Origin of the sequence: Ekhidna sp. (genome assembly GCF_965227465.1) — a bacterium.
Lineage (GTDB): Bacteria > Bacteroidota > Bacteroidia > Cytophagales > Cyclobacteriaceae > Ekhidna.
The window spans coordinates 826,029-941,371 of record NZ_OZ245746.1 but is presented as its reverse complement, the minus strand read 5'-3'; the positions used below and the strand labels follow the sequence as shown (position 1 = coordinate 941,371).

Annotated in this window: 104 protein-coding genes (2 of these 104 cut by a window edge); 72 read left to right on the top strand and 32 right to left on the bottom strand. The window is 40.9% G+C overall.

Annotation, left to right across the window (positions count from 1 at the left end; translation table 11 throughout):
- The 3 genes in view from ACO05G_RS04335 to ACO05G_RS04325 are tightly spaced (at most 30 nt apart) and all read left to right on the top strand, a layout consistent with a single transcriptional unit that may run on beyond the window.
- Nucleotides 1–268, top strand: the 3' portion of a protein-coding gene (locus ACO05G_RS04335) for a helix-turn-helix domain-containing protein (RefSeq protein WP_421764852.1). It extends 137 nt beyond the left edge of the window; 268 of the gene's 405 nt are visible here — the last part of the coding sequence; its start codon lies beyond the left edge, outside the window; the stop codon is at nt 266–268.
- A 30-nt stretch (nt 269–298) separates the two neighbouring features.
- Nucleotides 299–694 carry a VOC family protein gene (locus ACO05G_RS04330; protein ID WP_348285051.1) on the top strand — a complete coding sequence of 132 codons (396 nt, stop codon included), beginning with the start codon at nt 299–301 and terminating at the stop codon, nt 692–694.
- Between the two features lie 21 nt (nt 695–715).
- Nucleotides 716–1,096, top strand: coding sequence for a DUF2200 domain-containing protein (locus tag ACO05G_RS04325; protein WP_421764851.1), 381 nt, complete (start codon nt 716–718; stop codon nt 1,094–1,096).
- 111 nt (nt 1,097–1,207) lie between these two features.
- Here ACO05G_RS04325 and ACO05G_RS04320 read toward each other — a convergent pair whose 3' ends face one another.
- Together ACO05G_RS04320 and ACO05G_RS04315 are read right to left on the bottom strand one after the other, a co-directional pair.
- On the bottom strand, nt 1,208–1,756 hold the full coding sequence (locus tag ACO05G_RS04320; protein ID WP_421764850.1) for a DinB family protein: 549 nt from the start codon (nt 1,754–1,756) through the stop codon (nt 1,208–1,210).
- Nucleotides 1,757–1,828: 72 nt separating this feature from the next.
- Complete coding sequence (locus ACO05G_RS04315) at nt 1,829–2,821, bottom strand: NADPH:quinone reductase (protein WP_421764849.1); 993 nt, start codon at nt 2,819–2,821, stop codon at nt 1,829–1,831.
- A 185-nt stretch (nt 2,822–3,006) separates the two neighbouring features.
- On the opposite strand from ACO05G_RS04315, the gene dinB reads away from it, so the two are divergent.
- The gene (gene dinB / locus ACO05G_RS04310) at nt 3,007–4,083 is read left to right on the top strand and encodes a DNA polymerase IV (RefSeq protein ID WP_421764848.1); all 1,077 of its coding nucleotides are present in this window, start codon (nt 3,007–3,009) and stop codon (nt 4,081–4,083) included.
- A gap of 121 nt (nt 4,084–4,204) precedes the next feature.
- Nucleotides 4,205–4,738: an ester cyclase gene (locus ACO05G_RS04305; protein ID WP_421764847.1), complete on the top strand. Its 534-nt coding sequence runs from the start codon at nt 4,205–4,207 to the stop codon at nt 4,736–4,738.
- 63 nt (nt 4,739–4,801) lie between these two features.
- Here the strand turns inward: ACO05G_RS04305 and ACO05G_RS04300 are convergent, their stop codons facing one another.
- From ACO05G_RS04300 to ACO05G_RS04265, 8 genes are all read right to left on the bottom strand, one after another.
- A complete protein-coding gene (locus ACO05G_RS04300; RefSeq protein ID WP_421764846.1) occupies nt 4,802–6,028 on the bottom strand; it encodes a caspase family protein in 1,227 nt (408 codons plus the stop codon).
- A gap of 85 nt (nt 6,029–6,113) precedes the next feature.
- A complete protein-coding gene (locus ACO05G_RS04295) occupies nt 6,114–7,160 on the bottom strand; it encodes a saccharopine dehydrogenase family protein (RefSeq protein WP_421764845.1) in 1,047 nt (348 codons plus the stop codon).
- Complete coding sequence (locus ACO05G_RS04290) at nt 7,161–8,405, bottom strand: DEAD/DEAH box helicase (protein ID WP_421764844.1); 1,245 nt, start codon at nt 8,403–8,405, stop codon at nt 7,161–7,163.
- Between the two features lie 72 nt (nt 8,406–8,477).
- Nucleotides 8,478–9,188, bottom strand: coding sequence for a cell division ATP-binding protein FtsE (locus ACO05G_RS04285; protein WP_421764843.1), 711 nt, complete (start codon nt 9,186–9,188; stop codon nt 8,478–8,480).
- 7 nt (nt 9,189–9,195) lie between these two features.
- Complete coding sequence (locus ACO05G_RS04280) at nt 9,196–9,399, bottom strand: fructose-6-phosphate aldolase (protein ID WP_348285104.1); 204 nt, start codon at nt 9,397–9,399, stop codon at nt 9,196–9,198.
- A 51-nt stretch (nt 9,400–9,450) separates the two neighbouring features.
- Nucleotides 9,451–10,107: a fructose-6-phosphate aldolase gene (fsa, locus tag ACO05G_RS04275; RefSeq protein WP_421764842.1), complete on the bottom strand. Its 657-nt coding sequence runs from the start codon at nt 10,105–10,107 to the stop codon at nt 9,451–9,453.
- Between the two features lie 178 nt (nt 10,108–10,285).
- On the bottom strand, nt 10,286–10,435 hold the full coding sequence (locus ACO05G_RS04270) for a hypothetical protein (protein ID WP_421764841.1): 150 nt from the start codon (nt 10,433–10,435) through the stop codon (nt 10,286–10,288).
- A 66-nt stretch (nt 10,436–10,501) separates the two neighbouring features.
- Nucleotides 10,502–11,143 (bottom strand): NUDIX hydrolase, encoded by a 642-nt coding sequence (locus ACO05G_RS04265; RefSeq protein WP_421764840.1) that lies wholly within the window; start codon nt 11,141–11,143, stop codon nt 10,502–10,504.
- 74 nt (nt 11,144–11,217) lie between these two features.
- Between ACO05G_RS04265 and ACO05G_RS04260 the strand changes: the two genes are divergently transcribed.
- Nucleotides 11,218–11,931: a hypothetical protein gene (locus tag ACO05G_RS04260; RefSeq protein ID WP_348285038.1), complete on the top strand. Its 714-nt coding sequence runs from the start codon at nt 11,218–11,220 to the stop codon at nt 11,929–11,931.
- Here ACO05G_RS04260 and ACO05G_RS04255 read toward each other — a convergent pair.
- From ACO05G_RS04255 to ACO05G_RS04245, 3 genes are all read right to left on the bottom strand, one after another.
- Nucleotides 11,916–12,935: a tetratricopeptide repeat protein gene (locus ACO05G_RS04255; RefSeq protein ID WP_421764839.1), complete on the bottom strand. Its 1,020-nt coding sequence runs from the start codon at nt 12,933–12,935 to the stop codon at nt 11,916–11,918. The genes ACO05G_RS04260 and ACO05G_RS04255 overlap by 16 nt on opposite strands.
- Nucleotides 12,936–12,998: 63 nt before the next feature.
- A complete protein-coding gene (locus tag ACO05G_RS04250; protein WP_421764838.1) occupies nt 12,999–13,745 on the bottom strand; it encodes a head GIN domain-containing protein in 747 nt (248 codons plus the stop codon).
- A gap of 86 nt (nt 13,746–13,831) precedes the next feature.
- Complete coding sequence (locus ACO05G_RS04245) at nt 13,832–14,368, bottom strand: thioredoxin family protein (RefSeq protein WP_421764837.1); 537 nt, start codon at nt 14,366–14,368, stop codon at nt 13,832–13,834.
- A gap of 52 nt (nt 14,369–14,420) precedes the next feature.
- Here ACO05G_RS04245 and ACO05G_RS04240 point away from each other — a divergent pair, with 52 nt between their 5' ends.
- The 15 genes from ACO05G_RS04240 to ACO05G_RS04170 all read left to right on the top strand — a co-directional run bounded on the left by ACO05G_RS04240 (nt 14,421) and on the right by ACO05G_RS04170 (nt 36,697).
- Nucleotides 14,421–14,921: a metallophosphoesterase family protein gene (locus ACO05G_RS04240; RefSeq protein WP_421764836.1), complete on the top strand. Its 501-nt coding sequence runs from the start codon at nt 14,421–14,423 to the stop codon at nt 14,919–14,921.
- 120 nt (nt 14,922–15,041) lie between these two features.
- Nucleotides 15,042–15,920, top strand: coding sequence for a polyphosphate kinase 2 (ppk2, locus tag ACO05G_RS04235; protein WP_421764835.1), 879 nt, complete (start codon nt 15,042–15,044; stop codon nt 15,918–15,920).
- Between the two features lie 20 nt (nt 15,921–15,940).
- On the top strand, nt 15,941–16,360 hold the full coding sequence (locus ACO05G_RS04230) for a CBS domain-containing protein (RefSeq protein WP_421764834.1): 420 nt from the start codon (nt 15,941–15,943) through the stop codon (nt 16,358–16,360).
- Between the two features lie 194 nt (nt 16,361–16,554).
- Entirely contained in the window at nt 16,555–16,893 is a 339-nt protein-coding gene (locus ACO05G_RS04225; protein WP_348285031.1) for a PadR family transcriptional regulator, read from the top strand.
- On the top strand, nt 16,890–19,502 hold the full coding sequence (locus tag ACO05G_RS04220; protein WP_421764833.1) for an ABC transporter permease: 2,613 nt from the start codon (nt 16,890–16,892) through the stop codon (nt 19,500–19,502). The genes ACO05G_RS04225 and ACO05G_RS04220 overlap by 4 nt, the downstream gene beginning before the upstream one ends.
- Nucleotides 19,503–19,543: 41 nt before the next feature.
- The gene (locus ACO05G_RS04215) at nt 19,544–20,299 is read left to right on the top strand and encodes a LytR/AlgR family response regulator transcription factor (protein WP_421764832.1); all 756 of its coding nucleotides are present in this window, start codon (nt 19,544–19,546) and stop codon (nt 20,297–20,299) included.
- Nucleotides 20,300–20,378: 79 nt separating this feature from the next.
- The gene (locus ACO05G_RS04210; RefSeq protein ID WP_421764831.1) at nt 20,379–20,984 is read left to right on the top strand and encodes an intradiol ring-cleavage dioxygenase; all 606 of its coding nucleotides are present in this window, start codon (nt 20,379–20,381) and stop codon (nt 20,982–20,984) included.
- A complete protein-coding gene (locus ACO05G_RS04205) occupies nt 20,974–21,594 on the top strand; it encodes a YceI family protein (RefSeq protein WP_421764830.1) in 621 nt (206 codons plus the stop codon). Before ACO05G_RS04210 ends, ACO05G_RS04205 begins: the two co-directional genes overlap by 11 nt.
- Before the next feature lie 95 nt (nt 21,595–21,689).
- A complete protein-coding gene (locus ACO05G_RS04200) occupies nt 21,690–24,326 on the top strand; it encodes a M14 family zinc carboxypeptidase (protein ID WP_421764829.1) in 2,637 nt (878 codons plus the stop codon).
- A gap of 17 nt (nt 24,327–24,343) precedes the next feature.
- Complete coding sequence (locus tag ACO05G_RS04195; RefSeq protein ID WP_421764828.1) at nt 24,344–27,478, top strand: VPS10 domain-containing protein; 3,135 nt, start codon at nt 24,344–24,346, stop codon at nt 27,476–27,478.
- 3 nt (nt 27,479–27,481) lie between these two features.
- On the top strand, nt 27,482–29,524 hold the full coding sequence (locus ACO05G_RS04190) for a penicillin acylase family protein (RefSeq protein ID WP_421764827.1): 2,043 nt from the start codon (nt 27,482–27,484) through the stop codon (nt 29,522–29,524).
- Nucleotides 29,525–29,664: 140 nt separating this feature from the next.
- Nucleotides 29,665–30,558: an ABC transporter ATP-binding protein gene (locus ACO05G_RS04185; protein ID WP_421764826.1), complete on the top strand. Its 894-nt coding sequence runs from the start codon at nt 29,665–29,667 to the stop codon at nt 30,556–30,558.
- 23 nt (nt 30,559–30,581) lie between these two features.
- Nucleotides 30,582–34,199: an ABC transporter permease/M1 family aminopeptidase gene (locus tag ACO05G_RS04180; RefSeq protein ID WP_421764825.1), complete on the top strand. Its 3,618-nt coding sequence runs from the start codon at nt 30,582–30,584 to the stop codon at nt 34,197–34,199.
- A gap of 100 nt (nt 34,200–34,299) precedes the next feature.
- Nucleotides 34,300–36,234, top strand: a complete 1,935-nt coding sequence (locus ACO05G_RS04175) for an alpha/beta fold hydrolase (RefSeq protein ID WP_421764824.1) — start codon at nt 34,300–34,302, stop codon at nt 36,232–36,234.
- A 52-nt stretch (nt 36,235–36,286) separates the two neighbouring features.
- Nucleotides 36,287–36,697 carry a hypothetical protein gene (locus tag ACO05G_RS04170; protein WP_421764823.1) on the top strand — a complete coding sequence of 137 codons (411 nt, stop codon included), beginning with the start codon at nt 36,287–36,289 and terminating at the stop codon, nt 36,695–36,697.
- On the opposite strand, the gene ACO05G_RS04165 is transcribed toward ACO05G_RS04170, so the two are convergent.
- Nucleotides 36,694–38,124 (bottom strand): SUMF1/EgtB/PvdO family nonheme iron enzyme, encoded by a 1,431-nt coding sequence (locus ACO05G_RS04165; protein WP_421764822.1) that lies wholly within the window; start codon nt 38,122–38,124, stop codon nt 36,694–36,696. The two genes, ACO05G_RS04170 and ACO05G_RS04165, sit on opposite strands and share 4 nt — an antisense overlap.
- A 126-nt stretch (nt 38,125–38,250) precedes the next feature.
- Here ACO05G_RS04165 and ACO05G_RS04160 point away from each other — a divergent pair, with 126 nt between their 5' ends.
- Together ACO05G_RS04160 and ACO05G_RS04155 are read left to right on the top strand one after the other, a co-directional pair.
- Nucleotides 38,251–40,470, top strand: a complete 2,220-nt coding sequence (locus ACO05G_RS04160; RefSeq protein WP_421764821.1) for a M1 family metallopeptidase — start codon at nt 38,251–38,253, stop codon at nt 40,468–40,470.
- Between the two features lie 26 nt (nt 40,471–40,496).
- The gene (locus ACO05G_RS04155; RefSeq protein ID WP_421764820.1) at nt 40,497–40,850 is read left to right on the top strand and encodes a SiaC family regulatory phosphoprotein; all 354 of its coding nucleotides are present in this window, start codon (nt 40,497–40,499) and stop codon (nt 40,848–40,850) included.
- Nucleotides 40,851–40,899: 49 nt separating this feature from the next.
- Here ACO05G_RS04155 and ACO05G_RS04150 read toward each other — a convergent pair whose 3' ends face one another.
- The gene (locus ACO05G_RS04150; protein ID WP_421764819.1) at nt 40,900–43,011 is read right to left on the bottom strand and encodes a M1 family metallopeptidase; all 2,112 of its coding nucleotides are present in this window, start codon (nt 43,009–43,011) and stop codon (nt 40,900–40,902) included.
- A gap of 227 nt (nt 43,012–43,238) precedes the next feature.
- On the opposite strand from ACO05G_RS04150, the gene ACO05G_RS04145 reads away from it, so the two are divergent.
- From ACO05G_RS04145 to ACO05G_RS04095, 11 genes are all read left to right on the top strand, one after another.
- Entirely contained in the window at nt 43,239–44,087 is an 849-nt protein-coding gene (locus ACO05G_RS04145; RefSeq protein WP_421764818.1) for a hypothetical protein, read from the top strand.
- Nucleotides 44,084–45,298, top strand: a complete 1,215-nt coding sequence (locus tag ACO05G_RS04140) for an AAA family ATPase (RefSeq protein WP_421764817.1) — start codon at nt 44,084–44,086, stop codon at nt 45,296–45,298. Before ACO05G_RS04145 ends, ACO05G_RS04140 begins: the two co-directional genes overlap by 4 nt.
- A 346-nt stretch (nt 45,299–45,644) precedes the next feature.
- Nucleotides 45,645–47,054 (top strand): PKD domain-containing protein, encoded by a 1,410-nt coding sequence (locus ACO05G_RS04135; RefSeq protein WP_421764816.1) that lies wholly within the window; start codon nt 45,645–45,647, stop codon nt 47,052–47,054.
- 233 nt (nt 47,055–47,287) lie between these two features.
- Nucleotides 47,288–47,689, top strand: coding sequence for a hypothetical protein (locus ACO05G_RS04130; RefSeq protein WP_421764815.1), 402 nt, complete (start codon nt 47,288–47,290; stop codon nt 47,687–47,689).
- Nucleotides 47,686–49,074 carry a M64 family metallopeptidase gene (locus tag ACO05G_RS04125; protein WP_421764814.1) on the top strand — a complete coding sequence of 463 codons (1,389 nt, stop codon included), beginning with the start codon at nt 47,686–47,688 and terminating at the stop codon, nt 49,072–49,074. The genes ACO05G_RS04130 and ACO05G_RS04125 overlap by 4 nt, the downstream gene beginning before the upstream one ends.
- Before the next feature lie 83 nt (nt 49,075–49,157).
- Nucleotides 49,158–49,562: a gamma-glutamylcyclotransferase family protein gene (locus ACO05G_RS04120; RefSeq protein WP_421764813.1), complete on the top strand. Its 405-nt coding sequence runs from the start codon at nt 49,158–49,160 to the stop codon at nt 49,560–49,562.
- Between the two features lie 74 nt (nt 49,563–49,636).
- Nucleotides 49,637–50,083: a YybH family protein gene (locus ACO05G_RS04115; RefSeq protein ID WP_421764812.1), complete on the top strand. Its 447-nt coding sequence runs from the start codon at nt 49,637–49,639 to the stop codon at nt 50,081–50,083.
- Between the two features lie 104 nt (nt 50,084–50,187).
- Entirely contained in the window at nt 50,188–50,964 is a 777-nt protein-coding gene (locus ACO05G_RS04110) for a carboxypeptidase-like regulatory domain-containing protein (RefSeq protein ID WP_421764811.1), read from the top strand.
- A gap of 61 nt (nt 50,965–51,025) precedes the next feature.
- Nucleotides 51,026–52,456: a pyridoxal phosphate-dependent decarboxylase family protein gene (locus ACO05G_RS04105; RefSeq protein WP_421764810.1), complete on the top strand. Its 1,431-nt coding sequence runs from the start codon at nt 51,026–51,028 to the stop codon at nt 52,454–52,456.
- A gap of 61 nt (nt 52,457–52,517) precedes the next feature.
- Nucleotides 52,518–54,263, top strand: a complete 1,746-nt coding sequence (locus tag ACO05G_RS04100; RefSeq protein ID WP_421764809.1) for a thiamine pyrophosphate-binding protein — start codon at nt 52,518–52,520, stop codon at nt 54,261–54,263.
- A gap of 31 nt (nt 54,264–54,294) precedes the next feature.
- The gene (locus ACO05G_RS04095; RefSeq protein ID WP_421764808.1) at nt 54,295–56,457 is read left to right on the top strand and encodes a B12-binding domain-containing radical SAM protein; all 2,163 of its coding nucleotides are present in this window, start codon (nt 54,295–54,297) and stop codon (nt 56,455–56,457) included.
- Here ACO05G_RS04095 and ACO05G_RS04090 read toward each other — a convergent pair.
- From ACO05G_RS04090 to ACO05G_RS04075, 4 genes are read right to left on the bottom strand one after another with little or no spacing between them, the layout of a single operon-like run.
- The gene (locus ACO05G_RS04090) at nt 56,454–57,533 is read right to left on the bottom strand and encodes a BamA/TamA family outer membrane protein (RefSeq protein WP_421764807.1); all 1,080 of its coding nucleotides are present in this window, start codon (nt 57,531–57,533) and stop codon (nt 56,454–56,456) included. The two genes, ACO05G_RS04095 and ACO05G_RS04090, sit on opposite strands and share 4 nt — an antisense overlap.
- 13 nt (nt 57,534–57,546) lie before the next feature.
- Nucleotides 57,547–58,167 (bottom strand): FISUMP domain-containing protein, encoded by a 621-nt coding sequence (locus ACO05G_RS04085; RefSeq protein WP_348285006.1) that lies wholly within the window; start codon nt 58,165–58,167, stop codon nt 57,547–57,549.
- Between the two features lie 43 nt (nt 58,168–58,210).
- Nucleotides 58,211–58,783 carry a RidA family protein gene (locus ACO05G_RS04080; protein WP_421764806.1) on the bottom strand — a complete coding sequence of 191 codons (573 nt, stop codon included), beginning with the start codon at nt 58,781–58,783 and terminating at the stop codon, nt 58,211–58,213.
- 14 nt (nt 58,784–58,797) lie between these two features.
- The gene (locus ACO05G_RS04075) at nt 58,798–60,429 is read right to left on the bottom strand and encodes a M28 family metallopeptidase (RefSeq protein WP_348285004.1); all 1,632 of its coding nucleotides are present in this window, start codon (nt 60,427–60,429) and stop codon (nt 58,798–58,800) included.
- Nucleotides 60,430–60,549: 120 nt separating this feature from the next.
- Between ACO05G_RS04075 and ACO05G_RS04070 the strand changes: the two genes are divergently transcribed.
- The 10 genes from ACO05G_RS04070 to ACO05G_RS04025 all read left to right on the top strand — a co-directional run bounded on the left by ACO05G_RS04070 (nt 60,550) and on the right by ACO05G_RS04025 (nt 69,787).
- On the top strand, nt 60,550–62,187 hold the full coding sequence (locus ACO05G_RS04070; RefSeq protein ID WP_421764805.1) for a dipeptidyl-peptidase 3 family protein: 1,638 nt from the start codon (nt 60,550–60,552) through the stop codon (nt 62,185–62,187).
- Nucleotides 62,188–62,868, top strand: a complete 681-nt coding sequence (locus ACO05G_RS04065) for a nitroreductase family protein (protein ID WP_421764804.1) — start codon at nt 62,188–62,190, stop codon at nt 62,866–62,868. It abuts the gene before it with no gap.
- A gap of 165 nt (nt 62,869–63,033) precedes the next feature.
- Nucleotides 63,034–65,907 (top strand): tetratricopeptide repeat protein, encoded by a 2,874-nt coding sequence (locus tag ACO05G_RS04060; protein ID WP_421764803.1) that lies wholly within the window; start codon nt 63,034–63,036, stop codon nt 65,905–65,907.
- A gap of 97 nt (nt 65,908–66,004) precedes the next feature.
- Nucleotides 66,005–66,208 (top strand): hypothetical protein, encoded by a 204-nt coding sequence (locus ACO05G_RS04055; protein ID WP_348285001.1) that lies wholly within the window; start codon nt 66,005–66,007, stop codon nt 66,206–66,208.
- 146 nt (nt 66,209–66,354) lie between these two features.
- Nucleotides 66,355–66,558 (top strand): hypothetical protein, encoded by a 204-nt coding sequence (locus ACO05G_RS04050; RefSeq protein WP_348285000.1) that lies wholly within the window; start codon nt 66,355–66,357, stop codon nt 66,556–66,558.
- Nucleotides 66,559–66,738: 180 nt separating this feature from the next.
- Nucleotides 66,739–67,356, top strand: coding sequence for a hypothetical protein (locus ACO05G_RS04045; RefSeq protein ID WP_421764802.1), 618 nt, complete (start codon nt 66,739–66,741; stop codon nt 67,354–67,356).
- Nucleotides 67,357–67,731: a DUF423 domain-containing protein gene (locus tag ACO05G_RS04040; protein WP_421764800.1), complete on the top strand. Its 375-nt coding sequence runs from the start codon at nt 67,357–67,359 to the stop codon at nt 67,729–67,731.
- Nucleotides 67,731–67,889: a zinc ribbon domain-containing protein gene (locus ACO05G_RS04035; protein WP_421764799.1), complete on the top strand. Its 159-nt coding sequence runs from the start codon at nt 67,731–67,733 to the stop codon at nt 67,887–67,889. Before ACO05G_RS04040 ends, ACO05G_RS04035 begins: the two co-directional genes overlap by 1 nt.
- 134 nt (nt 67,890–68,023) lie before the next feature.
- Nucleotides 68,024–68,491, top strand: a complete 468-nt coding sequence (locus ACO05G_RS04030; RefSeq protein WP_421764798.1) for a hypothetical protein — start codon at nt 68,024–68,026, stop codon at nt 68,489–68,491.
- 774 nt (nt 68,492–69,265) lie between these two features.
- Nucleotides 69,266–69,787 (top strand): hypothetical protein, encoded by a 522-nt coding sequence (locus ACO05G_RS04025; RefSeq protein ID WP_421764797.1) that lies wholly within the window; start codon nt 69,266–69,268, stop codon nt 69,785–69,787.
- Between the two features lie 4 nt (nt 69,788–69,791).
- Here ACO05G_RS04025 and pyk read toward each other — a convergent pair whose 3' ends face one another.
- Together pyk and ACO05G_RS04015 are read right to left on the bottom strand one after the other, a co-directional pair.
- Nucleotides 69,792–71,222, bottom strand: a complete 1,431-nt coding sequence (gene pyk / locus ACO05G_RS04020; RefSeq protein WP_421764796.1) for a pyruvate kinase — start codon at nt 71,220–71,222, stop codon at nt 69,792–69,794.
- Nucleotides 71,223–71,236: 14 nt separating this feature from the next.
- Nucleotides 71,237–71,665, bottom strand: coding sequence for an IPExxxVDY family protein (locus ACO05G_RS04015; protein ID WP_348284989.1), 429 nt, complete (start codon nt 71,663–71,665; stop codon nt 71,237–71,239).
- 115 nt (nt 71,666–71,780) lie between these two features.
- On the opposite strand from ACO05G_RS04015, the gene ACO05G_RS04010 reads away from it, so the two are divergent.
- The 9 genes from ACO05G_RS04010 (at nt 71,781) to ACO05G_RS03970 (ending at nt 81,240) form a co-directional block, all read left to right on the top strand.
- Entirely contained in the window at nt 71,781–72,017 is a 237-nt protein-coding gene (locus ACO05G_RS04010) for an acyl carrier protein (RefSeq protein ID WP_089358163.1), read from the top strand.
- Nucleotides 72,018–72,042: 25 nt separating this feature from the next.
- Nucleotides 72,043–73,296 (top strand): beta-ketoacyl-ACP synthase II, encoded by a 1,254-nt coding sequence (gene fabF / locus ACO05G_RS04005; RefSeq protein WP_421764795.1) that lies wholly within the window; start codon nt 72,043–72,045, stop codon nt 73,294–73,296.
- Nucleotides 73,297–73,377: 81 nt separating this feature from the next.
- Nucleotides 73,378–74,022 (top strand): ribonuclease III, encoded by a 645-nt coding sequence (gene rnc, locus ACO05G_RS04000; RefSeq protein ID WP_421764794.1) that lies wholly within the window; start codon nt 73,378–73,380, stop codon nt 74,020–74,022.
- 325 nt (nt 74,023–74,347) lie between these two features.
- Complete coding sequence (gene nadE / locus ACO05G_RS03995; protein WP_421764793.1) at nt 74,348–76,174, top strand: NAD(+) synthase; 1,827 nt, start codon at nt 74,348–74,350, stop codon at nt 76,172–76,174.
- Nucleotides 76,175–76,556: 382 nt separating this feature from the next.
- A complete protein-coding gene (locus tag ACO05G_RS03990) occupies nt 76,557–77,387 on the top strand; it encodes an adenylate/guanylate cyclase domain-containing protein (protein ID WP_421764792.1) in 831 nt (276 codons plus the stop codon).
- Nucleotides 77,388–77,390: 3 nt separating this feature from the next.
- A complete protein-coding gene (locus tag ACO05G_RS03985; protein WP_421764791.1) occupies nt 77,391–77,972 on the top strand; it encodes a hypothetical protein in 582 nt (193 codons plus the stop codon).
- A 260-nt stretch (nt 77,973–78,232) separates the two neighbouring features.
- A complete protein-coding gene (locus ACO05G_RS03980; RefSeq protein ID WP_421764790.1) occupies nt 78,233–78,679 on the top strand; it encodes a hypothetical protein in 447 nt (148 codons plus the stop codon).
- Between the two features lie 305 nt (nt 78,680–78,984).
- Nucleotides 78,985–80,316: a S41 family peptidase gene (locus tag ACO05G_RS03975; RefSeq protein ID WP_421764789.1), complete on the top strand. Its 1,332-nt coding sequence runs from the start codon at nt 78,985–78,987 to the stop codon at nt 80,314–80,316.
- A gap of 99 nt (nt 80,317–80,415) precedes the next feature.
- A complete protein-coding gene (locus ACO05G_RS03970; protein WP_421764788.1) occupies nt 80,416–81,240 on the top strand; it encodes a peptidylprolyl isomerase in 825 nt (274 codons plus the stop codon).
- Here ACO05G_RS03970 and yidD read toward each other — a convergent pair whose 3' ends face one another.
- Nucleotides 81,241–81,459: a membrane protein insertion efficiency factor YidD gene (gene yidD, locus ACO05G_RS03965; RefSeq protein WP_348284980.1), complete on the bottom strand. Its 219-nt coding sequence runs from the start codon at nt 81,457–81,459 to the stop codon at nt 81,241–81,243.
- A gap of 92 nt (nt 81,460–81,551) precedes the next feature.
- On the opposite strand from yidD, the gene ACO05G_RS03960 reads away from it, so the two are divergent.
- The 3 genes from ACO05G_RS03960 to ACO05G_RS03950 all read left to right on the top strand — a co-directional run bounded on the left by ACO05G_RS03960 (nt 81,552) and on the right by ACO05G_RS03950 (nt 85,793).
- Entirely contained in the window at nt 81,552–82,970 is a 1,419-nt protein-coding gene (locus ACO05G_RS03960; RefSeq protein WP_421764787.1) for a BamA/TamA family outer membrane protein, read from the top strand.
- 129 nt (nt 82,971–83,099) lie between these two features.
- Complete coding sequence (locus tag ACO05G_RS03955; protein WP_421764786.1) at nt 83,100–84,590, top strand: S10 family peptidase; 1,491 nt, start codon at nt 83,100–83,102, stop codon at nt 84,588–84,590.
- Between the two features lie 36 nt (nt 84,591–84,626).
- A complete protein-coding gene (locus ACO05G_RS03950) occupies nt 84,627–85,793 on the top strand; it encodes a hypothetical protein (protein WP_421764785.1) in 1,167 nt (388 codons plus the stop codon).
- Here the strand turns inward: ACO05G_RS03950 and ACO05G_RS03945 are convergent, their stop codons facing one another.
- The 5 genes from ACO05G_RS03945 to ACO05G_RS03925 all read right to left on the bottom strand — a co-directional run bounded on the left by ACO05G_RS03945 (nt 85,794) and on the right by ACO05G_RS03925 (nt 95,887).
- Entirely contained in the window at nt 85,794–86,744 is a 951-nt protein-coding gene (locus tag ACO05G_RS03945) for an L-threonylcarbamoyladenylate synthase (RefSeq protein ID WP_421764784.1), read from the bottom strand.
- A gap of 243 nt (nt 86,745–86,987) precedes the next feature.
- Nucleotides 86,988–89,762 (bottom strand): FlgD immunoglobulin-like domain containing protein, encoded by a 2,775-nt coding sequence (locus ACO05G_RS03940; RefSeq protein ID WP_421764783.1) that lies wholly within the window; start codon nt 89,760–89,762, stop codon nt 86,988–86,990.
- Nucleotide 89,763: 1 nt separating this feature from the next.
- Nucleotides 89,764–90,117, bottom strand: a complete 354-nt coding sequence (locus ACO05G_RS03935) for a carboxypeptidase-like regulatory domain-containing protein (protein ID WP_421764782.1) — start codon at nt 90,115–90,117, stop codon at nt 89,764–89,766.
- Between the two features lie 7 nt (nt 90,118–90,124).
- Nucleotides 90,125–90,721 (bottom strand): hypothetical protein, encoded by a 597-nt coding sequence (locus ACO05G_RS03930; RefSeq protein WP_421764781.1) that lies wholly within the window; start codon nt 90,719–90,721, stop codon nt 90,125–90,127.
- A complete protein-coding gene (locus tag ACO05G_RS03925) occupies nt 90,722–95,887 on the bottom strand; it encodes a PKD domain-containing protein (RefSeq protein WP_421764780.1) in 5,166 nt (1,721 codons plus the stop codon).
- A 137-nt stretch (nt 95,888–96,024) separates the two neighbouring features.
- On the opposite strand from ACO05G_RS03925, the gene ACO05G_RS03920 reads away from it, so the two are divergent.
- Together ACO05G_RS03920 and ACO05G_RS03915 are read left to right on the top strand one after the other, a co-directional pair.
- Complete coding sequence (locus tag ACO05G_RS03920; RefSeq protein WP_348284971.1) at nt 96,025–97,053, top strand: type IX secretion system membrane protein PorP/SprF; 1,029 nt, start codon at nt 96,025–96,027, stop codon at nt 97,051–97,053.
- 25 nt (nt 97,054–97,078) lie between these two features.
- On the top strand, nt 97,079–98,311 hold the full coding sequence (locus tag ACO05G_RS03915; RefSeq protein WP_421764779.1) for a M48 family metallopeptidase: 1,233 nt from the start codon (nt 97,079–97,081) through the stop codon (nt 98,309–98,311).
- Here the strand turns inward: ACO05G_RS03915 and ACO05G_RS03910 are convergent, their stop codons facing one another.
- A complete protein-coding gene (locus tag ACO05G_RS03910; RefSeq protein ID WP_421764778.1) occupies nt 98,312–98,932 on the bottom strand; it encodes a toxin-antitoxin system YwqK family antitoxin in 621 nt (206 codons plus the stop codon).
- Between the two features lie 54 nt (nt 98,933–98,986).
- Here ACO05G_RS03910 and ACO05G_RS03905 point away from each other — a divergent pair, with 54 nt between their 5' ends.
- From ACO05G_RS03905 to ACO05G_RS03895, 3 genes are read left to right on the top strand one after another with little or no spacing between them, the layout of a single operon-like run.
- Nucleotides 98,987–99,796, top strand: coding sequence for a hypothetical protein (locus tag ACO05G_RS03905; protein ID WP_421764777.1), 810 nt, complete (start codon nt 98,987–98,989; stop codon nt 99,794–99,796).
- Nucleotides 99,793–101,889 carry a ComEA family DNA-binding protein gene (locus ACO05G_RS03900; RefSeq protein ID WP_421764776.1) on the top strand — a complete coding sequence of 699 codons (2,097 nt, stop codon included), beginning with the start codon at nt 99,793–99,795 and terminating at the stop codon, nt 101,887–101,889. Before ACO05G_RS03905 ends, ACO05G_RS03900 begins: the two co-directional genes overlap by 4 nt.
- A 60-nt stretch (nt 101,890–101,949) precedes the next feature.
- Nucleotides 101,950–102,837 (top strand): mechanosensitive ion channel family protein, encoded by an 888-nt coding sequence (locus ACO05G_RS03895; protein WP_421764775.1) that lies wholly within the window; start codon nt 101,950–101,952, stop codon nt 102,835–102,837.
- On the opposite strand, the gene ACO05G_RS03890 is transcribed toward ACO05G_RS03895, so the two are convergent.
- The 3 genes from ACO05G_RS03890 to ACO05G_RS03880 form a co-directional block, all read right to left on the bottom strand.
- Nucleotides 102,834–103,799: a sterol desaturase family protein gene (locus tag ACO05G_RS03890; protein ID WP_421764774.1), complete on the bottom strand. Its 966-nt coding sequence runs from the start codon at nt 103,797–103,799 to the stop codon at nt 102,834–102,836. The genes ACO05G_RS03895 and ACO05G_RS03890 overlap by 4 nt on opposite strands.
- An 88-nt stretch (nt 103,800–103,887) precedes the next feature.
- Nucleotides 103,888–104,835: a DUF3078 domain-containing protein gene (locus ACO05G_RS03885; protein ID WP_421764773.1), complete on the bottom strand. Its 948-nt coding sequence runs from the start codon at nt 104,833–104,835 to the stop codon at nt 103,888–103,890.
- 3 nt (nt 104,836–104,838) lie between these two features.
- Nucleotides 104,839–106,527, bottom strand: coding sequence for an AMP-binding protein (locus tag ACO05G_RS03880; protein WP_421764772.1), 1,689 nt, complete (start codon nt 106,525–106,527; stop codon nt 104,839–104,841).
- A 407-nt stretch (nt 106,528–106,934) separates the two neighbouring features.
- On the opposite strand from ACO05G_RS03880, the gene ACO05G_RS03875 reads away from it, so the two are divergent.
- The 9 genes from ACO05G_RS03875 (at nt 106,935) to ACO05G_RS03835 (ending at nt 113,708) form a co-directional block, all read left to right on the top strand.
- Entirely contained in the window at nt 106,935–107,396 is a 462-nt protein-coding gene (locus ACO05G_RS03875; protein ID WP_348284962.1) for an Lrp/AsnC ligand binding domain-containing protein, read from the top strand.
- A 102-nt stretch (nt 107,397–107,498) separates the two neighbouring features.
- Nucleotides 107,499–108,944 carry a Fe-S cluster assembly protein SufB gene (gene sufB / locus ACO05G_RS03870; protein ID WP_421764771.1) on the top strand — a complete coding sequence of 482 codons (1,446 nt, stop codon included), beginning with the start codon at nt 107,499–107,501 and terminating at the stop codon, nt 108,942–108,944.
- A gap of 15 nt (nt 108,945–108,959) precedes the next feature.
- On the top strand, nt 108,960–109,715 hold the full coding sequence (gene sufC, locus ACO05G_RS03865; protein ID WP_348284960.1) for a Fe-S cluster assembly ATPase SufC: 756 nt from the start codon (nt 108,960–108,962) through the stop codon (nt 109,713–109,715).
- Complete coding sequence (sufD, locus tag ACO05G_RS03860; RefSeq protein ID WP_421764770.1) at nt 109,712–110,896, top strand: Fe-S cluster assembly protein SufD; 1,185 nt, start codon at nt 109,712–109,714, stop codon at nt 110,894–110,896. Before sufC ends, sufD begins: the two co-directional genes overlap by 4 nt.
- A 1-nt stretch (nt 110,897) precedes the next feature.
- A complete protein-coding gene (locus tag ACO05G_RS03855) occupies nt 110,898–112,133 on the top strand; it encodes an aminotransferase class V-fold PLP-dependent enzyme (RefSeq protein WP_421764769.1) in 1,236 nt (411 codons plus the stop codon).
- Nucleotides 112,133–112,567, top strand: a complete 435-nt coding sequence (locus ACO05G_RS03850; RefSeq protein WP_348284957.1) for a SufE family protein — start codon at nt 112,133–112,135, stop codon at nt 112,565–112,567. The genes ACO05G_RS03855 and ACO05G_RS03850 overlap by 1 nt, the downstream gene beginning before the upstream one ends.
- The gene (locus ACO05G_RS03845; RefSeq protein WP_348284956.1) at nt 112,564–112,896 is read left to right on the top strand and encodes an iron-sulfur cluster assembly protein; all 333 of its coding nucleotides are present in this window, start codon (nt 112,564–112,566) and stop codon (nt 112,894–112,896) included. The genes ACO05G_RS03850 and ACO05G_RS03845 overlap by 4 nt, the downstream gene beginning before the upstream one ends.
- Nucleotides 112,897–112,929: 33 nt before the next feature.
- Nucleotides 112,930–113,346 (top strand): BrxA/BrxB family bacilliredoxin, encoded by a 417-nt coding sequence (locus ACO05G_RS03840; protein ID WP_421764768.1) that lies wholly within the window; start codon nt 112,930–112,932, stop codon nt 113,344–113,346.
- Between the two features lie 125 nt (nt 113,347–113,471).
- Complete coding sequence (locus ACO05G_RS03835) at nt 113,472–113,708, top strand: DUF1059 domain-containing protein (RefSeq protein WP_421764767.1); 237 nt, start codon at nt 113,472–113,474, stop codon at nt 113,706–113,708.
- Here ACO05G_RS03835 and ACO05G_RS03830 read toward each other — a convergent pair.
- Nucleotides 113,694–113,981: a hypothetical protein gene (locus ACO05G_RS03830; protein WP_348284952.1), complete on the bottom strand. Its 288-nt coding sequence runs from the start codon at nt 113,979–113,981 to the stop codon at nt 113,694–113,696. The genes ACO05G_RS03835 and ACO05G_RS03830 overlap by 15 nt on opposite strands.
- A 282-nt stretch (nt 113,982–114,263) precedes the next feature.
- On the opposite strand from ACO05G_RS03830, the gene ACO05G_RS03825 reads away from it, so the two are divergent.
- Both ACO05G_RS03825 and ACO05G_RS03820 read left to right on the top strand, forming a co-directional pair.
- Complete coding sequence (locus ACO05G_RS03825) at nt 114,264–114,785, top strand: type II CAAX prenyl endopeptidase Rce1 family protein (RefSeq protein WP_421764766.1); 522 nt, start codon at nt 114,264–114,266, stop codon at nt 114,783–114,785.
- 108 nt (nt 114,786–114,893) lie between these two features.
- Nucleotides 114,894–115,343: the 5' portion of a DUF547 domain-containing protein gene (locus ACO05G_RS03820; protein ID WP_421764765.1), read on the top strand. 273 nt of this gene lie beyond the right edge of the window; the window shows 450 of its 723 coding nt (coding positions 1–450); its start codon is at nt 114,894–114,896; the stop codon falls past the right edge of the window.

Sequence of the window (115,343 nt, the reverse complement as noted above, 5' to 3'; positions counted from 1 at the left end):
TGAAATTCAGTATATTTCTAAGTACCATCTTATACGCCTGTTCAAAAAGTATTACGGCCTCACACCCAGGCAATATTTGATTGATAAACGCATTCAAAAATCAAAAGAACACCTGGTAAATGGAATGACTGTCACCGAAACCTGCTATGCTGTTGGGTTTGCAAGTTTGGGTTCTTTTAGTGTTCTATTTAAAACTAAAGTGGGGAAAACACCAATTCAATTTCAAAAAGAGCAACTTTCGAGAAGTAAATTAGTTTCTGATTCCTGATCTTTGATAGACCAATTTGAATCATTACCGATGAAAGTAACACTTATAAGTATCCCGGTCAGGGATCAGGAAAAGGCACTCAGATTCTACACTGAAAAGCTAGGGTTTATTAAAAAAATTGACACTCCATTAGAAGGTGGAAATAGGTGGCTGACGCTAGTTTCAGCAGAATGGCAGGATGGACCAGAATTACTTCTGGAGCCTGCACCTGTTCATTTTGAACCATCGAAAGTCTTTCAAGATGCCCTAATGGAAGCAGGCATACCATACACTCAGTTCGATGTTGAAGATGTACAACAAGAATATGATCGTTTGATTGAACTTGGGGTTGAATTCAGCATGAAACCAACTCAAATGGGTACAGTGAAATTTGCTGTTTTTAATGATACCTGTGGGAATAATATTCAACTTGTGGAAAATTTGTAAGTCCTAAAAGAGCGTAAATAGATGAAAGTAACAGCTGAAAAAAATGAAAAGGTTGCCAATATGATATTTGCATCCATTTATCCTCTTTACCTGAATAGATTGGAGAAAAATGGTAGAACAAAAGAAGAACTCGACCAAGTGATTAAATGGTTTACTGGTTTTGATCAAGGTGCTTTAAAAGCTCTTATCCATGATAAAGCAACTTTTAGCACATTTTTTCAAAAAGCTAAAATAAATTCAAATGCACATTTGATTAAAGGGGTCGTTTGTGGTTATCGAATTGAAGAAATCGAGGATGAATTTGAAGTGTATAAACAATGCAGACGCATGGAAAAGCTAATTGATGAACTAGCCAAGGGGCGAAAAATGGAGAAAATTTTGCGAGAAGAAAAGAAACAATAACCACTTTACAATTGACTTCTGTTAACGATTTTGCCAACTAATCAGCTACTATTAATACTTCCTATTATAGAATAAAAGCCCTTAAGTTTTACTTAAGGGCTTTTTAACTGGTTAATTATCACTAACCTCATCATCACTTTTCATGGGCATACTCCAAGGAGGTGTGATCCCATTCATTCGTGCATAGGCGATCATTTGTCCCATGTGTTCACTTGCGTGATTCATCACGATGTTCACCAGGCTCATTTTAGTAAAATCACCCGTAAACGGCATATCTACTTTCGAGCTCATGTCCTCCGCTTTAAGATTTCTAATGGCAGCAGTGACGAAATCATGTGATTCATTGAGTGCTTTGGTTAGTTCTGTTTTGGTTGTCAGGCTTTTTTCAATGTTCATTGGATCTATTCCATCAGGGATAGTCCCTCCCAGTTTCATTCCAAAGAAATAGTTAGCTGCTACCACATGTCCTATTACTGAAGAATAAGATCGAACACTCTCAGCAGGTGCCCAACCAAACTTATCATCGGGCATGGCATCAGCTAGTTGAACAATTCTTCCTTTGGTGAAGGTCATATTACCGATGACTTCATTTTTAAATTGATCTTGTGCAATCAATGCGCAACTGATCAGCAGTGTGAATACAAATAATACTTTTTTCATGATTTCAGTGTCGTTAGCGTTTCTAACAATTTAATCATAAATAATCTGAGAATGAATTTTCAGTGTTCCTCGCTATCCTATAACTTTTACAAGCGCTCTTCCTTTTTTCCTATCTTCAATATGCTGGTGTGCCTGAGCAATATTTTCCAAAGGATATATTTCCCCAATTGGCAAGCCAGTCCATCCTTCTGATAAAGCTTCAGCCAAATCATGAGCTGCAGCCTGTTTTTCGTCATTCTTAAAATCGTCACTTCCTAAAAAGAAAATAGAAATATTGGAAAACACTAACGGCCAAAATGGTATGCTGGCTGGATTTTGATTAGTTGCATAGGTGGCAATGGAACCACCTTGTTTGAGAATTGCAACATCACTCTCAATATTAGCAGCAAAAGCTACTTCAATGATGTGATCGACACCATTCGGATAATCATTTAGTACGTTTTCCTTTAATGAATCATTTACTAAATAAACTCCATCAGCACCAGCATTTTTTGCTATTTCAACATTCCCTGATTTCGTTACAGTTGCCAAAGTCACTGCTCCAGATTTTTTAGCCATTGCAATGGCACATTGCCCCACTGCTCCACTTCCTCCCTGGACTAATACCACTTGACCATCACGATTATTCCTAACCACGCCTGCACCCACATTTACCGCCCGATGGGCTGTAATACCTGGGATTCCCATTTGTGCAGCTTGTTTGAGATCAACATGTTCCGTTAACTCAACGACGTTGCTTACTGGCACACTACAGTATTCAGCAGCAGTTCCAAACTGTCGATATGATTGAGCTCCATAACATAAGACCTTCTTACCAATCCATGATTCCTCTACGCCTTCACCAACATTTTCTATGTAACCCGCTCCATCACTATGTGGAATTATTTTATCATATGGCATGCCCACTCCAAAAGTATCTGCACGTTTCTTTACTTCACCAGGGTTAACACCGGAGTAATGAATTTTAATTTGAACCTCACCTTGCGCTGGGAGAATGTCTTCAATTTCTTCAACTTGAAAGACATCTTCTGCCTTTCCTTGTTTTGTATAAAATGCTGCTTTCATCGATTTTTCGTGATTTGAAGTGAGATCTAATACTAGATAATTCACCTATTAGAATAAAAATAGGTAACATATATGATATCAGCATTGAAGGATCATTTTACCTTCATTTACCATTAATGACATAGGGCTGTCACTAATCCTATTTACTTTGTGTTCTTATCTGCACCACCTGCAGCTTTATTCAAATGGACCACCGGAAAATCATACATATAGACATGGATGCCTTTTATGCATCAGTAGAGCAATTGGATAATCCGGAACTCCGAGGGAAACCTGTCGCCGTGGGAGGTAATTCTCAGCGAGGAGTTGTAGCAGCAGCCAGCTATGAGGCTCGAAAGTTTGGAGTGAAGTCTGCAATGCCTTCTGCGAAAGCAGCTAAGCAATGTCCGCATCTGATCTTTGTCCCTCCTCGTTTTCCACGCTATAAGGAACTCTCCAATCAAATTCGAGAGGTGTTTTTTGAATACACCGATCTCGTGGAGCCACTATCTTTAGATGAAGCTTATTTGGACGTAACTGAAAATAAAATCGGGTTGAATTCTGCTACTTTGATTGCTAAGGAGATCAAACAGAAGATCAAAGAACGCACCGGACTTATTGCCTCAGCCGGCATCTCTTACAATAAATTTCTTGCAAAGACGGCCTCAGATATGGATAAGCCAGACGGACTCTATGTCATCTTACCAAATGATGCGGAAGATTTTGTCGCATCTCTTCCAGTGCATCGCTTTCATGGAATCGGTAAAGTAACAGCTGAGAAGATGGTGAAAGCGGGAATTTTCACCGGAAAGGACCTAAGAAAAAAAAACCTGGATGATCTGAAGCTTAGGTACGGCAAGTCGGGACAGTATTATTACAACATCTGTAGAGGCACAGACAACCGAGAAGTACAGCCAGTTCGTGAAACCAAGTCTGTCAGTGCGGAACGAACCTTTGACCGGAACCTTTACGAAATGGAGGAGATCATGGATGAGGTGGGTCGAATTGCAACGATTTCCTTTCAGCGTTATCAAAAAAGTAAAGTAAGTAACGGTCACACCATCACTATAAAAATAAAATATGGGGATTTCCGTCAAATTACCCGCAGCAGGACCTACGAGGAAGGAATCAATACAGAAGATCAATTTGTTAAAATGGGATTGTCCTTGTTTTCGGAGGATCTGATAAGTGAAGAAGGTATTCGGTTAATTGGGGTAGGCATCTCCAATTTTGCCAAAGATGAGCCTACTAATGTTTCATCTCAGCTAACCATAGATTTCTAGCCTGCTAGACTATTCCACAACCTCTTTCAGTCTGTCCACACCCTTAATTCTACCATTCGCACCAATTGGAATTCATGAACGCTTTGACAATGGTACTTTTAACTCATAATTTAATCTAACCATGAAAAAACTGTTTGCGACTTCCATCTTATTATCACTAATCTTTTCAGCATGTTCTCCTTCCTCAGAAACCAACACCAAGTCCAAAGAAGAAATAAACAAGGAAATTGTTTTGACCTTCTTTAATTCAATGTGGAACATGCAAAACCTGGACACCCTCGATCACCTTATTGTACCTGATTACATGGATTATGCTCCTTCAACCAACTTTCAGGGAAGGAATTACACTCCTGAAACCATGCGAATCGGACGTCAACGATTTGCACAAATGATGCCTGATCTCAGGTATGAAATAGATGCAGTTGTAGCTGAAGAAAATGATGTCGTTCTGTTCACCACAGGAAAATTCACACATAGTAATCCAACATTTACCCGCCTGGGATTGGCACAGCCAACAAATAAAGAAGTGACTTACAAAACCGTGTTTAGGTATACAGTTGAAAACGGTAAAATCGTTCGAGGTTTTGACTTACACGACATGTACAATCGATGTATTCAAATGGGTGTAATTGATACTGCAGGAGGCAATCTTTAGGTTAAACATTTTTATATGCCTTCTCATAATAAATCCCTTTTCGGAGGGATTTTTTTATTTGCTTTATTTACCTCTTTTGAGAAAGATAAAATCCCCTCCTTCATCGCCTGCCTGAGAAATAGGTCCATATTGAGGCACCTGGCCATTTGGGCTATTGTTGATCACGGCAGTTTTGAAATACCTGAAAAGCTGATCTGCAGAAAGCAATGGAGACTGGTTGTTAACCAGATTTTTCAGCAGGTATTCAATAAATACACTTTCATCCGGTACCGTTTTTAGCGTGCCGCTAGTCATCGCCTTTCTACTTGGTAGCTTGTACACTTCCAGAACAGCACGGCTATTTCCAAAGACGGCTCTTTCCTTCAGAATACCTCCACTAAAGCACGCATCCGAGATAAGTAAGGTATGCTTGGAATTGATTCCACCGACATAATCGCGAAGGGTACTATTCGACAACCAATAAGACTTGGAGTCCAGACTAGCATCACTTGGTAGCCAATACCCCTGATTTAGCTGTTCATTCCAAATGCCATGACCGGCATAGAAAATAAGCAGGTTGTCTTTTTCTGTGACCGTAGTTGTTAACCTATCAAGCGATTTTATGATATCCTCTCTTGTTGGATTTTCCAGAACCGTTACATTCTCCTGATCAAAGGAATAGTGATAGGTTAGAACTCCCGCTAACTGCTCAGCATCATTGATGGGGTTGTCCAGATCTTGTATTTCATCATCCTGATATTCATTGATTCCAATAATCAAAGCATAGTATTTTCGCTTTCCGAGCTCACTCATCAGTGCTTTCCCTACTGCATCTTTATCTTCAATTTGCTCCGTCGGAGATGTCGTCGACTGTACGATAACAGCTGTCTCATTCTTTGGCTGTTCCCTAAACAAGGTTACTGTCCCCGAGGCAAGTGGCGAACAGGTGTTGAGTTTCATGTCTCCCTTCCATTTTCCGGTCAGGGTTTCCTTGCCATTATTCAACACATAGGTTAATTGATTTTTAGCCATGCAGGCCAGACCAGTCTTGTAAATAATCTCTTTGCCTTCTAAAAGAATTTTTCCGTCTTTGATTTTTCCCGTTACAGATGCTTTGATGGAGTCTTTTTTTAGATTGTTGGCGTAGACATATCCGGAAATCATATTCCCTTTCTGAACCAGCTCATACTTTAGTTGATTATGTTCCTTGAGAAAGGTAGAGGTGCCAAGCCATGTGCCAGTAACATCAACCGACTGTGCAGGAGAGAGAAATGAGTATACAATGAATAAGGTGATTAGGATGAATCTCATGGTATGAAATTACGTGATTCGGTGGTAAATGATTGCATCCTTCGATCAACCTTCTTTTGATTAAAGATCAACCACTCTTTAGATTCTACGAAAGTTCACATCCATCGACTTCCAGGATGATGCCTTTTCCATAAGCAGAAGAGGGTGTTTGAAAACCTGGTTTGAAATCACCATTTATAATCTTATTTGCAATCAACATCGCTGTTAATGCAGTTAACGTATATCCATTTGGTGTTTTCAAGCGAGCCTCCACCTTGGTATCTCCATCACTGGCTTCACCCCACAAATACATGTTGGATTCTAATCTTCTTTTCTCTTTGGGTCCATCCGGTCGTTTATCCATCTGGCGCAGTAAAAAATTCTTAATAGTCCGTGATCTCAACATGAATGAAAGTCTCAATGCCTTCTTAACCTTGGCCAATTGCTGTTCAGTAGTCCCTGAAAAGACCTCAATATTCGGAATACCTGTACTGTGATAAGCTGTTGACACATCTCCCCAAGAAATGCCCATTGAGATTTGCTTGAAGTCTCCATAATCAACCACCATTGAAGACTTACCCATCGGAACTCCTTCATAGTCTCCATCTCTTCTTCTGGTCTGGGGCTCACCCAAATTTTCAATCATGGTTTTAGCAGTTCCTCTTGAAAGCTTTCCTCCTTTGCTTACAAATGCCAGTTTCAAGTCGGTTGCTGATGGTAGTTTAGTCTGTAAGTGTTTGGCTAAACAGTCAGAAGGAACCACGTCAAATCCGGCCCCAGGAAGAAGCATGATTGATTTCTCTTTCGCTTTTTCACCATACTCTTTGATTAAGTCAAACACCTGAAACTCACCGGTAATATCAAGGTAATGCGTATTGGTAGCTAAGCAACCTTGTACCATGGATTTAGCCGTATGAATAAAAGGACCTGCACAATGGATAACTACCTCTCCTCTTTTCAGCCATTTTTCGAGTTTTTCCCGTTCCGAAACTTCAAACACATCGTACTCCAGCCCATGTTTATTCGCAAATGTCATTGCTTTTTCAGCGCTTCTACCGGCAATTATTGGTTTAATACCTTGTTTTAGGCATTCTTCAACGATCAAACGACCGGTATATCCATACGCACCATAAATCAGGAGATTCTTATTCATCTAGTTTCGGTTTTGCCTGGGATTTCTCCCTCTGAATTTTTTATTTTTCTGTTTAGGCTGGGAGCTTTTAAAGTTCTTCTTTTTTGTTGATGGTGGCAAATCGCTTAGTTTTTCTGTCAACTCAAATCCCTCCACTGTTTCAGCTGGAATCTGAGTGTCAATCAATTTCTCAATATCGCGTAAGTACTCCATTTCTTCTAAACTCACCAATGATAATGCAACACCGCTTGCTCCTGCCCTTCCTGTTCGCCCAATACGATGCACATAGTCTTCCGGCACATTTGGTAACTCGAAATTAATTACGTGCGGAAGCAAGGGTATATCCAAACCCCGTGCCGCAATGTCTGTTGCAACCAAAACTCGCACTTTTCCCTCTTTAAACCCGGCCAGTGCCTTTGTTCGTGCACCCTGACTTTTGTTGCCATGAATTGCAGCAGCACTGATATCGGCTTTATTCATTTTTTCCGTTAGCCTATTGGCCCCATGCTTAGTTCTGGTGAATACTAACACTTGTTGCCATTTTCCTCCTGCGATCAAATCCAGGATCAAATCTGTTTTACGCTTTTTATCTACACGGTAAACTTGCTGATTTATTTTTTCAACGGTGGTGTTTTCCGGAGTAGCTTCCACGTATTGGGGGTGGCTCATGAATCCGTTAGCCAACCTTTTAATTTCCTTTGAAAATGTGGCTGAGAAAAGAAGGTTTTGCCTCCTTGGTGGAAGCAATTGTAGAATTTTATTGATATCTCTTTGAAAACCCATATCCAACATCCGATCGGCTTCATCCAGAACAAGAACTTCTACTTTATGAAGTGAAAGTGCATGCTGGTTGTGAAGGTCTAATAAGCGTCCAGGAGTAGCTATCAAAATATCTACTCCTTTCTTTAGCGAAGCTATTTGCGGATTGGCTTTTACACCACCAAATATCACGGCCGACCGAAGATCTGTATAAGCTGAATATGCTCTTACATTATCATAAATCTGCGCAGCTAATTCTCGTGTTGGAGTTAGTATGAGTGAGCGTACAGGTCGCTTTCGGTACTCCTGACCGTCTGATAACAGTTGAAGAATAGGAAGAGTAAATCCAGCAGTCTTTCCTGTTCCGGTCTGAGCTGAAGCCAGCACATCTTTTTTATCTAAAATAACTGGAATTACCTTGGATTGTATTGGCGAAGGTTCTGAATATCCTTTTTTGCTAATTGCTCTTAGCAAGGGCTCGGATAAGCCCAGCGAATTAAATGTCATAAAGATTATTTAAAGAAACGGCTATGGCCTTCTCTTATGAATGGCAAAGGTACGACTAAATAAATGGGGAGATCAATACCAGCCGCTAAGCTCAAACTTCTCTTTGGAAGAATCAAGAATGCGAGCTTTCTCACATTTCAGGACCCGATGAGGGAATTTCTCAATGAACTTATGATTATGAGTCGCCATCAGTACCGAAGTACCGCTATTATTGATTTCTTCGAAGAGTCTAAGGATACCGTCGCTAACGTCTGGGTCCAAATTTCCAGTGGGCTCATCTGCGAATAAGATCTGTGGCTCATTGATCATTGCTCTGGCGATCACCACACGCTGTTGTTCTCCGCCTGATAATTGGTGTGGCATCTTTGCTGAAATAGCTCCTAATCCTACCCTCATTAAAACTTCAGCAATTCTGTTTTTCATTTTGGCCGGATCTTTCCACCCTGTGGCCTTCATAACAAAAGTCAGGTTTTCAGCGACTGATCGATCATAGAAAAGCTCAAAATCCTGAAATATGATCCCTATTTTTCTTCGTAAGAATGGTACATCTTTTGATTTGATGCTGCTAATCGGATAGCCTACCACCTCAGCATGCCCGAGTCTTAGTGGCAGATCGGCATAAAGCGTTTTTAAAAGTGACGATTTCCCACTTCCTGTTCGTCCGATGAGGTAAACAAATTCACCTTTATCAATGGTAAAATCAATTTCACTTAAGACCGTATGATCTTCTTGAAAAATGGATGCATTTGAAACTCGAACAACGGGTTCTTCAGAAAAAGTCATCTATTACTTATAACTCTAGTTTTTGCAATTTCCCATAAGGAAGTCCTTGGATAAGATGCTTTAATTCCTCATCCTTACCCTCAAGGCCAAATTTATCCATTCTCTTTAATGGACGATCTGTTCTGAAATACGCAACCAGAACAAAATCCTGATCCCTGATTTGTATGTAATCAGGAATCTTAGCTTTTCCTTTTACCTTGATGATGTACATTTCTTCTAAATTAAGTAATTCTAATTCTTCCATCATCAACTCGCAGTTAGCTTATTTGTTTGTTTTTTGGTAGTCGGCCAAAAATTTCTCTAAGCCAGAGTCTGTCAACGGATGCTTTAGCAATCCGGTTATTACACTAAGCGGACAAGTCGCTACATCTGCACCAATCTCAGCACATTGAATCAAGTGCATATTATGTCGAATAGAAGCTGCAAGCACTTCAGTTTCAAAACCGTAATTATCGAAAATTCCGACGATCTGCTCTATAAGAGCTAACCCATCCGTGCATACATCATCGAGTCGTCCGATAAATGGAGAAACATAACTTGCACCAGCCTTGGCTGCTAACATTGCCTGACCTGCACTGAAGATCAATGTACAGTTCGTTCTGATTCCTTCTGCCGACAAAGCTGAGATCGCTTTCACCCCACCTTTAATCATTGGAATTTTTACCACAATCTTATCATCGATCTTTGCAAGCTCTCTGCCCTCAGCGACCATTTTTTCGTACTCCGTGGCGATTACTTCAGCACTAACATTATCATCTACAATGTCGCAAATGTCTTTGTAATGCTTCAGAATATTGGCTTCTCCGGTAATGCCTTCTTTAGCCATGAGTGAAGGATTGGTGGTTACACCGTCGAGTACGCCCAAGTCCTGAGCCTCTTTTATTTCGTCAAGGTTTGCTGTATCAATGAAAAATTTCATTTGTTAGGAAGTTATATTGAGGAATTAGAATAGAAAAATGGCAAACGAAGCATCGCACCGCTACGACCGCCTACCCTTGCTACCGTCAGGTCCTGGGGGATTCAGCAGGAGCTGGTCGTACCCGTTTGCCGCTGCAAAATTAGTAAATAGATTAGAAGGATGTAAGTATTATTCAGGATTAGTACTCATCTATAGGCCGATAAAATCCGTCTTCTTCTTTTAAGCGTTCAGAATCATCATTTTTTGGAAAATAAACTTCTATTTCCACCTCGATTCGATCATCGAAATCCGTAGAAAATGCTTCATTTTCAAATTCTTCATATTCCATAAAGCAAAATTATCCAAGCAGAAATGATCGATTGAAATTGAATATTAAGAAAGCATGATAAATCTGTTATCGCACCGGATATTCTTTCAAGATTTCTACCAATTCGCTTAACATCATGGCAGTTGCTCCCCAAACGGTTCTTCCTGCTAGGTCATAGTAAGGGCAGTGCATCTTAAATCCGTTTCTGACATTCATTTCCTTTTCTTTCAACCTGTCAGGATCAATCAGATGTGAGACAGGCGGAGTAACTATATCCGCTACCTCTCTTGGCTCTGGAACAAATTTCGGTTTGTGATCAAGCTTGCCGATAACAGGCAACACCATGTAATTGCTGGCAGCTACAAAAAACTCTGACAGACTACCAACAATTTGAATGCTATTCTGATCTACTCCAATCTCCTCCTCTGTTTCCCTTAGTGCTGTATTAAATTGATCTTGATCTTCTTCTTCGTACCGTCCTCCGGGTAGTGCCATCTGTCCGCTATGAATGCCTTCATAACTGGGTCGTTGTATTAACGGGAAGTGAACGGTCTCCTGATCCTGATATAACAAAATCAGCACCCCTCCCTTTCGCGGAGGTGTTGCATGTTTCATCTTCAAAGGAGCTCCACTTGCCAGCTTTGGCTTCATTCTTTGATGCGCAACGTCTCCGGGCATGGGCTTTTGCACACGCTTCTCCAAGAAACTGGTCAGTTCATCGAAATTCATTTCAATGCAAATTAAGCATGACTATTTGATTTCTTTTTTTATTTATATTGCCTATGTCACCCTAATCACCCAAAATGGAAGATATTCCTAATTATGTTGCGGCAACCTTTATTGCTATTGTAATAGCCGTGCTTGGGTTTATATATTACGCAGTAAACACCGCCACCCCTGGTAAAAAAAATCTCACCTCATCCCTTGTTGTCACAATACTCGTTGGTTGGATATTTTTTGTTTGTGTCCAGACTTTTAACGGCTACTTTACCAACCTTTCAGGTATTCCGCGGCTACCCATGTTTGTTGGGCTGACAATCGTTTCTATTATCATTCTGTTTATCTGGCCCAGAACACGTGCGATCTTAATGGAGATGCCGATTACCACCCTGCACTACATCCACATTGTCAGAGTGCCGGTTGAAATGGTTTTATGGTGGCTGGCTGTTTCCAGAGCAATCCCTATGGATATGACATTTGAAGGTAGTAATCTTGATATCATTTCCGGCATTTCGGCTCCTTTCGCTGCAGTGTTCATGGTGGGCTCCCGAAGTAAAAGTCGAATTGGTGCGACTATATGGAACCTGATTGCGCTTGCGCTACTTTATAATATTGTAAAAACAGCCATCGGCTATATGCCTTACTATTTCACTCCTACTGGTGGAGAGGTGGCGAACTTAGGCGTCTTTTATTTTCCATATGTGCTGTTGCCTACCTTTATTGTTCCGGCTGTTTTATTCAGTCACCTCGTATCACTTTATCAACTTATTTTCAAAAAGGATCAACCACAGTTTTGATCCATTATTCGTTGACTTGAAATTTCTTTCTGCTCCACTCCTTTCTGCCAGGCCTTACATGCTTTTTCTGTTTCACCCTGTCTGAAGAAAGTCAACCCCTGGTAATAGTATAGCTCATCAATAAATTCCGCTGATTTTATGGCCCTGTCAAATAGATTCAGTGCCCCTTCATAGTCTTCATTTAGCATCTTGTAAATGCCTTTATTACGGTAAGCCCATCCATTTTTTGGGTTTAATACAATGCTCCTATTAATATCCTCAATAGCTAAATCCAGGTTATCCATTTGAAGATGAATGAATCCGCGATTGTTTAAGAAATAAGGCTCACCAGGGACTACATCAAGTGCCCGATTGATCTCGGCTAAAGCAGCTTCGTAATTTTGATTTTTAAGTTCAATCAAACTCAGCAAATTATACGCATTGGCATCATTGCCACTTAATTCCAAAGCACTATTGACAATCGAAGCTGCTGTATCGTATTTTTCCAAGAAATAGTAGATGCTTGCCGTGTTGATCAGCGTTTCAGGGTTCAGTGGTTGCAGACTATCTGCTTGCTGAAAACTAAGGAGTGCAGCATCATATTGTCGCATTTTGGTTTGCACCAAGCCTTGATAGAAATAGACAAATGCTGAGTCAGTTGTTATAGACTGGATGGTTTCTACATCATTCAGTGAATTTTCAAACTGTCCAATCTCTTCATAAGCGTAAGCTCTATTAAAAAGTGCATCCAGGTATTGAGGTTCTATTTGAATGGCTTTGTTATAATCCAAAATGGCTTCATAAGGGTGATCTGATTCGATCCTGGCGACTCCCCTGTTATTAAGCGCCTGCGCATAATTTGGGGTTTCCTTAAGAGATTGATTGTAGTATTCTATAGCCTGAATGTAATCTCCTTTCGTTAAGGCTTGATTACCGAGATTAAAAAAACGTGTTGTTCTTTCGTCGGAACTTTCACACGCCGCAAAAAAAATTACTATAAGAACTAACCGAAATATTTTTCCCATTTCATATAAACAAAAAAGCCTGCACAAATGTATGCAGGCTTATGACTGTTTTTTAGAAAAAAGTTAAGATTTCCTGACGGACCCTCCACTGCTGGAACTTGCATCCAAATAGGTGGGAGATCCTTTATATCTCACCGAACCACCACTGCTGGCTCTTGCATCCAGCTTAGATGAAACATTCACTTTTACCGAGCCTCCACTGCTTGCACTGGCCTCAGCTTCATCACTTTCCAGATCGTACCCATCGTAATCGCCAGAGCTGCTGGCCTCTATGTCCTGATACTTTGCAGTTCCTGATATATCAATGTCTCCGGCACTTGAAACGTTTGCTTCAATTTCATTCGCTTCTACTTTTAGCCGTGCATCTCCGGAACTGGAAGCATCAACTGATAATTCGTCGGCGTTTTCAATTTCTGCTATTATATCACCCGCGCTGCTTACATCTACATCAAAGTCTGAACCATTGGCATCAATTGGGTTTTTGGCTGTTAGGGATGCAGCTGAAGATGCAGAAATACCATTTAGAGACGTATAAGTCACGTAAACTTCCACATCTACATTTCTCCATTTATTACCGTCTAAGTGTATTTTTAATCGATCTCCTGAAACTTCAGTAAGAACATCCTCCAGGTCTACATTTTCAGAAACAATTCGTGCCTCCTCTTGGCTGCCTTCCGTGATGTATACGTCTATTCCTTCGTGAGCCGAAATTCTTGAAAACGAAGACAAACTTCTTGTCTCCTCAGATTGAGCGAAAGTGAATCCAGCGATCAGGATTCCAAGTAATGTGATTAAGAATGATTTTTTCATGACCGTACTTTTTATTTATGAGTTAGGATGAGCCTAAATGCTCATTGTTTAGTGTATAGATCAAGAAAAAAAGGAAAGGTTGCAAATCACAGTGAAGATTTGTGATTTTTCTTAAAATCCGCCCATTTAGTGGTTTTATAATGCTCACCCCCAATAAATTTCAGGATAGGTTCCATTTGATTGGGTTTCAGGTATCCTGATATCGGTTGTATGATCCTCAGTTCCTCGTCCATAAAAACAGTCATGGGATAGCCACTAAGGTTATTTCCTGTTACTGCATAAGCGATTGAATGTGTTCCCTTTCGTCCTGCATCCGGAAGAAACTCAAAGGTATGGCCGTTAAATTCAACAGGTTCTTTTTGTTCCGCATTGAATTTTATCGGATAGAAGTTTTCATTGATGTAGGTAGCAATGACTGGGTTCGTATACGTATTCTTGTCCATCACCTTGCACCATCCGCACCAATCTGTATACAGATCAATGATTAATTTTCGTGGTTCCTTTTCGTGAAGCGCCATTGCTTCCTCAAAGGTTAGCCACTTCACTTCGTTTGTTTTTGGTAAATCGAAAGATGAAATTCCAAGAACAATTAAGGAGACAAATAAATACTTTAGTGTTCGCATATCATTAAAACGATTAAAACCATAAGTATAGTTTCATACAAAGATAAAGCCAATGAAGATAGGTCTGCTGTCAGACACTCACGGATTTCTGGATGAGGGCATTTTTAAACACTTTGAGGTAGTAGATGAAATCTGGCATGCCGGAGATATTGGCACCACAGAAGTTCTGGAAAAATTGCAACAGTTTAAACCGACTGTTGCGGTATGGGGGAATATCGACGGTGGTAAACTCAGACAAGAATGTAAGGAAGGTGAGATTTTTGAAAGGGAAGGTGTTCGTGTACTTATTACACACATAGCTGCTAAGCCACCTAAGTACACCAAGAAGGTGCTTGCCTATGTAAAGCAATTCAAACCTAAACTTCTGATATGTGGTCACTCTCACATTTTAAAAGTGATGCCAGATAAATCTAATAATCTCTTATTTATGAATCCTGGTGCTGCGGGAAAACATGGTTTTCATAAAGTAAAAACGCTTCTACGCTTTGATTTGGAAAAAGGTGAAATCAAAAACCTGGAGGTGATTGAGTTGGGTCCCAGAGCACGATCATAAACAATCGAAATGAGCACCTAATTCAAGGTGATTTTTATCAAAATAGAGGATGACGTTTATCCTTTCCCCCACTACAGACCATCCATATCTTGAGAATCAATTAATAAAGCGAATTGATTTATGGATGAGGAAAATAATCATGCAATAGAAAAATATGATCTCACCGCTGAAGATCTGCAAAGGATAAATTCTGCACAAGGAATCAAAAAAATATTAAAAGAAAAACATCATGACATTGAAAAGTTGATGTTTTCGCTCAATTATGAGCACGAATTAAAGCAACTTCAAATTGAGCTGGTGAAACTGCAAAGAGATGTTTACTTAAATAACCGAAGAGTGGCAATTATCTTCGAAGGACGTGACGCAGCAGGGAAAGGTGGGAATATCAGACGGTTTATAGAGCATTTGAATCCCCGAGCCATGCGGGTAGTTGCCTTAAGTAAGCCGACAGAAGTAGAAAAAGGACAATGGTACTTTCAGCGTTACGTCAACACCTTACCAAATCCCGGAGAAATCACTTTTTATGATCGCAGCTGGTACAATCGGGCAGTCGTTGAACCTGTCATGGGTTTTTGCACAGAGGATGAATACAAGACTTTTCTACTCCAGGTGCCTGAATTTGAGCACATGCTATACGAAGATGGGGTTGAGATTATCAAATTCTGGTTATCCATTTCCAAAAATGAGCAGAAGAAACGATTTGATTCTCGAAAAGGAGATCCACTGAAACAATGGAAGCTTAGTCCCATTGATGAAAAAGCTCAGGAGCATTGGGATGATTACACCAAATACAAAAAAGAAATGTTTTCACGGACTCATATGTCCTACAGCCCCTGGATCATAATAGAGGCAAATAATAAAAAGAAAGCCAGGCTAGAGACTATCAGGTATGTTCTAAGTCACCTGAATTACAAAGGCAAGGATCAAGCAAATATTTCGCTGGATCCTGATCCTGAAATTGCCAGTAGGTTTCACCGAGCCGCTGCAAGTACCGATTAACAGATTTAACTAAACATATTATGAAAAAAAGAGAAAAAGTAGAGAACGTAATGACCAAGGACGTTCACACTGTCAATATTACCCATTCACTTAAGGAGGCCAATGAACTTTTTAACAAACATCACATTCGCCATATTCCCGTAGTTTCTGGCGATAAGCTTATCGGTATTCTGAGTCAGACCGATATTTTAAGGATTAGCTTCGGCAATACCTTTGGAGATGAGCAAAGTGGTTCAGATGAGGCTATTTTTGATATGCTATCCATCAACCAGGTGATGAAACACAGTCCGGAAACCTTGAGTCCAGAGGACACCATTAAAGATGCTGCTGAAATATTCTCAAAGCGGGAATTTCATGCCCTACCGGTAGTTCAAAACGAAAAGCTGGTTGGTATCATAACCACAACCGACATAATCAATTACTTTATAGAACTGTATTAAAAATATTGAGAGGCATTAAATGCCTCTCAATTTTCTCCACTCTTCAAATACCTTCTGCTTTCTGAGAATTATTGAAGTTTTTTCCGCTTCAATGCAACCTTTCCTATTTCATTTACATCTATAAAAGAAATATTGAATGAAAACAGACCTATTTCATTTACATTTATGAATGTAATAAAACCTAAATCAGCTGTATGAATACCAAATTTTATCAACTGGGAGAACTGGAAGAACTCGTGCTCATGATTGTAGCAATCCTGAATGAAGAGGCTTATGGAGTAAAGGTCATGGATGAAATACAAAATCAGATTGGAAGAAAGGTCAATATCAGTGCGGTTCATACGGTTCTTGATCGATTGGAGAAAAAAGATTTTGTTTCCTCTTATATGGGAGGTGCCAGTGCAGAACGAGGGGGCAGGCGTAAACGATTATTCAGAATTACCGCACAAGGATCCAATGCACTTAAGTATGTATATGAGACTAGAAACGATCTCTACAAACAGATTCCAAAAACAATTTTAGGATACGCATGAAAAAGCATTCACCACCAAAATGGGCGTTGAGTTTCCTGCAGTTTTTCTATAAAGAACGTTACCGGGAACAAATTGAGGGGGATCTATATGAGCTATTCGACAGGGATGGAGCCACACGAAAAGCAAGACTCAAATTTGGGTGGAATGCCATTCGCTTTTTCAGATTAAGATATTTAAAAGGACTAGACGATTTTGAACAACTAACTACACTAGCGATGATCAAAAACTACTTTAAGGTTGCTATACGAACTTTACTTAGACAAAAATCCTACTCATCTATCAATATCCTTGGATTAGCTATTGGATTAGCCTCTTGTTTATTAATCACAATTTATGTGAATCATGAGCGGAGCTACGACAAATTCTTTCCCGAGGCGGATCAAATGTATCGGGTGCTCAATGGCACTCGAGGTGCCTGGACACCTCCTCTTTTAGCTGAAACCATGATGATTGAGGTCAGCGAAATAGAAGCAGCTACCCGTATTCAAGGGCTTTGGGAATCTTTGTTTCAAATTGGAGATCGTTCATTTATACAGGATGGTTCTGCCTATGGTGATCCCCAATTTTTCAAGGTTTTTGAAACCGAGTTTCTTAAAGGAAATCCTGAAACCGCACTTTCTGAACCAAATTCAGTGGTACTTACTGAAAGCATTGCCAAAAAATGCTTTCCTAGTGAATCCGCATATGGGAAGACTTTTATGTTGGATGAAATATCTCATAAGGTTACCGCAGTTGTTGCAGACCCACCAAAAAACACACACTTTCCTTACAAATACATCATCTCGGATTTGGAACCGGGTCATAAGAATTGGACAGGAAATAGCGTATGGACCTATGCAAAAATCCAACCCAATTCAGATGTTAAAGTGATCGAGGAAAAACTGCATGAACTATATAAAAAATATGCAGGTCCGGAATCTTTGAGTTGGAGCGGATTAGAATCATTTGAGCAGCTAATGGAAAAGTATCCAGACAGACATTTTGGATATACACTGTATCCCATTGCAGATATTCACTTGCAAGGCGCTCGATACAGCATGGGCAAAGGAGGAGATTATAAAAACGTGATCATCTTTTCGCTTGTAGCCATCTTTATCTTACTAATCGCTTGTGTAAACTACATCAATATGTCAACCGCAAGATCTTCGCTAAGGTCGAAAGAAGTCGGCATAAGGAAGGCATTGGGATCACATCGTAGACACATCATTTCCCAATTTTTGGTCGAATCAATTTTAATCACAACCATTTCTGTTTTGCTTGCTTTAGCTATAGCCTCCATTTCTATTGATTACTTCAATCAATTAACCGGAAGGCAGTTTGTGATAGAAGACCTTTACACACCTGAAAACTTACTTTTTGTAGGTGGTTTAATCATTGTTGCTGGACTTTTGGCTGGACTATATCCCGCTTACATCATGTCCAGCTTCTCCCCTCTCAAAGCACTTAGAGGACAAAAGCAACAGGGTGGAAAAAGAGGTCTGAGAAATGGCTTAGTAGCATTTCAATTTGCTATATCCGTTTTTCTGATTGCAGCGACAATTGTGATCTTCAAACAATTAAATCACATGCGGTCTCATGAATTGGGATTAAATATTGATCAGACACTGGTTATCAATGGTGGTAGAGTGCTTGAAGATAAGTATGGTGTTTTCAAGACTCAGCTCGAGCAACTGCCAGGCGTGGAAATTGTCGGGAAATCAAGTAACGTTCCGTTTCACGGATATGGCGACTGGGCCTACAATCTTTTGGACGGAAGTGAAAGAACCATTGCACCATATAATGCTTTCACATCTCATGAATTTCTGGATGTGATGGATATTGAATTGGTTAAAGGTCGGTTCTTTTCGAGGGAACTGGTTACCGATACAGCTTCTGTGGTGATTAATGAAGCTCTTGCTGAGGAGTTGGGATGGGATGATCCAATAGGAAAGAAAGTTTCCCGTCAAAACAAGCTGGACTTTACCATTATCGGTGTGATGAAGGATTTCAATTTTACTTCTCTTAAACGTGAAATTAGCCCCATGATTTTCCGATACGGTGATCATGCTACAATGGAAATAGGCAATCACCATCAGGCCTATGTTGTTGCAAAAGTTTCATCTCAAGATCTTCTTCGGACAATCAATGAAATTGAAGAGGTTTGGGAGGGGCATGTGAGAAACTATCCACTGGATGCCTTCTTTCTGGATGATTCCTTTAACCGTCACTATGAAGCAGAAACCAAGTTTGGAGGGGTTTTCACCACTTTTACCCTACTCGCGATAATTATCGCTTTCTTAGGGTTATTCGCCCTTACCACTTTTGTGCTTCAGAAAAGATTTAAAGAGATAGCGGTCAGAAAAGTTTTAGGTGCCTCTGTTTCTTCGCTGCTTAGAATGATGATTAAAGATTTTACCAGACTTGTGGTGATTGGAGGTATTATAGGAATAAGCTTAGCAAGCTACTGGCTTAATACCTGGCTGGATGGATACAGCTACCGAATAGACTTATCCTGGTATTTACTCATACTACCCATATTAGCCATTCTTGCTATCACCTGGATAGTAGTATCTCTGAAATCATATAGAGCAGCAGTGGCAAACCCAGCCAATGCCTTAAAAGATGAATGATCCAATTGCTGACACTGCGCTGATTATTTAGATTAGCGGATGTGGTTACAAAATACAAATTTCCGATATCCCTGGGCCTGTGCATTATTATTTGCACTGGCCTGGGAGTATTGTCGGTATTTCAGGATTACCTGCAAGCTGTTAGAAACAATGGTTCCTTCTACATTTCTGAATCCCTCCTGTTCAATTCCTTCTGGCTGTTGTTTATTCCAGGCATCCTTGCGCTTAAAAAGCTTTATGCATCAAGAGTAACCTCTAGATTCAAATTGATTATTGGACTTATCCTTTCAATAATTACACATTTGCTTCTTTACGCTGTTCTCATTCATTTCCTATCGCTCTTATTTTTAACGTATGCCTATTCGATCCATCACACCTTGAAATACGGTGTATCCACATTACTTATTTCGCCTTTTGTAATTTATGGTGTAGTACTATTGATAATAGCTAAACAAAAACCTTCGGGCGAAGTATCTTCAGACAGCATAAGAATCAAGGCGGGAAGTGAATTCAAGAAAATCTCATTTAGAGAAATACGCTATTTTCAATCTGAGTCGCCATACATTCGGGTCCATACAGAGCTCAAGAGCTATTTACATAATGCAACATTGAAGGAAATGGAGCTTCAACTAGATCCAAAAGCATTTATACGGATTCACAAATCAGCGATCATAAATCTGAATTACATGGATTCGTATGTATCTCGAAATAATGGTGATTATGATATCAAAATGACCAATGGTGATGTCCTTCGATTAAGTAGGAATTATGCTGCCGACTTTAAGCAATCGGTATAGTTACTCAGGTTAGCATACGTTTTACTCAGGTTAGCAAATTCACCTTGACCACCCTTCCATAATCACCGTTATTGGAGGTATGAAAAACATTTTTACCTTTTTATTCTTATTAGCATACCTCACAGGACATACGCAAACAGGCGGTCCATGTGAAGGGTGTGAAGCTGCGCTGGAATACAATCCAGAAACAATTACAAACATCGACACACTTTCGGGTTTTAGTTCCAATGAACCTCGTTTAAAAATTAGTGGTATAGTGTATCAAAAAGATGGAAGAACTCCGGCGGCCGGTGTAATACTATATATCTATCATACCAACCGTTCAGGAATCTATCCCGGGATTAAGGGGTCGGGCACCTGGCCGAGAAGGCATGGAAAACACAGAGGGTGGATCAAAACCAATAAAGATGGTCGGTACACCTTTTATACTTTTCGACCTGCCTCATACCCCAACAGGCAGGCACCCGAACATATCCATCTGACAGTCAAAGAGCCTAATAAAATTCCGTATTATTTGGACGATTATTTTTTTGATGACGACCCATTACTGACAACCGCTGAAAGGAGAAGCCAAAGAAATCGTGGAGGTTCCGGCATTGTTAAAACGGACAAAACCAAGGATGGAATCATTCAAATCAAAAGAGATATCATTTTAGGCCTAAACATCCCCAATTATGAAAATTAGTTTATTGATCATGTCTTTCTGGATTGCCGGATGTTACGCTAAACCTTCAACCAATCCGCCCAAAAGTTTTGTTTCAAGCGCAGATAATGTAGCTGACACTGTTCCTGTCGATCTTAAAAATTCAATCATCAAATGGAAGGGCACCAAGATGAGAGGCTTAGGAAAACATGAAGGCACCATCAATTTAGCGTCTGGGTTCTTGCTATTTTCTAAAGAGACATTGACCGGAGGGAGCTTTACATTCGATATGCGTACGATCAATGTGACTGACATACCCGAACATGAACCGGTCCCCAGAAGAAATCTCATCAATCACCTAAAGAGTGAAGAGTTTTTTGAGGTTGAAACATTTCCTAAAGCACGGCTCATCATAACGGCTTGTACCTCCATAAATGAAACATTCAATTTAGTCGGGGATCTCACCATCAAGGGACAAACCCATCCCATTTCATTTGAGGCTAATAAAACGAAATATGGATATGAATCAACCCTTGAAATTGATCGTTTCACCTGGGATGTGGCCTATACTGGCAGTTGGGCGAACAGAACATTAGTTGATCGAATGGTCGAATTTAATATTCAGATAAAGATTCCAAAGTCAGCTTTGTGACTCACCATTGAAACCATGGATTGACTGTTGATCACTTTATAAGGAATGTAAAATGATTTGCTCTTAGTATCTTAAAGGTCCTAACCTAAATAGATATGAAGAGAATCTCACTTACCTTCCTTTTTTCGGGAATGTTACTAATGTCTTACGCTCAACCGCAAGTGGTGGATCAGGAGCGTTTTGCCTTCGAACCAAATCTGGAAATTAATCCGGATATTCCACCACCCTCACAGTTTTTAGACTACCCATTAGGAGAAAGCTTTACGGGGTATGCACACATTGTCCAATACTATAAGCAACTCGCTGCGAAATCTCCCCGGGTGCTGTATAATGAGTATGGTGCCACCTATGAAGGTCGCCCGTTAGTAAATCTGGTTATTTCTTCGGAAGAAAATATTCAAAACATAGACGATCTACAGCAAACGCATATAAAGCTGCTAACTGCATCAGAATCTGAAGCACAGACCATCATAGATAACCAACCCGTTTTCACTTCCTTCTCATACAATATCCATGGAAATGAAGCCTCCTCCTCCGAGGCAGCCATGCAAGTAGCCTATCGAATGGCTGCTGCAAAAGATGCAGAAACTTTAGACATATTAAAAAACTCCGTGATCATCATGTACATCTGTATCAATCCGGATGGCAGGGACCGATATGTCTACTGGTATAAATCAATGAAAAGACTGGGTAGACCGGGTGTTGAACCAAAAGACCTGGAACACTTCGAAGGTTGGCCGGGAGGTAGGACAAACCATTATTGGTTTGATCTCAACCGTGATTGGATTTGGGGCGTGCATCCAGAGTCAAGAGGACACACTGGAGAGTATCAAAATTGGATGCCTCAGGTCCACGTTGATTACCACGAGCAAGGTTACAACTCTAATTACTTTACCATGCCAGGAACAACACCTCGCAATAAACTTCTTCCCGATTCTTATGAGTCCTGGTCAAAAGTTTTTGGTGACGCAAATGTTGCACAGTTTGACAAACATCAGATCAATTACTTCACACGAGATGCGTTTGACTTTTTCTATCCGGGGTATGGATCTAGTTGGCCTAGCGTGATGGGGGCTATTGGTATGCTGACCGAGCAAGGGGGCCACTCTGCCGGCGGAAGAATTGTCGAGACCAATGACGGGTATCATTTGACCTTGCGTCAGCGGATTTTTGATCATTACACGACTTCAATCGCTACGATCAAGGCTTCTGCGGTCAACCGAAAAGAATTGTTATCCTATAGTTACAATGCCTGGAAACCTTCCAACAGCAAAACAAGCACAAAAGCGTACTTCTTTTCTGACCAAGACATGTATGCCAATGAAGTGGTCAATGTGCTAAAACGAAACGGAGTAAAAGTCTATCAGGCAAATAGTAACTTTCAAATTGCCAGCGCTAAAGATTATCGAACAGGAAGCTCTGTCAAAAAGACCTTCCCTAAGGGCACGCTCATTGTACCTACCGATCAACCTCGTTCGCTTTTTATTAATTCCATCATGGAACGCAATATGACCATTGAAGACTCTGTGATGTACGACATGGCTACCTGGTCGGCGCCTATTGCTTATAACCTGGACGCATGGTCTACCAATGGATCCTTCTCAGCAGATATGACTGAAGTGGATGATATGTTAGCTTCCACAGGAGAAGTAATCAACCCCAACGCCAGGTATGCTTATGTTATTGACTGGTCACAACGAGATGCACCAAAAGCATTGGCTAAACTATGGGCCAAGAAATACAATGTTCGTTCAGCTGAAGAACCATTTAGCGATGGAAACATGAGTTTTCCGGCTGGATCTTTAATCATACTGAAAGGTAGAAACAGGGAAAAGGCGAACAATATTGAGGAAGATATCAAAGCAATTTCTAATGAAACTGGAGTCAGGATTGTCGGATTTAACACCGGAAGAATGGTTACCGGAATGGATCTGGCTAACTCTGGAAACAGACCTATCAAACAGCCTCGAATAGCCATGATGGTGGATCCTCCTTTCAGTTCATACACAGGAGGTCAAATTTATTTTCTCTTTGACTGGGTGACAGAACTTCCCATTGAACGAATCAGAACAACTGCTCTGGAGCAAACCAGCCTCCCAAAACAAGGATTTCGTTTTGGTGGTGCCGATCTGAATGACTATGATGTGCTCATTTTGCCAGGAGGTGGTGCAACAATCAAAGCCCTGTTTGGAGAAAAGCAGCAGGAACAAATTAAGGAATGGGTTCAAAATGGAGGTACACTCATAGCGACCGAAAGCGCTACCGAATTTTTCACTAAAGAAAATTCTGATATTACAGAGGTAGAGTTGAAAAAATCCCCCAAGGATAGCAGTGAAGAAAGAAGCTACCTAAAGTATGCGGACAGAGAAGATTATTTTGGAAAACGCAGAGTTCCCGGCTCTGCTATGAATGCAATTATTGATACGACTCATCCACTAGCATTCGGAGTTAAATCAAATCTTTATTCACTCCGATTTGGCAATAACGTATTGCAACCATCAGATAAATTTCAAACAGTCGGATATTATCATAAGGACCCATCCAAACTACTAGTCGCCGGGTATGCTTCAGAAGAAAACCTGAATCACATTTCCGGACAGGCATTTGCCGGGGTTGCTAATCTGGGACAAGGCAAGATTGTGTACCTGGTTGACAACACGCAATACAGAATGTTTTGGCTTGGGCCATCACGCATGATGCAAAACGCGGTTATGCTATTGCCGGGTTTCTAAAAACTTAACTTAACACCATGAAGAAATTAATCATCATCATCTTAAGCTGTTGTTCGATTTTAGCTGTAGATGCACAAAAAAAGAAAAGTAAAAATCAAGTCCCTGCATTAGATGCCTCGGTATATGAAGGGCTAAAGTGGCGAAATATAGGCCCTACTCGTGGCGGACGAAGTGTAGCTTCCACCGGGGTTGTATCAGACCCTATGACGTATTACATGGGAACCACAGGTGGGGGTATTTGGAAAACAAATGATGCGGGCATCAACTGGAAAAACGTTTCAGACTGTCAGCTTAAAACAGGTACTGTGGGCGCGATCGCTGTTTCTGAGTCAGACCCTAACGTCATTTATGTGGGCATGGGCGAACATGCAGTTCGTGGGGTGATGACATCAAGTGGAGATGGAGTGTACAAAAGCACAGATGCAGGAAAAACCTGGAAACACATCGGATTGGATAAATCCATGCACATTTCAGATGTAATTATTCACCCGTCAAATCCTGATATTGTTTTTGTTTCGGTACAAGGAGCATTGTATGGACCCACTAGCGATCGAGGGGTCTATAAATCAACAGATGGTGGTATATCCTGGCGTAAGGTCTTATTCGTGGACAATAAAACTGGCGCCTCCTCCCTATCCATGGATATGACAAACCCGCGCATTCTTTATGCCGCCATGTGGGACCATCAACGATATCCATGGACGGTCCGGTCCGGGGGGCCGGGATCCGGTCTTTATAAATCTGTAGATGTTGGAGAAACATGGGAAAAGATGGAAGAAGGTTTACCGGAAGCATTTGGTAAAGCCGGAATCTCTGTTTCCAGAGCTAATCCGGATCGGGTCTTTGCTATTATCGAAGCGGATGGTTCTAAATCAGGACTCTATCGTTCGGATGATGCTGGAAAAAAATGGACGCAAATCAACAAGGATAGAGTGCTAATCACACGGTCATGGTACTACATGGAGGTCTTCGCTGATCCCCAAAATGAAAACATGGTTTACGTCCTTAATGCACCAGCGATGAAGTCCATCGACGGGGGTAGAACCTTCTCCAACGTTTCCGTTCCACATGGAGATAATCACCACTTATGGATCAACCCAACTAACAACAGGATAATGATTAACTCTAATGACGGGGGAAGTAATGTTTCGCTAAATGGTGGTCAATCATGGTCTACTCAACAAAATCAAGCAACCGCTCAGTTTTACCGGGTGATTACTGATAATCAGGTACCGTACAATGTTTACGGTGGCCAACAAGACAACTCTGCTATAGCCATTGCCAGTCGCACCAATGGTTGGGGTATCGGCTGGAAGGATTGGTATTCAGTAGCAGGATGTGAAAGTGCCTATCTGGCTTTCGATCCCGAAAACCCTGAAGTGGTTTACGGTGGGTGCTACCAGGGCATAATCGAGCGATGGGTGAAGGAATCCGGTGAGGGAAAACCCATCATGCAGTATCCTGAAGAACGACTTAGTGGCATTCCGAAGGATTTTAAATACCGATTCAACTGGAATGCTCCAATCATAGCTTCTCCGCACGATCCAAACACAATATATCATGCCGGTAACGTCGTTTTCAAAACAATAGATGGAGGTCAAAATTGGGAAACAATATCACCGGATTTAACCAGAAATGACACCACCAGGCAGGGTCCTGGAGGCAGACCTTATACCAACGAAGCAGCCGGGGGTGAGAATTACAATACACTGATGTACCTGACTGAGTCTCCTCATGAAGAAGGCGTGATTTGGGCCGGATCGGATGATGGATTAGTACATATTACCAGAAACGGGGGAAACAACTGGACGAATGTGACACCCTCCGGACTTCAAGAAGGCATCATTAATTCCATTGAAGTATCTCCGCATGATCCAGCCACAGCTTACATCACCGTAATGAGGTATAAGTTTAATGACCTGACTCCTTTAGCTTACAAAACCAACGATTATGGTTCCAGTTGGACAAAAATTACCAATGGGTTGAATGATCCAAATGGATTTGTGAGGGTCATACGTGAAGATGTTAATGTAAAAGGGCTTCTCTATGCCGGCACAGAAACAGGACTATATGTATCGACTGATGATGGTGCAAACTGGTCCAACTTGCAGTTAAATTTACCGATTGTTCCCATTAATGATTTGACCATCAGACAAAATGACCTCATCGCAGCGACTGCAGGTCGCTCATTTTGGATATTGGATGATCTTAGCGCAATTCAGCAAACATTAGGAAAAGAGCCGGTAAATGGGAGTCTTTTCAGCAAGGAAAATCACTATCGCATCCTGGGAGGAAGCGCTCATGTTGATGCGGGTAGGAACCCTCCATCTGGTGTAACCTTTGACTACTTTCTCACCGAAGAGTTGCCGGACAGTGTTGAATTAAAAATTGAAATACTGGATGGGAATGAAGTAATCAGAAGTTATTCAAGTCAAAAGGATGTATCATTTAAATCTTTTACCGGCGGTCCGCCTGCGCCGCAGTTATTACCTGTAAAAAAAGGAATCAATCGATTTACCTGGGACTTTAAAAGAGAAACACTTCCAGCAGTAGATGGCGTTTTTTCCTTTGGTGATTATTCCGGTTCGCGTGTGGCTCCCGGCACTTATACCATTCAGCTTTTAGTTGAGGCTGACACTCTAACCAAGCAGGTAAATGTTCTGCAAGTACCCGGACAAGAATATGCAAAATCTGACTGGGCACAACAGCAAAAGATGCTGACTTCTCTGGAAGAAATGATCCGTGACATGCATGAAAGTGTGAACATGATGCGGTTAGGGAAATCACAGCTTCAGGCGTACAAAAAAAGACTTAAGGATGTTGAGGAAGCTAAAGATCTGCTTGATACTGCCAGCGCCCTAATAGGGAAAATTGAAAAGTGGGAGAATGACCTCATTCAACCTAAGCAGGAAACATTTCAGGATGTGATCAACTTTCAAAATAAACTCAATACCCAGATGATGAGTCTCAAATCATTCATTGATGTAGCAGATCCAAGAGTTACCCAGGGAGCCAAGGATCGTTTTAAAGATCTTCAGACCCAGTGGCAATCGTATGCAAATCGCAAAATGGAGTTGATTGAAGTAGAGCTAAAGGCATTCAATGATCTTTACAAGAGTTTGGATTTACCGGCCGTTATTTTAAAAGAGTAATTTGTGAGATATATTGGTGCTATTCTGATATTGCTCAGCCTTGCCAGCAATGGGCAATTCAATCCGGAACAAATAGAAATCATTCGTGATGAATGGGGCGTTCCTCACATATACGCCCCAACAGATGCACAGGTATCTTATGGATTAGCCTGGGCCCATGCGGAAGATGATTTCAAAACTATCCAGGAAATCCTTCTCGCTGCTAAGCAAATGATGGGAAGACATTTGGGTCGCGATGGAGCACCAATCGATTATGTGGTGGGACTACTCAGATGTGAGGATATTGTGAATCAGCACCTTCCTGAGGTAGATCCTGCATTCATAAAAATAGTCCAAGGTTACACTGCTGGAATAAATGCTTATGCAGCTAATCACAAAGATGAAGTGTTGGTCAAAAAAGCTTTTCCTGTTACGCTGAAGGATGTTTTTAAGGCTTATGTATTACAGTTAGCCGTTCAGGATGGAGCAGACAACCTGATCCGAAATTTGTTTGATGGAAAGGTGGATACCATCGACTTTGAAACCAAGGGTTCCAATGCATTTGCGATAAGTAGGCAAAAGACAACCAGCGATGAAGTTTTCCTTGCCATAAATTCTCATCAACCGCTGGAAGGTCCTGCTGCCTGGTATGAAGCGCACCTGGTAAGTGATGAAGGTTGGAATATGCTCGGAGGTCTTTTTCCCGGAGGTCCTGTGATCTTTCACGGCACAAACGAACATCTTGGCTGGGCGCATACCGTTAACTACTTTGATAAAAGAGATGTGTTTCAGCTTGAAATGCATCCGGAGAATGATGATTTGTATCGTTTAGATGATGAGTGGCTGGAACTTGAAAAACGGAAGGTCAAACTAAAAGTCAAGGTCTTCCTGGGATTAAAAATTGGGGTGAAAAGAGATGCATACTACTCCAAATATGGCCCTGTCGTCAAAAATAGCAAAGGAGCTTTTGCCTTTAAAATGTCCGTTTTTGATGAAATCAGGGCAATTGAGCAATGGTACAAGATGAACAAGGCACAAAATCTCACCGAATTTAAGAAAGCCCTATCGCTGACAGCTATTCCCAGCTTCAACATTGTGTATGCAGACAAATACGATAGCCTCTACTATGTAGGAAATGGAAAAATTCCATTGAGGAATTCAAATTATGATTGGAGTACCACACTACCTGGAAATACATCAGAAACCCTTTCTGACGGATATCACACTTTCAAGGATTTACCTCAGCTAACAAATCCTCCGTCTGGCTATTTGTTCAATACCAACAATGGTGCCTTCAATGCAACAGCAGCTAAGGATAACCTTTCTTTAGCAGATTTTGATCAAACAATGGGATATCGTGCATTTGATAATAACAGAAGCTATCGGTTCATGGAACTGATCGATCAATATGAAACACTCTCATGGGATGATTTCCTAGACATGAAATACGACGCTACTCTTCCAGACTCATTGGTTTATTGGATTGACCTCAACCCGGTGTTTGATCTTGAGCCTTCTCTAGCTGATTCAGCATCACAGATTCTGGAGATCATCCAAAGGTGGGATAAGAGTGCCCGTGCGGATAAAATTGGGCCGGCACACCTAAATATTCTTTACAAAGGCTTAGCACGTATCTCAGATAAAATTGATATCAATAACATCTCAACCGAACAGTATATAAAGGCTATTGATTATGTCAGAAGATATCTACTCCGCTATTTTGGTAAGATAGACGTGACTCTGGGCGAATATCAGAAATTAGTTCGAGGTGAGGAAGAATATCCAATAGGTGGCTTACCAGATGTCATCGCAGCAATGTATGCTGATTATATGGGTGAAGGCAAAGTACGTGCGAAAACCGGTGAATCGTACATTATGATGGTTAGATATCCGAAAGCTGGACTTCCCATCATTGAGACTACCAATGTTTTTGGAGCATCCAACAGGCCTGAAAGCCCTCACTATGATGACCAAATTCCGCTTTTCTTAAACAGGGAGCGCAAACAAATGACCCTCGATATTGATGAGGTGCGTGAAAATGCCAAACGTATTTATCATCCGAAATAAATACCCACCTCAGAATTAAGTCATACAACCTGCCTGATCAACCATTTATCATTTCGTAGAACCTTGGATCAATAAATTAAAATAAATTGATACCTATGATCTACTAACTGCATCATACTATCACACAAAAACACGATCCTATGAACCTACTTATCAAAAATCTTTCGAAAACCTATTCAAATGGTGTTAAGGCATTAAATGATGTCTCCCTTGATATCCCAACAGGGATGTTTGGCTTATTAGGTCCAAATGGAGCCGGTAAATCCAGTTTGATGCGGACAATCGCAACACTTCAGGAACCGGACACAGGAAGCATCACCTTAGGTGACCTGGATGTATTGAGGGAAAAAGATGAGGTGAGAAAAATTTTAGGATACCTCCCACAGGAATTTGGCGTATATCCTAAAATCAGCGCGGAAGTACTACTCGATCACCTTGCAGTTTTAAAAGGTGTTTCCAACAAAAAAGAACGAAAAGAACTTGTCGAGTCACTGCTTCACAAAACGAATCTGTGGCAAGCCCGAAAGAAAAACCTGGGAGGATACTCCGGAGGTATGAAGCAACGCTTCGGTATTGCTCAAGCTTTACTCTCAAACCCTAAGTTGATTATTGTTGATGAGCCAACAGCCGGCCTTGATCCTGCAGAAAGAAATCGATTTCTGAACCTGCTGAGTGAGCTGGGCGAAAACACCGTTGTGATATTAAGTACCCACATTGTGGATGATGTAAAGGAACTATGCACCAACATGGCAATCATTAATCAAGGCAACCTTTTATATCAGGGAAGCCCTTCCAATGCTTTGGATGCAATTAAGGGCAAGGTATGGCGTAAGAAGATAGAAAAAGCAGAGCTGGAGCAATATAAAGAGCAGTTCACAGTGATTTCTGATCGATTAATTGCAGGGAAACCTGAAATCCATGTATTGTCGGATTCCAATCCGGATCCTTCATTTGAAAGTGTAGAGGCAGATTTAGAGGATGTGTATTTCTCGCATATCCTGTCATCCGTCAACACAGAAGCTGTACCAGCCTAATTCACAACCAAAAGAAAACAATCATGTGGTTTAAAATATTAAAATTCGAAATTCAGTATCGTAAAAAGAGACCTGCTACGTATGTCTACTTTGCCATACTTTTCCTTATGGCTGTGCTGACAATGAGTACAGACATCATTCAAGTTGGAGGTGGATCAGGATTGGTAAAGGAAAACTCTCCTACCACCATTGCAAATATGATGGCCATCTTGTCCGGTATCATGATGATGATTACCTCAGCCATCATGGGAGTTGCGGTTCTCAGAGACTTTGAACACAACACTGAGTCCATGCTCTTCACTTCGCCGATTACCAAGTTTGATTACCTGGTTGGCAGGTTTTTAGGGTCATTTCTTGTCGTATTATTCGTGTTTGTGGGAATGATGCTCGGGTTCATGCTGGGAGAGCTTTTTAATCCTGACAAGGACAAAATGCTCCCTTTTAACCTCTATCACTACCTGCATCCGTTTGCAACTATTGTATTTCCTAACCTTTTCTTTTCGAGCGCGCTATTTTTCATCACAGGTGCGCTTTCACGAAAAATGGTGACGGTATATGCCCAATGGATTTTGTTGTTTGCAGTATACCAAATAGCGCTCATACTTACTCAGGAAGTAGACAATCGCACAATCGCAGCACTCGTAGATCCATTCGCCATTCGCACCATTCAAAACAAGATTCAATACTGGACGGTAGCCGAGCAAAACAGCCTGGTCGTTCCATTTACAGGAATTGTCTTTTGGAATCGAATGATATGGGTAGCCATTGGGATCATCACATTAGTTATTGGGTACTTCTCTTTTAGCTTTAATGTGGTTAGGAAGTCCTGGTTCAAGAAGAAAGGTGCCAAAGCTGAAAGTGCATCCAAAACCAACATTTCAATTCCTACTGTTAATTTCAACTTCGGTTTTAGCACGTATTTGTTACAGCTAAGAAAGCAGACCTGGTTTTACTTCAAGACGGTCATTCGGAGTATTCCGTTTAAAGCCATTATTGGGTTTGGCCTGTTTCTAATGATTGTAAATTCCTTCTTTGTCGGAAGGGTATTTGGAACCTATACGTACCCTACTACCTACCTAATGGTAGAACTGATCACAAATTCCTTTGGCCTATTCTTTCTGATCATTCTGGTATTCTATTCCGGAGAACTGGTTTGGCGCGAACGTGATGTCAAAATCCACTTAATTCAGGATGCCCTTCCCATGCCGGACTTTATCAGCTTAGTCAGTAAGTTTTTAGGGCTGATTCTCGTATTCATTGTACTCAACTTCTTCCTTATCGGTTCCGGGGTGCTGATACAGGCCTTTAAAGGATATTACAAGTTTGATCTCCCGGTATACTTCTACACCTTGTTTACCGAGACACTTTCATTTGTGGTATTGTTTTCACTCTTGGCCTTTTTCGTCCAGGTCATGGTGAATAATAAGTTTCTGGGGCATGCAGTCGTGATTGTATTCTTCATCGCTACTGGTGTGCTTGACTTGCTAGGATTGGAACATAGTCTGTTTCAATTTGGAAGTGCTAGCCTGGGTACCTATTCTGAAATGAATGGTTTTGGGCATTTTGTTACCAGCTTCTCCTGGTTTGATCTGTATTGGCTGGCTTTCAGCATTTTCCTTTTTGGAGTGGCAGTGGTCTTTGCCGTGAGGGGATCAGAAGCAGCAATGAAATGGAGGTGGCACATTGGGAAACTGAGACTCTCAAGACCCATACTAACACTCATCATTACCACATTCCTTACTTTCATCATGTCGGGCTGTTACATTTTTTATAACACCAATATTGAAAACACGTACCGAAATTCTGATGATCAGCAGGCCTTGCAGGCTGATTATGAACGTGCATTGAAAAAGTACGAGTTTATCAAGCAACCTAAAGTCACGCGGATTAATGTCAAGAGTGAGCTATATCCTTACGACCGTGACTATAGCATGGAGGGTACCTACACCCTCAAAAATTATGAAGATGAACCGATCGAGAACATCCATTTACAATTAGGATTAGATGAAGATTTGACGTACGAGGCAGTGACTTTTAGCCAACCAACTACTATTGTTGAGGACTATGATGAATATCGCTACTATGTCCATCAGCTGTCATATCCTTTACAGCCCGGAGATTCGATTACCTTAAATTTTAAATACGTTTTTGATTCCAAAGGATTCAAGGAATCCGGATCAAATACGAGCATCGTTTTCAATGGCACCTTCCTGAATAATGGCAGTTTCCCAAGCATAGGATACAATGCCGGAAATGAATTGGGTAGCGATGATGACAGAAAAGACAATGACCTGGAACCAAAAGAACGCATGATGAAGCGTGACAATCCAATCGGATTGAGTCAAAATTTCATCAGTGACGACTCCCATGGAGTAGACTTTGAAATTATCATTGGAACTGTACCAGATCAGATTGCTATAGCTCCCGGCTATCTCCAAAGAGAATGGGAAGAAAACGGCAGGAGGTACTTCCATTACAAAATGGATCAGCCGATGATGCCATTCTTCAACATTGTATCTGCTCGTTACGAAGTGGTCAAAGATCAAACGACCATCGCATTGAATGACTCGATGACCAGAGATATTGACATGGGAATCTACTACCACGCAGGACACGAATACAACATAGAAAGCATGATGAAAGGCATGAAGCACTCCTTCAAGTACTTCTCTGAAAACTTCAGTCCTTATCAATACCGACAGATGCGGATCCTGGAATTTCCAAGGTATGCTTCTTTTGCACAATCATTTGCCAATACAGTCCCATTCTCAGAGGCGATTGGATTCATGGTGAAAGTTGAAGAAGAGGATGATGTAGATGTGACATACTTTGTGACAGCACATGAGCTGGCTCACCAGTGGTGGGGTCATCAGCTTTTTCCGGCAAATGTTCAGGGAAGTGCCGTGCTTTCAGAGACGCTTTCTCAATACTCTGCATTGATGGTTATGAAACAGGAGTATCCTCAGGAGCACCTAAAGGAATTTCTCAAAGAAGAACTTAACAGGTATCTCAGAGGCAGAACAACGGAGCAGAAGAAAGAAATGCCATTAGCATTGGCAGAAAACCAAGCCTACATACACTACGGAAAAGGCGCCAATATCATGTACGCATTACAGGATTACATCGGAGAGGATAGCGTCAACGTGGCACTTAATAGATTGATTAATGACTGGGGTTTTGGATCCATGGAACGAAATGGAAGATATGCCACGACCATTGATTTAATTGGATACTTAAGAGATGTAACACCTGACAGTCTTCAGGGAGTAATAACTGACTTCTTTGACAAAATCATTCTTTACGAGAATAAAGTAGATGAAGTGACGTATCAGGAAGTGAGTGCTGATAAATACACGGTCAGTCTGGATTTAAATACCAAAAAAATGGAGTCTGACAGTCTGGGCTATTCCACACAAGTATCCATCAATGACTGGATTGATGTTGGGATTTATTCCAGTGATGAAAAAGGCAAGGAGAAGTTGATTTACCTTGAAAAGCATCTGTTTACCGGAGATGAAACCTCCATACAAGTAGAGGTAGATCAAAAACCATCATCTGCAGGCATAGACCCATTAAATAAGCTAATCGATAGAAACCCGGAGGATAACACGAAAAAGGTGTCACTCTCAGAGTCATCCTAAAAAATGACTGTTAATATCAAAAAGCAGCCGTTTGGCTGCTTTTTTTATTTATCTCCGTTGCAAATGCCTATCTTAATACAACAAAAAGTAACCTAATCGTATGAAATCCCCAATCAAATTATTAGCCATAGGCTTGCTAGTAGCCTGTACTCCAACTTCTGAAAAATCTGCTGAGATACAGAAATATTCCATTGCTCAATTTTATGAAAACGTAAGTGTTGGTGGCGGAAGCTTCTCCCCTGACGAAAGTAAACTGCTAATCAACAGCAATGAGACGGGCATCTTCAATGTGTACGAAGTAGACATTGCCTCCGGTGAAAAAACACAACTCACAAACTCGACACAGGAGTCCTACTTTGGACAATCCTACTTTCCCAACGATGATCGCTTTGTTTTCTCCTTTGATGAAGGTGGAAATGAAAACTTTAAGGTCTTTATGATGAGTCCTGAGGGACAGGCAAAAGACCTGACTCCCGGTGATAGCGTGCGAAATGGATTTTGGGGATGGAGCAGAGATGAACAAAGCATGTATATGATGTCCAACAAACGGGATCCTCGCTTTATGGATATCTACGAAATGCAAATTTCTTCAGTAGACGATGAGATGCCTGTAAGCGAAATCATTTATCAAAATTCGGATGGCCTGGACGTAGGAGCCATCTCTCCAAACGAACGATTCTATGCCCTCACACAAGCTATTACAAGTGCAGATGGCAAAATGTATCTGTACGACCGTGAGAGTGGTGAAAAAACCGATATCTCCGAGCATGAAGGAGATGCAACCTATAACCCGCAGTTCTTTAGCCTGGACAATCAAAACCTCTACTATACGACGGACGAAGGAGCGGACTTTGTATACCTCGCAAAAAGAAACCTGGAAACCGGTGAGGTGGAGACTGTTTTCGAAACCAGCTGGGATGTATGGTACGCCTACGATTCCTGGAATGAAAAATATCGGGTCATTGGTATCAACAATGATGCGAAGACAGTGGTGAAAATCTTTAATCAGGAAAGCGATGAAGAAGTACAGCTACCTGAAATTGAAGGTGGCAGTATCAGCTCTGTTAATATCTCAAAAAGCGAAAATCTGGCCAGATTGACCGTTAGTACGTCTGCTTCACCATCGAATATCTACGTGTATAATTTCGAAACCGGTGAGCTTAAGAAATTAACCAATACCTTAAATCCTGAAATTAATGGAGAAGATCTGGTTGAAGGAAAGGTAGTCAGATACCAGTCTTTCGATGGACTCGAAATCCCAGCCATTTACTACCAACCAAAACAAGCTTCCGCTGAAAATAAAGTGCCTGGATTGGTTTGGGTTCATGGTGGACCGGGCGGCCAATCCAGACTTAGCTATTTCGCACTGGTCCAATACCTGGTAAATCATGGCTATGTCGTGCTAGCTGTGAATAACCGTGGAAGTGGCGGTTATGGCAAAGAATTTAATCATCTGGATGACAAAAACCACGGTGATAAAGATCTCAAGGATTGTGTGGCCGGCAAGGATTTTCTTGCCTCTACGGGAGTCGTGGATATGGAAAAAGTAGGAATCATTGGTGGGTCATATGGGGGATACATGGTGATGGCAGCTCTGGCTTTTGAGCCTGAAGCTTTTGATGTAGGTGTAAACATCTTCGGAGTGACCAATTGGCTCAGAACATTAAAGTCCATTCCTCCTTACTGGGAGAGTTTCAGAAAAGCATTGTATGATGAATTAGGGGACCCAACAACGGAAGACTCAGTCAGACTTTATGAGATATCTCCACTATTCCATACACAGAATGTTACTAAGCCCTTGATGGTGCTGCAAGGCGCAAATGATGTGCGAGTGCTGCAGGTAGAATCAGATGAAATTGTGGAAGGCGTACGAGCCAATGGCGTGCCGGTCGAGTATGTGGTCTTTGAAGATGAAGGCCATGGGTTCCGCAAAAATGAAAATGCCATAGAGGGATATGGTCAGATTAAAGTATTTCTGGACAAGTACCTGAAAGGTGAAGGTGAAATGGAAACCACTGCATCCGGAGGAATGTAGAATAAAAAGATAGTAGAGAGGCAGCCATTGGCTGCCTTTTTTATGCAAAAAAATGAAAGACACGCTCAAGCTGGCACGCATTCAGATTCTGGTTGCCATTTTATTTGTTATTGGAAAAGCCTGGTTCAGGCCCTTCGTATTAAATGGAGACTTTCACATTGTTTTTGACATCATTGTCTTATCACTACCCAACTTCTTTGAAGGGATCGTTGGGGTGTTATCATTGACCTACATCGGTTTATACCTCAATCACCGTTTGGTCGCTCCTAAACAAAAGATTCAGCCAAAGCGTATCTATGTAATCGCTACGGTCCTGGCAACCATTTTCGTACTAACGCAGGAATTCAAAATTCACAATCTGGGTGGCAATAACGTTTACGACCCCTATGATGTCCTCTTTTCCATCATCGGCCTGACTTTTGGTTTATCCATCGTCTGGAAAATTCAACCCATTGTTGATTAATTCGCTGTTCTGGCTGCACGATATCCATAAGCCGCATTTCTCGGTCCCCCACTCCAGGCACCATAGGTGCGAAATCCAATTGGACTGTATGGGTTAAAATCAGTGATCTCCCCTCGTACGCCGTAATAGCCACCACCCCGGTAGCCATATCCTTTGACCTCTCTAAAACCTTCCGGCCAATCTTCGACATCTGCATATCCATAGTAACTGATGCTGCCATCGCCGTGTACTCCGGTAAAGGAGCGTCCGACCTCATCACCTACCGTGATTACTTTCTCCCACATGCTGCCTGCCAGATTCATCACCCAATAATAGGAAGCCCCAAATTGTGCCCTATTGCTTTCCGCAAGATCAGCTTCCGTCAACCCATTAAGCATCGCCTGCTCCTGAGTAGCCGGGTTTATTCGCAGCGCCATTTCATCAATGGTTGTTGTGTTCCATGGGTATTCGTTTGGCTTAGGTTTTAGCGGCCCACGGGATGCTTTGGTAAATTCAAACTCTGTGTACGGCCTCAGGGCAGCCCAATCCGTAAATGCCATCATATCGTCCCAATGGAAGTAAACGTTTCGTCTATTGGGGGCGTCAGCTACATATTTCCCATTTTCGAGCTTAATGGTGCCTCCATGCTCCCGATAGTTTGGTGAGCCAAAGTTGACACGAACCGTGGCTGCAGTACTGCCAATTAGGTTGAGAAATTTGGTATATAGCCCCTGGGTAACCTCGTATTTCATGATGTAAAAAGCCCCATACCCATTCGGAAACGTGGCAGGAATAGGGCCTTGCTGGTCTCCCTGGTAAATTTTATCCTCACTTCGGTAGTAAAGTGCACCGTCATTTGGGCCTACAGCAATCTCCTGATTCACGGAGGTGATCTTAAACAATCCGTCAAACGCTCCGTTGGCATCCGATTGATAAAATGCACCATAATCCAGCGCGGGAGTGTAAGGATCTCCCAGGGTAAAACCACCTTCAGGGATGTAAACCATTTCTATAGCCACACCTTCTACCCGTTCAAAACGCGTACTCAATTTGGTTTTTGCCGTGTCTCTTTCAACAGTAATGTGATAGGTAAGATCCCCTCTGTATGTTGATCCGGCTCGCACAAAAAGCCCGGTACCATCCTCAGCAATTTCTATTGCAGCATCCGGCATTGAAGGTGATCCTTTCCACAACATGCGTCCGGTTCCCTTCTTCAAATATTGATGTGCAGACCTGGTATTTTGATCCAGCTTGAAAAAGACCCAGGAAGCATCGTGATTCCGATCATTGTTCCAGCTATTTTTCCAGGAAATGGTAAAATTGATAGCGTTTGGCTGGTCATCAATTCCGCGAACGGTCTCTGCATAGGTGATCTTCACATCAGTGGCAAAGCAAGTCGAAATACCAATTACAAAAATGAAAAATGAAGCAGTCCTTTTAAAATTCATAACATGGAGGTTTTTAACAAAATCAATTTAACGTTGATTTCCGAAAGAAGATAACCATCCATGTAATCCTTTTTTACATCGCCTTCTGCATTTGTTACCTTTAAACTTCCAAAATTCAACCCCCTCATGAGATACTTAATTATTCTGATCACCCTCACATTTTCCATTGGTGCAATTGCACAAGATGTTCCCGGGTATTCCGGTAAATTCAATGCGATTGACCGACTACTTGAACCGCCCAGCCCCTACCGTACCGCCTCAGGTGCACCGGGAGAGGATTACTGGCAGCAGCGCGCAGACTATAAAATCAAAGCTTCCATTGATGAAAATACCAATGAGTTGGTGGGTGAGGAAACCATCACTTACTTCAATAACTCACCTCACGACCTAAAATTCCTTTGGCTAAACATTGAACAAAATGTAAACAGAAAAGGCAATGAAGACTTTGGTGACGTGATGGGAGGAGTAAAAGACTCCATTTCGTCTCTTCAGATGCAATACCTCGTCCGCCCAATTGATTTTCCTGCCGGAACAGACATCCAATGGATCAGAGATGCCAATGGCAATGACCTGGATTACATCGTTAATAATACGCTACTGAGAATCAACCTGCCTCAACCACTTATGTCTGGTCTGAACATCACTTTCTCCATCAAGTGGAAAAACTACATCACCGATCGGGCCAAATTCCTGCTATCCAGAGAAGGCTATGAATACTTTCCGGAAGATGATAATAAGGTATTTCTCCTGGGTCATTGGTTTCCACGCATGGCTGTCTACAACGACACGGAAGGGTGGCAAAACAAACAATTTAGAAGACTGGGTGAGTTTGCATTGGAGTTCGGTGATTATGAAGTAGAGCTGACCGTTCCGGAAGATCACATTGTGGCCGGTACAGGCGTACTTACCAATGAATCCGAAGTACTTTCAAAGGTGCAGCGGGAACGAATGGAGAAAGCACGCCAATCATTTGAGGGACAGCTTTTTATCGTTACGCCTGATGAAGCCCGTTCGAATGAAGCGTCTAAATCCACCGGCACCAAAACCTGGAAATTCAGCGCAAAAAATGTACGTGATGTAGCTTTTGCAAGCTCCCGAAAGTTCATCTGGGATGCGATGGCGGTCAAACTGCCAACTAATACGGTGATGGCCATGTCATTTTACCCGAAAGAGGGACTGCCGGTTTGGACAGAAGAGTCTACCAATGGTGTAAAGCAGGCACTTGAAGTCTATTCTGAGGCTACTTTCGATTATCCGTATCCGGTTGCCATCTCTGTCAACACCTCCAACATCGGAATGGAATTCCCGATGATCTCTTTCAATGGAGGACGACCGGTGAATGGCCAAATCAGCGAGCAAGCCCGCAGAGGTATGACCAGTACCATCATCCATGAGGTGGGTCACAACTGGTTCCCGATGATCGTTAGTTCCGATGAACGAAAGTGGATGTGGATGGATGAAGGATTGAATACGTTCCTGCACCAGCGCACCTTGGCCGAGCGTTATCCACAGTGGTCCAGCACCCAACCCAAGGACATCATTCCTTTCATGATGGGCGATCAAAAAACCTTACGCCCGGTAATGACCAATTCAGACAATGACCTCCTCTTCCAAATGGGAGCGAACTTTTATCAAAAGCCAACCGTCGGTCTTCAAATGCTGCGTCAGACGATTGTCGGAAAAGAGCTGTTTGACATAGCCTTTAAAGAGTATGCGAACCGCTGGAAATACAAACATCCAAACCCTTCAGACTTTTTTCGAACGCTGGAAGACGGTACTGCGACCGATCTTGATTGGTTTTTTAAAGGTTGGTTTTTTACCACAGAGACTGTGGATATTGACCTAGCCGAGGTAAAATGGTTTCAGCTGAAAGAAGAACAAGCCACCATTGAGAATAAACAACAGAAAGGAAACACCAAACGCATATCTGGTTCAGCAAAAAGTGCGAATGCAAACGATTTCTCAGATGGCCCTCAGTCCTTCACATTGACACCTACCCGTGATGGTAATTATGGCCAATTTTTAAGTCGACTAGATGAATCCAAAATGCGGGATCAGCTTTCCGGTAAACACATCTATGAGCTGACATTCGAAAATAAGGGTGGCTTAGTTATGCCGGTTATCATTGAGTGGACCTACGCAGATGGCACCAAAGAGATGCAGCAGCTACCGGCGGAAATCTGGCGATTAAATGAAGCAAAAGTGACCAAAACCTTCCTGAAAGAGAAAGAAGTCGTGAGTATTGCAGTTGATCCAAATCAGCAATTACCGGATGTTAATGTGACAAATAATGTCTTTCCAAGAAAAGAACAAACGGATAAATTTGAGGAAATGAAAGATGAGTAACTTTGTATTTCAAACCACCGACATATATGTCAGAAAACGAAGACGTAATACCAAACATAAGATTTAATCCGAATACCGGATTGATAAGAATTGAAGGACGCTCAGCGATGCGTGACGTTCAGGATTTTTATTTACCGTTCATTGAGCAAATCAAAAACACGACCGTCCCGACATTCATTGTAGAAATAAAGCTGGAGCATTTTGATACCGGTACCATGAAGTGCCTCTACCAGATGATGCTGGAGCTAAAAGAGAAGCAAGCGATGGGTGCCCTGTTGATGGTACGCTGGTTTAGCGAAGAGGGGGATGACGATCACAAAGAACAAGGTGAAGACCTGGAATCCAAATCCGGTATTCCCTTTCAATACAAAACCTACTAAACAAAAAAAGGTGGCCCGAAAGCCACCTTTTTTCTTTGCTATAGCGCAATTAATCCTTCGTTCCCTGAACGGTCACTCCGAATTGCTTCAATTCCATTGTCATGGCGGTCTTTTCTCCGCTATCGTCAAACTGAATGACGATCATGCCGTCCAACGACTCCCACTTATCTCCTTTTGGCAATACCACCGAATTCATTCCAGCTGCCGGCACTTTTACTTTGATCAACCCATCCTCATTGGCCATCATGGCCTGGATGTTGAAGTTAGCAATGGTGTAGGTACCTACAACATAATCAGGTACTTCCACGCCAGCCATTCGATCCTTTAATGATGGGAAGAAGTTATCCGAATCATCCAGGTCAGGTACACTCGCATTTACCGAGATGGTCTTGACTTCCTTGTAATTTGGAATCTCAATTTCAACCTGAGAGCCGTCTTTCCAAACGCTTGCAGAATTGGATAGTTCAAAGTCGGTTTCATCATTGTAGGTCACCTCTACTTTTACAGGAACTGGTCGCTTGCCATTGTTCATGACCTGCAGTTTTCCTTTTTTAAACTCTCCGATCTGCACATCCGGGTAGCCGTAATCGAAGAACCAGGGCTTCCACAACCAGCTCAGATCCTGACCACTAACGTCTTCAAACGTGTAGAAGAAATCGTAAGGGATCGGAGACTTTTTCGCCCAGCGGTTGATGTACTCCTTGTAAGCTTTCAGGAAAAGCTCGTCACCCAGGTGATGATGCAACATGGAGTAAATGAATGCCGGCAATGGATATGCAGAATACCCATAGTTCGTGCCATCCATAAACTGTGAAGAGGTGAAAAGCGGCAGATCTTCGTACTGTCCCTGCATCCCTCCTACACTTCCTTTGTAATTGGTAAATAATGGATCCTGATCATCCTGAAAAAAGCGATTGGTCACCAAAGAAGTGATGTAATCTGCCCATCCTTCATCCATCCATGCAAATCTTCGCTCATTGACACGCACATACATCGGAAAGTACATGTGGTACATTTCGTGCACTGTCACACCAAGTCCCGGACCTCCATTGTAGGCCATCATTGGGAACTCCATGCCACCACCACCCAAGCCGATGAACGTGGTAAATCGAGGATATGGATACGCCACTCCCGGGATATCTTCCGAGAAGTGTTTCATGGTCTTTTGCTGATTAGGTGTCATGGCAGCAAACCCTTGCGGGTTCCCACTCGGGTATACTGAGCTGATCAACACATCTTTTCCATCCACTTTTTGGGATGCTGCATTCCAGTCGTAGTGATCACTCATGGCAAATGCAAAATCGGGCACCTCATCCGCCTTGAACTTCCACGTGCCCGACTTGTGAGAAAATCCACCTTGCAGGTCGTCACCGTTGATGATGTCCATCGGTTCGGTAGCCGTCATTGCCGTGTTGTATCGCTCCAGAATATCCGCATTGAATACCTCCTCTGGATTTTGCAATACGCCTGTTGCCCAAACGGTAAACGATTCAGGCACATTAAACTCCACATCGAAGTTTGCCAGGTTGTTATAAAATTCGGTACGGAACGAATAGTTCTGTGTGTCCCAACCGAACACATCGTCGTATACCGCCACTTGCGGATACCAGTAAGCCACGAAGAAAGACGTGCTGTCTGCCACACCTGTTCTTCTGTTGGTGTAAGGCACAAACTGCTCCCAGTTAATGGCCAGATCGATACTCTCTCCACTTTTAAGTGCCTCTTCCAGTCGAATGAAAAGATTGGTGCCGTTTCTGGTTACTGAGCGGCTCTCCATATCCAGGGAATCTCCACGGACCTGAACCATGTTTAGCGTAACTCCATCATCCACATCTCGCTCATCTACCCGTGAGGCGCGCGGGTTTCCTTTCCGGTACACATCGTTATACAATCGAACAACGAGGGTACTAAGATCATCCGGGCTGTTGTTGGTATAGGTGATCGTAGACTCACCCGAGATTCCACGTGTTTCCGGATCGATGGTCGCCTTGATGGTATAATCTACGGTGTTGTGCCAGTAGTTTGCGCCTGGCTTACCGTCATACGACCGGGTGCCGTTTTTGTATGCTTGCTGCATCTCCTTAGGCATGAAGAACCGCTTCTCCTGCGCCACCAGCGATACACAAAGCATCAGTGTGATTAATGTTACTATTTGTCTCATAGGGTTTTTAATTATTTGAAATTAGTGATGCACAAAGAAAACGAATTGTTGCAGGAAGCACACAACCGCTGATGGAATTTGACGGATAAGATCACGATGCTAACCAGTTACTATCCAAATTCTTCACTTTTTAATACAATACCAGTAAGAGGGATAATTCTTATATTTGATAGGTGGGTAAATGGTAGGTGCTGTTTATCTGGATGTTAGAGCATTGAAATCTATTGATGGACGAAATCACAATAGTAGAGAATTTGAAGTTAGAGATTCAAAAAATTGTATCCAACCTCAAGAATGTTGAGTATGCCTCATTTGTAGGAAGGTTTGGCTATAAAGAAGTTCCAAAACTATTGGAAGTAAATGATCTTGATTTATATCTAATAGTCACTCACTTCCAACGTTTCAAATTAAAACAGTTCGTTGAAAACCTAGAACTATTATGCAATAAAGCATCTCGAGAAGGACTGATCATCTTTCCCCTTTTGATAGATGGTCCATTTAAACCTCAACCGAAGGTTGGATCAAAAATCCTTTTGGTCCACATAATAATGGATGATTTAACTTCCCTAAAATCTCGTTATAAAAATTCGTTACCTACACTAATATCCTTTAGCAAATATGAAAGTTTTAATGGATCATTTAACTTCAAAATAACACATAGTGTTGACGCTCACCACTTATTAAATTCGAAGTTTGGGCTCACTAACTGCATTAAATACATAAGGTCAGGTTATGTTCCAATGAGCTATTATAATCACTCAAAAGAAAGGTTTGATACTTTGAAGGTTGACTTGGTCGGTTATTACTTTCTATATTTTTTAGCGTATTCCGTTTTTCACAATTGTAGAAACTTTATTAGATATAGATATTCTAATTATGAAGCCAGGTATACTGAAGAAGTACTTGAGTTCATTAATTATTCTACCGGTTTAAATGATTTATTCTGTGATGCCAGCAGTATTTTGAGTCTTATGGATAAAATACGCTATTCAGGATTCTATGAATTAAAAGACATGGATAGTATTTCCAAAACTGCTATTAGAGCACTAATGACAATAGAAAGGAGTTCCGAATGAAGAGACTATTTGTATGTTTAGGCTACCCATGTGCTGGCAAATCAACTATGGCGGATTTTCTATTTAAAAGTGTAGGAAATTGTTCTATTATTCAGGTCGATGATTTCTTGACCCGAGAGTATTCAACTGAACTGAAAATAAAAAGTAAGTTTTCAAAAAAAATACTAAAAGATCAATATGGTCAAGTACTAATCAAATCACTCAACTTTCTTTCGGATCAAATTGATGAGGGAGCTGCCGATAATATAATCATTGACGGCCCATTTTCTGAACCGAAACGAAGGCGACTCCTACTTCATATAGTTAAAAATAAGGTAGACTCCATATACTTCATCTCAATTGAATGTAGAGATAAATTAGTATGGATGAATCGGCTCTCAGACAAGAATAAGTTTAACGAATATATTGAAGTAGCCATTTCATACCGCAACAATTTTATCCGCCCAAATTTGTATGAATTACTGCAAGTAAAAAATGGATTCAACCTTTATATAATTAGCTTAGATACTTCAAGGAATGACTGGGAACTGATTGAAGCCACTCAAAATTCCAATGGTAAAAACTTTCTTCTCAACAAGTTTAAAAATGGGACAGCAGACGATGTTTCAACATTGGACTTAGAAGACTATAAATCTGTTACCAATAACATTACTCATCTTGAAAAAAGAAATGACATTTTCTTAAATATAAACCTGACTCTTTTTATTGCAGTACTTTCTGTATTTATAAGATTCTTAGGTGAGCCTAAGATTCATGTTCTTCTAATTCCTATTATTTATGTTCATTGGATTTCATTTCGATATTATACAGCTAACAGGAAACTAATCGTGGCTTATCAAGCTTATTTAAAAAATTTTTATGAAAGAAAAATGGCATTTGGTTGGTTCTCTTATAGTCAAAAATTCAGAGAGCTATCTTATAAAAAGAAAATAGCGAACCTCAGATTACGAAAACATTTTAGCCCAGATTCCTATTACTCAATTTTGTTAATACTGAATACTCTATTTCTTTGGGGATCTATTATAACTAAAAACCCATTTAATAACCTGTCAGTTTTGGATTCATTTAGGTTTCTTTTTTCAGGTGATTTAGAATCTATTAGTTATATAGTACATAGCGCGATAACTATCTATTTTATAATTAGCATTGCAAAGAGCCTTGGATGGCATGAATTATTTGAAAAATCATCCAAGAAGTGGGAAAGAATGTAATTAATTGACTACCTAATATGAATAAGCTGCCTGAGCCTAGGCACCCCCAACCCTGACAAAATCCCCTCTCCGATTCCTCATCCAACTCATCTCCATAATCCTCCTTATTGAATGGGTTTATAGGTCATATCCCCTTCCATGATTTCCTGTTTTCCCTGATCGGCTTCAGCTTGTTCTATCCGGGTAATGGGTAGTATTTGAATAAGCTAAAGCACATTTGAGATCCCTATCTTTTAAGTAGTGTGCAATCCGCTAACTGTATAACTATCTGTCAGTTTCATTATCTTTAATATCATTTTATTTGTTGTAAAAGCACAAAACCAGTCACCAAATCACACCACTGATTATGAAACCTGACTACTCATTCACTTCAAGAATAATCTCATCTCTTGTCCTGTCAGCAATCCTTATGTTCTTCATAGGCTGTTCAGGTGATGGCCCTTCCCCCGTTGAATTAAGTGCGGCTTTTACGGCCAGTATTACTTCATCGGAGATTGGCCAATCCATAACCTACACGGATCAGTCCACCGGAAACCCGGTATCCTGGAATTGGACGTTTGAGGGAGGTGATCCAGCAACCTCCACCGAACAAAATCCCACAGTTACTTATCCGAGCGTAGGCACATTCGATGTTTCACTTACGGTATCCAATCAAACTACCGAGGATGATTTAACCAAAGCGGATTATGTAAGCATCATCCAAACGATAACGGCAGATTTTAGCTTTAGTGCTACTACCGTTTTGGAAGGTGAAAGCATCCAGTACAACGATGAGTCAACAGGTGATCCTACCGAATGGAATTGGACCTTTGAAGGAGGTGATCCAGAAACCTCTACTGAGCAAAATCCGGAAGTGACATACAACAAGGCGGGAGTGTATTCAGTGACCCTTACTTCATACAATAGTTCAGACGATCAGACAATCGTTGAGGAACGGCTGATCAGCGTAACCTGTACCGGAATCTACTGTGAGCCTACCTTTTCCACTTACAAGAAAACCAACGTGGTTTATGGAGTTGACCCGGAGGGACATCAGATGATTGTTTATGAGCCCAGTGATGACACAAGAACTGACCGACCTGTAGTTGCCATCATGGGCGGAGGGGCCTTTGAAGGAACAAACCTGGACTTACTGGAACCTCTTGCCATTAATTTAGTGAACCATGGAGCCATTGTCGCACTATTAGCTTATCGGGTCATAGATACAGAAGATGGCACCACAGAATTGGTCAATGCCCAGCAAGACTGCCGCACGGCAGTAAGATATTTAAGAAAGGAGGCCATAAATCTGGGAATAAACCCTGAACATATTTTCATTGGAGGAAATGGTTCCGGGGCATTTGCCGCGTTGTTTCATGCTTACGTAGATGAAAGTGATCTTTCATCCGCTGAATTGGATATTATTAACGGGCTTGGAGGCCTGGAAGGTGAAAATCAGGGAAACACCGGGTTTAACAGTGAGGTTTCAGGAATAGTCTCGCTGGCTGGAGGCATGTACAACACCTTAGATCCTGTTACCAATCAAGACGTTCCCATCTACGCCATACATGGTACATCTGATACGGAAGTCCCGTATGATAGTAAAGCGACCACTCCTATTACCTATGGGTCAAAATCAATTATAGATAAAGTAAATTCGGTCGGATTAAAAGGCCAACTTTATACCATTGAAGGGGGCAGTCATTCAGCGCCCAGAGAACGTTCAGATGACTACATCCTGGAGCTGATGTATTTCATCCGTGATATCGTCCAGTAAGGACTATTTGGTAAGAGGTGGTTTTTGAATACCTAAAGCACATTTGAGATACCCTGCTTTTTGTCGTACACACATCAGTAACTACATAATTATCAGCCAGTTTCATTATCTTTCATATTGATAGTTAATCGCTGAGGCTGTAATGCTAATCAGCTTATATACAAAAGATGAGATTAGCAATAATTCTACTATTCCTTCTAATTAGCAATTTAAGTTGTAAGACAAATAGCCAAATGACTTCTCCTAAAATTGATTCCGAACATGATGATATGTCGGGTATCCTTTTTATCAATTTTGAAATTAAACAAGACAGTTTAGAAAATTTCAGTATTGATTTGATCAAACATTATTGGGTGTCGGGTTCATTCAAAGCATCAGTACTTCCCTCTGAAGCAGGCGATAAAGAATTGGAATTTCAGCTACTCAATGAGAATAAACAGCTTTTGGGACGTGTTTTTATGAAAAATCCCCTTAAAACCTCTCAAGAAATATTTTCACCAGATGGAACAATTGAACGCAAACAAATTAGCTTGAAACGGGCCGCACTCACCTTAAGAGCAAATGTTTCTCAGAAAGTTACTTTTGTGGCTGTGAATGACGCTAAAAAGAGGTTAAGCTTAATTGAATTAAAATGAAATATTTATTGCTTCTGACATTAGTCTTACTTGCATCCAACATTTCTCCTGCTCAAGAATATAAATTAGATACACTACTATTCAATGGACCTTCAGTGGATAGGATAAACTATGTCATTCTGGGCGATGGCTATTTAGTATCTCAAATGAGCTTGTTTCTAGATGACGCACAAACCCTTACTAACAAATTATTCAATGCAACTCCATATAAAGAATACATTGATTATTTCAACATATTTACTATCTCAGTACCGTCAAATGAGAGCGGCGCAGCAAATAACCCCAATAACTTAATAGATAATTATTTTGGTAGCACTTTCAATTATGCAGGAATAGAAAGGCTATTGGTCCCAACGAACCAAAGCCGAATAACTGAGGTACTAGCCAACCATTTTCCTTCTTATGATCAAGTGATTATGTTAGTTAACTCTTCTAAATATGGTGGTTCTGGTGGTTGGGTAGCAACTGCATCAACTCATGACCAATCAAACGAAATTGCTATTCACGAGTTAGGCCATTCTTTTGCAGGCTTAGCTGATGAATATTGGGCAGGAGCTCAATACGTAAGGGAAACATATAATATGACTCAACAATCATCACCAAACTTGATCAGGTGGAAAAACTGGTTAAATGATGAGAATATTGCTATTCTGCCACACTCTGGAAATTCCTCTTGGAAAAAGCCTCATAGCAATTGCAAAATGCAATTTTTAGGAAGTCCGTTTTGTGCGGTGTGTCGTGAACAGTTTATAAGAGTCTTTCATCAATCAATATCTTCCATTGATGACTATAATCCCAAATTCCTTAGTAGTGTTGACGACAAGATAGATTTTGAAATTAGCCTTGTCACTCCAAATCCAAATACAGTGCAAACCTCTTGGTTGCTAAATGGTCTCCAAATTGCCATGAACGTAGATTCTATTGAGGTTAATAAAACCGATTTAAATGATAAAAATAATGTGTTGACAGTCAAGGTTTATGATGAAACAACATATGACAGAAGGAACTCAATCTATATCAACTCAGTTACCTGGAATATTAGTAATGGAATTTCGTCATCAAAAAGTACCAAAGAAGAAGATAGAGGAAAATATATAATTACTTCAGTTGAATTGATCAATAAGGAAAACATCGTAATTAGTGTATTTCCCAATCCAACATCTGATCAATTGAAAATAGAATATGAACTGCAGCGCCCTTCTAACATCCAATTATCTTTAATTAACATGAACGGACAATTAATCAAAACAATATATTTGGAAAATAGACATTCTGGTAAACAGAAAGCTGAAATTGATTTATCGCAATACGATCAAGGTGTTTATTTTTTGAAATTCGAGTCAGCTTTTTTCGAACAAACTATCCCAATCATCAAGGGAATTTGACGCTCCTAATCGACTTCAGCTTATTCTATCCAGGTAATTGGTAGTGCATACATTTGCTAGGCCACTACATAGACTACATCAATATGGACATCTTCTTTTATGGCTTATTTATGGACACTTCCATTTTGGAAGCGAATGGATTGAACCCCTCCAACCCACGAAAAGGCTGTCTGCATGATTATGCGTTGAAAATTGGCAATCGGGCATCTTTGATTCCCTGTGCAGGTGAAAAGTCCTATGGCATGGTCATGACGGTGGACGATGAGGCAGCACAAAAGCTGTATCGTGCACCCAGTGTCGCGGACTATATTCCAGAGGAGGTCCAGGTCGTTACATATGCTGATGAAACAATTACTGCCATCTGCTACAACCTACATGCAGCATCACTGACCGGCACCAATACAGCCTATGCCCAATCACTCCTTCAGCTTGCCGAAAAGCTTGACTTCCCTCATCATTATTTAGCGCATATCAAGCAGATGACCTAAACGTCTGAACCTGGGAAACTTAAATTTATTAGCTTAGTAAGGTCTTCAGGACAATAGACCAACCAACTTCTGACATGAAGCATTACTCACTCCTCCTCACGACGCTACTGCTTGCTTTTGCCAGCTGTCAGCCAACAACCACTGCCAAGGATACCGAAAAATGGAAAGCTGAAATCATGGCTGTGGAAAAAGCCTTCAATGACATGGCACAGGAAGAAGGGCTTGCAAAAGCCTTCGAATTTTATGCTGCTGAAAACGGGGCAATACGCAGAGGTAAAAAAGTAATCAAGGGGAAAAAAGAGATTGGCTCTTGGTACGAAAATGACAGCCAGCCGAACGAAACGCTCACCTGGGAACCTACTTTCGTGGATGTTAGCAGTTCAGGAGATATGGCGTATACGTACGGGGACTATGTCTTCACCTACTTTGATACGGAAGGCTTAAAAAAGGAGAACAAAGGTATTTTTCATACGGTCTGGAAAAGACAGGCAGACGGCTCCTGGAGATTTGTTTGGGATTAGGCCGCTCATCAGGTAGGTTTTCGCCATCAAATAACACTAACACACGATACGTTAAAGAATCTTAAATTTTGGTGGTTCTCATTGGGGCTCGCCATCTTTGGGTTGTGAGGGTATTTTTCTACATATGCTGCATTTCACTAATAGGTAGTTTATTCGCTCAAACAGCATCTACCGGTACGGTTACAGATTCAGTTTCCGGCGAAGCGCTGCATGGTGCTCACATCATCAATCTCTCCAGTAAAAAATTTGCGATCTCTGATCCTGATGGAAAATTCAGCATACCCACACAGCCGGGCGATACCCTTCGCATATCGTACATAGGTTATGAATCAGCTGAAATAATCATCACCGAAAAGACTCAATTAACCATTAAACTACCTCCAGCAGCGACCTTGCTGGACGAAGTACAGGTATCCATTTTTCCGGAATATCACCATTTCAAACAGCTGATCTTAGATACTGAACCTGTAGATTCAACCATGAGTTTTGGATTCTCAGGCATCCCCTTAGACGCCTATCCTGTTCCGGTCAATGAACAGAACGTGCGTCCCCCTGACTACCATGCGCCATCCGTTGGTGTGAGTTTTGATCTTGGAGGCTTTTCAAAAGCAGGCAAGGAAAAAAAGAAAATGGAGAAGATTCTCGCCCGAAGAGAATTGGAGCGAATCGGTTATCAGAAATTTAATCGGCAATGGGTTGCGGAACAGACCCAGCTGGAAGGTGATGAACTCACCGACTTTATTGCCTTTTGCAAGTTCACACCCAAATACCTGGCAAAAACTTCCCTCTTTGATATTAATGAGCGAATGATGGTGCTCTTGAAAGAATTTCAGTCCGAAAAAGATCAAGCAGACGATAATAGATATACACCGGGAGCCTAGCATTTACCACTCATCCGAATCCCATTAACCGATCCATCTTCCTGCATTATTTTTGATCACTATGATCGACAAAATTGCTGCCTTAGAAAAAATCGCTCGCCAGCTGGAACCAGACGATACGACTCGTCAAGAGCTGACTAAGCAGGTGATTGATCACACCTCAGATTTTCTCTCCGTCCTGGATCATGAACAGGCCTTTTTCCAAAACACTGAACCAGAAAATCGCGATACCCTCTCGGAAGAACCTGAGTCCATGGATCAGTTACTTCAATTTCTTCGAAATCAGGTAGAAAAAGACGGCATCAATGCGGCTTCAGGAGGCCATATGGGATATGTTCCGGGCGGTGGTTTATATCCTTCCGCATTGGGTGATTACCTAGCCGCAGTAAGTAATAAATATGCAGGTATCTATTTCCCTGCACCGGGTGCAGCACGCATGGAAAACATGCTCATCAGCTGGATGAATGAACTGATGGGCTTCCCTCCCACCGCCACAGGTAATTTGACATCAGGTGGATCTATCTCCAACCTGATTGCGGTGGTGACCGCTCGTGAAGCCAAAGAAGTAAAAGCCAAAGATTTTGATAAGCTGGTGGTCTACCTCTCCGATCAGGCACATCATTCCCTGCAAAAGGCCTTACGAATTGCAGGACTGGGTGAGGCACAGCTTCGCTATTTACCTATTGATGATGAATTAAGAGTAGATATTTCATCACTAGCCCAGACCATTAAGGCTGATAAATCAAAGGGACTTATTCCTTTCTTTATCAATGCATCATTAGGAACCACTAATACAGGCACCATCGACCCCATTGGGGAAATGAGTGAGATTGCCAGAAAGTATCAGATTTGGTTTCATGTAGATGCTGCCTATGGCGGGTTCTTTCAAATGCTTCCTGAGATACGAAAGCGAACCACTGGTATTGAGCACGCGGATTCGGTCACGCTGGATCCACATAAGAGTCTATTTCTGCCTTTCGGTACGGGGGCGGTGCTAATCAAGGACTTGACTTCTCTATACAAAGCACATCGGTATACAGCAGATTATTTGCAGGATCTGGTAGACTCTGATAGTGAAGTAAATGCCGCAGACGTTTCTCCTGAACTGACCAAGCATTTTAGAGGATTGAGGATGTGGCTACCGCTTAAGCTCTTTGGACTGAAGCCTTTTCGTGCAGCCTTGGAGGAGAAACTCTTACTGGCACAGTATTTCAGAAATCAACTCCAGCAAATCGAGGGTTTTGAGGTTGGACCTCCGCCAGATCTATCGATCACCATGTTCAGATATGTTCCCACTGATGGAGACGCCAATGCATTCAATGAAAAATTAATCAAGTCCATTCAGGATGATGGACGCATTTTTCTCTCCTCTACCTCCATTCATGGTAAATTCTGGATTCGGGTGGCCATCGTGGTTTTTCGTACACACAAGTCTAAAATCGACCTGCTGCTGGACATTATTCAGGAGAAAGTTCAGGAGTTATCCAGCTAACATTTTGAACACAATCCGACATTGATTGGTTGATAAAGGCAACAACTAATCTAAAAATTCAATGAACGTTTCAGAGCAGCTCTTAGCGATTTTAAAAACAGAAGGCGTAAAACACATTTTCGGAGTGGCGGGTGATGCACTCAATCCACTGGTCACTGCGCTGGATGATCAGGACGATGTAAAGTGGATCAAAGTAAAACATGAAGGAAATGCCTCCTATGCTGCTTTTGCCCAGGGTGAATTAGGAACGCTCGGCGTTTGTGCCAGCACGGTAGGTCCTGGCGCTCTCCACCTCATCAACGGTCTCTACAATGCAAAGAAAGAACGTTCGCCAGTCTTGGCGATCACCGGACAGGTACCGGTAGAACATTTAGGCACCAACTACCACCAGGAGGCAGATCTGACTAAAATATTTGAAGACGTCTGTGACCATCAGGCGGTGATTCGTTCACCGGAAGAAGCACCCAGAGTTATTCTCCGTGCCATACGTATTGCATTGAACAACAACAGTGTGTGCAGAATAGAACTACCTGCAGATATCGCCTTGATGCCTGCTAAGAATAAAGATTTTGTACACAAAGTATTCCGGTCAGACTCCTTAGTTGTACCCTCTAATGAATCGATAGCGAAAGCAGCTGAACTAATCAATGAGGGTAAAACGATCGGAATATTAGCCGGAGCTGGATGTAGGGAAGCCCGCGAGGAAGTGCTCCAATTTGCTAAAAAATTAAAAGCACCCATAACCCATACCGTGAGAGCATCCGATGTTTTTGATCACTCGACTGAAAACGTGGTGGGCCTTACGGGGTTGATTGGAAACCCTTCAGGATATAAAGCGGTAATGGATTGTGATGTATTGGTGATGCTGGGAACAGACTTCCCGTACACCAATTTCTTACCGGAAAACACTAAAACCATCCAAATAGATATCCGTCCGGAGAATATTGGCAATCGTGTTTCAGTAACTACCGGAATTCACGGCGACATTAAAAGTGTGATCCCCGCGCTGACCGAAAAATGTGACCCAAAAGAAGATGGTGATTTCCTAAACAAGCTGACCAAGAGTTTTAAGGAATGGAAAGAATCAAATGCGAAAGAAGCAGACCCTTCACATGACATGGAGCCGCTACATCCACAGATGTTTGCAAAAGCCATCAGTGATATCGCTTCAGATGATGCCATATTCGTTATCGATACGGGTACTTCTGCCATTTGGTCAACCAACTTTATGGACTTCCATTCCGATAGAAGAATCATTGGATCTTTCAATCACGGTTCTATGGCGGTAGGATTACCTGCAGCTATCGGAGCACAACTTCAGTATCCGGACAGAGAAGTATGGGCGCTTGTAGGAGACGGAGCTTTTAATATGTCGCTTCAGGATTTATCCACTGCAGCAGAATACGAATTACCGATTAAGATTCTGGTATTTAACAACTCAGAGTTAGGCTTTGTGAAAATAGAAATGGAAGAAGCCGGTCTGGCTCCTAACTTCAACGCATTGGATGTTAAGAACTTTGACTTTGCGGAATTCGCCAAACTGGTTGGCGGAGACGGTATGAAAGTAACGAAAGCCGGAGATGCAATTTCAACCATTGAAAAAGCAAAGAAATCAAAGAAACCATTCATTATTGACGCCATTGTCAATAGCGGTGAGCTGGCATTGCCTCCAAAAATTGGTTTCCATGAAGCCAAAAACTTTGGTATATCCAAAGTAAAAGAAATGGTGAAAGCGTTTAATGGAGATGAAAAACAGTGGGAGAATATCAAGAAAGAGGTAACCGGCTATTTTGATAAGAAAATATAATCTCTAGCCCTCTATCTTTGCAAAAAAAGTATTGGCAGAGTTACTTCTTATCACGCCCCCATTTACCCAGCTGAACACACCCTACCCTGCCACTGCGTACCTGAAAGGTTTTTTCAATACTCAGGAAATAAGCGTAGCACAGCAAGATCTGGGCATAGAAGTGATATTGGACCTCTTTTCAAAGCATGGACTGACCAACCTTTTCAAAGAAGCTGAAGTCTACGAGTCCCCCTCTGAGAATGTATCCAGAATCCTCGCACTTAAAGAAAATTACCTAACTACCATTGAGCCTGTCATCGCTTTTTTGCAAGGCAAAAACCCAGCGCTTGCCCGACAGATTTGCGCAGATCCATATTTGCCTCAGGCCTCTCGCTTTGGTCAACTGGAAGAAATGGATTGGGCTTTTGGGAACATGGGCATGCAGGATAAGGCGAAGCACCTGGCTACCCTTTACCTGGAAGACCTTTCTGATCTTATCGTGGAATGTGTAGACCCTCATTTTGGCTTTAGTCGATATGCGGAGCGATTAGGAAGAAGTGCCAACTCCTTTGATGAGTTAAATGAAGAACTGAATGCTGAGCCAACTTTCATCGTTGCAATCACACTCAAGCTACTGGATAGCAAAATCCAATCCACCAAACCAAAAGTTGTCGGCTTCTCAGTTCCATTCCCCGGCAACCTGTACAGTGCCTTTCGATGTGCCCAATACCTGAAAGCAAACCATCCGCGCATTAAAATCACGATGGGTGGTGGCTTCCCAAATACAGAGCTTCGTGACCTGAAAGACCCACGGGTCTTTGACTACATCGATTTCATCACGCTGGATGATGGAGAGCGGCCCATGCAACTCCTCCTCGAGCATATAAGAGAACCTAAAGAAGATCCATATCTGAAGCGTACCTTTTGCAGAATAGGTGGACAAGTGTCCTACATAAACAATGCAAAAGAGCCGGACATCAAGCAAAGTGAGGCAGGTACCCCTGATTATACCGGACTGCTACTGGATGATTACATTTCAGTGATTGAGGTGGCCAATCCCATGCATAGCCTTTGGAGTGATGGCCGGTGGAACAAGCTCACCATGGCACATGGCTGTTATTGGGGCAAATGCACCTTTTGCGATATCTCACTTGATTACATAAAGGTTTACGAACCGATTGCCGCCAGGACATTGGTTGATCGGATGGAACAAATGATTGATCAGACCGGGTTCTCCGGATTTCACTTCGTAGATGAAGCTGCCCCGCCTGCGCTGATGAAGGAACTAGCCCTGGAAATCTTGAAAAGGAAATTGTCGGTGACCTGGTGGACCAACATTCGATTTGAGAAGAGCTTTACTCAAGACCTCTGTATGCTACTCAAAGCCAGTGGTTGTATTGCCGTTTCCGGCGGATTAGAAGTAGCCTCTGATCGTCTTTTGAAGCTTATCGACAAGGGTGTTACCGTTGATCAGGTTGCCAGAGTAACTAATTACTTCACCGAGGCAGGAATCATGGTCCATGCCTATCTCATGTATGGCTACCCTACACAGACTGTACAGGAGACCATCGATAGCCTGGAGATGGTAAAGCAACTTTTTGCGTTGGGGATTATCCAGTCCGGTTTCTGGCATCAATTTGCGATGACTGCCCACAGTCCGGTAGGATTAAATCCGGAAGCCTTTGGAGTTATTCCTCATCACAGTGATATTGGGTTTGCCAATAATGATGTGGACTTCACAGATAAGACCGGGATCGATCACCGTATATTCAGCTTTGGATTAAAAAAATCACTTTACAACTACATGCATGGAGTAGGATTTGATTGGCCGGTTCAGGAATGGTTCGAGGAACTAATGCCTGCTACGACCATTGCCCCCACGTATATTGAGGATGCACTAGATCAGCAGGAAAGATTTACACTTAAATCTAGCGCCAGAGTTGTTTGGCTTGGAGGGTACCCGGAGATGGTGTCTTCGAAGAAAGGAAAGATCAAAGTTTTGATCCATGGCAACAGCGACACAGTCAACATCACCTTACCACAAGTAGAAGGTGCATGGCTATTGGAGCAGCTTGAAAAATTGAAAGTAGATCAGCCAGCAAAGTCCATCAAAGAGTTGAAGGAATCATTCGAAAAACAGCATGAAAATTTCGAATTATTTTGGTTTAGCAAGCCGGTAAATACCTTAAGAAAATATGGGCTTTTTACGATCTAAAACGCCTCGCTAATTCCCACATAGATACCATTCTGACCCCCTCTTCCAAAACCTAAATCCAGGCGGATGTTCAATTTCCGCTCCGGAATGACCGCCAGACGTCCTCCAATTCCCGCTATGTATTTTAGCTCAGAGAAAGTAAAGTCATTCAGCTCATGCGCCACATCGCCAAGACCTGCGAACAACGTCATCCCAAAGCGCCAAAACAACGGCCTTCGATACTCCACTTGGGTATACATCATTTGCCTGTCTCGATACAAACTCGCATTTGCGATCCCTCGTAATCGCTCGTCACCAGCCAAAACCGGCAGTTTATAAAAAGGCACTTCATCTCCAAAAGTTAGCTGAGACCTGAACTGAAAGGCTAAAATATTCTCTTCATTGACGATAGGGACATATTTGCGTACATCAAGCAAATAGCTGAAATAATCAAAATCAGCTACCCCATTGTACATCAAGCGACTGCTGATGAAGTATCCTTTGGTTGGGTAGATCGTGTAGTCACGTGTATCAAACCGGAAAGATGGACCTAAACCCAAAAGATTCCCACCATCTACACCAATTGGATCATCTGTTTCAAGGAGACCTTCAGGGACCTTAGACTCAATGGAGGTAAAATGCGCATCAAACGCACCTCCAACAAAAAGCTTCTCACTGATTGGGTGTAAAAACTGTCCTTCAACCTGAAAGAAACGATTGGTATATTTCTCAGAAATATCCGGGTCGGTATCATTACCTATTCCAAAGTAGGAATCTGGAAAATTGTAATACCGAATGGAGGTATTCAAATTCTGTCCTGACGGTAAGTAGTAGTCTAGATTAACAACAGCAATCGACTGCTTCTTTAGTGTATAGACAAAGTATGGCGTAATGGTTGACTGTCTTTGAAAGGTGGACTGAGAATTATCCGTATCCTTTAGGACCCATATACCTACCGCACCAATTTGCAGACTGGTATTGGGTGCATAGCTGATCGCCGGAAATATGGCAAAAGATCCCTCATTTGCTGTCGAATCCGATTCCTGAGCCAGGATACAGAATGGAAAAATCAGAAAAACACCCAGCAGTTTTCTCACACGGACCTAAAAATCAATTGTGAAACTTTACACATCTGCAGCTGAGGTAATGACTATCTCCAACTTTGGAATGGTAGATATTTTCATCTCCTTTTTTTAAAGTGATAATACCGGCGGAATTTGAATCCTTCATTTCATTGTCCCACCAGTTTCCATGCACTCCAATCCCCTTAAACGTACCATCTGGTTGGCCAAATCCTCCAAAAAGCATGTCCATATCGCTTTCTTTCCCAGCAATTAGGTATTTACCTGAATGATGCCAGCCACCAAAAAAGTGAAACAGGTGCTTCCATTCATGAATGGTCGGAACATGCCAGCCCTCCGGACAGGCACGATTTGCCTGCTCATAGTTGTAAAGCCTTCCATAGGTTTTTCCATATTCAGTGGTATTATTATAGGCTTTTGATCCCGGCACATTGAACTGGACATTTTCTGCAAACCACGTTCGGGTTATCGTCCCACCATGTTGCTCGCGGATAAACGTGATGGTCTGATATACCTTCCCATCTCTGGGATCTGTATAGGTCCCCATCTTATGAGAAAAGTGTTTGTTTTTCTGCTCTTTCGTTTGTCCACTTACCTTAAAGGCAAAAACAACAAGCAGGCAGCAGGAAATTAGGATTTTAGCTTTCATACAATTGGCGATTAGGTAATTAAGATAAATAATTATTGTGAAGCTAGTCTCTCACTTCAACAATCATTTCGATTTCAACTGCAATATTACGGGGCAAAGAGGCCATTCCAACGGCTGCTCGTGCATGCTTACCACGATCTCCAAAAACTTCTACCATGGTATCAGAGAAGCCATTGATTACCTCCGGTTGATTGCCGAAATCAGGTGAACAATTGACCATTCCAAGGACTTTGACTATCCGTACAACTTTGTTTAAATCACCCACTTCCGCTTTCAGGGCAGCCAGCTGAGCGTATGCGACAAGCTTAGCCGCCTCATAGCCCTCCTCTACGGTAAGTGTTTCTCCCACCTTTCCAGTCACATATCCGCCTTCCGGTAGATTTGGTCCCTTTCCAGCCATGAATACAAGGTTCCCCGTTCGAACAGCATTCACATAATTTCCCGCAGGTGAGGAAGGTTCGGCAAGTGTTATTCCCATCTCAGAGATCTTCGTTTCTACGTCATAGGCGTACAGTTCTTCCACTTGTTCTTTGGATGATTCATGGGTATGATCGTGTGTGTGATCACAACTCCATAGGAGCGTTAGGATCACGAGTGTTAGCATTAGGTTTTTCATAATCATTATTTATGTTACTTCATACTGTTTTCCCGGATCGACTTAAATTCAGATCCTTCTTTCCATGTTGGCCACTCAGCTGAATTCGCCACTCTCATGCCTACTTCCATCAATAATTCGCCATCCAGCTTCATCCCATCAAAAGTCCAGGTTTCAGGATTGTATTCATCCTGAGGTCTGTGGTATTGAGAGGTCAGGTAGACCTTATTTAAACTATCCACATAGTCCACACCCTTGGTCATGTGCTCATATCCTCCGGATGCATATAGCGCCGGAATACCCACTTTGGCAAACTGAAAATGATCCGATCGGAAAAAGTATCCTTTGCCCGGTTCTGGATCCGGAATAATGTAACGCCCTTGTCCTTTAGCAATATCCTCAGCGATATCCTCCAGCTCTGATTGCCCGTATCCTACTACAGTTAGGTCTTTCATGGGACCCCAGGCAGTAATTCCATCCATATTGATGTTAGCTACCGATTTTGCTGGTCGGTATACGGGGTTTTGCGCGTAATGCTTAGACCCTAATAGTCCTTGTTCCTCAGCAGTTACCGCTAAAAACACAACTGTCCGCTTAGGCTTTTCCATGTTTGCAATGGCTTCAGCAATTCCTAACATGGTCGCAATTCCGGATGCATTGTCATGTGCACCATTGTAGATACTATCACCATCGATTTCCTGGCCAATTCCCAAGTGGTCCCAATGAGCTGAATATATGACATATTCTTCCGGTGCTTCAGAGCCGGCGATTTTTGCAATCACATTTTGAGATTTATCCCGATTAATTTCATTAGAAACTGTGACAGAAGCACTTAAACCCAGACTTAAAGCGTTGAAGTCTTCACTTCTTGATTTGACCGCATAATTTTTCATATCAACTTTAGATGCTTCGAATATTTTGATCGCCGCATCTCGGGTGATCCATCCTAAAACATCCGGCTGATACGAGCCTCCGGTTTGATCAAGATACAAACTTGCTCCTGACCAGGAGTTCCTCACGACGGACCATCCGTATCCAGCGGGAACTGTCTCATGAATAATTAGACAACCAGCTGCTCCTTGACGTGCAGCTTCCTCATATTTATAGGTCCATCTGCCATAGTAGGTCATGGTTTCGCCCTTAAAGAAGGTAGAATCTCCGGAAGCAAATCCCGGATCATTCACCAAAACAACTACGGTCTTTCCTTTCACATCCAGCCCTTCATAATCGTTCCAATTGTACTCCGGCGCTACGACTCCATAACCTGCAAACACAAGCTCGGAGGAATTTAAAGAGGTCTTTTCTACCACTTTTTCTGTGTAAGCCACAAAATCTTCCAGAACTTTTAACTCCACCTTCTGACCATTCCCCTCAATCGTCATGGTTTCTGAGGGCATGGCCGTTAGCTCAACCAAAGGAACTTCCTGAATATATGAGTCACCATTCCCGGGTTCCAATCCATATTGTTTAAATCGATCGACCAGGTAGTTAACTGTTTTGATTTCTCCTTCGGTAAAAGGCTTTCTTCCCTGAAAGTCATCAGACGAAAGTACTTCTATGTGGGTCTTTATGGACTCCTCTGAAATTTGAGTAGATCCGGTTTCTGCGCCCGGCTGACACGAAAATAGCCAGATCCCTATCGAAAATAATAATAGATTTTGCTTCATAGTTAGGTAATTTCTAAGCCGCCAATTTAAAGGAAAAATGAAGAAGTGATACGCTTTTCAATGTATCCGATCAAGAATCTTTTTAACTTCGAAAGTCCTAACCAGACTAAAAAGATGATCATGAAAAAAATATTAACTATTGGGCTAATTGGATTGGCGATGAGCCAATGCGCCACCCCTGAACAAAAGGAGAATACTGCCGAAGAACTTACCCCTATGCAGAAAAAGGTTGCTACCTACAAAAACGTAAAGCTTACAACCGACATCAGTCAACTCAGTGAAAGTGAGAAGCAAATGATCCCGCTTATGATCGAGGTTTCCAAAATCATGGATGAGTTGTTTTGGTATGAAGCCTACGGTAAAAAAGATTCGCTGTTGGCGTCACTGACTGATCCTGCAACCAAAAGATATGTTCACATTAACTATGGTCCATGGGATCGATTGGCAGATAATGAGCCATTCCTGGACGGAGTAGATTCAAAACCCGAAGGTGCCAACTACTACCCTTTGAATATGACGAAAGAAGAATTTGAAGCGGCGGACCTTGAAGGAAAATCAAGTCTTTATACATTCATCCGTAGAGACGAAGCAGGAAATTTGATTACCATTCCATATTATGAGATGTTTGGAGAGCAAGTACAAAGAGCTGCCAACCTGATAAGGCAGTGTGCTGACCTTGCGGAAGATGAAGGTTTGAAAAACTACTTGTCCCTCAGAGCAGATGCATTGCTTAATGATGAGTATCAACCCAGTGATATGGCGTGGATGGACATGAAAACCAATGGGCTTGATTTTGTTGTTGGGCCCATCGAAAATTATGAGGATAAGCTGTATAACTACAAGGCAGCTCATGAAGCATATGTGCTGGTAAAAGATAAGAGCTGGAGTGATAGACTAGCAAAGTATGCCGCATTTCTACCCGAACTTCAGGAAGGGTTGCCGGTGGCTGACGAATACAAAGCAGAAACACCGGGAACGGATGCAGACCTGAATGCATATGATGTTGTCTATTATGCCGGGGATTGCAATGCAGGGTCTAAAACCATTGCCATAAACCTTCCCAATGATGAGGAAGTACAACTAGCAAAGGGCTCAAGAAGATTACAGCTTAAAAACGCAATGCAAGCCAAATTCGATAACATTTTGGTTCCTATTGCCGACGAGTTGATCCATCCTGATCAGCGTAAGCACATTACATTCGACGCATTTTTTGGAAACACCATGTTTCATGAAGTGGCTCACGGACTGGGCATTAAAAACACAATCAATGGAAAGGGAACGGTTAGAAATGCGCTAAAAGAGCATTCATCTGCATTGGAGGAAGGAAAAGCTGATATCCTTGGCCTGTATATGATTACCCAGCTTCACGAAAAAGGTGAAATAGACGGTGATTTGAATGATTATTATGTGACTTTCATGGCTGGTATTTTCAGATCCGTACGTTTCGGAGCTGCAAGCTCACATGGAAAAGCAAACATGATCCGTTTCAATTTTTTTAATGAGTATGGAGCTTTTGCAAAAGATGAAAGCACGGGCACATACATGGTTGATTTTGATAAAATGAGGGAGGCAATGGATGCTCTTTCTGAAAAGATCCTTACTCTTCAAGGTAATGGTGATTACGAAGGTGTAGCCCAGTTAGTCGCAGAAAAAGGAAAAATCGGAACTGTTCTGCAATCTGAACTTGACAGGTTATCTGAAAAGAACATTCCAATTGATATCGTATTTGAACAAGGAGTAGAAGTATTAGGACTATAAATGAAGAAAAAAGAAATTAACGGGCACATGCACGTCTCGTACGAACGAGATGTTTACAGTTTAGAAGAAGCTGAGGCACGCTCCAAGGATTATTACCAATGGCTGGATAGCCGACGAACAGTTAGGGATATTTCAGACAAGCCAGTCAGCAAAGAGCTTATTGAAAATCTGATTATGGCCGGATCTACGGCTCCATCTGGTGCTCATAAGCAGCCATGGACCTTTTGCGCCATTTCTAATCACGAAATTAAAAAAGCGATTAGAGAGGCTGCAGAAAAAGAAGAGTATGACAGTTACCATGGCCGAATGAGTGATCGGTGGATCAAAGACCTGGAACCCATTGGAACCGACTGGAATAAGCCTTTTCTGGAAGAGGCTCCATGGCTGATCGTGATTTTCAAACGTGTCTTTGAAATGGTAGATGGCGAGAAGAATAACAACTACTACGTAAATGAGTCTGTGGGAATTGCCTGCGGCATGATCATTTCTGCCATTCATAAGGCAGGACTTGTCACGTTAACGCACACACCCTCTCCAATGAACTTCCTGACCAAGATCCTGAATAGGCCGGATAATGAGCGCCCATACCTGCTCCTCCCTATCGGGTATCCAAAGGATGAAGTATACGTCCCCGATCTGGAAAGAAAACCATTGAAAGATGTCGCGGTATTTTATGATTGATTTGGCAGGATTCTAAAGCAGGTTGGCAGAATTGATAAATCGTGACCGCCTACCTTCACTTTTGAAATCCCCCTAATCACGCATAACACCGTGGGTAGAAGTAAAGCTCCTTTGATCTATTCAGGGGAGCTTTTTTTATATCTTTAGTCACTAAGACATACCGCCATGCCACATAAGATTATTATTTTTTTCATCTCCACTCTGATTGCCATTCAGGGAAATGCACAACTTCGACCCTTTCTCGATAGTCTGAAAAACGACCTTATCACGGTGACCGATGACTCGCTTCGATTTAGGGTATTGGATGAACTTGCATGGACATATAAAAGAGTAGACGCTGACTCTGCTTTGATGTATGCAGCAATGGAAATTGAAGTTGCAAAAAAATTAGCCAATGAACAGTTCATGGCCTTTGGTTATTCCAACATTGGAGTTATTAAAAAAGAGAATGAGCTGGATGACTATGGCATCAAAGACCTGCATAAATCGCTAGCCATAAATAAAAAATTAGACAATCAACGAGGGATCGCATCCAACAGTAACAACATCGGAAATTCATATGAGTTAATCGGAAAATATGATTCCGCTATTAAATACTTTACCAGATCCATACAGATCAAACTGGAAATAGGACAGGAAGCCTCAGCTGCCAGTACAATGAGTAACCTGGGGTTGGTTTATCATCAAATGAACAATCCTGAAAAAGCCATTGAATACTATGATGAAGCACTATCCATTGTCGGGGAGGAAAGTCGACGAGCCAGGGGAATATTCAACAACATGGGCATCAGCTATATGAAGCTGGAGGAGTACGAAAAAGCACGAAAATATCTCAGAAAAGCCATTTCAGGGATGGAAATCCTTAGTAACAAGCGCAATTTTGCCAGCACGTATGGAAACATTGGGGAGACCTTTTATAATGAAGGCAATTACGATTCTGCACTTTTTTATGCTGAAAAGGCATTTGCGATAAAAAAGGAATTTGGTGAAAACCTTTCCCTTACTTATCCGGCCATCAGCCTGGCTAAAATCTACATTAAACTCAATCAGTTTGATAAGGCCAAAGAAAATGCAGAATTGGCCTATCAAATTGCCAGCAACTCCTCAAGTATGGAGCGAAAAGCCGAATCTACGTTTCGTCTGGGAGTTGTTGAGGCTAACATGAAAAACTTTGAGCGTGCAGCCACGCTCTTCTATGATTATAGCCTCATTCAGGACTCGATTAATAATGAAAACGTGATAAGACTCGCAGAGGAAACGGAAGCAAAATTTCAAAACGAGCTGAAAGAGAAAGAAAATCAGATTCTAAAGGAAGAAGCAATCATCCGGGAACAGAAAATTCAAACGCAAAATCTCTTGATTATTGGAGCAATCATCATCGTATTGCTGCTTGTCATCATTGCTCTCCTTTTACGCAAGCAGTTAACCGAAAGAAAAAACCTTCTCACCAAGATCAAGTCCCAATCGGAAAAACTTAAAGAACTGGACCAGGCTAAAACCCGGTTTTTTGCTAATATCTCACATGACCTTCGCTCACCACTCACGTTGATTCTCGGATCTTTGGATAAGATTACGGAGCGCGACTATGAAATACTGGATCAGGAATCGAAAGAGCTACTGGATATGGGGATTAAAAATGGAAAGCGACTTTTATACCTCGCCGATGAAATCATGGATCTTACGCGCCTCGAAGAAGGAAAAGTAAGCCTGGAACTGCAATACGTCAAGATTGTCCCATACCTCAGACTACTCACCAAAATGTTTAGTAGTGCTGCAGATATTAAGGCTATCGAACTGAAATTCTCGACTCATGCCGAGGATGAAACCACGCTCAAAATCGATCCGCATCAGTTTGAAAAGATCATCTACAACCTGCTGTCTAATGCCATTAAATTCACCCCGGATAATGGTGTAGTAGATGTACAGCTAAATACTGATCAGGACCATCTCAATATTTCGATTTCAGATTCAGGTCCCGGGATACCAAAAGAAAGCCTCGAACTCATTTTTGACCGATACTATCAATCCTCAGATGCCAATACCTCACAGGCAGGAGTAGGAATTGGACTGGCGTTAGTCAAAGAACTTGTAGAGCTCCACGGTGGCAGCATCAAAGCTTCCAGTGATCCAAACGGTTCTGTATTCACTATTAGATTCCCTTTCAAGAAAAGCGATTGGATCTCAAAAGCCATTGTGCCGGAGCGCTCTCTTGATGTGGTCACGCGAAACTCCTTGTGGATGGACCTTCAGGATGAAAAGCAGCGCTTACAAGTACCAGGGATAAAAACGGCTAAAGAAGATGCGAAAACTGTGCTGATTGTTGAAGATCATCGAGAGCTTAGAAGTTACCTTCAAAGTATCCTTAGCACGGATTTTAGGGTATATATGGCTGCTAATGGCTCCAGCGCATTGGATATGCTTCAGGCAGAGAAGATAGATTTGATCATTACGGATTTAATGATGCCCTACATGGACGGATTCGAATTAGTCGATCATCTTAAAAAAGACAAGGAGCTTAAGAAAATCCCAGTAGTTGTGGTGAGTGCCCGAACGGATAAAAAGGAAAAACTGGATCTCATTGCAAAAGGAGCTGAAGATGTAATCAGCAAGCCTTTTGACAAAGAAGAGCTAACACTTAAAATCCAGAATATTCTTAGTCGTGATTGGGATAGTAATAAAGTATTCTCCAAACTCTATGGTGAAACGGCAGAAGAGTTTGAAAAGAACATCATGCAGCGACTGGAAAAGTTAATCATCAAAAGGATAGATGATCCACACCTATCCGTATTGGATTTGGCAGATGAAATGGCTGCCAGTGAGCGAAAAGTATATCGGTTGATTAAGAAAATATCCGGCCTTACCCCTTATGAGTTAATAAAAGAAGTCAGATGGCAGTACCTGGAGAACTACCTTTCCAATAATAAGGTGCGAACAGCTACCGAAGCTGCACAAATTATCGGTATGAATAACGTTAGCTCTTTTGCTTCGCAATACGAAAAACGGTTTGGACACTCATTTAAAGAGGTTATTGGGGAGTAAAAATGAATTTGGCAGGAATTAAAAGTGACTTGGCAGGAAATATAAATTAAACCATTCCACCTTCGAACCATCAAAGTCATTAAAAACAATTACCGCCATGACTCAAACACAAATACTTTGGTACAATAATTCACTTAGTTCATATCAGTTTGGATCCTGGAATGATTTTAGACAGACCGTATCTGCATCAGGTCATCCACAGGAAATTCAGGCTTTAGAACGATTTAATGATGCTTCCGAACTTACGCTAAGAAAGATTGTGCGCGAACTTAATAAGTGCAGACCAAGACATTTAAGATAATCCCCTGACTAGGGATTGACTATAGCTGGTTGACACCCCGACGGTATCGTCGGGGTTTTTTTATGCAAGAAATAGAAGTTTTTTTACAAAAACGGTAAGTTCTAACATTCGAAATTGAACCATGATTTGAACTAAACTCAGCTAATATGATGATCATATGGTACAGTAGAATTTCTAATGAGTATGCCTACTCAACAAAAACGGAATTTGAAAGAATCTCTTTAACGAGCCTGTTTAATGGTGAAATTGTTAAAGTGGAAGAGATGAAGGGAATACCCGATGCGATCCTCTCTAAACTTGTGCATGAGATGAATGAACACAATAATGAACCTCTGCATTTTAGGGTATGAGTTTTACTTTATCCATACAAATCCTCTGGAACAGAATAGCTAATAGCGTAATTGAGCAAGGAAGATAGAAGCCACTATCCAGGCAATCAACTAAATTATTTGACGTTGATTAAGTTGATTGATCAATCCCCGACACTATCGTTGGGGATTTTTTATCTTTGAAGAAATAACCCACACCCCATGAAGCTTATCCTCAACCTTCTAATAATACTTCCAGTTGTTGCACTCGCCCAGGCTCAAACAGCCGAAGAGCTCCGAACACAGGATATGAAGAAATATGCCATCGAAAGTGCAGAAATTGCCTACAAGATATCCGGAGATGCCGAAGGAGAAGAGAACATGATCTTCAAAGATTATGGATGGACCAGCCTCCGCACCCGCTCCATGACATTCGAACTCTATGGGATCAGCAGTACACAAACATTGATTGAGTTAATCGACGGAGATTTTGTTTATCGCCTGAGTGAAAATGACAGCACGTATACGATGAAAAAAGATTATAAGTGGAGTCAGCAGGCGTCCTACAAAGAACCAGATCTGGTATCAGAGGCCATCCTGTTTTCCATGGGAGGTCAGCAAACCGAGGCGGATTCTTTGCTTTTAGGCAAAACATGCCAGGTATATACTTTTGAAGGAAAAGCACTTCGGGAACTGTGGGTCTGGAAGGGGCTCGTAATGAAACGAAAAGCAAAACTGGGGGACCGATTAATTGAAACCATTGCAACCAAGGTAGAAGTTGATATCACGCCTTTGGAAGGATTATTCGAGATTCCCTCGTATTACCAAGAGAAAAAATAAATGCACAAACTATTCCTCATCATTTCCTCCATCTCCGGCTTGCTAGCCGTTGCTTTGGGAGCTTTCGGTGCGCACGCACTCAAAGACAAATTACAAGCATCAGGCACACTTGATACATTTCAAACAGCTGTCCAATATCAGTTTTATCATACATTGGCCTTGCTGGCAATAGCATTTCTTATGACCAAATACGAGAGCCTCTGGCTCAACTATGCCGGGTATAGCATGACTTTTGGTATCCTGATTTTCTCAGGATCACTTTACATCCTCTGTTTTACCGGCATGAAATGGCTGGGTGCCATTACCCCTATCGGTGGATTGCTTTTCATCCTTGGATGGGTATTTCTATTGGTGACTGCTGTAAAATCACTTTGATGAAAACTAAGGAGTGTCCGTCATGTGCTATGAAAGTAGATGCCAATAGCAAAGTGTGTCCCATTTGCCAGTATGAATTCGCCGAGTTTAGCACAAGCTATAAATGGGTCGCCATCCTGCTCATTGTGGTGATGTTACTCTATCTTTTTTTCTTTTGATAACGGTATATTTGAAAATAGACACTTAGCAAAGTGAGTGTCAGTGACATGCCCTAAAACTTGTAAATCATATCTTATTATGTGATTTGCACGCGTTTGTTGCGTTTATACAATTGTTGTAGCTAATATGAAAAATGAAATTAAGTGAAGCATTAGATTTTTTCAAAGACTTAATCGAGAAAACAAATGATAAATCTGAATCAAAAGTTTATCAGGGGTTCATTAATATACTATCGAACTTAAAAAACAGAGAATTAACTGAACAGCAATTGAATTCTATTGAGCTTAAACTAGATTCCCTGGACCTATTAGCAAACTCCGAAAACAGAAAAAAATATCTAAAAAGAAAGCTTAATGAATTTACAACATATCTAAATAAGGAATTTTCATTTATTACCGAAGGATATTACACTGGTATAGGAATGGTATATGGAATGATGTTCGGATCGGGGATGGGATTAGTATTAGGAACAGCCTTTGGGGCAGGTATCGGAACCGCTATTGGCTTATCGACAGGAACAGGTATCGGAATGGTCTTCGGAATGATGTTTGGTGCTGCAAAAGACGCTGAAGCAAAAAAGCAAAATCGAGTATTAATATAAAATACTAGCTACCACAAAAGATAAAAATGCATTAAAACTCATTTTATCAAGACGTTGGCAAGCATAAGCAATGCGCATAAAAATCCTCATAGCACTCATATCTCTAACACTTAACTGTTGTAACTCTCAAGTCAAGACATACGATTTTGGAACTTTCAAGATAACAGGGCCAAGAACTTGGCAAGTAATCGAAGTGCAGGGCATTGACTCATATGTAAAAATGTTGAGAACGTTTTAAACACCAATGGAATTATCTGTCATTCTTTTTGGAAAGGAGAAGAATCAGAATTTTTCAAAGGTCTTTTCGTGAACTATCACACTAAGCATTCATTGACGGATTTCTTTGAGAACCACTTTGAAATTATATTGATTGAAGAATATGCTGAATTTGAGGATGGAGACTCATTATTACTAATAGCGAAGAAAAAACAGGAGCCAAAACAAAGCCTAGACTGAATTAACACATAGTTTGGCTAACGTTCGTTGCGGATCTGGAATTTGATGAACGACCAGTTGAAATAGATTTCAACTACATTTTTGAGGATAAGGAGAGTAAACATGCCTCTCAAACAAAGTACAAAATGATCGCTAAAAAGAAATAGACTAAGCACATCAAACGATCTACCATCTTCAACTGATGGAATTATCACAAGAGTCCACTATTGATTAGAAATAGACGACTAGGTTCATCAACGCTTTTTTACCACTACTCCCCTTTTCAAAACGTCTGTCCCCAATAGTCGTTTAATAATCGAAACGTCTTAACTAGCCCCAATGAAATTCACACGCTCACTTTGTATTGGTATTATGCTGTTAAGCCATGCCTCCTACTCTCAAGAAAATCGCATCCATGATCTGGCTTTTTTGGTTGGGGATTGGGAGGTGAGGGAAGACAATGAAGAAAATGGTTGGTGGGAAAAAAGTGAACGAACTATCCAATATGCGCTGGATAGCACTTATCTGCAGCTGGATGCAAAAGCAATATCCTCATCTGGAAAGGAGCGTGTGTACCGCTGGTACATCCATTACAACTCAAAAGAGGAACAATTCGAGATGGTCTCCATCTTCAGCAATTGGCACAAAATACAACTGGATATTTTAAGTTGGGAAGCTCAAACACGGACACTCACCATTCAAAACAAGGCAAATTCAGAGGAATTTCACGAACGACTTGGACAATTGGTCTTCAATAAAGACTTCACTACGTACGTTTGGACTGGTGAGAATAAGTACGGAGATCCGAAAGATCCAAGCATATGGAAATACGTGGAAAAAGGGTCTAAAAAAGTGGACTAATCAACTACTCTACCACACTTACCTTCATCATATTAGTGTGACCGTGCCAGTGCTGCGGCATGGATGAGGTATTAATGAAAATGTCTCCTTTTTTAAGGTTGCCCGTTTCCACCAATTTTTTCTCAATCTCAACCAAGGTCTTATCAATGTTCTCGTGTGCATCGTAGAAAAAGGTTTTTACTCCCCAGACCAGGCACATCTGATGCAATAGCTTTTCGTTATTGGTAAACAGATAGATTTCGGCTCTTGATCGATGCATAGCAGTTCTAAATCCAGTATATCCAGATTTGGTCATGCATACCAAAGCACGCGCCTCAGTATTCTCCGCCAGTCGGCATGCTGCACGTATCAATAGGTCGTTTACTCTAGTGCTTGACTCAAATTGCTTATCGTAATATTTATTGTAAATGGAATCGGCCTCAGACTCTACCGCCATGATGGTCTCAGACATTTTCTGAACAGCCTCAACCGGAAATTTTCCGGCTGCAGATTCTGCCGAAAGCATCAACGCATCAGCCCCATCCATTACCGCATTCGCTACATCATTCGTCTCTGCTCGTGTAGGGCGCGGATTCTCGATCATGCTCTCCATCATTTGAGTTGCAATAATCACAGGCTTAGCTGCTTCATTGCATTTTAATACAATCTTCTTTTGCCACAGCGGCACCTCATGCATTGGGATTTCCACACCCAAATCTCCCCTCGCTACCATGATCCCGTCAGTCTCTGCAATGATTTCATCAATGTTTCGTAACGCCTCCGGCTTCTCAATTTTGGCAACCACCTTCGTTTCTTTTCCGGCCTCCTCTATGATTTTTTTCAATTGTCGGATATCCTCTGCCTTTCGCACAAAACTCAGTGCAATCCAGTCGATATCAAGCGAAAGGCCAAATTTTAAATCTTCCAGATCCTTTTCAGTTAGTGACGGAGCAGATACCACCGTGTCTGGCAGGTTGATGCCCTTTCTGGATTTTAAGACACCACCATGAACAACCTCTGTTACTACCTCTCCATTATCGACCGAAACCGTTTTTAACTCAATATTTCCATCATCGATCAGGATGGTATCACCAGCCTTTACATCATGCACAATTTCTTTATAGACCGTGCTGACACGTTCTGCATTCCCTTCAACCTCTTCTGTTGTAATGATCAATTGCTGACCATCGGCGATCTCTACACCACCATCCTTCATCAAACCAATTCGAATCTTAGGACCTTGTAAATCCTGCAAGATGCCAACATGATAATCTTTTTCCTTACCCACTTCTCTGATGTATTCCTTCACCTTCCGGTGATCATCATGAGAACCATGTGAAAAGTTTAACCGCAAAACATTCGCTCCAGCTTCTATCAGCTTCGTTATGGTATTCTTGTCATTACTGGCCGGGCCAAGTGTTGCGACAATTTTCGTTCTTTTAGTTATTGAACTCATAGAGAAAATGGGGTTTAATAAAGAAGGTTCTCTTTCGATTTTAAGACATCAAAGTTAAGTCGCATGGCATACTCAATGATAGGAATATCCTTGATTATTGCGCTAACGTTTTCGGAAGTGACTTCATCCGTCTGATCTCTGAATTTCAGCAGGTAGTCAAATTGTTTTAATTCGGGCATCAAAAGTTGATTTTTTTGATTTCCACTTCCCAATAAGCGGTTTTGAAGTAATTCAAATAGCAAATAATCTGTTTCATATAAATAATTTGAAATTAAAATAGACGTATGATCCGCATACTCAATCTTTATATCCTCCTGTTTAATTAGAGAAATGTCCAATGCTTGATTTAAATGCCAGGCCAGTTTGTATTCTTTTTTATTACAAACCAGACCAAACAATTCGAAATCAATTGAATAGCCACCATCTAATTTGTTTTTCTTCATATTATGTGCAAGCTAAGACCTAAATTAGCAACGAAGATGTATTGCCATACTAATTTGATTTTAGTCTGATAATATATTTCTTTGCAACTCATTTTTTAACCAAACATTACACAAAATGTCTGAAATAGCACAAAAAGTAACGTCAATCATAATTGACAAACTAGGTGTAGAAGAGTCTGAGGTTACTCCAGAGGCAAGCTTCACCAATGATTTAGGAGCTGACTCTCTTGATACCGTAGAGTTGATCATGGAATTCGAAAAAGAATTCAACATTTCTATACCTGATGACCAGGCTGAGAACATCGCCACAGTAGGTCATGCTATCTCTTATCTTGAAGAAAACGTTAAGTAATTAACCCACTTAGCTTATAAAACTTATGGAATTAAAGCGAGTCGTCGTTACCGGAATTGGTGCCCTTACCCCTTTGGGAAATACTAAAGATGAATATTGGGATTCTTTGGCCAAAGGAGTAAGCGGTGCGGCTCCAATTACTCGTTTTGATACCGAAAAGTTTCGCACAAAATTCGCCTGTGAAGTCAAAGGTTTTGAGCCTACCGACTTTCTGGATCGAAAAGAGGCGCGAAAAATGGACCCGAATACCCAATATGGGATGGTCACCGGTGAGGAAGCAATCAAAGATTCAGGAATGGATCTTGAAAGTGTAGACAAAACACGTATCGGTGTTATCTGGGGATCAGGGATTGGAGGATTTAGTACGTTTCAGGACGAAATGATCAATTTCGCCAAAGGTGACGGCACCCCTCGATTCAATCCATTCTTCGTGCCAAAAATGATTGCGGATATCACACCGGGTCTCCTTTCCATCAAATATGGATTCATGGGACCAAACTTTGCAACTGTTTCTGCGTGCGCTTCGTCAAATAACGCAATTACTGATGCCTATGCTTACATTCAGCTGGGAAAAGCAAATGCAATTCTTACAGGTGGATCAGAAGCAGGAGTCATCGCATCAGGAATTGGAGGATTTAATGCCATGAAGGCATTATCCGAAAGAAATGATTCTCCTGAGACCGCATCCCGACCTTATGATAAAGATCGGGATGGTTTTGTATTAGGTGAAGGTGCTGGAGCAATTATGCTTGAAGAACTGGAACACGCAAAAGCCAGAGGTGCCAAAATTTATGCCGAGGTACTCGGAAGCGGTATGTCTGCGGATGCCTACCACATTACCCAACCTCACCCGGAAGGAACCGGTATTGAGTTAGTAATGAGAAACGCACTTGAAGATGCAGGTCTGACAGCAGATAAGGTAGATTATCTGAATACTCATGGTACATCTACCCCACTGGGAGATGCAGGAGAGATTAAAGCAGCACAACGAGTATTCGGCGGGAACGCTGCTAAAATGAACATCAGTTCAACTAAATCAATGACCGGCCACCTGTTGGGTGCAGCTGGCGCAGTGGAATTTATCGCCTGTCTGATGGCATTGGAGAAAGGAATCATCCCTCCAACCATCAATCACTTCACGGATGATCCGGAAATAGATCCGAATCTAAACCTGACTTTTAATAAAGCACAGGAAAGAGAAGTGAACATTGCCATGAGCAACACCTTCGGATTTGGAGGACACAATACCTCCATTATCATAGGCAAATACAGCGGATAAGTGTCATCGTTTCCGAAAAGACTATCGGGCCGACTACTCAACTCCTTTAAATCTGAAAAAAACCTACGTCAATCTTTCCGGTTGATCACAGGACGTACGCCTATCAACCTGGCTTTATATAAGCAGGCGATGAGACATAGCAGCGTAGCATCTGTCAATGACCAGGGAATAAAGAATTCCTACGAAAGACTGGAATACCTGGGTGATGCCATTCTGGGTATGATTATAGCCGAATATTTGTATCGATCATACCCTTTCAAAGAGGAAGGATTTCTAACGGAAATTCGAGCGAAAATTGTCAACAGGGAATCATTAAACAGACTTGGACAGAAAATTGGTCTGAAAGAGTTGGTCCAATACAATCAGGGGTCGAGAGCTCACCGGTCTGTGTATGGAGATTGCATGGAAGCACTCATTGGAGCAGTGTATCTGGATCACGGCTTTCCGTATTGTAAAAGCTTCATTATTAAAAAGTTGATTAAACCTCACTATGATTTGGAGGAGTTGATCTCCAAAACCACCAATTTCAAAAGTCGATTACTCGAGTGGTCACAAAAAGAGAACAAAGAACTCCGTTTTGAAATTATCTCAGAGGCAGATCGGAAGTTTACCGCACAGGTTTTTCTCAATGACACCCCGATGGCTAAAGGATTTGGCTTTAGCAAGAAGAAAGCTGAACAGGATGCCGCACAGAAAACATACGAGAAGCTTAATTTAGGAGAATGAACACCTCAGCTCTCTTTTCATATTCATGAATTTATCATCTCGAACGCCTTGCCAATAACTCTTCTATTTTGTCATCTCGAACAACGACGTAGGAGGCGGAGAGATATTCCTCAATCAGTGCAATTAAAGCTTTACTTTAATAAATATTTCTCTTTAATCAGCAAAAGCTGATACATCGAAATGACATAAGACTTTTAAGCCGGAAGATGTAATGGATATTCTTTTTTATGAAAAACCGTAAGTACTTTGCAATGGTTTATTAGAAGTTAAATAATTGAAAGTAGATTTCACGCTACTTCGTGAAATCGAAATGACAATTAAATAGATGAGCCATAAATTAAAACTCGCAGGCGCATGTCTCAATCAGACACCCATTGATTGGGAAAATAACCTTCGCAACATAAGGTCAGCAATCACACAGGCCAAAGATGAAGGAGTGGATTTACTATGCTTGCCTGAGCTTTGCATCACGGGGTATGGATGCGAAGACCTGTTTCTGAGTCAGTGGCTGCCTGAAAAAGCAACAGAAAAACTCATTGAAATACTCCCCCATACAAAAGACATTGCAGTTACAATCGGCCTACCGATTCGGTTCAACAACCAAATATATAATACCACCTGCTTGATTACAGATGGTACAATTACCGGATTCTATGCCAAACAAAAGCTGGCCAATGACGGGGTTCATTACGAATCTCGTTGGTTTACCCCATGGCCATCTCAAAAAATAGACACCATCCAGGTCGATGGAAATGAATATTCGATAGGTCATATCACCGTTGATTATAAAGGCATCACCATTGGTTTTGAAATATGTGAAGATGCATGGGTGACCGATCGCCCATGTGAACACCTAAAAACTAAAGTTGACCTAATCCTTAACCCAAGTGCTTCTCATTTTGCATTTGGTAAATCTGAATTCAGAGAAGATTTAGTAATTAAAAGCTCAAAACAATTTGATTGTGTATACCTATATGCCAACCTGCTTGGTAATGAGGCCGGTCGTATGATCTACGATGGCGATGTACTCATCGCGCAAAAAGGGAAACTAATAGGACGAAATCATCGGTTATGGTTTCACGATTTCAGACTTCTCGAAGTTGAGGTAGACTTTGGTAATCATACTGCTACTGAAAACATTAAACCACATTACAGCGATCGAAAGGAAGAATTTTCGCATGCTGCCGGGCTGGCACTGTTTGATTATTGCAGGAAAAGTAGAAGCAAAGGCTTTGTGCTTTCATTAAGTGGTGGTGCCGATTCCAGTACAATCGCGACACTGATCAGCTTTGCAGTGAGAACTGCACTGGAACAGCGAGGCAAGGAAGGATTAGAAGATAAACTAGGTTTCAAACTGGAAGGAGAAACACCTGAAGCTATTACGCAACAACTTTTGACCACCGCATATCAAGCCACCAAAAACTCCTCAGAAGCTACGTTCAATTCTGCAAAAAACCTGGCAGAGAGTATTGGCGCAACATTTTACAACTGGGACATTGACGCAGAAGTCGATCAGTATCGTTCCACCATTGAGCAGGCAATAGGCAGGAAACTCACCTGGGAACAGGACGATATTACGCTGCAAAACATTCAGGCCAGGACTCGATCTCCAATTATTTGGATGCTGGCAAATCTGGAAAACAAGTTGCTGATGGCCACCTCCAACCGCAGTGAAGGTGATGTGGGTTATGCAACGATGGATGGTGACACCAGTGGCAGTATCTCCCCTATCGCCGGGGTGGATAAGCATTTTGTGTTACAGTGGCTGCAATATGCGGAGCACCAGCTTGGCTTTAGTGGCCTAAAAGAAGTAAACAGCCTCACCCCCACCGCGGAGCTTCGTCCGGAGGACCAGCATCAGACAGATGAAGATGATTTAATGCCGTACGAAGTACTGATGAAAATTGAGCGTGAAGCCATCCTGCATGGCAAGGCACCTAAGCAGGTATTTGATTCACTCAAAAGTGATTATGAGCACAAGAAGCTGAAAGACTGGATTAAGAAATTTTTCAGACTTTGGACCCGCAACCAATGGAAGCGCGAGCGCTACGCACCCAGCTTTCATTTCGATGATTTCAATATCGATCCTCGCTCCTGGTATCGCTTCCCGATTTTGAGTGGTGGATATCTGGAAGAATTGGAGAAGCTTTAGCTGTACCGCAGAAGCTTAAATGTCTTTTTTACTAATTTTCCATTTAAGAACTAATACTCACTACACCGAAAGATTTGCACGGGTTTGTGGCGTTTATATTATAGTTAGCATTCATTAGATGAAATTATCCCGACAGTCAAAGATGAATCTCAGCAAGGTAGCCATAATTACTATTGGTTACATTCTGCTAAATATTTTCATCTTTTTTTTCATTTATACGTCAATCAATTCCCCATATTCCCTAGGTCCATCACCTCAATTCAACGTTAGCACTTATTTTCTAACAACCATATTAATCGGGCTAATTGCTGGGGTGCTTGGTGGGGTCTTGCTTGTTTGGGTTAATAGCCAATTGTTCCGTAGGCGATCTTTCAAATTCGCTATGCTCACTACGCTCATAGCTTATGTCTTGATTTTTGTCCTCGTTTCTTTGGTAGCCTCATTAGCAATGTTGATAGGAGAATATGGACTACTGGGAATTTCGTTTGGCGCCATGAAAACGACTTTAGGGTTCGTTCTTAATCCGACTTTAATTGTAAATTTTATTTTGTGGGGTACTATCACACTTTTAACTCTTTTCTTATTACAAGTCAATGATAAATTTGGCCCTGGTATATTATTAAAATTCCTCGCAGGAAATTACCACCAACCGAAAAAAGAAGAAAGAATTTTTATGTTTATGGACATGCGTTCTTCAACTACTATTGCTGAGAAAATAGGCAATGAGAAATACTTTAATTTACTGAATGATGTATTTGCTGACATCACCAATACGATTCTTAACAATGATGGCGAAATATATCAATATGTTGGAGATGAAATTGTAATCTCATGGTCGATTAAAAAGGGCATTCGAAATGCGAATTGTCTTCGGTGCTTCACTGAGATTCAGCAAAGACTTACTGATTTAGGGCCGATCTACGAAAAGAAATATGAGGTCATTCCAGAATTCAAGGCAGGTCTTCATTATGGCCTTGTCATGGCAGGTGAAATTGGTATCATAAAGAAGGATATCATCTATTCAGGAGATGTACTAAATACTACGGCTCGAATCCAAGAAAAATGTAATCACTACAGGGTAGACATCTTGCTTTCTAAGGAGACCTTTGATCTTATTTCTGATACTGACGGATTTAAACTAATACCTTTAGGAAGTATAGAATTAAGAGGGAAGAAAAGAAAAATAGAGTTAAACACGATTAGTACTTATTAAAAAATGAAACGATTAACCAAACTTATCGAACGGAACATATCAGGAAAAAAGGTCTTAGGATTTTTTGTTCTGACAAATATCGTTTACTCCTTTATGCTAACTGTTACAATTCCCCGAACAATGAATTTCTCGAACGGAATGAAATTGTTAGATATGATGCCAACAGGATATGAATTGAATTATGTTAGAGAACTATTCAACTCGCTAGGAAAAGTTGGACGTGCGACTTATTTAACAAATCAAATACCTGTGGATATGATTTATCCGCTACTTTTCGCACTGACTTACTGTTTGCTTTTAGGATATTTTCTAAAAAAAATAAATAAACTAAATACCCAATTTGCTTATCTATGCCTACTGCCTATAATTGCAGGAATTGCAGATTATTTAGAGAATTTCGGAATAATCACAATGTTGAAAAGCTATCCTGACCTTACAGAAATTGCAGTAAAAACAACTAGTACTTTTTCTCTCATAAAAAGTATTTCAACAAGCGTTTATTTTATTGCCCTGATTATAGTTCTAGTAATATTAGGTTTTAAAGCCATAAATAGAAAAAAACAAATGCTAACAATAGATAAATAAACATAGGGCTGATCTGCAATCTGAAAATTCATAGGATTTAAGTAAGACCGCTAAGTAAAATATTAATTTTAAAATCGATCTTGGCTCGTAGGTTAAGGAAAGCAAAGTGGTATTTAATCCCTACATTTTTTATTAAGACGTTAGATGCAATTAGAGCAACTATTAGAATTTCCTTCACACTTAGCACTAGCTTATGGTTGTTCTCAATTACCTTTTAAGCCTATTCAAATTTTGTATATTGTTTAGCTAAAACTCAAAGAATGGTACTAAGAAAAATTATTGGAACAGTATTCACTCTTGTAGCACTAATTACTCTTGGTATTTTTATTACCAGAACTGAATTTACTATTCAACTCCAAGTTTGGATGAGCTTCAATTATTATATTCAGTTTTCTCTATATGTTATTAGCATTATGCTCTTTTATAGCGGAGTGTATGTATTGAGAAGAGATCAGAAATCGAATTTCGCGATGGCGATTTTTGGCTATACGATTTTCGAAATAACTGCTTTGGATTGGATGGGAATATTATCCAATAATCTAAGTACTTTCACCACCATACTGTTTGTATGTTGTGCTATCGTGGCACTTTGGGTTGCTCATGCAAATCCATTTACTTTAAGGAAATTGTCTTTGAAGGAAATCCTAATAAGCGTTTTTATCGGAGCATTGGAGAGCTTACTACTATATTATTTACAGTTTAATTAGCAGATATGGAGTAAGCTGCTGACAAACGCTAAAAAATCCTTAGTCATTCCTGAGCTATTTGTGAAAAGTGCCTGATTCGGATAGCTTTATAAAGAAATTGCAACGGTCAGCCTACGGATTTAACTAAGAGTTGCAGCCAATCTAAAATCTAAATGAAGAGCGTATTAGTTAGCACAATAATCTGTTGCATTTCATTGCATTTCTTACATGCTCAGGATTTCGGAGATTATCCTAAGATCAAGAAAGAAAAGCTGTTAAATGACCTTGAAATTCTTTATCAGGGATTGGATAAATTTCATTCCGGGATGTATTGGTACACACCAAAAGATAGTGTAGATAGGGCTTTTCAGCAGGTTAGAAATAAAATAACCAATGATTTAAATGTGCTTGAGTTCCATAAACTCATAGCACCTCTAGTCGCACTTTCACGAGAAGATCACACGGATATATATCTTTCTGAAATCACAAGGGAAAAACTAAAAACCGAAGCGAGATATTTGCCTTTAATCTTTGTCTTCTTAGGTGAAGAACTTTACTGCACTAAAAACGCTTCCGATTTTCAAGCTTTACCCCTGGAAGGAAAACAGGTAGCATCTATAAATGGTGAGACACCAAGAACCATCGTAAATAAAATCGGAAATCTTTTTGCATCGGATGGATATATTAAAGCAGTAAAATACAGCGATTTAAGTGGCTTTAGTTTTTCCAGATACTACTTCTATTACTATGGTTTGTCAGACCAATTTGAAATTAAGTTTAAAGAAATTAAGGAGCCAATAATAATTGAAGGCTTGAGTCTTAATGACATCAATAAGCAGCTAAGAAGTAGATACCAGAAGAGCCAAAATCCGGGGAAGAAAGATATACTAGAATACAAATTACTTACAGATTCAATTGCCTACTTAGGTATTCATTCCTTTGATAATGGAGATATAAGAAAGGAATCAGAAGAAAAGAATCTCAAATCCTTTCTCAAAAATAGTTTTAAATCCATAGATGACAATAGAATAAAAACACTTGTCATAGACGTAAGCGAAAATACCGGCGGAAATGAAGGAAATGAAGGTTTATTGTATTCTTACTTTGGAAACAACTATCAAAAATACAGGACGGTAAGAGTAAAAACACAAAAGGCTATTTTAGACAATGGTGTAGATAAACCAATTAAACTCAAAGCACTTGGCATTTTGGAAAGAGTACTTGTTAACAAAAAGAACAAAGACGGTTCTTTAGAGAGAAAAGAAGGAATTGGACACGGTTTAATGGCGTATAAAAAAGAACCTAGCCACAAATTCTCTGGTGAAACTTACGTGATTATTGGTCCTGTTACTTATTCCGGAGGAAGTGAATTTAGTAACATGGTTTACACCAATGATTTGGCAACTTTTGTTGGACAGGAAACTGGTGGTGGATATTTGGGTAACACAAGCGGCTACAGTAAAAAACTAGTTTTGCCAAATTCAAAAATCGAGATTTATATTCCGGCTTTACAATTTGTCATGAATGTAGATCCCAAACTGCCCTTTGGTAGTGGAGTTATACCACACCATGAAGTCATACCCACATTTGAGTCGTATATAAAAGGAGAAAATGCACCTCTGAAATATATTTTGGAGAAACTTGAAAATGAAGAATAACTGGTTTAGCATAATGAATAAATAACAGCTGGTTTCTGCTAATCGGTATTTTTAGTAGCTTATCAATAAACTTCCTATCTTCATCCAAATCATAATCCCATGAGATACCTAACCATCCTTTCCCTTGCGCTCCTAATTGCATGTACACCAGATACAAAAAAAGAAGAAACCGAATCAACTCCGCTTACCAAAGTTCAGCTGACTACCACCAAAGGTGAAATTGTCATGCAGCTCTATAATGAGACGCCCTTACATCGCGACAACTTTATCAAAATTGTTGAGGATGGGGTATTAGATAGCGTGCTTTTTCACCGGGTCATTGAAAACTTTATGATTCAGGGTGGAGATACCAACAGCAAGGCTGCACAGCCTGGTGATACCTTAGGAAATGGTGACCTTCCGTACACCGTTCCAGCGGAATTCGCATCGAATCTATTTCACAAGAAAGGTGTTTTGGCTGCAGCAAGAGGAAATCACCCGGACCGTGTTTCCAGTAGTACCCAGTTTTACATTGTCCAGGGTAAGGTATTTAACGACAGCCTGCTCAATCAGGCCGAAACACGCATCAATGGCTGGCTGGCAGAATATTATGTCAAACATGATTCAGCGTATAGTGCCGATCTTGATTCATTGATGCAAGCACTGGAAACTGAAGATTGGCCGACAGCCAGTCGTATCAACCAACGATTCAGAAGACTGGGAGAAGACTATGAAAATTTTGAACGTTATGAGATTCCCGCAGAACATCGGGAAGTTTATAAGACCCTGGGTGGTACTCCACACCTGGATCAAAACTATACGGTCTTTGGAGAGGTGGTTTCCGGTTTAGCTGTAGTGGACTCAATAGCTGCAGTACAAACCAACGATCTGGATCGACCAAAAGAAGATGTACGCATACTTCGAGCGGTAATACAAAAGGAATAGTTACTCAACCGGATCATATCCACTTCCTCCCCATGGGTGGCACCTCCCGATACGTTTCAAACCCATCCAAAGTCCTTTAAGTCCATATTTCTGGATGGCTTCCTTCGTGTATTGTGAACAAGTCGGAGTATACCGACAGGAATTGGGGAACAGTGGAGATATCGAATACTGATAAACCAAAACTGGGAAAATGAGTATTTTCTTTAGGATGCGACTCACCCTGCAAAAGTATCATCCAAAACTTGCACACCCAGCAAAAAATCGTTCTGTTTGTTGGTTATGAATACCGGGACGGATATTTATTAAGCTCAATGCACCGACTCCTTAAAACATGTTTTTTCAGTTTGCTCTTCTCGCTCTGCACCGTTGCAGAAGCACAGAATATTGATTCTACCACATCGATTCAGGTTTCTGAGATCATCATTGAAGGCAACTTTAAGACAAAGCCTCAAATCATCACTCGCGAACTATCATTTGAGAAAGGAGCTACTTATAAGCGGTACCAACTGGACAGCATGTTTGTTTGGGATCGAAATCGCATCTACAACACCAACCTCTTCAATGAGGTCAAAATGGATTTAGTCACCAATGAAGATGGAAGTACAGATGTAAAGATCCTGGTGGATGAAAGATGGTACTTCTACCCTTTTCCCATCTTCAGATTGACCGACCGAAACTTTAATGATTGGTGGGTCAACCGCGATCGGGACCTGAGTAGAGTCAACTATGGGCTTAAGCTTACTCAATATAATTTCCGGGGAAGAAATGAAGTACTTCGCTTGTGGCTTCAAACGGGTTTTGAAACCGTACTCAACCTGTATTATCAGATTCCCTACATCGATAAGAAACAAAGAAACGGACTACTATTTAGCTCCAGCTACTTTGAGGCTAAAAACGTACCGGTTACTACCATTGAAAACATTCGGCGTTTCACTTCTTCACGCGAACAAGTGCTACGAAGAGCTTATACTAATTCCGTGGTGCATTCGTATCGCAGCTCTTTTTATTCCTTTCACCGTACCAGCCTTTCACACCTCCGAGTGGATGTAGCCGATACGGTTGCGAATATCAACCCAAACTACCTGGGGGACAGTCAAACTCAGCAGCAATACCTATCCCTGGGATATTCGTATACATGGGATAAACGAAATAACCGGAACTACCCGACTAAAGGTGAGTGGTACCGAGCAAGCCTGACCAAGTTTGGATTAGGCATCTATGATGATGGGGTAGATTATTGGAGCGCCAGAATTAAACTTACCAAATATTGGGAATTGAAAGACAACTTCTTCTTGGTAAGTAACCTTTCACTTATGGGCACCACCAATGCGGCTGAAAGAAGCTATTTCAACTACCATTCCATTGGATTTTTAAAAGAGGTGATCCGTGGGTACGATCTGAGACTGATTGAGGCCAGCTCCTATGTGCTGCAGCGAAATGAGTTTAAACATCAACTTTTTGGTCGCAAGTATGATATCAGCAAGGCCATGCCTGTCCGGCAATTCCAGACTTTTCCTATTTTCATTTATGGGAAAATCTTCTTTGATCAGGGGTATGCAGAAGGTTACCCCGATTATGAAGGAAGTGCTCCCCTTACAGACAAGTATATATACAGTGCAGGTGCAGGAATAGACCTGGTACTCGTCAATGACATCACCTTCCGTTTTGAGTTCTCAAGAAATGGTGAGGAAGAAACCAACTTTTTCATCAATGTCCTTTCCCTATTCTGAGTTAGAAGTCAATTTATCCTATACCTCCTGACCGAATGACATTCGGATAGACCGAGTATGTCTTTTTGTTTCTTTCCTCAGCGATTATTTGGTAGATTTCTACCTAATTCGAACCAAAATACTAAACCCATGATTCGTACACTCACCATTTTTGCACTCCTACTATCTGTTTCAGTTTTTGCTCAGGATCGCACCCTCCCGGCAGACGAGACAATCGAAACCAATCACTCGGTAACGATCAAAGGAAAGTCTGTCGCTTATAAAGCAACAACTGGTACTCAACCTGTCTGGAATGATGATGGAAAAGCAATTGCTGCGGTGCATTATACCTATTATGAGCGCACAGACATAAAGAATAAAGCAAATCGTCCGCTGTTGATATCATTCAATGGTGGTCCGGGATCAGCTTCCGTGTGGATGCACCTGGCCTACACAGGACCTAAAATCTTAAAAGTGGATGACGAAGGGTTCCCTGTTCAGCCATATGGAGTGAAAGACAATCCAAACTCTGTGTTGGACATGGCTGATATCGTCTTTGTAAATCCAGTAAATACCGGCTATTCACGTATCCTTGACAAAGAAAATACGGATCGGGGGTTCTTTTTTGGTGTAAACGAGGATATCTCATACCTGGCAGAATGGATCAACACATTCGTATCTCGTGTAAACCGCTGGGAATCTCCTAAATATTTGATAGGTGAAAGTTACGGTACCACACGAGTGTCCGGTCTTGCCTTAGAACTTCAAAATAGGCAATGGATGTATCTGAATGGAGTGATTTTAGTGTCGCCTACGGAGTTGGGCATACACAGTGGACAAGGGCGTAGAGATGGACCATTGGGTGCCGCTTTGCGGGTTCCTTATTTTGCAGCTGCTGCCTGGTACCATAAAAAACTGCCCGCAGACTTACAGAGCAAGGATCTTTTGGAAGTGCTGGATGAAATTGAAACATATTCAGTACAAGAACTAATGCCAACTTTAGCCAAAGGTGGTTTCGCCAGCATGGAAGAGAAAAAAGAAGCGGCTAGGGTGATGGCTCGTTATTCGGGCATTTCAGAAAAAGTCATTCTTCAGTACAACCTGGATGTACCTACCTCATTTTTCTGGAAGGAACTCTTAAGAGATGAGGGATACACAGTCGGTCGGCTTGACTCCAGATACAAAGGAATCGATCGGACAGAAGGAGGAGATCGTCCGGATTTTAATTCCGAGCTAACCAGTTGGCTACATGCCTTTACTCCTGCTATCAATTATTACTACAAGAATGTGTTAAAGTATGACACAGACATCAAATACAACATGTTTGGATCGGTTTATCCGTGGAATAGAGATGGCAACAATACTGGAGAGAACTTGAGACAAGCTATGGCTCAGAACCCATACCTCCACACGATGATTCAAAGTGGATACTACGATGGTGCCACCAAGTATTTCGATGCTAAATATACCATGTGGCAAATAGACCCGAGTGGAAAAATGAGAGATCGACTATCCTTCAAAGGGTACAGAAGTGGCCATATGATGTACTTAAGAAACGAGGACCTCATTAGCAGCAATGATCATTTAAGGGAGTTTATTCAAAAAACTTTACCTGGAGACAAGTCTGCTAAGTATGAATGAGCAATTTAACGATCAATACTAGCGTTGCTGAATTAGATGAAAATTAAGTATGCCTTTTATGTAATCGTTCTAATATCGAGTGTTTTTTCATCCGCACAAAGCGCTCCAAACATTCAGGCGGTAAGCATTGAAAACGATACTGATTTTACCGGTTTCGACCTGATTGAAATTGATAGCAATCAATTGTTCGTTCTGGCAGAGCATTGGCATAACATCAGAACGGTTCCCAAGGCAACCCTAAAGGCTCTCCGTTACCTTCATCAGAAAGCCAATGTACGCATCCTGGCTATCGAACAAGGGGCAAGTGCTGCACACATGATTAATGATTACCTGGCTACCGGGGATACCATTAAGCTTCGACAAATTGTTAGAAATACGTTGTTTTGGGGTAAAGAAAATTGGGAGTTTTTCGAAAATTTAAGAGCCTTCAACCTCACACTTCCTGCTGATGATCAAATTTTTGTCAGGAGTATTGATATCGAATACAAAATGGCTTCAGCCATATTTGTAATCAATGAGCTGATTGGTGAAAAAGAGATACCTCCATCGCTTCAGGAAACCCTGGGTGTTTTTCGGCAAATCTTTCAAAATACGAGGGAGCACCGGGAAAGCTATGAGGGACTATCAGTCATGTATTATTATGATCGAGATTTGGTAGAGCAATTGGTATTGACTTCCATAGATGATGTGGAACGTAAGAGTGAAGCATACACCGAATTTTTCGGCAATGACTTTGTCCAATTTGCCACCATGATTCTGGAAATGGATGATGGATTAACCTTTGATTACACCAATCCAAACAACAATTACAAATTCAGGGATCGATTGATCTATAAAAAATTCATATCGTTGAATGAAGAATATCCTGATAAAGGGATTTTGTGCGTAATCGGAATGAGGCATGCAACCAAAGGCTCTTCTATTTACAAACTGGATAAACTAACTTTTTCTCCTTTACATGGCAAAGTATCAATCATTAAAACCTCAGCGCTATTTAACAAACTCATTATATCCAGTGATCTGAAAAGATTTAATTATAACTATCCGGGGCTACTCAAGACCAATGCTGCCACCTTAATTAAGCATACAGATGATGACGCTGCTTTAAAGTCAAATAAAGACTTTGACTACACGCTTTTTATCAACAGTAGCGGTGAACTCACTCCCTTTGATAAGTTGTATAAGAAGGAATATGGCGAGTAATCATACTGCTGCTCTGCGCAGACGATCGTTAATTGCTTTACCCAACCCTTCTTTTGGGAGAAATTCGGTAAGAATAACTTCTATATGTGGTTGATCCATTTTACGAAGCGCAGCAAAAATATTTCTGGCTGCCTCATCAATATCTCCGTTTGAAGAAAGGACTGTCTGATTACCGTCCGGAACGTCATACCGCTTATTAAAGGATAGAATTCCTGTAGTCATCTTATCAAGCCCCTTCAAATTCTCCTTGATATCACCAATAATCATTTTTCTTCCCGGGGAGTAGTGAGACTTAAGCATTCCCGGCGCAGCTGGGTTGGAGCTTTCGTTTACTTGAATTTTCACCGGGCCAATAAGCTTTTCAATTTCTTCTACCTTGGTTCCACCCAATCGATAAATTATTACTTCGTCGTTCTCAAAACCAACAATTGTTGACTCTAAACCTACCTTGCAAGGACCTCCGTCCAGGATATAAGGAATTTTATCTCCCAGCTGATCCTGAACGTGTTGAGCAGTTGTCGGCGACACATAACCAAAAGGGTTAGCACTAGGGGCTGCCAGTGGAAAATCAAGCTTTGACAGCAGTTGTTTTGTCAATGGATGATTAGGTATGCGTATAGCTATCCTGGATAGTCCTGAAGTCAACAAGTCAGGTACGTTTAACTTTTTCTCCAGTAAAATGGTCAATGGACCCGGCCAAAAGTGTTTTGCAAGAGTTGCTGCTTTTTCAGGAATATTTTTTACGAGATCTTCAACCTTTTCGAGTGAATCGGTGTGGGCTATTAAGGGGTCAAATTTAGGCCTATTCTTTGCCGAATAAATTTGAAGTATTGCATCTTCATTGAGGGCATTCCCAGCTAGCCCGTATACTGTTTCCGTAGGAATTCCAATGATCTCCCCTGCGTTTAGCAACTCCGCTGCTTTTTCGATATTTAATCCTATTTCGGCCAATTCTGCTTAATAATTCTGCAAAGATGAATGAAGCGGTTCAATTTGCCATGTCACTTTGAAATACTTATTTTAGTTGAAAACCAAAGAAATGACATCAAGAACCCGAAATACGCTAAGAATTGCATCTATAATTGTTGCACTGCTCGTTATCTTAATGGACCTAGGTATTATCCCAAATATTGTAAATTATCATTTTTGGGTGATGGTCATTGCCTATTTCCTACTCGTGCTGAGTATTCGTCGCTAGCGCCTAAGCACCAACCTGCCAGATAAAGATTCACCATTGTATTGAATACGATACAAGTACATACCATTGGCTAAGGAAGTGCCAGAGGAATTGTTGCCATCCCAAACGACTGCATTGGTACCGGCAAATTGAGGTCCCCAAAGAATTGTATTTATCAATTCTCCCCCTGTGGTGAGAATGTCAACCCGAACTTCTCCATCTTCAGGAATGGTAAACTCAATATGAGTACTTTCCATAAACGGATTTGGGTATGCAGAATTAACCGTGAATGATTCTGTGGGTGTGTCAAATGTCAATCTTTTAAATGAATCAATAAAAGTCTCATAGACTCCATTTCCATGCGTTGCTATAACTAATCGGCCATCACTTGATCTATAATCCATCATTGTGACAATCGAACTACCAATTTGACCCACTGATTCTTTTGTCCAAACAGTATTTTCATCATTGGTAGTTTCTGTACTATAAAGTCCTACACTTGTTCCTACCAGAATTAAATTTCCAGATGTTTTTGGGATGATTTCAGCCCATCGAATGCTGGGCCCATTTCCTGAACCATCAACGTTTTCTTCTAAATTTCCGCTTATGTCTGTATAAGTGATACCTCCATTGAAGCTTTCAAAAATTGATGGTATCTCATAATTTGAAAATACCACAATGAGGTGTTGGTCGTCTTCAGGATCAACCGATATGCTTGATACGTATGATTCCTTTGGTAGATTTTTTCCGGTGATTGAAGAGCTTAGAAAATTAACCTCACTTTTTGCGTTAATGACGCGAAAAACCTCACCCTCACTTGTACCAAAGTAAATTCTATCTCCGTCAAATGATGACTCAACCGCACTTATCAATCCATTTGATATCGGAAAATTATTGACCTTAACCCAACCTAAGTTGTTAGCTTTTTGAGAACCACCTGGAATTTGTGATACATTAGGATGGAAATACAAGTGATTACCTCCTGCACAAAACATCCTATTTTGATTTGTTGGATCTAAAGTAAATGGATTAATAAATAGATAAACAGATGCTGATTGTTTTACAAGATTGCCGGGATCAATCCTACCAAATGAGGTGATCTTATATTCATCATTTAACGTCAGGCGCAATACCTGTCCTCTTTGAAAGGAAGTGAACCATAAAGCATTATTGTTAGTCGTAGCTGCATATGAACCGTCTCCACCAAGAATCCCCGTCCAGCTGGTTGACCCACCAGACAGATCTGTTCCATTGTCCTGCATTCCTCCAAGGATGGTAGGATCATTTGCAGCTTTTGACTGAGCAACCGTGAAGAATTGCGACGTAATAAACCCGTCGTTTCTACTCTGCCATACGACTGAATCTGCTAAAATATTTTCGGTTAAAATGAGCCCTCCGTCACTGGCAGATAGTGCCACATCAGGATTACTCGGTGTAAATAATAATTCGTGCTGATCCGGGTGGTGATTTGGATAAATACCTGATCCACCCTCAGGGTTATATCCACCTATCCATTCAATATTCTCTTTTGTTCTAAATGCATCAGTTGATCTGTAAAGATTTGTTCCTCCTATAAATACAATGTCCGAATTATCAGGATGAACCCTAATCATCATATTGTAAGACCCTTGTGTATTTAAGTCGCCAAGTGTTTCATCAAAGTCAGGAACTATCCTTGGTTCAGGGTCAAACCCATTAATTCTTGTTGGGCTATTGATCAGTGAGCGTTTATGTTCCAGAATAAATATAGGACTACTATCAAGCATGAAGTAAGTGATATCCGGATTTGAAGGGCTAGATCCAATGACGGCTCTTCCAAATTTAGATTCTTCTGTTAATGGAGTAATATTTGTCCAATTTTGAGCATCCAATGAAAAATAGAGTCCAGCATCTGGAGACAGCCTGTCCTCAGCTGCTTCTGTAGATAGACCTGCATAAAAAACATTATCAACAGATCGTTCTAAAGATGTGAAAAATGAAGCATCTGTATTGTTGAGATTTGCTGTATCAGGTAGATCAAATAACTTTTGGCCCAACACAACTTCCCAGCTATCACCTCCATCAACTGATCGCAGAATACCTCCAAATGCGGCAATAAGAACCTCATCTTGGGCCAGGTTGCCCGGATTAATTTCTATGTCCCATATGTATTGAAATTGGCTATTAAACACACTGGGGTCTGAATCCTGGGTTGATACCAATAAATCCCAGCTTTCTCCATTGTCAGTAGACTTGTAAATACCATCACCTCGAAAAGGTGCTCCTCCGCCTCTTGCTGAATTCCCCACGATCTCCCCTGTACCATGATACCAGGTATCTTCCTTACCTGGACGTGTATCTTGCACTAAACATGTAATACTATTTCGGTTTTCAGGATCGGATTTCCTGGTCCAGGATATTCCTCCGTCTACACTTTTCCAGATACTTCCTGAAACTCCTCCGGCTAAAATCACATTCTCATCCCGAACGTCAAATGCGACAGCTCGCGTGCGCCCACCCACATTGGTTGGGCCCAGAGAAGCAACATTTAATTGTTGTGATCTGCCTGATGGATTCTGAACTGCTAATTGCTTTGCAAATCGCAGTTCAGCCTGACGAATATTTTGAGGAATCGCACCAGTTTTGGGATCCCTGGTCAGAAGTTGGAAATACTCATTCCTACCCATTAGGTCCTCACTCCCCTCAATCTCAGAAGGCGCCTGATCAATCGTAATAACGTACTCTGGTGATGTCGCTTCTTCTGATTTAAACAGGAGAAAGACAATTAAGAAGAACCAAAGAAATTTTTTCAAGCTACTCTATTACCGTATTGACTTTGTTGATTTTACCCTCTGAGAGCTCGCTGGTCATTACCCCCTCACCATTATTATTCTTACCATCGAATGTTGCCTCAATGTAATAGGATACCGGCTTAACATCCTTGAAAGTAACACGGCCTTTCTTGTCAGTTGTCATGGTTGCCACAGCGTTTTCACTCACCCGATAGTCTGCTTCATTTTCATAAATAGAAACTGTCGCCCCTTCAACGAAATTGCCAAGTCCGTCAATAACCGTAACTCGTAGTTTTGTTGGAAGCAATTGAGCATCTGCTGTCTGATTTAAAGCAGAGCCAATAAATAGTACCGCTAGCACCGTTAAAATTCTCATAGTTGAATTAGTTTTTATTCTTTGTTGTAAAAATATATAAAGCAAGTTCTTCAAAATTTTCCGCCTGCTTATATCTCCTGTCAGGATACGAATTTGCAATCAATTTGATTCGTTTAGGCTCGTCATTTTCAGTAATAAATTCGATTTGAATATTGCCGTACTTCTGGTCGATCGGCTCTATGAATCCATTTTTCGGTTTTAGATAATGCATTTCTTTTGATTCCACTACACTGCCCTTTTCCTGCATCGTACGTTTGCTCACAACCAAACGATAATCAAGCTTCTTTACCTGATCTGCCAAGTAATCAAATAAGTAATGAAAATTTCTTTTACCGAACTCAGCCTCATAGTCAATCGCAAAACCATTACTGTAGTTTGATTCCAATAGAACCAACTGAGGATCTTTCTCTACTCCTTGTTTTCTCCAGAAATAAGATTGCCACAAATCATTCAAAAAATCTGTACAAATATCTGTTTGCTTCCATCTATTGAATTGAGTAACAAATGATTGACTTCTTTGAATAATTTCATCTACCAGGATTCTTGTGGGTTGATTACTGGTTTTTCCAAAGACCCGAGCATATATATCATCAAAATAACTCATCTATCTTATAAGCGTAATTGATCCATATTGTTCGATCGTTCCTAAATCTGGTGCCAGTGAGCTGGAAAATTTAATTATATACGCATATGTTGAAGGAGGAAGTAATGCACCTCTGTAGATTCCATTCCATCTAAAATCCTGATTATTAGACGTATAAACAAGCTCACCCCATCGGGTATAAATTAAGATTTCAAATTCTTCCACGTAATCATTCGGAAAAACAAAGAACTCATCATTTACTCCGTTTCCATTTGGCGAAAAAGCATTCGGCGCAAAAATCACAGGCCGGCAATCTTCCACTACCTCTACTCTGGCAGTTGTACACGTAAAGCCATTATACAATGTAACCTGATAGGTGCCCGTTGCTGACACAGAGAATACCTGATCTGTAGAAAGAATCGCATCATCCGGTAATAGCCTCCACTCATAAGTATTAAAAATACCGGGATCAAGATCTGCTGTAAGATTGTCCGGATTTCCGGTGCAAAAAGAGGCACGAGCTGGCAGTAAAATATCCTCCTGATTTATTGGCACTACTGCCACATCCAATGATTCAGTCGCTGTACAGGTGCCCGTCTCGTTGCTGGCAATAACCGTATATCGTCCGGATTGAGTAACAGTCAAAACAGAGTCTGTCTCTGAAAGTGTAGATCCGTTCGGATCCTGCCATTCATAGCTTACGGAAGGATTGTAATAGTTGGTTGTAGCAATTAAGAAGACATTTCCATTGTCATCACAATCCGGTTCCAATGATAGCTCTACTGTAAACTCTGCTTCAATATTTACACCAATATCACCGGAAGAAACCTGACATCCGGTAAACTGATCAAATACGGATACATTGTACGTTCCGCTTGTTGTAACGGTATTTTGCATTGCATTGCTGCCATTATTCCAATTATACAAATAGGTTCCACTTCCCCCGGTTACATTGGCGATTAGTGTTTGTTGACCTTCGCATGGATCACCTTCTACAGTGACATTCACTGTTGGAGGGGTGTTCAGGTTAACCTGAATATCCTCACTCCGATCACAAAATCCTGGTGCAGATGCCAAAAGCGTATACGTCCCTGTCTGATCTACCGTGATTGAATCACCTAAATTTGATCCAACAATGATACCATCGGTAGTAGACCATGAGAAGGAGACACCAGCCGTTCCTCCATCAGATATTCCAACTCGACCTGAATTTCCGCAAATCTCCTGAATAGCATCAAAAGTGAAGGCCGGTTCCGGGTCCGGATTTATGGTAATTTGCTCAGTCTCTACACAACCTGGAGGGTTACTGTCTGTGATTTGAACAGATAGTGTTCCTGTATTCAAACCAGGTAATACCAATGGATCTACAGTATCAACTCCGCTGGCAACTATGGCACCTCCAGCATCCTGAACTTCATAACTATAGTTGGCTGGTAAGGAAGGTGTAGTTCCTGAGATGGTCAACTCGACGGTTCCATCACAGTTTCCACCTGTATTAACAACATTCATATTAAAACTGCCCGGATCCTCAATCTGTAAAATCTCCAGATAGTCACATCCGGTAACCAAATTGGTTGCAACCAAACTATAATTGCCGGGAGGTAAACCTGTAATATTTGGTGGGCTGCCCGGTCCATCAAAATTGGCAGGTCCAAAATTTGAGGGTCCACTCAGCTGATATGAATAACTGCCGGCAGCATTAAATGTCAACGCCACTGAACCATCATCATTCCCACAGCCTGTCGTCGGGATAGGAGTAAGTGTAATATCTGGCTCAGGTTGAATAGTAACCTGAATCGTATCTCGCCCGATACACCCAAAGGTATTGGTCACAGCCACCGTATATTCGAATACACCTGCGGTCGTCGTATCTATATCAAATGTTCGATTGTTTCCAAGCACAATTCCGTCAATTGCCCAGGCATAAGTCGCTCGAACTACTTGCGCATCTAAGGTAATTGTCGGGTCGTTTTGACAAAGGAGTCTGTCAGGACCCAAATCTACTTCCGGACGTGCATCAGCCAGAAACACCTGAAGTGTATCTGATGTACAGCCTGTAAGACTATTAATAATAGCTACATCGATAAGTGCTTGGTCTGAGACCGTAATCTGACGCGAGGTATCTCCGGTACTCCAGTAATAGGAGAAATCAGGATTATCCACTGGCCATGCAGTCAAAAGTACTGGCTGATCACATATCGCTGTATCTGTAGGAACAGTCGGGCTCTCCGGGATATTATTAACGGTAATGGTTTGCATCAATGTAGTGTCCGTATCACACCTATTGCTTAAAATCAGTTGAACATTATAAGTCCCCGGCATGGTGTACGTATGCGTTGTGTCCTGAATTGCTGCTGAAGTTCCATCTCCAAAAATCCACAGATAATTTTCGATGGAATTATTAGGATCCCGACCCGTAGCTGTAAAAGTGGATTGCTGGCCAGCACAGCCTACTGTAACGCTCATACTTGGCACCTGTAGAGGCGGGGATTGGTTTTGAGCAAAATTGGGTAACCCCAACCTACTTGTTCTACCCGCTAGATCAAAACCCCCATCATCAAATGCGGCTCCCAGATCATCCCCATCCGGGGCGCTAATAGTTCCTATCACGCCTGAGTTATCAATGGCCATGTAGATGGTACCATCCGGTCCTAATTGCAATGCGCCATAATCACTACCCTGAGTGTACCCATCAAATTTGGTCGCAGAAATGTCTGCGGCCGGGTCCGCTGAGTTCAGACTGTCTAAATCATATTGAACCAATTTGGATGACCCAGATGAAGTAGTCAAATAAAGCCTTAAACCTCCCGGTGAAAATTCCATCCCATATAATTCGCTCTCACCTGTATCAATAAGTCTGGGGTTAGAAACTTCACCCTGATCGAAATCGAGAATCTCAACTTGATTAGTGCCTGGAATATTGACTGCTATCTGACCCAGCGTAGGCGATATTTTCATGTAGCCGGTTGCACTTAGCTCTTGCATAAAATCGTGAATTTCACCTGTTGGAGAATAAATAGCTCCACTCAATCCGCCTGCGCCCGTTTGGTAGGACCTGAACGTGTTATTTCCAAATTCATGCGCCACAATAATATCATTACCAGTGAACCCTGATCCCGTAATTCGCTCGGTGCTATTATCCATCAGTTTTACATTTTTCACAATGACTTTGCCTCTTGCCGCAGATTCTTTCATATCCACAATGGAATACCTCAAAGCATACTCATTATCTCCATAAACACGCTCAGTCGTAAAGATGTAAAACATGGTCTGATCATCTCCAAAGGGCATAATCAACGCATTTTGAGCGGATTGCACATCTCCTCCTATGGTATCTCCATTAAGCATCACATCATGATCCTTATTCCAAACCGTAAGCCCATTGGTATAGAATAAAAGTTCACCATTAACATCAGATATCGTTGCACATCCTTCCGGCGCATCCTGTTGATTGCCGTCTAAAATAGCCATGGCTCCTCCGGTAAATTCAATTCCTGCCTGCTCACCAAAATACCACTGATTGGAGGTCTGATTTGCGATTCCGTATTCTGTCACTTCTATATCGTCAAAGTCGGTACAGCCAGAAGCATCAGTTACCTCCACCCAATAGGTACCTGCTGTATCAATGCCTATAGTCTGAGTTAATTCTCCTGTACTCCAGACAAAAGATGCACCATCACCTGCATCCAGTGTCAATACTTCATCCACACAGATTGTCGTGTCGTTACCGAGATCTACCATTAGGTTATTTGGAAGAATCTCAACGGGTTGAGTTATGGTTTGAGTAATGCCATTAACCTCAGCAGTGAGGCTAACCATGTACCCTCCGGAGGCCTGGTACTCATAGTTAGGAATCCATGCATTACTTCCTCCACCATCTCCAAAATCCCAGAACAGGTTATTAGGGACAGGCTCTACTACCGGAAAGAATTTTGTAATGTTTGTTTCACAACTGTCAATCCAATAAAAATTAAGTGTATCAAACGTGAAATTATAGGCCGGTGTATGCTCTGAAAACTGTCGTGCATTAAAATCATCCGGCAGAGCTATGGCTTGATACTGTAAAGAATCAACAATACTGTCAGGCTGATTGATCCTTCCAAGGTTAAAGGCTGCTCCATTCGTCGATTGATAGAGATGATAAATGCGATTATCCGGCGCACGCTTTAATCCATAACTTCTAAATATAGCTGTGGGTAAGATCGGATTGACGGTCTCCGTTGTGTCGTTAAAATCAATCTGATAGATTTGAGCTGATGTTCCGCTGCTTCCAAATCTGGAAAAATACACCTTGGAGCCGTCAGGCGACCATTCAATATCGTAGATGGATTCTCCCTGATCATCATTAAATCCAGTTCCGGTAAGTGTCTTATCAAATGTTAAAAGGCCCAAATTAGGATCAAAATCCATTAACCAGATATTTCGGTTTGCGAGTTTTGGAGCCATTGCCAGTTTAGAAGAATCTCCATTAAAAGCAAAATGAGATGCTTCAAATCCGGGGGTTGTGCCGTTTGTGAAATCATAGTTGACAGTTGCGCCAACACCTCCAGCATCTATCCGAGTCACCTGAATTTGGAAAGTACTTCTATTCTGAGAAATCAGCCAAAAGAGATCACCATTACCAGATGGAATAATCAGCATACCTTCAGACGGGTTGACAAGCCCGGTAGCATTATCAGCTGATGTCACATCTCCATAGGGAAATTGTGCAGACCCATTTCCTTGAACAGTAGCATCCATAATCGAATACTGAATTTCGTTTATTCCAACAGCACCGGAATTCGTGAAAAGGTAATATTGCCCTGGATTGTTGGTGACCGGACAAGTGACTACCGGAACATTGACCGAGGGGTTGCCAGCTAAACCTGCACCATTCGGAACTATTGAATGTGATGCATCATAGACATTTGAACCATCTGTATAGAAAAGCAGATTACCTGTAAATTGATTGGTAACTGTGACCGCTCCTGCAGACCCAAATGGAACAGCTTGATCGGTTTGAAGGTACACATCCCTCCCATTTCTGTCAAATACAAGGTTTTCTACCGAATTGCCAAAATACCACCGCGTCTCAGTAACATTTTGTCCCCAAATTGAAGTACCAGTTACCAAAAACAGAATGAGAAAAAAGTATCTAACCAAAGTAGGTCTATAGGGGATATGACTCATAAAAATGTCCTTACTCATACACAACAGTCTGTAAAAATACGGTTAAAATACTAACGTTATAGTTGTCGTTACATTACTTAAGTAAGTCAACAAAACTTTAATCGGTTTGTATTTATTGTATAATTTGCTCATCGATTTATAATCAACATTTTTCCATGGTTAGGAAGGTTATTTTAGTCATTGTAATCATTAGTGCCCTTGCTGAAGAAAACACCTTGCAAGCTCAAGACCCTCAGTTTTCTCAGTATTATGCTGCACCGCTTTATCTGAATCCCGGATTGGTAGGCATCAATCAAAAGGGAAGGATGGGTATCAACTATCGTTCGCAATGGCCAAACCTGGATGCTAACTTTGAAACCTTCTCTGCTTACTTTGACTATCATTTTGAAGATTACTACAGCAGTGCAGGAATTATATTCACCAGAGACCAGGAAGGAATTGCCGGATTAAACTCGACCTCCATAGGGCTTCAATATGCCTATCAACTCCAATTAAATTATGATTGGACCTTTCGTCCGGGGGTTCAGGCAGCTTATTATATCAGAGACTTAAATTTTGATAAACTCACGTTTGGAGATCAGTTTGACAATACCGGCCGTGTAAGGCCTACAACCGGAGAGACCTTTAATACGGGACTCAACGCACAGTTTTTTGATTTGTCGTTTGGAGGTGTACTCTACAACCCATCAATCTGGTTAGGAGCGGCACTTCATCATGTGTTAGAGCCTAATCAAAGTATTGCTGGAGGGAATGCACCATTACCCAAAAGATTTTCCATCCACGGAGGGTATCGAATCCCATTGAACCCATTGACCACACGAACAGATCTGGGAGAACGAAGTATAACACCTAGCTTTAACTACCGAACGCAAGGTGACTTTGATCAATTGGATGTGGGCGCCTACTTCACATTAGACCCGATATTGGTTGGGTTATGGTATAGAGGAATTCCTATTAAAAATACTGACGGTGTTGCTAACAATGAATCTTTAATTTTCATGCTGGGCATGCAGACAAACCGGGCTACTTTCGGCTATAGCTTTGACTATACCTTGTCAGATCTCGGAATAGGTACTGGAGGAGCTCATGAAATCAGCATCGCTTACTCCTTCAGCTTGGGCGATCCATTAAAGCCTGCTGCGGACGTGCGTAGATTGAAGTGTCCAATTCCGTTTATTTTTTAGCACGTCTTAAGGCTATCTTTGCGACATGACCGAACAAACCATTTTCACCATTCTTCTGGTGATTATCACCTTTGATTTCACACTGGAAAGAATTCTGAGTTTCTTAAATAGAAAAAGTGCTAAAAAGCCCATTCCCATTGAATTAGAAGGAATTTATGACAAAGAAAAGTATGATAAATCTCAGGCCTACAATGAAGAGGTTTCCAGGTTTGGATCATTTTCAGCGACCTTTAGTTTTGTGCTATTGGTGTTAGCCATTTACAACGGATGGTTTGGGATGTTGGATCAATGGATCCGCACGTTTTCGCCACTCAGCTTGGTCTCTCCGCTTATTTTCTTCGGTATCTTATTTGTGATCTCTGATTTAATAAATATTCCTTTCTCGGTTTACCGGAATTTCGTCATAGAAGCCAAATATGGTTTCAATAAGATGACCGCTAAAACATTCATTCTAGATAAGATTAAGGGTTACATACTCACCATTATCATTGGCGGACTTTTGCTTAGTGTATTAATCTATTTTGTAAATGCCATTGGAAATGACTTTTGGTATTACTTCTGGGGGGTTATGACGGCCTTTGTCCTTTTTGCCAATTTATTCTATACCTCATTGATACTTCCATTGTTCAACAAGCTTACGGCTATGGAAGAGGGAGAGTTAAAATCTTCCATTCAAGCTTATTGCAGCAAGGTGAATTTTCCACTAAAGAATATTTTCATCATGGACGGGTCGAAACGTTCCAGTAAGGGAAATGCTTTTTTTAGTGGACTGGGTAAAAAGAAAAAAGTAGTGCTCTTTGATACGCTCGTTGAAAAACATTCTACTCAGGAACTAACTGCTGTATTTGCTCATGAAGTGGGGCATTACAAGAAAAAACACATCCTCTTTTCAACCATTTTCAGTATTCTGTTAATGGGTTTTATGCTTTTCTTATTTTCCAGAATGGCATACAATGCCGAAGTGAGCTGGGCAATGGGTGGGCAAACCTCTGCTCTGCATCTTAATCTTTTAGCGTTCGGAATTTTATACTCTCCTATATCAACGCTATTAGGAATAATTGGAAATCTCATATCTCGGAAAAACGAGTATGAAGCAGATGCTTACGCAAAAGAGACTTATGATGCCACACCGCTTATAACAGGATTAAAGAAGATGTCCTCAGACCATCTATCGAATCTTACTCCACACCCTGCTTATGTGTTTGTGCACTACTCGCATCCGCCTTTGAAGGAACGAATTCAGGCATTGGAATCCTAATCAATCAAAATTTTTCCATTTCCTCTTTTTTCCTCTTTTGAAAGAATACCAAAGGCCTGTTTTTTCTCCAAGATTCCATTTTCCTTCAAATTGTGGGTTGCCCTTTTCGTCAAAATAGATCCAGGATCCATCTTCCAATCCATTTATTAGTGTTCCTTTCTGGTTTAGTTGCCCACTCTCAAAATAAAACTCCCATTGACCGTTTGGGCTGCCCAGCTGATAATGTCCTACTCTTTTAAGATTGCCATTTTCATAAAAAAACAGCCATTTGCCTTGATAAAGCCCATCGTTATATTTCCCATGTTTTTCTATTTGCCCATTCGGATAATAATAGACGGCCGAATCTTCCAGTAACCCTCCCTCATAATATTCCTTCGCAATAAGTTTCCCCTGAAAGGAGTAATACTTCTGGTGTCCATGTAACTGTCCATTGACAAAAGAGAGAAGTGAATTAGTATCCCCATTTGGGTAAAGGAATTTCCACACACCTTCCTTCCCATTATCATCCAAAATCCCTATCCCTTTAATCTTTCCATTCTCATAAAATAGGGTATCCCTTTTTTGCGCAAGAACAGCATTTGCTATCAAGACTACCAATAAACTAATCGTTGATAATTTCATTTGCCATAATTTACAATTATTGATTTAAAGCTCCCAAATGCATACTTTGCAATTATGAAGCCACTCATCTTTTTGTTCGTATTGGTCATCTGTGGCCATGCTTTGGGCCAAACCAGCTCATTTAACCTGGGAGGACGTAGTGGTGGCATGGGTGGCGCCTCCGTTACTCTGGGCGATGAATATAGTCTTTTTAACAATATTGGTGGTCTGGGTAGACTAGAAAATCATGCGGCCTTTGCTGCATATCAAAACAGATATGGCGTTACCGAATTTCAGGTTATAGGTGCGGGAGCAGTATACGCATCTAACTTTGGGAACACCGGAGTTGGATTTTACAAATTTGGAGATGATTTATACAGCGAACAACGTATTCACCTGGCGTTCAGCAACAAGTTTCAAATGGTAAGCTTGGGAGTAGGCCTGGATCTACTTCAATACAACATATCAACTGTTGGTACGAAAAGAGCATTAGCTATCCAATTTGGAGGAATTGCTGAAATCAGTCCTGCTCTCAGGTTTGGTGCTCATATACATAACCTAAATCAGGCTAAAATTAACGATGAAACAGGTGAAAGAGCTCCTACTGTGATGAAGGCTGGCATTTCTTATCTGCCATCAAAAGAATTGATTTTAACTGCAGAAATAGAAAAAGACCTGGATTTTGATGAAGTTTTCAAAGCTGGTATTGAATATGAAATAGTAGAGAATGTCTACCTGCGCACTGGTATTAGCACAGAGCCATTCCTTGGGGCTTTTGGACTAGGTTTCCATCCCAAAAACTTCAAATTTGACTATGCTTTTTCAAACGAATCCCGACTTGGTAACATTCACGAAATTTCCTTCGCCTACTCATTCGATAAATGAAAAAGTGGCTAACAATAGGACTTCTCTTAACTAACCTTGTTGTGACAGGTCAAAATGAAGAGATAGATCTGGAAGTCTTTGCAGAACGTCTTTTCCAGGTCCAGGACGAAGATATTGCGTATGAAGATATCTACGAATCCCTACTCCTTTACTATAGTTCTAAGCTCAATCTAAATAGTGTTGAACCAGAAGAATTAGCATCGCTTTACATTTTAAACCCTGCACAACTTTCTAATTTTTTCATCTATAGAGATCAATTTGGCGAATTTCTTTCTATCAACGAATTACAAGCTGTTCCAGAGCTAGACCTTGAGACTATTCGCCTTTTACTACCATTCGTAACAGTAGAAGAATCTTTAACTGATACACGTCCACTTTTACAACGGGTAATAAATGAAGAGAATAACTATTTCCTGCTTCGTTATTCAAGAAGATTGGAAGAACAAAAGGGATATACTCCCGCTTTACCTTTGGACACTACATTTATTCGGAATGAAAATCAGGATATAGTAGATACCGTCACCTCTCCTCCTGCGCGTTTTGCAGGATCTCCTAACAAGATCTATGGAAGGTTCAGAACAAGCCATAGAAATGACTTCAGTCTGGGATTTACATTTGAAAATGATAACGGCGAGCAATTTTCATTCAATAATAGCAACAGGGGTTTTGATTTTTACTCCTATCACCTACTCCTCGAGAATAAATTTGGATTCAGGAAAATCGTGCTGGGTGACTATCAATTGCAGGTTGGTCAGGGGGTTGTCTTTGGAGCCGGATTCAATGCTGGCAAAGGAGCAGAAACAGTCAATACCACCAAACGAAATAGCTTAGGATTAAGGCCCTATACCTCTGTTCTGGAATCGGGTTTTTTTAGAGGAGCCGGGATTGCTAAAGAATTTGGTGATTTCGAGCTGACCGTATTCTACTCTCGTCTAAACCAGGATGGAAATATTCAGACGGATACCACCTTCTCTGACTTTGATGAGTTTATTAATTCGATTCAAAATTCCGGCTTTCACAGAACTCCGGGTGAACTGGCATCAAAAGATCAAATATCAGAGCAATCCATTGGGGCAGTTATCCAATATCAGCCACATAGAAGGTTCACAGTTGGTATATCGGGTTTGAATAGTCAGTATAGTCGTCCATTGCAGCGAAAACCGAATAACTACAATCAATTTGAATTCAACGGTGATCACAATTTTGTCACTTCAGCATATGCCAATTACACCTGGCAAAACTTCACCTTCTTTGGGGAAGCTGCCCGATCAAAAAGTGGTGGCATTGGTGCTGTCGGAGGTTTAGTTACGAGCCTATCCAGGACGGTTGATATGGCAATGGTTTTCCGAAACTACGATCGTGACTTTCATTCTTTCTACGGCAATGCGTTCTCAGAAAATTCCCGAAACATTAATGAAAAGGGAACCTATTGGGGAGTGTCCGTTACACCCAACAGAAGGCATAAAGTAAACCTATATTACGATCGATTCCAGTTTCCATGGTTAAAATTCCGAACGGAAGCTCCTTCTGTCGGACATGAATGGCTCATTCGCTATTCCCATTTCCCTTCCAGACAGGTGACACTATATGCTCAGGCCAGACAGCAAACGAGACAAGTGACAGTTCCGAATGAAAACCTTAACATATTGGTTGACCAGATCAAGCGTAACTACATCTTCAATGTGGATTATGCACTTAAGCCCTGGCTAAAATTGAAAACAAAAGTTCAAAGTAGTACTCAGGATGAAGGTGGTGAATTCACAAAAGGATTTGCAATCATGCAGGATGTGAATTTTGATTGGTGGAAGCTGAAATTCAATACCCGAATGGCACTATTTGAAACGGATGATTTTGATAACGCTCAGTATGTATACGAAAGTGATGTGCTTTATGCTTTTTCTATTCCAGCCTACAATGGCACGGGCGTTAGAACCTATGCCATGGTTAGGTATGATCCAGTTAGAAACCTATCGCTCTGGCTTAGGTACGCAAGCTTCTCTTTCAGAGATCGAAATAGTGTTGGATCGGGGTTGAACGAATCAGTCGGTAGTATTTCTTCCGAGATAAAAGCGATGCTACGCTTTAAGTTCTGAGATTAACAAAATTTCATTTCTCATACTTCTGGGTTAGGTTTACTAGATCAATAGTATCTGATGGAATCATTAAAAAGCGTCTGGGAGAGCATCATCGATTTTCTTACCAAAGTGGGTGAAATTTTCACTACTAATCTGTTTGACCTTGGCGAAAGTAAAATAACCCTCGGGACGATATTATACTTCCTGATCAGCTTCATTGTCCTGACATTCGTCGCTAAAAGATTTAGAAATCTACTAGTAAACAAAATATTGGTGAAGGCCAATATGGAAAGAGGAGCACGAAATTCTATCGGGCTAATTACCAGAGTGATGATTATGTTCATCGGTTCCATTTTTATTATTCAAAGTGCCGGGATAGATATGAGTTCTTTAAGTCTATTGGCTGGAGCTCTGGGAGTTGGGATCGGATTCGGACTGCAAAATATCACTGACAATTTTATCTCAGGAATTATTATCCTATTTGAAAAGCCTATTAAGGTTGGAGATCGGATTGTTGTAGGTGATACTGAGGGTGATGTGATCAACATCTCCGTCCGTGCAACAACCATTCTGACCAATGAGAATGTGTCGATCATCGTCCCTAACTCAGAGTTTATCTCATCACGAGTAATTAACTGGAGTCATAATGATCGGAATATTCGTTTTGATATTCCTGTAGGTGTCAGCTATAAAGAAGACCCGGAAGCTGTTAAAGAAGTTTTGATTAAGGTTGCTGAAGAGAATAAACATGTGCTCAAACATCCGTTACCTTATGTCTTTTTTGATGAGTTTGCGGATAGCTCACTTAATTTCACCTTAGCTATTTGGACATCCACGCATACTGATAAGCCAAGACGATTGAAGACCGAACTCTATTTCGCCATTTTTGAAAAGTTCAAAGAAAAGGGAATAGAAATTCCATTCCCTCAACGTGATGTCCATATAAAATCTAAACCGAAAGACTAAGCTGCCTTTTCTCTAGCGGTTTCGCTTAAACTAACTCCTTCAAAATGAGCGTCTTTATCCATTTCACCGGAATAGAATTGCTCTTGTATCTGCTTAGCAGTAAGTGAACTATTATCCGGGCTCCATCCCGGAGGACCGAATATGTACATAAATACTTCTTTAGCACTTTTTGCCTTTTTCACATCGTTAATGATATCAACGAAAATGTGTGTATTAAGCTTTATCGGATTGTAAGTATCCGGACTATTCAATATTCCATATTTTGGATCTACTCCTTTAATGGTGTTTTGCCAAGTTCCAAAAATGTGATCCCAGATCAACAAGATTCCTCCGTGGTTTTTATCCAGGTATTCAATATTACTTGAATGATGTACGGCGTGAACGTGTGGATTATTAAATATTTTACCAAAGAAGCCTAGTGAACCTATCAATTTAGTATGCAAGAAATATTGATAGGTGGCATTGATAATAAGTGCTGAACCAATCATAATTGGCTCAAATCCAATTGCAGCCATCCACAACCAAAAAATTGGTTTGTAAAGAGTGATAAACCAACCATTTCGAATACTCACCGCCAAGTTAAAGTTTTTTGATGAGTGATGTGGAACATGAGCAGCCCACAATAACCTGACTGTATGACTCCATCTATGATGCCAGTAAAAATTGAAATCATCTGCTAAAATTGCAAGAATCCAAGCCCACCAGGCCCAACCGATTGTTGCATATCCTAAATATTCAGCTCTTATCGGTTCAAAAAAGTTAAAAACTCCTTGAAAAATAACAGCAACTGTAAATGCTTTACTAAAGAATGAAATGAACGCTGCACCTAATGCAATTCCAAATCCTGCTAGCGAATCTTTTAGCTCATAATCATGCTTAGCCACTTTATATTCCACTATCATAAAGAGTAGTAGAATAGGGAAAATGTAAATCATTTTGTCGCCGACATTAAACTCTGGCATATCTATCTAAATTATAATGTTCTGTTTTGCTTCAGACTGCAAGAATACATCAAAATAAACTTGCATCAGTTTAGCATAAATTAATTGATTATTGTTTTTTCTGCTTACCAAATTTATAAGTAAGTCCGACTCCAATTACACTTTTGAATTGAACTCTGTCTTTGAACTCTCCATCAGCTTCTAAAATTTCTCCATCTCCATTATCATCAGCTCCAATTTCAATGTCTTTATCATAGATTAATTGTGCAAATGCATTCATCGATAAAACTTTAGTCAACTGCATCACTAAAGCATTTTGCCAGTTAACATCGATCGTTCCAAAATCTTCAAGATAACTCGTAAACAGTTCCAGTCTACTTTCGAAAATATCATTCTTATATTTTGCTCTAAAGAAAGAACCGAACTCAGCTCTTGAATTCTTTCCTGGCGTTATAACTGTAGTACCATCAATAGCAAATACTGCCGGGTCAACTCCATACGCTCCTTCGTTAGCAAGTTGCTGATCTCTTACAAAAGTGAACTTTCCGGTGAGGGGTTGGTAGCCAAAACTTAACTGTTCATTTGGATCATACGAAATACCTGTACCAATGGTGAGATATCCGGGAGCCATAAAATCAGATATAAAATTACCTTCTTCATCAAGTCCCTCATAAAATTGTGTCCTAAAATCCATGGAAGCACTATAAAACCACTTTCCATTGTCTTTATTAACCTTATAACTGTACTTAGTTACCAGATTGATCAGGTCATCAGACTTGTTAAAACTTGCCTCTCCTTGTTTAATCAAACCATACGCCAAATCAAGAGAATTTTCCCATTTACCTCTGCCTTTAACACGATTAGCGAAAATGCTGAAATTCGAATTTATAGCAACTGAATTTTGCCCACCTGCAGCCCAATTTGTAAGAGCTACTTGTGAAAATGTAAGCGAACTACTACCTCCGATCCTCCAGTAGGTAGTATCTGCGTTTGTGGTGTTTTGGGCGAAAAGTGAGGCTGAAAAAAAGGTGACCAGAATCGTAAAAAGTATTTTCATTTTTTAATCGTATGTATTTGTTTTCAAATCGTTTTCTTTAAGAATTCTCCTTAAAATTTTTCCTACATTAGATTTTGGTAGCTCATCGATAAAATCGATGTATTTTGGTCGCTTATAACCGGTCAGGTTTTCCTTACAATGTTCTCGTATTTCCTCCTCTGTCAAACTTTCATCTGCCTTTACTATATAAACTTTTACCGCCTCAGTCGATTTCTTATCGGGAACACCTATAGCTCCAACCTCTAATACCTTGTCATGCAAAGCAATGCAATCTTCAATTTCGTTCGGATAAACATTGAATCCTGATACCAGAATCATTTCCTTCTTCCTATCAACTATTTTAAAGAACCCTTGTTCATTAACAACAGCAATATCTCCCGTTTTAAACCAGTCTTTATGAAAACAATTCTTAGTTTCCTCGGGCCTGTTCCAATATCCTTGAAAAACCTGAGGGCCTCTGGCACATAATTCACCTCGTTCACCGGTTTTAACTTCCTTGCCATCATCATCAAGGATAATCACCTCAGTACTGGGGACAGGCATTCCTATAAATCCGGTCTCTGCATCTCTGCGAAGTGGATTTGCTGTTAATACCGGAGAAGTTTCTGTTAACCCATATCCTTCCGATACAGGTGTACCTGTTACTTCAAACCATTTGTCAGCTACAAACTTCTGCAGTGCCATTCCACCAGCAAATGAGAATTTCACTTTAGAAAAATCGAGTTCTTTAAATTTTGGTTGGTTAAGCAACCCGTTAAATAAGGTATTTACACCGGTGAGAATACTCCATTGGTGGCGTCCCAAATCTTTGAGAAATGCTTTCATATCTCTTGGGTTGGTGACCAATACATTTCTAGCTCCTATTCTAACTGTCATCAATGCATTACAGGTAAGTGCGAATATGTGATACATAGGAAGAGCTGTGATGAATATTTCTTTTCGCTCCTCAAGCCCACCATGCAGCATCCATTCACATACCTGTTCAATATTTGCGATTACATTTTTATGGGTAAGCATTGCACCTTTTGAAACTCCGGTGGTTCCACCTGTATACTGTAAAAATGCTAATTCAGAGCTCTCGCTAGCGACAGGCGAAGCAGGCTTCTCAGCTCCCTTACTAAGTGCATCTTTAAACCCTACCGCCTCCGGAAGGCTATAAGCTGGCACCATTTTCTTAATATTTTTTACAACAAAATTGATAATTCCACCTTTCAGCCCTCCGATCATATCACCAATCTTGGTGAGGATAACAGTTTCGATCTGTGTTTCCTTAATTATTTCTTCCAGGTTACTGGCAAAGTTCTCAACAATAACAATTGCTTTAGCTCCGGAATCATTGAATTGATGAAGCATTTCACTCGGTGTGTAGAGTGGATTTGTATTGACTACCACCATTCCCGCTTTGAGGATACCATAAAGAGCTACCGGGTACTGAAGTAGGTTGGGCATTTGTATAGCTACCCGATCGCCTTGTTTAAGGTTTGTATGATTTTGCAAATACGATGCAAAGTTATTTACCGTCTGTCCAAGCTCAGAAAAGGTCATTTCCTTTCCCATATTTTCAAATGCCACCAGACTTCCATATTCATTGATCCGCTCATCTACCATTTCCGGTAACGAACTATACTTATCTGGGTCAATCTCTAATCGAACACCTTCTGGGTAGCTATCATGCCAAAGCTGTTTCTTCATTTCAGGCTTAGTTATTTATTATAGCCGATAAAGATAAAGGATGAGGTTTACTGAGAAAGGATTGAAGATAAAAAAAGCGGTTGGCACCCCTACCAATCCGCTTAAATAAACAACATTAACCCAAAAAGCTGTAGAGGGAGGATTCGAACCTCCACGGAGCAGTTAGTCCCAAGCGTTCTCTCTTGATAACTATCATGAGAGAACATATCGGGATTTATCCCTTATCTCCACCCCCGAGAGAGGAGGGCATGTCTGCCAGTTTCACCACTCTACAGTGTGTTTTGATGATTCAAATTTAACATTATCATACTTTTATTGAAATAAATTCAATACATTAGATGAATATTTACACCTGAATCAATTTAAAACGTTTTAAATTATATTTTTCATAATTTAACCTAATCAAAATGAGCAAAAATTATGAGATTGATAATGTGGATCTCAAGATCCTCAATATTCTTTCTGAAGATGCAAAAATGCCCTATACAGAAGTTGCCAAAAAAGTCTTCGTTTCCGGAGGAACTGTTCATGTTCGTATGAAGAAGCTGGAAGAAATGGGTATAGTAAAAGGCACTACTTTAAAGATTGATTACGGAAAGCTGGGTTACGATATTACCTGTTTTCTCGGCATCTATCTAGAGAAAAGCTCCTTGTATGATAGAGTGGTAAATGAATTAAAGGAAATACCTGAAATAGCGACAATCCGCTATACCACGGGCAACTATAATATTTTCTGTAAAATCTATTGCAAAGACACACAGCACTTAAAGGATGTACTGCATGATAAAATACAAAAGGTAGATGGTATTGAGAGCACGGAAACCTTTATTTCGCTCGAAGAGAGTGTTAATAAACATCTAAGCTTTTAGAATACTTAATTTCACTGAACCTTCTTTGAAGTTCGTTGTTCTTATTTAGAATTACTATAAATAAGGTGTACCTTTGCACCTTGAAATGAAGGCAATTTTTAGATGAGCACTGACGAACAAATATTAGAAGAATTTACCTCCAAAGAATATGAACATGGCTGGTCGGTAGATTTTGAAGCCGATGAAGCTCCTTTGGGTATAAATGAAGATATCGTTCGTTTCATATCCGCTAAGAAAGAAGAGCCACAATGGCTTTTGGATTGGAGATTAAAGGCATTTAGTCAATGGAAAAAGATGACTGAGCCTAATTGGGCAAATGTCAATTACCCAAAAGTAGACTACCAGTCTATCAGGTATTACTCCGCTCCAAAGCAGGATAAGAAACCTAAGAATCTTGAAGAGGTAGATCCGGAATTGCTTAAAACTTTTGAGCGTCTGGGGATTTCACTTCAGGAACAAAAGCGATTAACAGGCGTAGCAGTTGATGCTGTAATTGATTCTGTTTCAGTGGCGACAACTTTCAAAGACAAATTATCAGAGCTTGGGGTGATATTTTGCTCGTTCAGCGAGGCTGTCCACGAGCATCCTGAATTAATTAAAAAATATTTAGGATCGGTTGTTCCTGCTAATGACAACTATTTTGCAGCACTTAATTCAGCCGTGTTTTCAGATGGGTCTTTCTGCTACATTCCTAAAGGCGTAAGGTGCCCAATGGAGCTCTCTACTTATTTCAGAATTAATGCAGCAAATACAGGGCAATTCGAAAGGACGCTAATTGTTGCAGAAGACGATAGCTACGTCAGCTATCTTGAAGGGTGTACTGCTCCAATGCGCGATGAAAATCAGCTTCATGCAGCAGTTGTCGAAATTTATGCAGCTAAGAATGCTGAAGTAAAATATTCAACTGTACAAAATTGGTACCCGGGTGACAAGAATGGGAAGGGTGGTATTTACAATTTCGTTACTAAGAGAGGAATCTGTGCAGGTGATCACGCTAAAATTTCATGGACACAAGTAGAAACAGGATCAGCTGTAACCTGGAAATATCCTTCTTGCATCTTAAAAGGTGATCACTCTGTTGGCGAATTTTATTCGGTTGCAGTAACTAATAATTACCAGCAGGCAGATACTGGTACGAAAATGATCCATATTGGAAAAAATACCCGATCACGAATCGTATCCAAAGGAATATCTGCCGGGAAATCGCAGAACAGCTATCGCGGACAAGTAGAGATTATTAAGCGAGCGCACAATGCTCGGAATTTCTCACAATGCGATTCACTTTTGATGGGTGATAAGTGTGGAGCTCACACGTTTCCATATATAGATATAAAAAACAAGTCTGCCCAAATAGAGCATGAAGCCACTACCTCAAAAATTGGTGAGGATCAGATATTCTACTGCCAACAACGTGGCATAGATGAAGAGACGGCTGTTGCGCTGATTGTCAACGGATTTGCGAAAGAAGTAATGAATAAACTCCCGATGGAGTTTGCAGTAGAAGCTCAAAAACTATTAGCGCTTACTCTGGAAGGAAGCGTAGGATAGACAATTCTTATAAATATGATTAGCATAAAGAACTTACAGGCCTCAATTGAGGACAAGGAGATACTAAAAGGTATAAATCTCGAAGTAAAAGCCGGCGAAGTACACGCCATAATGGGACCAAATGGTTCCGGTAAGAGTACATTGGCATCTGTGCTTGCAGGCAGAGAGGATTATGATATTACCGGAGGATCAGTGACATTTGAAAACGAAGATCTTCTGGAATTGAGTCCTGAAGAAAGAGCTCAGAAAGGCATTTTCCTGGCTTTTCAGTACCCTGTTGAAATACCCGGAGTATCAACCACAAACTTCCTCAAAACAGCAATCAATCAGGTTAGAGAAGCAAGAGGCGAAAAGGCATTGGATGCAGTCAACTTCCTGAAGCGCATGAAGGAGAAAATGAAATTGGTTGACATTGATCAGGCATTGTTAAGCCGTTCATTAAATGAGGGTTTCTCAGGTGGAGAGAAAAAACGTAACGAGATTTTCCAAATGGCCATGTTGGAGCCGAAACTCTCTATTCTTGATGAAACGGATTCAGGGTTGGATATTGATGCGCTCAAGATTGTTGCAGATGGTGTAAATAAATTGAAGACTGATAAAACAGCCACAATTGTTGTAACGCACTATCAAAGACTTCTGGATTACATTGTCCCTGACTATGTGCACGTGCTCTACAAAGGAAGAATTGTAAAATCCGGAGATAAAAGCCTCGCGCTTGAATTGGAAGAAAAAGGTTACGATTGGATTAAAGAAGAAGTAGCTGCGGTATGATCAAGGATGCGCAAGTCATATTAGATAATTTAGCAAAGGATTTTAAGGGTAACGGAGCTCAAAAAAAGGCTTTCGACACGCTTATTGAAATCGGATTGCCGAAAAGAAAATCAGAAGCATATAAGTTTACTCCGATTACATCTGTTCTTGAAAAGAACATTGACTTTCATTCTTCTGGTTCTGATCTTTTCGATTCCAATCAATTGTACAAAGAAGAAGGAAGTCATCTTGTGCTAATCAACGGCAAACTTTCGTCGGAACATTCTACCATATCAGATCAGTTAAACTATAAAGTCGTCGCGGTTACAGAAGGTAAACATGATCCATTTAGTTTGTTGAATACAGCATATGCGGAAGAAGAGCTTACCATCGAATCAGGTTATGAACAGCCCATATTTATTTATCATTTCAATTCAAATGGGTTTTCTAATCCTAGAATAAAGGTGAACGTAAAGAATGGCCACACCTTACGGATTGTCGAAAAATTGATCACTCCTGAGGCAGTGAAAACTTTCACCAACTCATACATTGAATTTACCGTGGGTATAAATGCATTTGGGTATCACACGAAAGTTCAAAATTATAACTCAGAAACGTTTAGTCATGAAACTGTAACTGCTACAGTATCCAGAGATTCGCATTTTTACAATAATACCTTCTCATTTGAAGGTGCACTGGTGAGAAATAACCTGACAATTAATCTGGTAGATGAAAATTGTGAGGGTCACATGTATGGTCTTTTTCTTTTAGACAAAAACTCACATGTGGACAATAACACTTCCGTGGATCACACCAAGCCCAATTGCTATAGCAACGAGCTTTATAAAGGAATACTCGATGAAAAAGCTACGGGTATATTCAACGGGAAGATATATGTTCGACAGGATGCACAAAAAACAAATGCATTTCAGTCCAATAACAACATTTTGTTGTCGGAAGATGCTACGCTTCACACCAAGCCTCAACTTGAAATTTGGGCAGATGACGTAAAATGTTCACACGGTTGCACTTCTGGTCAGCTGGATGAAGATGCGATATTCTACTTAAGAGCCAGAGGAATAGATGAGCGAAATGCTAAGGGAATGATTCTCAATGCGTTTGCTGGTGAAACGATGGAGCACGTAGCTGTAGAATCTATTAAAGAGGAGATACAAGCCTTGATCGATCAAAAATTAAGTTAAAATGAGTTCACTGGTTTCCACACTTGATATACAAAAAATTAGGGATCAATTTCCTGTTTTAGATCAGGAGGTAAATGGTAAACCACTGATTTATTTTGACAATGCGGCTTCTTCGCAGACGGTGAAGAGTGTGGTCAATTCACTTACTCAATTTTATGAGCGAGATCACGCAAACATCCATCGAGGTATCCATACGCTGGCAGAGCGCTCAACTAAAGCGTTTGAGGAGACCAGGGAGCGTGTACATAAATTCATAAATTCGGAAGAGGTTGATGAAATTATATTCACCAAAGGCACTACCGAAAGTATAAATTTAGTTGCCCATTCATGGGCGCGTAAATTCCTGAAAGAAGGAGATGAAATTTTGATCTCTCAACTGGAGCATCATTCCAATATTGTTCCATGGCAGCTTGCAGCAGAACATACGGGAGCTGTCATTAAGGTAATCCCGATTAACAGGAAAGGAGAAATTCTTGTCGACGAGTATAAAAAACTGCTCAACAGCAAAACCAAATTAATTGCGGTTAATTACGTCTCGAACTCACTCGGGACGATCAATCCTATTAAAGAGCTTATAAAAGCTGCTCAAGAGATAGGTGCCACTACATTGATTGATGCGGCACAAGCCGCTCCGCATGTCAAAATTGATGTTCAGGAACTGAATTGTGATTTCCTCGCTTTGTCCAGTCATAAAATGTATGGACCAACTGGCGTTGGAGTGCTTTATGGACGGAGAGATATTCTAGAAGCTATGCCACCCTATCAAGGAGGAGGCGAAATGATAAAAGACGTTACATTCAGTGGCACAACTTACAACGATATCCCTTATAAATTTGAAGCGGGAACTCCCAGTATTGGTGATGTAATTGCATTTAAGTATGCAATGGATTTCATTGACGACATTGGTCATGAAAATATCCAGGTATACGAGCATGAATTATTAGTGTATGCCAATAGTAAACTAAAAGATATTGAAGGCTTCATCCCTGTAGGAACAGCAACTGAAAAAGCAAGCGTTATCTCATTTTTGCTAAAAAATGTTCATCCGTATGACTTAGGACAACTTTTGGATGTTAGGGGGATTGCAGTGCGGACAGGTCACCATTGTACTCAGCCTCTAATGGATTTTCTTGAAATTGATGGAACCGTAAGAGCTTCATTTGCCGTTTACAACACGAAAGAAGAAATCGATGTTTTCTGTGATGCATTAGAAAGCATTGTTAAAAAATTTAGTTGATGGAAGACCTAATTAAGCAACGTCAGGAGGAGATCATAGAGGAGTTTTCCATGCTGGATGGAGACATGGAAATGACGCTGGATTACATCATGGAATTAGGCGAGGAGCTGAATGATTTTCCGGAAAATGAGCGGATAGAGGATAATATCGTAAAGGGCTGTCAGTCAAAAGTATGGATGACAGCCGGACTCGATAATGATAGAATTCAGTTCAAAGCAGATTCAAACACAGCGATTACCAAAGGACTGGTTAGTTTATTGGTACGGGCATTAAGTCAATCTCCCCCGCAAAAAGTACTGGACGCAGAAATCTACTTTCCAAAACAAATAGGTATGGATCGATTTATTGGAACACAGCGATCCAACGGATTTGCTGCAATGATTAAGCAAATGAAAATGTATGCACTGGCACTGACGGCAAAACAAGAATCATGAGCGAAACGAAAGCAAATAACGACACACTGGCATTGAAAGAGGATATCGTTCGTGCGATCAAGAATGTATTTGATCCAGAAATTCCCGTAGATGTCTATGAGCTAGGGCTCATTTATGAAATAAACATTTTACCCATTAACAATGTGGAAATAGTGATGACACTCACCTCTCCATCCTGTCCGGCAGCTGAAAGCATCCCAAGTGAAATAGAGATGAACGTGAAAGCTGTGGAAGGTGTTAATGATGTGAATATAGAATTAACCTTTGACCCTCCTTATGCAACAGACATGATGTCTGAAGAAGCAAAGCTGGAGCTTGGGTTTATGTAAAGAAAATAGCTAACAAATTAAACAATAAAGAATATGTACCCTGCGGAATTAGTAGCTCCGATGAAAGCACAGCTTACTCAGAATGGATTCAAAGAATTGATTTCTGCTGAAGCTGTAGAAAATCATTTATCAGATCATAAAGGAACCTCACTGCTGGTAATCAACTCTGTATGTGGATGTGCCGCGGGCACATGCCGACCAGGCGTTCTTTTATCGCTTGATAAATCAGAGAAGAAACCTGATAACTTAACAACCGTATTTGCCGGTTTTGACATTGAGGCAACTCAAAAAGCCAGAGAATTCACACTTCCATTTCCTCCATCTTCTCCAGCAATCGCTCTTTTCAAAGATGGGGAGCTGGCACACATGGTAGAAAGGCATCATATAGAAGGTAGGTCTGCTGAAATGATTGCTGATCATTTGGGGCAGGTGTACGAAGAGTTCTGCTAATAGAAAGAAATTATTGACAACCCTCATTCAAAGTTTTGGATGAGGGTTTTTTTGTTAATGAGATAACACCCAAACAGAAATTAAACTTTCAGCTACTTTGAGTAACTTAAAATAAAAATACTCTAATGAAAAAGATGACATGCAGACAACTAGGCGGAGCTTGTGACCTGGAATTTCAAGCAGAGACCTTTGATGAGATGGAAACACTAAGTAAAAATCACGGCATGGAAATGTTTAAAAAAGGAGATAAGGCGCATTTGGATGCTATGCATAAAATGAAAGCTTTAATCCAAACTCCTGAAGAAATGAAGCAATGGTTTGAATCCAAGAGAAAGGAGTTTGATCAGCTACCCCACCACTGAATTAGAGGAACTATTCTCAACAATATCACCATGGGTGGTCATTACGAGCTGAGCATTTTTCACCTTATTGTATGCCAGAATTTCGTCAAATGGGCCGCTTACAATGCGGTATCCGCCAAACTCAATGTCTTTATATGTTTTAATTCGCATGTCCGTCTCTAAGCGATGTGCAAATGAAAATGGGATGAATATCTTAGTCTCATCTCTATTTTTAAACTCTTCTTCCAGGCTGAGGTGAACTAGCAATTTGGTGATGATTTGTTGTGAGTTCATGATTCCGTAACTATTAATTTTAACACCTAACTCTCAGAAATAACTTTCTCGATAACAAGATAAACGTTAGTTTAACCATATAAAATACCACAAAACGGGTATTTTTAATATTTACGTAGTTAACGGAATTAAAACGTAAATGTTAAGCCTCAAGAAAAATTTGCTTTGAATACATCTCCATCTAAAAAAATTACTTTTGAAATTATAGCTGTCTCATTAACAGCAATTGGGAAGTTTCTTTTTTATGATCTGTGGAACCAGAGGCTACTGTTCATTTTAATCATGTTTTGTTTTTGGGGCATATACATTATTCGAAGAGTAAAAATATCTCCCGGTATTCTTAAAGAATGGGGATTCAGGTTAGATACTTTTAGGGAAGTATTTCTAAAAGTGCTACCGTTTGGTCTGTTTGCCCTAGTTGCATGCATTATCGTAGGATATTATCAAGAATCCATAAACCTTCACTGGCACCTTATACCGATACTTATACTATACCCCCTATTTGGCACGCTGCAGCAATTTTTGCTAATGGCCCTGGTAGCAGGTAATCTTCAGAATCTAAATCGCCTCAGAAACAGTACCATCATTATTCTTACCTCTGTTCTATTTGGACTCTTACACTATCCCTACTGGTGGCTGGTATTAGGCACATTCATCCTCTCACTATTCTACGCACATATTTACCTCAAAAAAAGGAATCTTTTTGTCCTCGGAATTTTTCACGGATGGCTTGGCGGAATTTTCTATTTTACCGTTGTTAATAAAGATCCTTTTTTAGAAGTTTTTGGTCCCTTACTTCAATAGTTCCAAAGAGCATTCTTTGTCTTCACAGATACATTTTCATGAAAAATAACCTAGGAAGGGTAACCTTAAGAATGAATAGCGTAGTTTAATGTTTGTTAAGTTGAAGCCATGTCAAAAAAAATACTTTCACTTACGTTAATACTGTCTTCTATCGTAGCTATTTGTCAGGAAAGGGATACCACTACCATTTTTGATGATTTCAATAGCTTCTTATTGAAAGAGGTTGTGTTCGGTCTCGTTGACTACAGTAGCCTAAAGCAAAACCCTGAGAAATTAAATGATCTGGTTCTACAGATCGCAGACTACAATCTAAGTGATTTACCACAAGACCATAAAACGGCGTTTTACATAAATGCATACAACTTACTTGTAATCAAACAAATAACTGATAACTATCCGGTCAATAGTCCGATGGACATTGAGGGATTTTTTAAGGTGCAAACATTTAATGTAGCAGGTGATATACTAACCTTAGATGCGATTGAGTTTACCAAGCTTATCGGGCCAACACAAGATCCTCGCATTCACTTTGCGTTGGGGTGTGGAGCACGGAGTTGC

Coding starts and splice junctions, on each gene's coding strand:
- ACO05G_RS04330 (WP_348285051.1), top strand. CDS start 299: ATGAAAGTAACACTTATAAGTATCCCGGTCAGGGATCAGGAAAAGGCA.
- ACO05G_RS04325 (WP_421764851.1), top strand. CDS start 716: ATGAAAGTAACAGCTGAAAAAAATGAAAAGGTTGCCAATATGATATTT.
- ACO05G_RS04320 (WP_421764850.1), bottom strand. CDS start 1,756: ATGAAAAAAGTATTATTTGTATTCACACTGCTGATCAGTTGCGCATTG.
- ACO05G_RS04315 (WP_421764849.1), bottom strand. CDS start 2,821: ATGAAAGCAGCATTTTATACAAAACAAGGAAAGGCAGAAGATGTCTTT.
- dinB (WP_421764848.1), top strand. CDS start 3,007: ATGGACCACCGGAAAATCATACATATAGACATGGATGCCTTTTATGCA.
- ACO05G_RS04305 (WP_421764847.1), top strand. CDS start 4,205: ATGAAAAAACTGTTTGCGACTTCCATCTTATTATCACTAATCTTTTCA.
- ACO05G_RS04300 (WP_421764846.1), bottom strand. CDS start 6,028: ATGAGATTCATCCTAATCACCTTATTCATTGTATACTCATTTCTCTCT.
- ACO05G_RS04295 (WP_421764845.1), bottom strand. CDS start 7,160: ATGAATAAGAATCTCCTGATTTATGGTGCGTATGGATATACCGGTCGT.
- ACO05G_RS04290 (WP_421764844.1), bottom strand. CDS start 8,405: ATGACATTTAATTCGCTGGGCTTATCCGAGCCCTTGCTAAGAGCAATT.
- ACO05G_RS04285 (WP_421764843.1), bottom strand. CDS start 9,188: ATGACTTTTTCTGAAGAACCCGTTGTTCGAGTTTCAAATGCATCCATT.
- ACO05G_RS04280 (WP_348285104.1), bottom strand. CDS start 9,399: ATGTACATCATCAAGGTAAAAGGAAAAGCTAAGATTCCTGATTACATA.
- fsa (WP_421764842.1), bottom strand. CDS start 10,107: ATGAAATTTTTCATTGATACAGCAAACCTTGACGAAATAAAAGAGGCT.
- ACO05G_RS04270 (WP_421764841.1), bottom strand. CDS start 10,435: ATGGAATATGAAGAATTTGAAAATGAAGCATTTTCTACGGATTTCGAT.
- ACO05G_RS04265 (WP_421764840.1), bottom strand. CDS start 11,143: ATGAATTTCGATGAACTGACCAGTTTCTTGGAGAAGCGTGTGCAAAAG.
- ACO05G_RS04260 (WP_348285038.1), top strand. CDS start 11,218: ATGGAAGATATTCCTAATTATGTTGCGGCAACCTTTATTGCTATTGTA.
- ACO05G_RS04255 (WP_421764839.1), bottom strand. CDS start 12,935: ATGGGAAAAATATTTCGGTTAGTTCTTATAGTAATTTTTTTTGCGGCG.
- ACO05G_RS04250 (WP_421764838.1), bottom strand. CDS start 13,745: ATGAAAAAATCATTCTTAATCACATTACTTGGAATCCTGATCGCTGGA.
- ACO05G_RS04245 (WP_421764837.1), bottom strand. CDS start 14,368: ATGCGAACACTAAAGTATTTATTTGTCTCCTTAATTGTTCTTGGAATT.
- ACO05G_RS04240 (WP_421764836.1), top strand. CDS start 14,421: ATGAAGATAGGTCTGCTGTCAGACACTCACGGATTTCTGGATGAGGGC.
- ppk2 (WP_421764835.1), top strand. CDS start 15,042: ATGGATGAGGAAAATAATCATGCAATAGAAAAATATGATCTCACCGCT.
- ACO05G_RS04230 (WP_421764834.1), top strand. CDS start 15,941: ATGAAAAAAAGAGAAAAAGTAGAGAACGTAATGACCAAGGACGTTCAC.
- ACO05G_RS04225 (WP_348285031.1), top strand. CDS start 16,555: ATGAATACCAAATTTTATCAACTGGGAGAACTGGAAGAACTCGTGCTC.
- ACO05G_RS04220 (WP_421764833.1), top strand. CDS start 16,890: ATGAAAAAGCATTCACCACCAAAATGGGCGTTGAGTTTCCTGCAGTTT.
- ACO05G_RS04210 (WP_421764831.1), top strand. CDS start 20,379: ATGAAAAACATTTTTACCTTTTTATTCTTATTAGCATACCTCACAGGA.
- ACO05G_RS04205 (WP_421764830.1), top strand. CDS start 20,974: ATGAAAATTAGTTTATTGATCATGTCTTTCTGGATTGCCGGATGTTAC.
- ACO05G_RS04200 (WP_421764829.1), top strand. CDS start 21,690: ATGAAGAGAATCTCACTTACCTTCCTTTTTTCGGGAATGTTACTAATG.
- ACO05G_RS04195 (WP_421764828.1), top strand. CDS start 24,344: ATGAAGAAATTAATCATCATCATCTTAAGCTGTTGTTCGATTTTAGCT.
- ACO05G_RS04185 (WP_421764826.1), top strand. CDS start 29,665: ATGAACCTACTTATCAAAAATCTTTCGAAAACCTATTCAAATGGTGTT.
- ACO05G_RS04180 (WP_421764825.1), top strand. CDS start 30,582: ATGTGGTTTAAAATATTAAAATTCGAAATTCAGTATCGTAAAAAGAGA.
- ACO05G_RS04175 (WP_421764824.1), top strand. CDS start 34,300: ATGAAATCCCCAATCAAATTATTAGCCATAGGCTTGCTAGTAGCCTGT.
- ACO05G_RS04170 (WP_421764823.1), top strand. CDS start 36,287: ATGAAAGACACGCTCAAGCTGGCACGCATTCAGATTCTGGTTGCCATT.
- ACO05G_RS04165 (WP_421764822.1), bottom strand. CDS start 38,124: ATGAATTTTAAAAGGACTGCTTCATTTTTCATTTTTGTAATTGGTATT.
- ACO05G_RS04160 (WP_421764821.1), top strand. CDS start 38,251: ATGAGATACTTAATTATTCTGATCACCCTCACATTTTCCATTGGTGCA.
- ACO05G_RS04155 (WP_421764820.1), top strand. CDS start 40,497: ATGTCAGAAAACGAAGACGTAATACCAAACATAAGATTTAATCCGAAT.
- ACO05G_RS04150 (WP_421764819.1), bottom strand. CDS start 43,011: ATGAGACAAATAGTAACATTAATCACACTGATGCTTTGTGTATCGCTG.
- ACO05G_RS04145 (WP_421764818.1), top strand. CDS start 43,239: ATGGACGAAATCACAATAGTAGAGAATTTGAAGTTAGAGATTCAAAAA.
- ACO05G_RS04140 (WP_421764817.1), top strand. CDS start 44,084: ATGAAGAGACTATTTGTATGTTTAGGCTACCCATGTGCTGGCAAATCA.
- ACO05G_RS04135 (WP_421764816.1), top strand. CDS start 45,645: ATGAAACCTGACTACTCATTCACTTCAAGAATAATCTCATCTCTTGTC.
- ACO05G_RS04130 (WP_421764815.1), top strand. CDS start 47,288: ATGACTTCTCCTAAAATTGATTCCGAACATGATGATATGTCGGGTATC.
- ACO05G_RS04125 (WP_421764814.1), top strand. CDS start 47,686: ATGAAATATTTATTGCTTCTGACATTAGTCTTACTTGCATCCAACATT.
- ACO05G_RS04120 (WP_421764813.1), top strand. CDS start 49,158: ATGGACATCTTCTTTTATGGCTTATTTATGGACACTTCCATTTTGGAA.
- ACO05G_RS04115 (WP_421764812.1), top strand. CDS start 49,637: ATGAAGCATTACTCACTCCTCCTCACGACGCTACTGCTTGCTTTTGCC.
- ACO05G_RS04105 (WP_421764810.1), top strand. CDS start 51,026: ATGATCGACAAAATTGCTGCCTTAGAAAAAATCGCTCGCCAGCTGGAA.
- ACO05G_RS04100 (WP_421764809.1), top strand. CDS start 52,518: ATGAACGTTTCAGAGCAGCTCTTAGCGATTTTAAAAACAGAAGGCGTA.
- ACO05G_RS04085 (WP_348285006.1), bottom strand. CDS start 58,167: ATGAAAGCTAAAATCCTAATTTCCTGCTGCCTGCTTGTTGTTTTTGCC.
- ACO05G_RS04080 (WP_421764806.1), bottom strand. CDS start 58,783: ATGAAAAACCTAATGCTAACACTCGTGATCCTAACGCTCCTATGGAGT.
- ACO05G_RS04075 (WP_348285004.1), bottom strand. CDS start 60,429: ATGAAGCAAAATCTATTATTATTTTCGATAGGGATCTGGCTATTTTCG.
- ACO05G_RS04070 (WP_421764805.1), top strand. CDS start 60,550: ATGAAAAAAATATTAACTATTGGGCTAATTGGATTGGCGATGAGCCAA.
- ACO05G_RS04065 (WP_421764804.1), top strand. CDS start 62,188: ATGAAGAAAAAAGAAATTAACGGGCACATGCACGTCTCGTACGAACGA.
- ACO05G_RS04060 (WP_421764803.1), top strand. CDS start 63,034: ATGCCACATAAGATTATTATTTTTTTCATCTCCACTCTGATTGCCATT.
- ACO05G_RS04055 (WP_348285001.1), top strand. CDS start 66,005: ATGACTCAAACACAAATACTTTGGTACAATAATTCACTTAGTTCATAT.
- ACO05G_RS04050 (WP_348285000.1), top strand. CDS start 66,355: ATGATGATCATATGGTACAGTAGAATTTCTAATGAGTATGCCTACTCA.
- ACO05G_RS04045 (WP_421764802.1), top strand. CDS start 66,739: ATGAAGCTTATCCTCAACCTTCTAATAATACTTCCAGTTGTTGCACTC.
- ACO05G_RS04040 (WP_421764800.1), top strand. CDS start 67,357: ATGCACAAACTATTCCTCATCATTTCCTCCATCTCCGGCTTGCTAGCC.
- ACO05G_RS04035 (WP_421764799.1), top strand. CDS start 67,731: ATGAAAACTAAGGAGTGTCCGTCATGTGCTATGAAAGTAGATGCCAAT.
- ACO05G_RS04030 (WP_421764798.1), top strand. CDS start 68,024: ATGAAATTAAGTGAAGCATTAGATTTTTTCAAAGACTTAATCGAGAAA.
- ACO05G_RS04025 (WP_421764797.1), top strand. CDS start 69,266: ATGAAATTCACACGCTCACTTTGTATTGGTATTATGCTGTTAAGCCAT.
- pyk (WP_421764796.1), bottom strand. CDS start 71,222: ATGAGTTCAATAACTAAAAGAACGAAAATTGTCGCAACACTTGGCCCG.
- ACO05G_RS04015 (WP_348284989.1), bottom strand. CDS start 71,665: ATGAAGAAAAACAAATTAGATGGTGGCTATTCAATTGATTTCGAATTG.
- ACO05G_RS04010 (WP_089358163.1), top strand. CDS start 71,781: ATGTCTGAAATAGCACAAAAAGTAACGTCAATCATAATTGACAAACTA.
- fabF (WP_421764795.1), top strand. CDS start 72,043: ATGGAATTAAAGCGAGTCGTCGTTACCGGAATTGGTGCCCTTACCCCT.
- nadE (WP_421764793.1), top strand. CDS start 74,348: ATGAGCCATAAATTAAAACTCGCAGGCGCATGTCTCAATCAGACACCC.
- ACO05G_RS03990 (WP_421764792.1), top strand. CDS start 76,557: ATGCTCACTACGCTCATAGCTTATGTCTTGATTTTTGTCCTCGTTTCT.
- ACO05G_RS03985 (WP_421764791.1), top strand. CDS start 77,391: ATGAAACGATTAACCAAACTTATCGAACGGAACATATCAGGAAAAAAG.
- ACO05G_RS03980 (WP_421764790.1), top strand. CDS start 78,233: ATGGTACTAAGAAAAATTATTGGAACAGTATTCACTCTTGTAGCACTA.
- ACO05G_RS03975 (WP_421764789.1), top strand. CDS start 78,985: ATGTATTGGTACACACCAAAAGATAGTGTAGATAGGGCTTTTCAGCAG.
- ACO05G_RS03970 (WP_421764788.1), top strand. CDS start 80,416: ATGAGATACCTAACCATCCTTTCCCTTGCGCTCCTAATTGCATGTACA.
- ACO05G_RS03960 (WP_421764787.1), top strand. CDS start 81,552: ATGCACCGACTCCTTAAAACATGTTTTTTCAGTTTGCTCTTCTCGCTC.
- ACO05G_RS03955 (WP_421764786.1), top strand. CDS start 83,100: ATGATTCGTACACTCACCATTTTTGCACTCCTACTATCTGTTTCAGTT.
- ACO05G_RS03950 (WP_421764785.1), top strand. CDS start 84,627: ATGAAAATTAAGTATGCCTTTTATGTAATCGTTCTAATATCGAGTGTT.
- ACO05G_RS03935 (WP_421764782.1), bottom strand. CDS start 90,117: ATGAGAATTTTAACGGTGCTAGCGGTACTATTTATTGGCTCTGCTTTA.
- ACO05G_RS03930 (WP_421764781.1), bottom strand. CDS start 90,721: ATGAGTTATTTTGATGATATATATGCTCGGGTCTTTGGAAAAACCAGT.
- ACO05G_RS03925 (WP_421764780.1), bottom strand. CDS start 95,887: ATGAGTAAGGACATTTTTATGAGTCATATCCCCTATAGACCTACTTTG.
- ACO05G_RS03920 (WP_348284971.1), top strand. CDS start 96,025: ATGGTTAGGAAGGTTATTTTAGTCATTGTAATCATTAGTGCCCTTGCT.
- ACO05G_RS03915 (WP_421764779.1), top strand. CDS start 97,079: ATGACCGAACAAACCATTTTCACCATTCTTCTGGTGATTATCACCTTT.
- ACO05G_RS03910 (WP_421764778.1), bottom strand. CDS start 98,932: ATGAAATTATCAACGATTAGTTTATTGGTAGTCTTGATAGCAAATGCT.
- ACO05G_RS03905 (WP_421764777.1), top strand. CDS start 98,987: ATGAAGCCACTCATCTTTTTGTTCGTATTGGTCATCTGTGGCCATGCT.
- ACO05G_RS03900 (WP_421764776.1), top strand. CDS start 99,793: ATGAAAAAGTGGCTAACAATAGGACTTCTCTTAACTAACCTTGTTGTG.
- ACO05G_RS03895 (WP_421764775.1), top strand. CDS start 101,950: ATGGAATCATTAAAAAGCGTCTGGGAGAGCATCATCGATTTTCTTACC.
- ACO05G_RS03890 (WP_421764774.1), bottom strand. CDS start 103,799: ATGCCAGAGTTTAATGTCGGCGACAAAATGATTTACATTTTCCCTATT.
- ACO05G_RS03885 (WP_421764773.1), bottom strand. CDS start 104,835: ATGAAAATACTTTTTACGATTCTGGTCACCTTTTTTTCAGCCTCACTT.
- ACO05G_RS03880 (WP_421764772.1), bottom strand. CDS start 106,527: ATGAAGAAACAGCTTTGGCATGATAGCTACCCAGAAGGTGTTCGATTA.
- ACO05G_RS03875 (WP_348284962.1), top strand. CDS start 106,935: ATGAGCAAAAATTATGAGATTGATAATGTGGATCTCAAGATCCTCAAT.
- sufB (WP_421764771.1), top strand. CDS start 107,499: ATGAGCACTGACGAACAAATATTAGAAGAATTTACCTCCAAAGAATAT.
- sufC (WP_348284960.1), top strand. CDS start 108,960: ATGATTAGCATAAAGAACTTACAGGCCTCAATTGAGGACAAGGAGATA.
- sufD (WP_421764770.1), top strand. CDS start 109,712: ATGATCAAGGATGCGCAAGTCATATTAGATAATTTAGCAAAGGATTTT.
- ACO05G_RS03855 (WP_421764769.1), top strand. CDS start 110,898: ATGAGTTCACTGGTTTCCACACTTGATATACAAAAAATTAGGGATCAA.
- ACO05G_RS03850 (WP_348284957.1), top strand. CDS start 112,133: ATGGAAGACCTAATTAAGCAACGTCAGGAGGAGATCATAGAGGAGTTT.
- ACO05G_RS03845 (WP_348284956.1), top strand. CDS start 112,564: ATGAGCGAAACGAAAGCAAATAACGACACACTGGCATTGAAAGAGGAT.
- ACO05G_RS03840 (WP_421764768.1), top strand. CDS start 112,930: ATGTACCCTGCGGAATTAGTAGCTCCGATGAAAGCACAGCTTACTCAG.
- ACO05G_RS03835 (WP_421764767.1), top strand. CDS start 113,472: ATGAAAAAGATGACATGCAGACAACTAGGCGGAGCTTGTGACCTGGAA.
- ACO05G_RS03830 (WP_348284952.1), bottom strand. CDS start 113,981: ATGAACTCACAACAAATCATCACCAAATTGCTAGTTCACCTCAGCCTG.
- ACO05G_RS03825 (WP_421764766.1), top strand. CDS start 114,264: ATGTTTTGTTTTTGGGGCATATACATTATTCGAAGAGTAAAAATATCT.